Origin of the sequence: Carboxylicivirga linearis (assembly GCF_018271995.1) — a bacterium.
Classification (GTDB): Bacteria; Bacteroidota; Bacteroidia; order Bacteroidales; family Marinilabiliaceae; genus Carboxylicivirga; species Carboxylicivirga linearis.
Genome location: NZ_JAGUCO010000002.1, coordinates 403,700 through 519,042, shown reverse-complemented (window position 1 = coordinate 519,042; position 115,343 = coordinate 403,700). Strand labels below are relative to the sequence as shown.

The window sequence follows — 115,343 nt, the reverse complement described above, 5'->3', positions numbered from 1 at the left end:
ATAATGTTCCATTTCAGTTTGTTCCAATCGAAAAATTAAATCGTATAACCCGTAAAAATCACCAGGGGGTAATTGCTTTTATTTCACCGGTAGTTTATCAGGATGCTGAACAACTAATTCAAATGTTATACGATGAAGGTAAAGAACCTTTTGTATTGGTTTTAGATCAGTTAACCGATGTTAGAAATTTTGGTGCCATTGCCAGAACGGCCGAATGTGTTGGTATTGATGCTATAATTATAACAGATAAAGGTGGAGCTCCAATAAACGCTGATGCCATAAAAACATCTGCCGGAGCATTACATACCGTGCCAGTATGTCGAACATCAAGCCTGTTTAAAACAGTAGAATATTTAAAAAATAGCGGTTTAAAACTAGTGGCTGCTACCGAAAAAGGAGCGCAAGACTATGATAAATTAGACTATTCAGGACCTGTGGCATTAATTATGGGATCTGAAGATACTGGTATATCAAATCAGATATTGAAAATAGTTGATTATAAAAGTTGTATACCACTTAAAGGTGAGATTAAGTCGTTAAATGTATCGGTTGCAGCGGGAGTTTTAATGTATGAAATCCTTAAGTGGAGGAAATAAAATTTTATAAACAAGTAAATTTACCTGTAAATACACGGAAATAGGCAAGTTTATACGGTGTTTTTGGTGTAAGGTTTCATTAATTTTATCATCAGAAATTTGTTTTTTCTCATAATGTTTCTAAATTCGAAAGGTTTTGCGATGAGGAAAATCATATTTTTTAATCAAAAACATCGTTTATGATCCACAAGGAAAGAGTCCTGAAAGCATTGAATAACGAGCAACCCGACAGGGTACCGTTTTTCTATTGGGACGTACCCGAATTTGGTGTTAAGTTGATGAAACACCTGGGGTTAGAAAATCGTGATCAATTACTCGAATATTTAGATGTTGATTTTCGATGGGTGGAACCAGACTATGTTGGCGAACAGTTAATTAAAGAAGACGGAAAGAAGAAGGTTGATATATGGGGCGTTGGATATTCAAAAGTCAAAAATGGTGATTTTGAATATTGGGAAGCTACCAATTTTCCTTTAAAAGGAATAACCGATCCTTCTGTTCTTGAAGATTATAATTGGCCAACAACGAATTTGTTTGATTTCACAACTTTAACATCTAAAGTTGAAAAGTACAAAGACTATGCAATAATGACCGCTCCCGGTTATTCATCGCCTGGTCTTTTTCGTATTATCCAGCGTTTGTTGGGACGAGAAGCTTTCTTGGATGTAATTATGTATCATCCAAAATTTTTCGAGAAATTATCGCAAAAGATTGTTGGTTTCTATACTGATTTTATCGCCGAATTTTTTGATAATGGAGGTGATAAAATAGATTTTATTCGTATTGCTGATGACTTTGGAACACAGAGTGGACTGGCAATTAGTAATGATATCTGGGAGCAATATTGTAAACCTGCAATTGAGGCGTATACCGAAATACCAAAACAACACGGTGTTCGGTTTTACATGCATTCCTGCGGAGGAGTGCGTAAACTATTACCTGAATTTATAAGCTTGGGAGCAAGCATACTCGATCCTATTCAAACCCGTGCTTTTGGTATGGAGCCGTTAGGGTTAAAAGAAGATTTTGGTAATTACATTACTTTTTGTGGTGCCCTTGACGAAGAATTGCTCTTGAGAGGGGGAACACCTAAAGAAGTAAAAGATGGTGTAAAACATCTTTTGGATATGATGGCTCCAAAAGGAGGTTTTGTGTTAGGACCCTCACATAAACTTAAAGTTGAAACACCGGTAGAAAATGTGGTTGCAATGTATGAAGCAGCCAAAGAATGGTCCTATTAGTCATTGAATAATCGCATAACACAGCCTTATCTCTTATTTAAGAGGTAAGGCTTTTTTATTTGACATCACTAGAAATATTGTTTTTAATGTATTAGATTCGTATTCTGTTAAATTAATACCTATACGTTATGAAGAAACTAGTTTTGGTTTTTGCCTTAATGGCCTTTTCGTTGGTGAGTTTTGCTCAACTTCGTTATAATTTAGAAATTGGTGAAAAGTATGGCCTGAAGCAATTAACCATTCAAGACATTACCCAAACCGTTCAGGGGATGACTCAGAATATTAAAAATACCATTGGAGGTGACCTTTTATTTACCATTAAATCGAAAGACGGAAATGTTTATACAAGTGATTTTGTATTTGCTAGTCTGATTTTTAAGATGGAGAGTCCAATGTTTTCGATGGGATATGATTCGAATGATTCAAACCAGGAAGAAAATGAGATGACTAAACTTTTCAAATCTATTGTTGGATATTCATTTACCATGAAATTTAATGATAAAGGAGAGATTCTTGAAGTAGATGGTTTTGAAAAGTTAATGGAAAAAGTCAAAGCTGAATCTGGAGGTCAGGCATCCGGACCGATACAAGAAAGTTTAAAAAGTCAGTTTAGCGATGAGAGTATGAAGCAAAGTCTGGCTTCTATGCTTATAGTTTACCCCGATGGAAAACCAAAAACGGGTTTAAGCTGGAATACTACCATTGAACAAAGTGGAGCAATGCCATTGATTAGCAAGTATAACTATAAAATATCTTCAGCTAACTCATCAGTAGTTGAGATGGAAGGTGCGGGTACTATGGCAACTAAAGAGGGATTCTCTCAGGAAAGAATGGGTATGACTCAGCACTTTGATTTAAAAGGAGATGTTACCATGAATGCTAAGATTAATGCCAAAACAGGTTGGCCAATTACTATTAAACAAACTCAGGATTTGTCAGGTAATGTTTCGATTGAATCAGCTCAATTACCTGCTCCAATGGAAATGCCAATGTCAATAAAAGGCGAATCAACTTTTAGTGAATTTTAATGATCTAATTAAAAGATATGTGAAAAGGGGCTGAATTTCAGCCCCTTTTTTATTCTTTTCCTTTTTTCCAGTTTTCTTTACTAATTAAGTCACCTGCTTTGGTGTAGTATTTCCATTTACCATGACGTAAGCCGTTTTTATATTTGCCTTCAATTTTTAATTGACCATTTCTGTAATAATAGTAGGCATTACCATCAAATAAACCCTCATCCAGTTCCAGTTCTGCCTTCTTACGACCATTACTATAATATTCAATGTAGTCTCCATCAATTACATCATCATTGAAATTCACCTCAGCTTTAACTGTGTGTTCCTTATCATCAAAATAAAAAATGGCTGTACCGTCTACTTTACCTTCATCATAGGGAATAGCCGATGAAATATTGCTGGAGAAATAATAATTGCGCCATAAATCCTCCGGTATGCTATCTCGCATTTCGCCTTCATGAATTAAAACACTGTCTTGTACTTTTTCGGGATGGGATACATAATAATTAACGTGTCCTTCATTCCAAGGGAAAGTTTCGTCCAAACGCATCTTAAACCGGAGTTCCCGGTACTCATCAATATAAAGATCTTCAGCCGCGCTTTGCATGGCTTCCAGTTCTTCGTAGAGCATGGCACTTTCATCGTGTTGAGCTAATAATATTGTTTCAAACATATTGCCGTTTGCATTTAGTTGCCAGCCTATATTTGCAAAGTTTATCAACAGGTTTTTATTTTTCTTCAAGCTTCTTTTTGAACTGGCATCGCTGTAATAGTATAGATGCTGGTATACTTTTGGCATTTGAACAAACAATGAAAAATTACTTTTCTCATCAAACTGTTCAAAAAAGGATTTGAATGAAGGAGTGCGAGCTATTGTATTTCCTACCAGGTAATCATCAATCATATTCATTAAAGAATTTACTGAGTTGGAAAAAACTACATAGTTGTCGATATACGAAAAATATGGTTTCTCCATTCCCTGCATCAACTTACCAAAAAACAGTTTAAAGAATCCTTTCATCTGCAGTTTATGAATGTCATGATTTCGATAGGTGACCTGGTCAAATTTAACAGGAGTTCGTTTTTTAATGTGCTTTAGTAAAGTTTCCATATGCACTTTGGCCTCATCAATATTATTGGCTTTTACTGCTAGTAAAGCATCCAGTTCGCGTGCGTTACTTTGAGGTTGTAATTTGGCTAGGGCAAATTCACCTGACATCCACGAAAATAAAACGTCGTTAAAGTTAAGATCAAGCCAGTTCTCAGTCATTTTAATGCCAGAAACGTAGCTGTTATAATTTATTGAATCAACCAGTTTATATTGTTCTAACAAGTCATTATAGAATAGTTGAAAATTAGTGGTGTTGATCGACATAAACAAAGCTGTTTCAGAAGGTAGAATATTCTGAACCTCCAGTTTACCTGCATCAGCCTTTACCAAAGCATTTGCGATGGATGGTATTGAATCGAAATAGTTGGTGTACCCTGACAGGCTGATGTTTTCGTCTTTTAATTGAGTAATAAGTGATGAATAGGCCAGTATCTGACTGACACTCTCTAATGATTCTTTTAATTCTGGAGCAATACTACCTGCAAAAACGGGTAATTGCGAATAATTGATATAGAAGTCAATCATTCCTGCAGAAGTTTCGTTTTGTACTTCTAAAAACTCCTGACTATTAAACCATTCTTTGGAATTAATCGCTGTTACTGTCTGGTCGAGAAGTTTGCCGGAAAGCGAGCCTATTAGCAGGTTTTCGTGAATGCATAAATGAATAATATCTTTGGGTTGATCGTAACAGACGCTATAAACAGATGTGCTGTCAACCAATCTCTCTTTTAACTCATAATTCATTAATGAAGCCAGTTTGGGCAGAACCGATAATTTTCCATATTTACCTATGTCAACAGCAAATACGGTTTCAAAATCTTTGTCATTCAGCATTTGAACAGATAGAGCCAGTGGCCGATCTTTAAAAACGCTGCGCACAAATGGATTTTCAACCATTAATGAATCAAAATACATCATATTAGCTTCGTATTCATCAAAGTATTCTGCTTCAATCATACTTTCCCATAAATCACTCTTTTTAATCTCGCGCCAGGCCGATGTGAGGTTTTGAGTTTCTATAACTATAACCGATTCGGGACGCATAGCTTGCAACGGCTTAAGTTTTTCAACTTTTATAAATTGTAAATAAATAACGAAGGCGATGATACCTAAAGCCAAAATGCCCAGAAGCCAGAGTGTGTACTTAACTAATTTCATTCTTTTTTATGCAAGATTACCCTTGTCGAGAATCGTTTGTCGACAGTGTGAGTAAAGGTTTACATAAATAAAACATTTTTCTTTGTAAATCTGAGCTAATTCAAAAGGAAAACTAATTATTTAGAGTCTGTCTATAAAGTCTGCTGTTAAAGTTGTGTTTATACTCAAAATGGTTATTTATATCAGTTAACTCACATTCTTAGTACTTCATAAGGCTAGATATCGAATTTTCTATTCCAACCCCTAGATGTGAAGGATTGGCGCTATTTAGAATGAATTGGTTTAAAACGTTTTTGTAAAGAAGTTTTTGAAAGCCTATTTTTGCGAAAATTTTTTCGAATGTATTCAGGCAATATCACAAAATTATATCTGATAAAAATTGCGAAATGGTTTATGCTAACCATGCCTATTTTAATGCTGTTTTATCAGGACTTAGGCTTTACGGTGGAAGAATCGTTTCAGCTGAAGGCTATTTATAGTATTGCCATTGTAATATTTGAAATACCATCGGGGTATGCCGCTGATGTTCTCGGACGTAAACGGACTCTTATTATTGGCAGTATATTGGGTACTGTTGGATTTGCAATTTATTCCTTATCAAGTGGATTTTACGCTTTTGTGGCGGCCGAGTTAATACTGGGAATAGGGCAGAGTTTTATTAGTGGTGCCGATTCTGCATTGTTATACGATAGTCTTAAGGCTGACGGCCGTGAGAAGGACTATTTAAAGTACGAGGGGCGAAACTTTTCGGTGGGAAATTTTAGCGAGGCCATTGCCGGTTTTATGGGAGGAGCATTGGCCGAGTGGAGTCTTCGAATGCCTTTTGTTTTTCAAACAGGTATTGCATTTATAGCTGTTCCGGCTGCTTTTTTATTGATAGAACCTCAATTGTATACCCGCACACAAAAGGCCACATGGAAAGATATATGGAATGTGGTAAAGTATGCAATGATTAAAAATAAAAGCCTCCGATATAACATCATATATTCATCAATAATAGGTTCGGCAACTCTTAGTATGGCCTGGGTGTATCCATTGTATCTGAAAGAAGTTGGTTTTAGAGAAATACATATTGGAACCACCAGTACGGTACTAAATCTAATTGTGGGATTAACCACATTGGCGGCTTATAAAATTGAGCAAAAACTAAAGCCTAAATCAACAGTAATTGGTACCACCGTTATTATTACTGGTGCTTTTATATTGGCAGGATTAATACATTCGTATTGGGTACTTCCGGTTTTAGTGGTCTTTTATTTCTCCCGTGGTATTGCAACCCCTGTACTAAAAGATTATATCAACAGAATTACATCATCCGATATACGGGCAACGGTTTTATCAATACGTAGTTTAATAATCAGAGCTAACTTTTCGGTTTTAGCTCCCTTATTCGGGTATGTAACCGATCGCTTGTCATTAAGTCAGGCATTTACCATTATAGGGGCTGTTTTTATGGTGTTAACCGGTTCCAGTATCTTTTTATTTTTAAAATCGGTTGAAAAAGGAGCCGAATCAACTACCCTTTCTGAAGGAGAGATACAGTAAGTAAAACAATACAAATATGGGAAGTACAGCTGTTGGAATAGCAGCTTTCTGCCCGAATAACTGAAGAGCTGTTACCACTGCAAAGCCTGAACTTTTGATGGTCAGATGCAAATTGTCTGATGTTAGTTTGGCCTTGTTGGAGATAAAATGGCCAATTAGTTTTTCGTGTATCACACCCACCACAAAGTGCGATATAAAAAGAACGACAGCTATACCAATTAGCATTTCTGTTTGATCGAAAAATACCGATCGGTTTACTCCAATAGCTATAAAAATAAGTGTGGCAAAACCTATATCCACAATCTTACCGCGCGTTTTATTTACCATACTCTTTACTGAGCGATGCAATAATAAGCGGGAAAGGATAAGAGGAACGATGATTGTTTTAACCATCAAAATAAATAGTTGCGAGGATGATATGCCATCGTTTCCGGTTAAATACCCAACCAAAAACGGGGTAAGAACAATGGTGCAGATAAAAGCGCCCAAAACTCCTTTTACTGCATATTCGATGTCTCCTTTAAGAATACTTGAGAATGGTATAATAGCTACCCCTGGTGCTGTAGTAGCAATGATGACAAAGCCATAAAACAATTCCTTATCACTAATAAACAGGTGAGCAGCTCCAATCATTATAACTGCATAAATAAAGTAGTTAAATAGCGCACCTTTCAACATCGGAAATAGCAGTTTTGAAACAGGGTAGAGGCTTTGTGTTCTGATGTTGGTCATTGAAAAGGTCATAACCAAGGCCAGAATATAGGTAGTAAATAATTTAAGAAAATGTGCATAATCACCCAACCATAACCCAAATACAACTGCCATAATTAAAATTGTATTCCGATGTGAGAGTAATGAAAGAATTGATTTCATTTTAGTTGATTGATGGGGTTAATACAAACATACAAAATTGTGCGCCTTGTTTTTACTTGCAAAACATGATATATGTCTACTATAGAACAAATAGAATCACCTCTGGATTATTTAGGTACAACATCAAAACTGTGCGGCAAAGCTTTGCGTATTTACGAAAGAGATAAAAACTACAGAATTCAGCCTTTGCGTATTTACGGAAAGCCTCAAAACTGTGCGGCGAGGCCTTACGTAAATCTGTTTGGCACCAAAACTGAAGAATTCGGCCTTTGCCTTAAATTTAAATCGAACTCAGGTTATTAGTTAATTGCAAAACCTTTCCTATTTTTGAAGAATAATACAACAACTATGTCTGGAAAACCATTTCATACTTTGCCTATTCCAAGTATTTTTCATTCCGATAAGTCGAATCAGCCTTTTACAGAATGTAAGGTGTGCCAAAAAGATATTATTCGATCTGGCGAACCTTATATTATCGAAAAGGCATATGGTCAGGATCTGACCAAAGGAAGGAGGGAAGTGGTATTTGAACTGGCTTATTGTATGGATTGCGTGCAACAAATAAATGAATCGTTATCGCAAGAGTCGCGTGATAAAATACAGGCTTACTTCAAAGAAAATACAGATATAGATAAAAGAGATCAGGAGTTAAAAAAATACGAGTTATTTGAGACTGATATATGGCTTCAGAATTGTATTGTCAAAAACAAATCGATGGATGAAGTAGATGAATTTCAGATTTATGCTTTGTGTATTGGTAACGATATTCTGTTTCACCAGGCTCCATATATGGTGTGTGGCGATGCCATTGACGAGGTAATGGAATTATTATCGAATAAGAGTTTGGATATACTTAATGATCTGATGTCAGACATTCTTGATTTGCCACCTAATTACGATGAACTTTTGAAAAGACCAACTCCTCTTATTTTTTAATCTGAAAATTGTAGGTATAGCACTTTTATTAGAGCTATGTTGTAATTTAGCTTATACTGAAGCATGTGGTAGCCGGTTGTAAGCGATTGGTAATTCAACTGACTACTGCCTAAAAACTAATGAACTATTTAAAATGAAAGGTCAACTTTATATGATCCCCAATACAATGGGGGAGAGTGCCATTGAATATAACCTTCCGGCTGATGTGATAGACATTATTAAATCACTAAAGTATTATGTGGTTGAAAATATTCGTTCGGCAAGGCGGTTTTTAAAAAAGGTAGATAAGGAAATTGATATTGATGAATTGACTTTTTTTGTATTGGATAAGCATACAAAACCTAATGATATTCCTTCTTTTTTACGTCCATTGCACGATGGTAAAAACATGGGAATGCTGTCAGAGGCCGGATGTCCGGGAGTTGCTGATCCGGGAGCTGATATTGCCAAGCTGGCCCATGAAAACAAGATAAATGTAATTCCATTGGTGGGGCCATCATCCATATTAATGTCTGTTATGGCATCAGGATTAAATGGGCAGAGTTTTGCTTTTCATGGTTATTTGCCGGTAAAAAAAGGAGAGGCACCCAAAGCAATTAAGGCCTTGGAAGATCGATCGAGAAAAGAAAATCAAACGCAGTTATTTATTGAAGCACCGTATAGAAATATGCGCATGCTTCAGGATATAGTACAAACATGCAGTCCAAAAACACGTTTGTGTATTGCCTGCGATATAACACTCGATACTGAGTATATTGTTACAAAAACCATAGCGCAATGGAAGGGGAAACTGCCCGATATTAATAAACGACCAGCTATATTTTTAATTTTAGCATAAAAAAAAGCCGTTGAATTTCAACGGCTTTTCTTTTTTTATTTGTTGCTCTATTCAAATCGTTTTAAGAATCTGGCCTTCTTACTTTCTGGTGACATAATAAAAGTAAATGGCTTACCTTTTTGCTTTCTATCTTCAGCTTTAAGAGCTTGTACAATCTGGTTGTATTCCTTGTTAGAAGAAAGTGTTTGCATCATGTTGTTTTTATAGGTAAAGTATACCCAGGTATTCTCATCAAATTCGATGTACATATCAAGTGAGTTACCACTTCGTTTGCGCATCAGCTCAGCTTTTACTTTTACCTTTTTATTCACGATATACTCATTCAGGTAGGCAAGATCGGCTTCACCATCAGCCCAGAATGATCTTTCTCCCGAATCCCACACAAAATCAATATTACTAAATAGCAGAATTTGCTTAATTTCTTCAGGTAGTTTCTCCGATATTCCGGTGCCTGTTCTTTCACTTTCAATCTTTTCAGAATTGTTCTTGCCAATCCATTCAGCCATTCGTTTAGTAAATAATTCTTTCGTCACTTTCGAATCTTTAGCTGATGAATTTAAAATAGAACTGTAAAGTTTATCCAAAGCTTCCTGATTAAAGAAGAAATCAATGCCTAACATGGTACTGGCTGATAGTATGTTATTGTCGCGCTCATCTAATAACGAACCAGATGCTTTGAGTTTAACTTCGTCTAAGTCAATACCCATATCAATTTGTCCTTCCGCAACAATATTACAATCCGTCTCACGGAATCGAATAATATTACCTGTAGAATCAGGGTTTGCATGTTTATACTCTTCAGCAATATCAAACGACTGCTCTTTATCGTTGTAAATTAAATAGCCGGAACCCGTTAGCATTGGAATATCGCTATAGTCTTTTCTACTTTCAAGGAAAGAGCTATATACATGAGTACTGTCTTTGGTGATAAAGAAATCTTTATAAATATTACTGTATTCGAAACTTTGAGTCTCTTCATTGATAGGTATTCTAACGTTTTTAGCGTCCATACGCGAATCAAATCTTACATATGTCTGCGGACCGGATGAACACCTGTGTAACATTTGTGCACCTCCATTAAAGTTAAGGTCTTTAAAAGCTGCTTCTAACTTAATATCTCCTTTAAAAGCAAAATGACTGTTGAAGGTGAAAAGATCTTTTTCCGTGATTTTGCCTTCAGCAAACGTTTTGTTTTCCTTATCCAGAGTTATATTATGCATGTTGAGCGTTAGCTTTTTACCTTCACCATTAAAGTAGTCGTATTTACCGTAGGCATTGTATTCATATTTACCCAGTATATTTACATGAGACTCGTATAATACATGAGTAAAGGCGCTATCTTGCTGCAGGATTATTTGAACACTGTCCAGTGGATCAATCACCGCATCTTCTCTAATGGTAACAAGTCCATCGCTAATAATCATGTTGGCATCTCCAACATCAATTTGTTTAACTTCCTCAGCAAAGATTGTTTTTAACTCAACATCATATCGGGCCATAGGAACATAAAACGATAATGAATCCTGACGACGATGAGTAGAGATAAAGCGGTTACCTTTCGATCCACGCGCACCCATATAGATATCATTCAGATCCATATCCCAAGAGAATTCGCTAATGAATGAGATGTAGCGGTTGTCGGTAAAGTCAACCCGGCTACCACCAGAACGTGAGGAGAAAGTTCCCTGACGCGTTTCGAAATCAATATTGGAAATAAGATTGGTAGTGGCAAAGCTTACGCCTCCCATTTCAGCATTGGATAAGTTAAAGTCTGAAGAATCAGCCACAACGGTATGATCGCTGAAGTCCATTTCTTTTGAAACCAGGTTGGCACTTTTCATATAGAATGTGCCTCCACCCGTTGAACCATAAGGTGTTACTTTTAAGCGACCTTTCAACTGAGCTTCTTTATTAAACATGGTAAAGTTTTCCTCCTGACTTTGAGCCCAAATTTCTTCTTGCTCCGGCAGGTATTCGATCGATACATAGTTTGCTTGCACATCCGGGTAACGTGTACCTTCCACTCTTTTCTCGTTAGTGAATTTATGCGCTTGTCCTTTTACTTTATCGGGTAAGAAGGTAAATTCTTCAGAGTGAGAGGTAGTAGTAACATATTCGAGTACTCCATTTCCTTTTAACCCGGCATTACTCAAATCAATAGAATTGGTAAAGACAGCTTTGTTGTTATATATCGGATATCCATCAGCAGGAGTATCACGAGTGAATCCAAGGGAATAATCAGGTCGTATGGTTAAGCTATCCCTGAAAGTTGGAAATATATTCGATTGAAATTCTCCACCAAAGTTAAAGTTATCAGGTTTTAGAGTATTGATACTGTCCATCTCGAAAGGATCCAGAGTAAAAAAGAAATCTTCTTTTTTATAGGCTCCGTTTTGAATATTGGGTTGATTGAAGTAAACATACGATTCAATTTGACTGTTCAGGATAGGGAAATGAGAGTTTCTCCTAGCACCTGATTTATTATCAGCCTCATCAATTTGTAAGTATCCAGATAGATTAGCGATGGTATTTTCAACTGTCTTTAAAAGAGGTTGTCCAAAATAATCGGTTTCACCCGATAATACTTTCATTCTCAAAGAATCAATATTACTCATATCAATCCGGAAGTCTTCATATGAGAATTTAAACCCATTACCAAAGAGGTTTAACATACCGGCATTAATAGCACCACTAAAAACAAAGTTTCTGTTTTCTTTCAAAATAATCTCTTTGTTTTGAGGGAAGAAAACTACGTTTTGATGATCGCAGATAGAAATAGATTCTACTCCATTCATGTTTAAGTCGAAGTTTTTAAGATCGAGGCGGGCATTGGCAATTTCACCCGGTGTAATAGAATTAAAGCGTATTACATCAAAATCCTTTTGACCTAAACGAAAAAGTAAGTAATCTTTTAATCGTTGACGGATAACAATTTCATCGGTATTTACATTGTATTCGATAAATCCATAAAACGAAAGTTGTATTACTTGCTGACGAATCGGACTTTCTGGTAAATGCATGAATTGAGCATATTCAGTAGCGGTAAATGGTCTTCCATGGAAATATTTACTACAATTTTTTAGTCCTTGCAAGGGGTGAATGGCATCCATACCTTGCAGCCGATTGTAAAAATCTTCACGAAAATAACTAAGTGACTCGAAAAAAGCCTGGTTTTGAGCGGCTCCTGATATCATCTCCAGATCTAAATACTGACTTCCAACCTTCCATTTGATAAGCTCAACATCCATACTGATGTTATGAAATGTATCGAAGTAGGGACTCAAAGCTAAACCTTCACCATTCCTTATTAAATGAATTTCATTCAAATCGGCCATGTATTTAAAAATAAGTCCGGGATGATATATGTTTTGAGTATCTAGCGAGATGCTGATTTCGGTATTATTACTTAATATCTGATCTTTCCTTAAGGCAAAGAAAAGTGATTTGGCTGTCATAAAAGCTGTGTCATTTCGAGATACAGTTATGACTGCCGGATTTTCTTCAGTTCCAGCCCCCATGAATTTGGCTCCGTTTTGTGCAAATCCACCTTCATAATCAATATTTGGATGTATTTTTTCAATGGTAAAACGTTGCTTGGTAGTTATAAATTTGGGGTAAATAGTTGAACTGGGAGAGGAAATAGCCATTACTTTATTGGATATTTTACCTTCCAGCGGATGATCGAAATAGTGTTTGTTATAAAACTGAACTGAATCAACTTCGAAAGATGGATCATCCATTTCTACTTCATAATCATCAAAAGTAGCATATACCATATCCGGTTTAAAATCTGATCTTTCCCAGGTAACTCGTCCTTTATCACCTTTCCAAATTTTATCGATTGGATAAAAGATACCTTTGGTATCGTAAATAATAATACTATCGTTTCTTGAATTACAAATTAAATTAGTTTCACCTACTTCAATTGCCAGTTTATTATTGTTATAGAAATATTTATAATTATTTGTGCTGCATTTCCAGCTAACTGCAGGAGTGGAAAAAATGGTATTAGTTGCTATAAGGTCCTCACTAATCTTTAAGAACTTATTCAGGTTTCGTAAAGGATAGCGAGGGGTTTCCAACAAGGAAGTGACCTTATTATGCCAGTTTTTAAAGCTGATTTCATCATGACCGTTATTTTTAAAGGTCATGATGGTAGAAAGGTAGATGTTATAATCAGGATAGGGACGAGCTCTTTTCTTCCCTAATTGGTTACAGGTATTAATAACTAACTGTTTAAGTGAGTCATCTGTTTCGGGATTCATCCAGAATACCTCAAAATTATCCATAAATTCTTTGGCAGCTTTTTTATTAGCTACATTCTTGAATTTATCGTTCATCTCATCCAGAAAAACTTCCGGTGAATCACTGAACTTTGTTACTTGGGCTGATACAGATGTTAAAACAAATAGAAATAATGATAGAGCTCGTAAACGTTTGATCATAGATTATAAACTTTTCAGCAATGGCTTTAATTTGTGTTATTTAGCCAGTATATACGCAGCTGCCACCCAATTGTTGTCATTTTTATGCGAATAATAATTCAATTGGTGTTTTTGACATTCCTGAGTAATTATTTCTAGGTCTTCCTGATAAAAACCACTTAAGATAAGTTTGCCTCCAGGCACTAGGCTTTTTTGGTATTTTTTAATGTCTTCCAGTAGAATGTTTCTATTAATATTTGCCAGAATGATTTCAAAAGAGCGTTCACCTATTTTTTCGGCTCCACCCATTTCAATGGTCATATTACTAATGTTATTTAAGGCTAAGTTTTCAATAGCATTGTTGTACGCCCATTCATCAATATCAATGCCCACAACCGAAGCAGCTTTCTTTTTTGCGCAGAGCATACCTAATATTCCTGTTCCACAGCCCATATCCAGCACTTTGGTGCCTTTTATGTCAGTTTCTAATATAAACTGCAACATTTGACTGGTTGTAGAATGATGTCCGGTACCAAATGACATTTTAGGTTCTATCAAAATTTCATGCTTGTAACTACCTTCTACTTTATCAAATGGCCTGCGAACAATACATTTATCATCAATAATAATCGGTTGGAAATAATTCTTCTCCCACTCCTCATTCCAATTAACATCAGGCATTACTTCATTCGTGAATGCAAGCTTTGTATCTTCAAACGGAATTTCAATTGATTTAAGAAGACTAGAATTGAAATCTTTAGTAGGTATATATGCATCAAAACCGTAATCGGTTTCACTAAAACTTTCAAATCCAAGTTCACCCATTTGCGCCATTAACAGGTCGTTGGCAATTTCATTGGAGGGGGTAACGGTTACAGCTACTTTAGTATATTCCATTATTTTTTTTTGCAAAAATACAGAAAAGATCTTTTCATTATTGTTCTGATGAAAGATATTATTAGTAACTCATTCGTTCTATACTGAATGCAAAAGCCTGAAAAAGAATATTAGTTCTCATTCAGGCTTTAAGGTTATATGAGAGATTGAAGTTTATAGGACAGTGATAGTTACATTAACACCAGGATATACATTTTTGAAAAAGTCGTTAAAATACATTTCCGGACCCACCGTTAAGTGTTTATTTAATCTTGTATTCAGCCCTAAACGATAGCTGTTGTTGGCAAAGAATTCACCCCGACGGTTGGTCATAAAGCCAAAACTTAATCCTACCCAACTGTCATTGCCGGGGGATTTAGAAAAGTTATAGGCATATCCTAAATCAATAAATTCATTAATAAATCTTTCGTTGGGTGCAGTAAAATTGTATAGCCATTCGTAAGAAAAACTAAAGGCATGTTTATCCATTCCTTTGCGGGCAAGAATCATGGTGGCTTGTGTGCTGAAGCTTCCTAGCCAATCTCCTTTTAAATTTTGCAGACCAGAACCTGCCGATAGTTGAATCACGTCACTTCTGTTATTGGGGTAATCAGTTTTGATCACTTCTGGTTGATTGTCTTCGTTGATTCTTATATACGTTATAAATGGTTTACCCTTATAACTTTTATCTTTATCCATCAGGGATTGAAGCTTTTCATTAATTTCTTCAAAATCGTATTCTAACAAGGCATCTAATTGATCAATACTATTAAAATGGATTAAGGATTTGAATTTGTGTGGGTGCACATGTTCAATTATTTCAAGCAGGTGTGTTCGTTTTTTTATAATTAACTCTTCTTTCTCACTGCCGTCTTTGAATTTGTTAGTTTCGTTTTGGGTAAACAGGATAGTAGTTGGGGTACGATAATCAGTAAAAGTGATAGAACTGGTAGCAATAAAACCGTTGCCTATTGTGTATGTAAACTTAATTGGATGTTTTTCACTTAACTCTTCGGTTTCCAATTTATTAAAATCATTTAAAAAAGCTTTTATGTTTTTTTTCAGTTCTTTCAGTATATCTGTGTCTGTAGTTTTACGATAATAAACCAACTGATCTACCATTACATTATTAGGCAAAATCAGACGTATAGTATCTCTATGTTCATTTTTTGCCTGAATTTTAAGAGTACCAATGCAGGTTATTAATAATATAAATAATAATTTTTTCATGGTTATTTAGCTAAGGTTATTTATCTGAAAGAGAAACTACGACGTAAAGGTGCTGTACGGTTAGGTCCACTGCCCAGTTTTAATTGTACTTTTTCTTCATTTATCTCGTTTAATTGCTGAGTTGACTTATCAGGGCTTGTAGATGCCATCATCTGTTGGTTATAGTTAATATCGAAGCCCGGTTTTTCTTTCATCTTATCAATCACCGCTATATATTCCTGCTCCATGGCATCCATATTGGAAAGTAACTTTTGAATACTGTCTGTTAGCTCATCGGTGGCTGTTGATAATTGCTGAAGCGATGCTTTTAGGTTCATATTCTCGTTGTCTAATGTTGCTAATTGATGTTGCAATTGCAGCTGATTCTGATCACATTCAGGATCAGGCACTTTTTTTTCTTCTATCACAGTTACATACTTAGTTTCTTTCGCTGTCTTAATATTGTTTAGCGAATCACGTAACAGCTTCATTAGTTGTTGCTGTTTAAGTTGTTGTGAAAGCAGAAGTTGGTTATCCTCACGGGCTTGTATGTTGTTTACAAGAGCATACCCTAATGCACCACTTAAAAGTATAATGATGGCTGTTGCAGCTACTTGTGTTAAACGTTGTCGCCATAAAGCAATGGTTCCAATACCTAGTTTATTCCGTATTTTGCTTTTATTGAAGTCCAAGGTAGCAGGCTCGTTGTCCCACTTTTCAAAGGCCTTACGTATATTGTTTTCATCGAATGGCTGCATAATCTTCCTCGTTTTGTTGAATGTAATTCTTTAATAATTTTCGGGCCTTGCTTAATTGCGATTTGGAAGTTCCTATTGAGATACAAAGCATTTCACCTATTTCCTTGTGCGTGTATCCCTCAATAACATATAGATTAAATATGGTTCGGTAACCATCGGGTAGCCGCAATACCATTTTTACAATGTCTTGTTCGTGCAAATGTTGATCCGTTCGAATAGGCGACTCTTCAATGTGTTCAATCAAGCTGATGTCTTCCTGAAAGCGGACATGCTTTCGTATCTCCATTAAAGCCTGGTTAATGGTAACACGACGAGCCCATGCTTTAAAAGCTCCTTCTTCTTCAATATCGGTTTGAGCTATCTTTTCGAAGATATTAAAGAAAGCTTGCGAAACCACTTCCTCCACCAAATGTGTTTCTTTCAGATAGCGATAGGCAACCTTGAACAGAAAGTCGGAGTAGAGTTCAAATATTTTGAACTGTGCTTTGCTTCGTTTCTTTTTTAAATCTCGTATTAGTTTTTTCACTTGTTGGGCAATGAGTTTACTAAGATAAATGCAGGTTTAATAAAAAGGGTTGCTTGTGGTAAGAAATATTTTTAATATTGAGAAATAAATATTTTGTAGAAGTATTTCAGTCTGACTTTATTAATCCTACAACCAATGAAACTTATAGAATTAACTCTGCGTGAAGAATTAAACTATGATTCCAAATGCGGGAAGCGTTTGCGGATTTTCAACAGTTTATTAATTGAGATTGCTAAAAAAGAACTGCCCGATTCTATAGTTGAACAGATTAATGACAGTATTAGAGCAATTAATACTCATCCATCGGTGGATAAGCCGCTGGATAAAGCAATAAAGGCACATCAGCTTAAGATTTTAAAACTATTAGAAAAACATTTAAAGATAGTACCTAAAAATCATTACCGAAATCTTTGGTTGGCTATTGGTATGGCTATTTTCGGAATTCCTATTGGTGTAGCGTTTGGTACTGTTTTTCATCAAATGGCCTTTTTAGGAATAGGTTTGCCCATTGGATTGTCTGTAGGAATGGCCATTGGTGCTGGTATGGATAAAAAAGCACAAGAAGAGGGGCGGCAATTAGATGTAGAGTTGAACAATTGATAGCGAACGCAGAGTTCTAAAAAAATAAAAGCCGAGAATAATTTCCCCGGCTTTTAAGAATAATTTGGTGTACTATAACTCTGTGTTTATACTAGGATTTTGTTGAAGCATGTGTTCAATTTCATCCAGTATTTCTTTTTTCTTTTCAGTAAACAACCCTTTGTAATACTCTATTCCATCAAATACATTTTTCTGGAAAGCTTTAAGTTGTTTCAATTCTTTTTTATCGTCGGCTGTTTTCATAAACTTATCCAGACGCTTTTTAAAGATATCGAGATACATACCCAACTCTTTTAAAAACATATGTGGTCGATGACGATTATCCAGAACATTAACACGCCCATAAATATGATCTACCATTTCTTTAAGAGTCATTTCTTTTGAAAAATAGGCCAAATTAGGACCCGGACATACTGTTACCTTATCGGTTGGTTTTACCTCAATTCCTTTCGATTCTAACAACGAGATACCTAACCCAACGCACAAACATTCCTTTTCAATTATTTCATCATATGCCTCTTGATAATCATCGGCATTGAGGTTTTGTGCTTTTAATTCTTCCAGCTTCTTTTTCTGATATTGCTTAGAGGCTGTACAAATTGGTTTTTCAGTGTACTCTGTATTGTACTTCAGAAACTGTTTGGTACAGGGCATTCCATGATTACCTGCCTGTGCATATTCCAGGCGCTGAACGCTCATGCTGGCTCCTTTAACACTATTAAAAGGAACTCCTAAAGGAGATAAGCCAGAAAAATACAGATCTTTTTCTTTGGCATCAGCCAATAATTGAAGTGTTGAAGTATCAATACTTACAGCTTCAGGAACTAACATAAAAGGAGTTCCCCATCCAACACCATCCATTTGATAGTGATCCATCAAAAACTGGTGTTCCTCATTGGTACCTACACCACCCTGTGCAGTTATTTTAATAGCTGGTTGCTCCGTAGGCTGTGTAATCTCTTTCTTGGCTAATGTAGATTCGTATACACTTTTACAAGTCTCCAGTAACTGATCACGTTTTTGTCTGAATTCTTCTAATATGGGGCCAAATAATACTCCATTGGTTGGAAAGGCATGTCCTCCACAGTTAACTCCTGATTCTATACGATACTCAGATACCCAAAGGCCTTTTGCTGCTAACATTTTACCTTGTACCAATGCCGAACGGAAATCACTTACCTTAAGAATAATTTTCTTTTTAAGTTCGCCATTATTGTCAGGAAAGAAATCTTTGAATTTTTCGATGTATGAATATAATCTTGGACTCATACCTGCTGATAACACAATGGATGAGTTTAGCTTACTGTTTGCAAATCCTCTTAATGCAGCATGTGCATCATTGTATTCAATCGGTAGTTCTTCACCTGCCTTGTAATTGGTCTTATCCAGCTTGGTCATGATATTAACATCAATATCACCAATGTGCAGATGATCTTGAATCCAATGCTTAAAATCTTCTTTTACCTCTTTACTCTTTTCAGCCAGATTCCATTTTTTAGCAATCTCTGAAAAATTAGGAAGAAGATTTATATATTTCTCAAATTCACTACCTTTTTCAAAAGCGGCTTGCTTAAGGTTAGCAACCTTGGTACTTACAATATCATCTACCATATTCAGGTATGATGTAATTCTTTCGGCCCTGAAATCTTCTGCTTTTTCAGATATTGCCTGAAACGGCAGGTTGAATTGCTTACTGTAAAATTCTCGCAGCTGTTCCATCAATGCATCATCCACCAACGAAATTACCGAAGAAATTCCTAATGGTGCCACCTTTATTGGTGTGTCCAACGTATAGCCCAAACCTAACACTGGAATATGAAAGGTGTGCTGTTTAAATATGCTCATCTTGATCTATGGTTAATATAAGTGACAAAGGTAATGTTATAGGGTAACATAAAAAAGGAAACCCTATGATGTTTCTAATTTATTTACAGTATATTAGAACAAAATAGTTTTATGTTCGAAAAAGATTATTTTGTTAGTTCATTTTTAATCATGGTGTGCAGGTTGTGAATTAACTCATCAATATCCTGACCTTTAGGTTCAACCGGATCTAAAACTGTATAGCTTATTTTTACTCCAAATTGGAGTGGAAACATTCCTTTGGTAACTAAACGATCGTGGCCATTAATAACAAAAGGTACAATAACAGCATCGGGGGTAGCGCGTAAAAGAGTTTCAATACCTGCTCTTTTAAACGATTTCAGGTTGCCTTTTCTGCTTCTTGTTCCTTCAGGGAAGATGCAAATAGCTTCCTTGTTTTGTTGAACCAGCCGTCCAACTTTAAATATCTCTTTGACTGATTGTGATTTATTGGAACGATCGATTAAAGCCGATTTACCATGCTTTAAATTATACGATATACTAGGTAGATTTTTTCCTAATTCAATTTTTGAAATAAAGCGTGGGTAATATTTTTTAAATCCGTGAACAATGGCAGGGATATCGTACATGCTTTGGTGATTTGAAACTATAATAATAGGACGATCAGAAGGTATACTGTCAAACCCTTTGAATGAAACACGGCAGCCCATAATATATAGTCCTTTTACCAAAAGAAGATTAAGTATGTCCACTACTTTCTTTCGGGTTTTATCTCCGAAAATTTTATGAGCAAGCACTTGAATTGGGTGGAAGATTACCAATAGCAATCCGTAATATAAATGGAATATGGGTGACAAAAGATATCCGACAAGTGATTTCATTTTGGTTTTAAATCTTTAGCTGATGAATGAATATTCAATGTATTATGAAAAATTGACTACAAAAGAACAAAATATATTGTGAATCTCAATCCGATGATTAAAAAAGCTGTTTTCTCAATTGCTGTTTTTTTCAGAAGGGAAAAGATTAACAGTGTTAGTATTCAACTTTTATATAATTGGCTTGTTGATGTTTTATATTAATTTTGCACTCCGTAAATAAAAAACAAAGAGATGGCATTAGCAGTTACCGCATATGGAACCAAAGTATTGAGGAAAGTATGTGATGAAATAACTCCTGAATATGAGGGGCTAAATGATTTGATTGACAATATGTGGGAAACCATGTATGAAGCGGGAGGAGTAGGATTGGCAGCTCCACAGGTGAATAAGGCTATTCGTTTGTTTGTAATTGATACAACACAGGTTTACGATAGTATAGATGATGATGAAGCAAAAGCTGAACTTTTTGAAGAGGAAACAGGCTTTAAAGAAGTTTTTATCAATGCTGAAATAGTTGATGAGTCAGACGAATGGTGGACAGATCAGGAAGGATGCCTGAGTTTACCAGACTTAAATGGAGAAGTGGAACGCCCTTGGTCCATTGAAATAGAATATTACGACCGAAACTTTAATAAACAAACCAAAACCTTTTCGGGATATAATGCGCGTGTAATACAACATGAGTATGATCACACTGAAGGAATTTTATATATCGATCATGTTTCGGGTATTAGCAAGCGATTAATGAAGAATAAACTAAATCAGATTGCTGAAGGTAAAGTTTCTCCTAAATATCGTATGCGATTTGCCAAGTAAATATTTCAAACGCAAAAATTACCGTTTCATACATTTTTAATGAGTTCAATTTTTGTCGAAAGATTAGTTTTGGTTCAACCTAAAATTAACTCTTATGTGCTTTCGATATTTAAGTTGGACAAAGAAATTACTGTCTAGTAATAAGGAATTGGAAAAGGTAGATCAATTAACGGTACACTATGCCAATGGCTCTATTAAAGTGTATACTAACAATGAACTACAAATGTCATTAATTGATCGTATCCGTCAGTCCTCATATTTATTTGTGGTTGTTAATTACATGGGGGGATTCACATCCGTTCTTTGTCCAACACTAGACTTTTCAGAGTAAAAAAAACCTTCTGCAAATAATTTTGCGTTTTATACACCAAAATTGCAGCTTCATGACATTTTTGTTGACTTTATAAGCGTAGAAGAGTTTTCTTTGAATGAACAATTAATTAAGACAAGAGAGAAATTTTTCAAAAAGATCTCCATCTGAAGGGATTCTCCCCAAGAATCCTTTCGCTCACTCTAGTTTGCTCCATCTTCCCCAAGATGGAGCTTTTTTTATGAAACGATTTGTTAAATTGATCCTAAAACAAACAAACTCTTAGCTTCTTTATTCAAACAAGGGTGTTTCATCCCATCGGTTGTGGCCGAAACGATCAAACATACTTGTTTGAAGGTTTCGGCAATAGTCGAAAACGCCAAACACCCCTGCATGGCAAATTCTACCATGGTTGAAAACGTCAAACACTACTGCATGGAACTTTCGGCACATGCCGACAATAAGAAACACTCATGTCTGTAGAAAAAATATAATGGAATTACTTTACTATATTTATTAATAAATAAACAAATCCTAATGACTATGAATCCCAATAACTTATTTAACGAACTTCGCGCGTTTTGCATTGCTAACGCAGATGAAAAGGTGGTTGAAAAATACAGTCGCTATTTTAAGGAAGGTTTTGATGCCTACGGATTAACTACCGAATTATTACTGGCCAAAGTTGATGAAATTGCGAGTAGAGAAGATGTAGATCTGGATTTAGTTTTAAACACAGCCAACTTGCTCATCCCAACAGGAAAATATGAAGAGATGAGTTTTGCTTTTGCTTTAACAAAGAAATATAAGAAAGAATTCACTAAAAGTACTTTCTTGTCTGTTGAAAGTTGGTTTGAAAAAGGGATTAACAACTGGGCTATTACCGATGCTATTTGTGGCGAATTAATTCCTTTTTTTATCGACAAAGAGATTGTTACAATAGATGATTTTGTATCGTGGCGTGATGCTGCTAATAAATTTCAACGTAGAGCCGTTCCTGTAGGTTTTATTAAGCCATTTAAGCAGGGATACGATCTAATTCTGCTGCTAGAATTTATCGATCCAATGATGATGGATAATGAAAGAGTGGTTCATCAGGGATTGGGTTGGTTTTTGCGCGAATGTTGGAAAAAGCAACCAAAGCCGGTTGAAGAGTTTCTGCATAAGTGGAAGAATGATGCTGCCCGTCTTATTTTTCAATATGCAACTGAAAAAATGACCAAAGAATACAGAAAGCAGTTCAGAAAGCAAAAGAACTAGGCAGGAATACTTTTAGATTGATTTTCCTTTAATTATTAGCTATATTTATAGCTAACCCTGATAAAATGAGATACTTATTATCTACATTTCTATATGCCTTATTGTGCGTATGTGTTGAAGCTCAAAATCCACCTATGCGCTTTCAACACATTGACATTGATGATGGTTTATCATTGAGTTCTGTTTACTGTGTTTTTCGTGATTCAAAAGGATATATGTGGTTTGCTACCGAAGATGGAGTAAATCGCTATGACGGATATCATTTTCAGGTTTTTCGTTCAGAGGCAAACAATCCTAATAGTATTTGTCATAAGTGGGTTGAAAACATCACAGAAGATTCGTTAGGATGTTTGTGGTTCGGCTCAGCTCACGGACTTTCGAGATATAACCCCCAGAAGGAGATATTTACCAATTTCTCAACTATAGATCCAACATTTCAAATTGTTAATGATACCATATTAAGTCTTGAGGTTTATAACGAATTTGTTCTTGCTGGTACAGCCAATGGTTTATCCGTTATTGAAATTAATAATCTGCAAACTAAAAGTTATCCGCAAACAGGATGGGTAAATTCTATTGATGTAATTAAAAATAGAATTTGGATTGCCTCAGAAAATGGATTGTTCACCGTTGATTTAGCTAACCATCAAATACAGGTGCAAGTGAAAGGGGCGGTAAATGATCTGACTTTCGATAAAAAGGGTTTATGGGCAGCCGGTAAGAATAGCTTGTGGTATAAAGAATATGAAAATGATAAGTGGATAAAATATGAATTGGTTAAAGATAATGTCATAGCAAGAATTGAGAATATTGTTGCAGGTGATAATAATATCATCTGGATTGGTGGAGATGACGGCCTTTATAAGTTTCAAGTCAACATTAATTATCTGGAGAAAGTTGTTACCGCTTCCGAAAAATCTAAAAGCCTTTCCGTCAATCAAAACAAGTGTTTACTTAAAGACGATATGACTAATATTTGGTATGGAACACATGGCAACGGTTTGTTCTTAATTAAAGAGGGTAATATTAGTCGGTTTACCAATAACCCTCTTGATCCGTCAAGTTTAAGTCAAAATCAGATCAACTGTATTTATCAGGATCCCGTTAATCAGAACATGTGGTTGGGAACATATGGTGCCGGGCTTAATATTTACAATTCAAGTAGCAATAAGTTTGAAATTTTGAAGCATAATCCGTTGCAAAAAAATAGTTTGTCGAGTAATTTTATCTGGACGATTTGTGAGGCTAGTGATGGCTGTATTTGGATTGGTACAAACGATAAGGGGATCACTTGCTATCATCCACAAACGGATCAATACAAATATTTTGATGTGGATGATACCAATCATTCCTTACCTAATACATCAGTCAGGGATATTTATGAAGATCGTAGCGGAACCATTTGGGTTGGTACCGATGGAGGCGGACTATGTCGTTACGGTACGAATGGATTTACTGTTTTTGCTCATAATGATAATGATCCTCAAACTATATCAGATAATTCTGTTCGTGTAATATTTGAAGATACGCAAAACCGATTATGGGTGGGGACCAAAAAAGGCTTGAATCTATTCGACCGGGAAACTAATACTGCTCGTCGTTTTATGCATAATCCCAACGATTCCACTTCCATTAGTAACAACTTTGTTTATTCAACCATTATGGAAGATTCATACGGAAGGTTGTGGTTGGGTACTTATGGCGGTGGATTAAACATGATAGATCCAAAAACATTGTCTTTTACTCATTATACAACAAAAACATCAGTATCAATTTCTAATGATATTGTATTTTCGATCTATGAAGATTCAACAGGGCTGTTGTGGATTGGTACCAATCAGGGATTAAATAGTCTTAATCCAAGCACTAAGGAAGTTACTTTTTATGGCACTGCAGATGGTTTACCCAATGAGGTGATATATGGATTGTTACCCGACGAAAGAGGTTGTTTGTGGTTAAGCACCAATTATGGTATTTGTTGTTTTAATATTCAAACCGGAAAAACAACTAATTTTGATATAAATGATGGATTACAGAGCAATGAGTTTAATGGAGGAGCTTTTCACAAAGGTAGAGACGGTAAACTTTATTTTGGAGGAGTGTATGGTTTAAATGTTATTGATCCCAATAAAAACAACTTTTTAGGTAAGACGAATAAAACAGTATTTACTCGTTTAGATGTAATGGGATCAAGAGTAAATACCAATGCAAAACTTTCCAAATCGAACTTATTATATCGCGATGATAAGGATCAACTTTGGCTGGATAATCATATCTCATATCTTCAGAGTTTTACACTTCCTTATGCAGAACGTTTCTTTTCTCTGGAGTTTTCGGGAATGAACCATATGTTCTCCGATAAGACTCAATACCAGTTTCAATTATGGCCATTAGATAAAGAATGGAATAATGCGGGTACGCGTAATTTTGTATCGTATGCAAACATTAATCCAGGAGATTATACTTTCAGGGTGAGAAGCTCCGGGGCCGATGGGAGATGGAGTAGCGAGGTGGCCGAATTGTCAATTATAGTTCAGCCTCCTTTATGGCTTAAGGGCTGGTTTATTATCATTGAAGTGCTATTGCTTTTAATGATTGTAATATTTATTTACCAGTATTTATTACGCCAAAGAACCAATAAATTATTAAAACAACAGAATAGTGCTATCAAACAAGCTAATGAGCGCCTTAAAGAATCGGAAAACTACCTACTCAGTTTAAATGCTACTAAAGACAAATTCTTTTCAATTATTTCACACGACTTAAAAAATCCTTTTACAAGCTTAATGTCCATTAGTGATATTCTGCACGATAATTATAATGAGTATGCTGAAGAGGATAGAAAAGAGTGTGTTGGAAAAATGCATCATTCAATTAAACAAATATATTCCTTACTCGAGAATTTATTAACATGGTCGCGTTCACAACGAGGTAAAATTAGTTATGTGCCGCAAGCCTTTGATATCAGCGCGATAATACATGAAAATATAAACCTTTACCGTATAGCTGCTCAAAAAAAGAGTATTCAAATACAATTTCAGGAAAATGATGGTCAGTTGCGGGCTTATGGTGATCGTAACAGTATTAATACAGTGATTAGGAATTTGATGGGAAATGCCATAAAGTTTACCGATGATGGTGGTATGATTCAAATAAAGACAGAGTACAATCAGCATCATTTAAGAATACGTATAAAAGATAATGGAATGGGTATGTCGGAAGAGAGCTGTGATAAACTGTTTAAGATAGATCAGAAATTAAAGAAGGAAGGTACGCATGGTGAAAAAGGTACTGGCTTAGGACTAATTATCTGTAAGGAATTTGTAGAAAAGAATGGTGGTGAAATTGGCGTTTATAGTCATCTGGGTGAAGGATCTGAATTTTGGTTTACAGTACCTGTAAAAAGTAATTGAATGATATTGTCTTTGAATAATAACAGACCAATACTCTTATTCATAAAACTTCATATTCTGTAAATCACTAACCAGTTATTGTTCCAAATAGTTTCTGAAAGACATAAATAACACTTTCATTGTACATCAAAAGCAATAGAATAAAACGTAGGTAATACTTTACAATTAGGAAAAATATTTACTAAATTGAAATAACTTAAATCTTTACCATGACCTCTTTTGATCAAACCTATACATTTGATATTAATCAGCAGCAAATTGTCTATCATCGATTTGGAAAAGGAGAGCCGGTTTTATTTATTCATGGTATCACCACATACTCATTTATTTGGAGGAATATTTGGCCGTATTTCGCTAATGATTATGATGTTATTGTGGTTGATTTGGCTGGGTGTGGAGAATCGAGTAAGAATATTGAAGGGTCCTTTTCTCTTAAAAATCATGCTTTCATGTTAGCAGAATTGATTGAACATCTTGATCTTAAGAATGTTCATTTAGTATGTCATGATGTAGGTGGTGGAATTGGCCAGATAATGGTTGTGAATAACACTATATTATTTAAAAGTCTGACTCTTATTAATTCAGTAGCTTATGATTATTGGCCTGTGCAACCTATTATTTCAATGCGCACGCCCATTATCCGTAATCTGGCAATGATAAGTCTTGATTTGGGGGCATTCCGGCTTTTAGTAAAACGTGGGATGTATTATCGTAATCGAGTAGATGATGAATTAATGTCATTCTTTTGGAAACCGATGGATACACGGGATGGGCGAAAAGCATTTTTATATTTTGCTCATTGTTTAAATAATCAAGATTTAATGGAAATCAAAGATGATTTGGCCGCCTTGCGTTTACCTGTTTTAATTATACGTGGAGAGGGAGATGTATTTTTAAGAAAGGTAATCAGTGAAGACTTACATAAGAATATTCACAATTCGCAATATAAGAAAATAAGCACAGGAGGTCACTTTGTTCAAGAGGATGAACCAGAGCAGCTTTCACAATTAATACTTAATTTCTACAGGGGATTAAATGGTAGAGGATAACAAAGAATATTCAATAGAAGAGCTTAAGGATAGAATTACCGATCTGGAAAAACAAAACAACGCACTTTCGGATCAGGTAGAGGAAACTATTCTTTTCAATTTTATTTCTGAGAGTTTTGATTCTATCAGTAATGATAAGGAATTGATAGAGGCTTTGTTGGAAAAAATATCCATTCTTAAAGAAATTCCAGTTTGTTATTGTATTGAAATTAAATCAAGAAGTTACAAGGTAATTAGTAGTTATTGTGCTTATGATAGTGGCTCAAATGATTGTGTTGAACCTGTCTTGAAAAAAGAAATAATTGCACAGCTTCAAAGTCAGGGAGTGTTGAAAATAAAATGTGATGATGTTGACCCTGCAGTATTTAAAGATAAGGTTAAGCATAAATTTGAACCATACGAAATTGTATTAATACACTTCCATAGTCATAATGTAAAAAATGGGGTGTTTGTATTTGTTAGTGATATCAACAATAAAGAAGTGTTTGATGACCTTTTTATCTTTAATCAATTCGTGAAAATTGTTACTGATAAATGGGAGCGTTTAGGTTTAATTCTTCAGTTAAAGAAATTAAATCAATCGTTGGAAAGAAAAGTAAAAGCCAGGACTACTGAGTTAACCCGACTAAATAATATGCTTTTTCAAGAGATTCAAACACATCAAAATACCAACCATGAATTAAATATTGAAAGAAAAAAATTTCATCAGTTGTTTCAAAAAGCAAATGATGCCATTTATTTATGGGAGATTGATGGTGTTGCGAGTATCAAAAGATGCATGGAAGTAAATCAGGCAGCCATTGAAATGACAGGTTATTCGTATGATGAACTAATGAATATGACACCATCTGATTTGATGGTAAAAGGTATGAAGGGCCAATTAAAGCCTTTTCTGGAGAAATTAGAGGTGAATAAAACAAGCAAGATTGAGGTGATCCATCAGCGAAAAGATGGTACAACATTCCCGGTTGAAGTTAACTCTCATTTATTTACCCTTGATGATAAGAAAGTTATTTTATCTATAGCGAGAAACATTTCAGAATGGAAAAAGATTGAACTTGATTTAATTGATGCAAAGGAACAAGCTGAGGAATCAGATCGATTAAAGTCTTCATTTCTTGCAAATATGAGTCATGAAATCAGAACACCACTAAATGCCATCTGTGGATTTACGGAACTTATAAAGGAAGATAACCTGGAAATGAGTGAGGTGAAGGATTTTGCCGATATAATTTTAAATAACAGCTCACATCTGCTTAACCTTATTAACGATTTAGTTGATTTCTCAAAAATTGAAGCTGGTTACGTTAAACCTACTTTTATGCCGGTAAATATTTCTCATTTACTTCGAAATTTGGAGCTTAATGTACAATCGTTACTGTATAATTTTAATAAGGAGCACATAAAGATTATAATCGATAGTGCAGAAGAACTAGAAGAGAAGCTTGTGTTAACAGATGAGGTTCAGTTAAGACAGATATTATCAAATCTATTAAATAACTCGGTTAAGTATACGCGGAAAGGATCTATTACTTTAAAAACCTCTATAGTTAAGGATCAACTTCAATTTATTATTTCTGATACCGGAATTGGTATACCTAAAAAGTTTCACGAAAAAATTTTCGAACGATTTGTACAAGTAAAGGATAAAAAAACCTTTAGTATTCCTGGTACAGGACTTGGTTTAGCTATTTGTCTAAATCTTGCTGAAATGTTGAATGGAGAAGTTAAACTGCTAGACTCATCAATAAAAGGAACTTCTTTTAGTTTAACCATTCCATATTATCCGTCTTCTAAATAAAAGGTTAAAAGCTATATTTTAAACGTAAAAAGCCAGAGTTTACATCTTGTGTGCTAACCTCACCAGTTAAACTGTTTGGGAAGTTTCCATGGAAATATTGCCAGTATAGCGATGCACTAAAGTTATCTGCAACACTATAAGTCCAGGTTGGTCCCAGAAATATTCCTTTAATATCAGGGTGAGGATACCAGATACTTGCCAGCGAAAAAGTAGATAAGGGAGTAGCCTGAAACATCACGCTTCCGAGTAATTGGAAAGGGGAAGTTGCTAAGTCCTTAACCGATTGAGGTGGTGCATATGCATCAAAAAATACAATGTCTTTTCCTTCCGGCAGTTTAGCTACCATTACTTCGCCTTGAACAGTCCATTTTGAGCCTATGGAATAATCCATACCTGTTGAAAGCATTATCACTCCTGATGTATCAGCAAAATTCTCGAAAGGCTGATACCATGCCAACTCACCCCGCCAACTAGAGTTTTTTACATAACCTGACCAGCCAAAGCCTAAAGCCAAATCTTCACCTTTTAAAGTACCTCCGATAAACTGAAAATCGTAATTCCAGATGTTGGCATTCCATTTTAAAGCTGCTGATACTTGCTTGGCGCTGTCGATGTTGGCTGCAAATTCGATGGAAGATGTAGCTCCTGTGTAATACATAGCCCGAACGGCATCGGTTCCGGGTTTCTCCTCGTAATCAAAGTCGAAATAGGAGTAAGTATTAAACATGTCGTTAGGATTGAATGCAAACGTTTTGCCCCAGTTAATTCGTTGCTTACCAACTGTTAAATCAAGATTGCCTGTTGAATACTCTGCATAAATACGATCGAAAGCCATATTTAATATATAACTGTTTCCGACAGCGATGTTCCACGATGGATTGAACAGATTACCGTTTTTCTCGAATCCATCTCTAAGCTGATTAGAAAAATCTAATCTAACCTGATCGCCTACCATCAAACGGTTTCGCATTTGAGCAGAGATGGTTAGCTTATCGCTGGCATACCAAAACAGGTTTAATCGGTTTTGAAAATAGATGTCAGTGATGTACATATGATTATCATCTTGCTTGATATAATCAAGTGAATCGGGTAATTCAAAGGGTATTTTTGAGATGGATACAGATTGCATATTTACCAGATACCCGTTCACTACCAGTTTTTTGCCTGAGTCGCCGTATTGCGCAGAAACAATCGACGGTAACAGGGATGATAGTATTCCGAGGATTAATAATTTGGTTTTGAACATGATTCAGTAATTAAACTACGAATAATAATTTTAACTCTAAGGAACGGTTCTCTATTTGCTAGATGTTGATAAAGAACCGTTCCATAAAGCATCTTGACTATCAAAAAAACTATGCTTTGCGTTCGTCTTTAATAATTTTGCCATCTTCAAGCTGTATAACACGACGAGCTTTATTTACTACCCTTGCATCATGAGTACTAAAAATGAATGTGATATTTTCTTCTCGATTTAGTTTTTCCATAATATCGAGCAAGGTCTCTGTTGAGGTAGAATCAAGATTGGCCGTAGGTTCGTCAGCTAAAACAAACTTAGGTTTGGAAGCTAATGCTCTGGCTACAGCCACGCGCTGTTGTTGCCCTCCGGATAAGCGTGACGGACGTGCGTCTACACGATCACCTAAACCAACTTCGGTTAACAGGCTAATAGCTCTTTTGTCTCGCTCTTCCTTGCTTTTACCTTGAAGTTGCATGATAAATTCCACATTTTCCTTGGCGGTTAGCACAGGAATAAGGTTATAAGCCTGGAAAACAAATCCTATATTGTGCAATCTAAAATCGATCAGTTCTGATGGTTTTAAGTCATGAACCATAGTGTCTCCGATGCGAATATTTCCTTCAGTTGGTTGATCTAATCCTCCTAACATGTTCAGAAAAGTGGTTTTTCCACATCCTGATGGTCCGACAATAGCTGTAAATTCCCCTTCTTGTATTTCTAAATCAATTCCTTGAACAGCATGGACTTTAACTTCTGAATCGTTATATGTTTTGGTCAGTTTTTTAACTTCAATTACATTCATAATGTTTGGTTTTTAAGAGTTTTACATATCAATGCGAATCGCTTCTGCAGGCTTCAATTTTAATGCTTTTAGGGCAGGATAGATGGCTGCCAGCATCCCCGTAATAAATACCATAATTACAACATCAATTACATTTTTAATCTTCAGAACAGGATAAACAATGGAATCATAACCCATGGCACCAAATCCTTCAGAGACCATAGAAATATCAATGCCTGAATTAGCTGTGGCAATAGTAACAACGGCTCCCATAATTATTCCAACAACGCCACCTATTAGTGAGAGGAAGACTGTTTCAATCATTATCATTTTAAACACACGCGATTTATTCATTCCAATCGACATTAACATACCTAACTCTTTTGTGCGTTCCAATACAGCCATCAGCATGGTATTGATAATACCAAAAACCAATGCCAGTAAGATGATGATCATAAAGATGTACATAGAGATGTCGAGGCTTGATTCGAGCATTGAAACCTCAGGCATAATTTGCCGCCATTCTTTAACATCGTATTTCGAATACTTACTCTCCAAATTTGCCAAAACAGCAGGAACGTTCTCAGAATGATTTAATAATACTGCAATTTCGTGTCCAGCAGAAGCATCAACTCCATACAACGAAGTTAAATCTTCAGCTCTCACAAAAATATTGGTTTGGTCGTACATATTGTTGGCAGTTTGATAAATGCCTGCCACTCTGAACGAAGCTCCTGAGATATAACCTTCTTTATCGGCAAAGGTGATTACTACTTTAGAGCGAATTTTCAACTTCAGTTTATCAGCCAGCTTCTGACCAATTACAACCGGATTTCGCTTGATACCTTCGAAATACGCACCGTCTTTGATTTTTGTATGTAGGTTGGTAACGGTTGATTCAATTTCAGGGTTTATTCCCATTATTTTTATGCCTGATGAGGTGGTTGGAGACTGAATCATTCCTTGTACAATAAAGCGAGAACATGTTGCCTGAACAGAATCTTCAGCTGCAATGTCTACTGCCAGTGTGGTTGCATTTTCAATATACTTCTTTTCATCAGGCTCTTCGAGGTAGCCTTTTTGATGTAGTTGAATGTGTGATGCTTCCGTTGAGATAGCTGAGTTAATGCGTTGGATGGCCATCCCATTGTAAAATGCATAATTAAATACACCCGTGAAAATTCCCAAGGCAATGGCAAAAAGTATAACGGCGCTTCGGGTTTTACTTCGCCACACGTTTCGCCAGGATATGGATAGTATCATGATTTTTTGTTTTTAAAGGTTATGAACGAAGAGCTTTGGTTACTTGTAAGCGTAAAATTTTACTTAGCGGATAAATCGATACCAATAATGTGATGGCAAATACAATCAGTATCTGACCTCCAAAAACCATTGTGTCGTTTCCGAAATAAATGGCTGGTTCCATTCCAAATTGCTCGTACACATCAGCTACTTCTCCTGTTAGTGGGATTGGACTTTTTACCAGAAACCAGATTAACGGAACACTAACCGCAAAGCCCGATACAACACCAACAATACCAATTAGCATGGTTTCGTAAAACAGTACTTTTGCCAGCTTTAACTTATTCATTCCAACAGCAATCATTACGCCCAATTCTTTTCTGCGCTCGGCAATCATCATAATTACCGTTGAGAAAACACCAAAGCCAATTAGTATGTATAAAATGCCTTTCATAATGATGCCTTGGCCCTTATCACCTTCGATCATTTGTTTTGTTACCGGGTCCATTTCATCCCAGGTCATTACAGAATATTGATCACCGAGACTTGTTTCCAATTCGTGCTTAATGGGATAAACATCATCGTAATCATCAACCGTTAATACCAGACTGGTGACCATGCCTGGTGCAGAGAAAAACTCTCGGGCTTTGTCAATTGTGATATAGGTTCCGAAATTGTTCATGGCAGGGAAGGGGAATTCAAGGATTCCTACTACAGGGAAAAGTCCGGCTGCGCTATATCCATGATGTCCCTGACTGATCAAGGCTAATGTATCGCCCAAATCAACATTCAGTGCCTTTGCCAGGTTAACTGCCATCAAAATGCCGTCATCGTCCTTGTTTAGATATTTACCTTTGCTTACCCAATGACTCAGACGTGTTAGTTCGTTTTCCTTTGCAGGATCAACACCAATCAGCATTGCACCTTTTGTGCTGTTACCGTATGACATTAAAGAGAAAGACTCCATACGTGGAATTATCAGGTCAATGTCTTTATTGTCAGCCACAATATCAATTAAGGAATCAGTTGGTACAAACAGATCATCAATTGATTTAGTTTCCCAGTAATCAGGGTGATGAATCTGTACATATCCAGAGTAAAAACTTACCACGTTATCAATCATTTTCGAATAAGTTCCATCTTGCATCGAAGTCATCAAAGTACTTAATATTACACCAAAAAAGATGGATGCAACAGTTATTAGAGTTCGACGTTTGTTGCGCCAGATATTACGCCAGGCTAGTTTTGTTTCGCTATTTGACATGGTTTGATGTTTAATTGATTAGCGAATTCGTTTCATGCTTTGCTGTGAAAAGAAATTATCGTTTATAGGAACATTGAATTCTATATTTTCAATGTTAATAATGGTTCTCTGATTTGGTTTATCAGCAGGAATAATCTCAAACTGCGAGGGTAAGATTCTACCTCCAATGGTGGTGATATTATGCGCCAGTTCTGTTTTTACTAAAAACTCATCTTCATCGTAATATTCAACCTTCATTTGAAGGTATTCGTCTTTGGTAATCCACATCATTACTTTACCCCATACAACGGCTGCTTCTTCTGTTGGTATTAGTTGTATATGATAGCAATCTTGCTCATCAATCTTTTCTTCTCCAATTAAAGTGTGATTGTAATCTTCAACAATAGATGATTTTTTTAATGCATCGTCATTGGTATAGTCCGATCCCATCCATCCTTGCGACATCATTGATGGCGGAAGTTTAATCATACGAGAAATTCGCGGATTCCAGTTCCACATCTCACGATCTCGTTTTAAAAAAGTCTGACCTTTTTCCTGAGCCGGTGCTGTAACTAAAGTCATGGCATATTGGGTGCCTTTTGTCCAGTTTTTAAATGCCAGATTACGTTCGTAGGTTGGCCGTTTGATCGTCATTGACATGGTTGAAATACTTGATTCTTCACCCTGCATTTTATCATCGGCTTTCTTCACAATCTCCTTTGCATCCTGAGCTTGCATTGATGTTGAAATCAATATAATAATTGCAAGAAGCATCGGTTTTAGGTGTTTGATAGTTGTCATTGTCTTATTTTTAGTTTGTCTGATTATTTACATTTAAACAATTGATGTATTTTGGTTTTAACGCCTTCCATTGGAAAGTTTTCAGGATCCATAATATAATGCAAGCCTACGCCATCCATTATAGCAGCAAAAAATCGAACTTCTGTAACGGGATCATCATATCCTTGACTGGCAAAGTAGTTGATGGCTGTTTTGTAAAAAGGAGTTAGAATTTTCTCTAATTGGGGAGTAATGATAGAATAAACATCGGGCTGTAAAAGAACCATAAAATACATTCTCCAGAAAGGAATATTTTGTTCTACTGTTTGAAAAGATTGATCAATAAAGAAGTGCAGTTCCTCTTCTGTTAAAACACCATCATGATTGGGATCGAAGGAGTTTGTTAATTGATTGAACCCTTCCAGCATAATGTTGATAACCAGATCTTCTTTACTTTCGAAGTAGTTATACATCAATCCTTTTGAAATTCCGGCTTCTTTTGCAATTCTGGAAATGGAGGCATTCGAAAAACCGTTATCGGCAATTACCTTGAGCGCTACATTCATTATTTGTTGTTTGCGTTCTAGGCGTATTTTTTCGTTTTGAGTATCTGTTCGTGGTGACATAATATTTTTAAATGACTGAACGTTCAGTCAAAAGTATAAGAGAAAAATTTCTTTTCAAAATAATTTGAGAAAATTCTTCATTAAGAGTTTGATTTTTAGTTGTTGAATATTGCTAAAAACCACTGTGAATGGTTGATTGGGAGGTATAAAAAAACCTGACTTGTTAAGCCAGGTTTAATTTGTATTGTCTCTTAGATATTAGCTATTTGCCAGCTCAATTAATTTTTCTTTGGTTTCAGGATTAGAAGGGCGACTGGCATTGGTATTAACCAATTTACCTTCTTTATCAATTATGATAAAGCGAGGAATTCCTCGAATAGCGTAATCTTTTATGATTTCAGAATCGTATGCATCAGGTGCAAAAAGTTGATATCCACACAGTGCTTTCTCAACTACCATTTTCTCCCATTTGCTTTTATCATTGTCAACCGAAATACTTACAAAAGCGACATCAAGATTTTTTAATTCTCTTTCCAACGATTTTAGATATGGTATTTCACCTATACATGGTCCGCACTCAGTTGCCCAAACATCAATATATATAACTTTGCCTTTTAAATCATCAGAAGTAATCAGTTTACCATTAATATCTTTATATGAAAAAACGGGTGCAATAACACCTGTTTTTAACTTATTTACTTTATTTATTTCAGATTCTATTTCAGTTAAGTATATCTCATTTTTAATAATGTTATGATACCTCAATTCCATTATTTCCTGTGTATTTCTTGGAGACATCGAGTAATGTCTTAGGTGCCTGTTTCCAAGTTCGTCCTTTATTAGTTGATTAGAATTTAGTTTTTCAATTTGATCAAATACTTCAGATGTCCCTTTTACAGTATATTTATTCAATTTTTTATTCTTTAGGGTATCATCGATGTTTCTTTCGTAATGATCTACCACATAATATTTGTAGGTTAATATTTCCTTGTAAAATTCGATTTTATCTAACGGTACTTCATCAAATAGCACTTGAATCATTTGTATTGAATCATTATTGGCTGCTTTATGTTTTCTAAGGAATTCAGAGCATATTTTAGCAACGTAAACATCGTTTATTAATTGAACTTTAGTCAAGAAACTAGTATTCTTTGGGGTATTGTATTTATTAAGAGTCTTGCCTAAATCATAATTTAATGAGTTAATTTCTTCCTTAAATTTACTAAATGACTGGTTAAATAGGTTTTTCTGGGAGAAATTGCCCTTAATGGACTTTAATTTCAACAATAATTTAACATTAGGAGCTCCATCACCCTTCAATTCAATATTTGAATAATTATGCTCTAGAATCTCATTGTATTTGGCTTCAATGTGAATTTCTGTACCGGGTTTAAAATTGCTGTTGATGTATGTTTTCCCCCAATATATGTAGCCTATCATTTCATTAGGAACAGATAATAATCCTTGATAAGTTCCGTCTGATTTTATATGTGCTATTGTATCGTATTTTTGAAGGGCTGGCAGATAAACACGAACAATTGAATCTGGACAATTATGGATCTTTCCACTTATTTTGATCTTATTGTTAGATGTGCACGAATAAAAAAATAGTGTAATAATTAAAATGAGTACATTTTTCATAGTCATAGGATTTTGGATTTTTTGGAAAAAAAAGAGAATCAATAGTGACCCTCTTTGCTTTATGATTTAGCTATTTGCCAGCTCAATTAATTTTTCTTTGGTTTCAGGGTTGGAAGGGCGGCTGGCGTTTGCATTTACCAGCTTACCTTCTTTATCAATCATGATAAAACGAGGAATTCCTCGAATAGCGTAATCTTTTATGATTTCTGAGTTCCAGTCATTGGGAGCAAAAAGCTGATAACCTTTTAATTCTTTTTCAGCTACCATTTTCTCCCAGGCACTTTTATTGTTATCAACCGAGATACTCACAAACGCAATGTCTTGCTCGTGCAATTCCTCTTCCATCTTTTTTAAATGAGGGATTTCAGCCTTACACGGTCCACACCAGGTTGCCCAAACATCAATATAAATTACCTTGCCTTTTAAATCTTCAGATGTTACTTTCTCTCCATTGATATCATTATAAGCGAAGGTTGGGGCAATTGCTCCCGGCTGTAATTTTTCGAGTTGAGCAAGTAAAACGGTAAATGCTTTAGTGTATTTTTTATTAGTGATAATTTCAGTATAGCGTTCTTTCATTATATTCTTAATGCTGTCTGGCTGATAAGTGTATGAGCCTAATAAACGGTTACCTAATTCATCTTTTACAATTTGGGGAACTTCTAATGTTTTAATAATATCAATTTCCCTATTAACAAATTCAGCACTTCTTTCCTCAATTTCTTCTTCTTTTATTTGATTCTCTATTTTAGAAGTATGTTCATTAACCACAAACTGCTGATAAACTCTAATTTCCTTAAAAGCTTCATAGTTATCGGTTGGTATGGTTGCCGAAAATGTTTTGTATTCTTCCGGAATTGGTAAGGTATCGTTGGGTGCAAATCTGGCATGATACATCACAAAGTAATCATACTTTTGAGCTAATAAAACCTTTTGTTCCAATCGAAGCATTTCAATAAAAGTATCATTACCGGGGTTTGAGGATTCAAATTCTTCAATCATCTTACTTAATAGCATCGCATCTGAAGTTACTGTTTCTTCAAATTCAGCAGTCGGCAGAGATAATACCGCTCTCAGGTTGTTGTTAGTGTCGGCATTTCTCATATTTAAAAGGAGAGAGGAACTTTCACTTCCCTCACCAGTTATTGTTACATTGGCTGCTTTTCCACTTTTTAATTCTATTCCATCAAATTTAATATTGAGATTGGCACCAGGAACAAGGTTTAATTTCAAATAAGCATCCCCATTAATTAAATTGGCCATATGTGGCTTACTTATTTCAATGGTAGCTTTAAATGTTCCATCTTCAGCAAGGGTTGCAATAGTGTCATGGGTTTGCGTGTAAGGGATGTTAAGTGTTATTACATTGCTATCGGGGTTAGTAATAACACCGCTTAAGGTAATTGTGTTGTTGTTACTGCATGATGCTAACAATAGTACAGATAAAATGAAAAACGTAAGTCTCATAAATTTGATTGATTTTAGATGTTTATCACAGAAATTAGTAGGGTAAATATAATAATTAACGTAAATGAAATTGATATAGTGTTTGATATATAGGTTTAATGATTATAGTTTTATGAAAATATCAAGATATTTCATTTTAACTTTTTAGTCTATGATTCGATAAGGTATAAGACAATTGTTTTACAATTAAAAAGGTATGATGGAATGTGTTTATTTTACAAACACCTTAGTGGTTATTATACTATTTTGCTTTTTTAGATTGTAACGAACTATGTAAATTCCCCTTTTAACAGGTACTAGGCTTGATGATCCTTTAATTTCCTGTTGGGCTACTTCAATTCCGGATAGGGTATAAATACATGCTTGACCAGATAATTCTGAAGCCTGCAACACTAAAATAGCACCCTTAGTACCAATAATTCGTGCTAAATCGGTATGGTCATCCTTTTCAATCTCATTAATATTGTTTGGAATATCCTGGTTGTTAAATGAAGGTGGAAATGCAAACATCCATTGCCTGTGGCTAGCTGCAGCGCTAGTTCCATAGTCGTATAATCCCACTTTGGTACCAGCGGTATTGTTGGCACCTTCCAGATCCAATGCTTTACCAGTGTTTGTTGAAACAATCTTATAACAATCGTCACCTACACTTTCAATTAAAAATGTTTGGTTGATAGGATTTTGTACTGATGATGTAGACAAGTAATAAGTGCCCGCATCTGTAAGGTATTCACCTTTTAAATTACTGATAGTATATCCGTTTGAATTGGATGATAAAACCCATAATTGGGTAGAATCGGTATGTTGATAGTTATTAATTTGAACTTCATTATCTGTTGATTGCATTACCAGACTTGCAGTTCGTGAAAGAATTAAATACGGAATATCAGTTTGTAATTCATTATCAACAGGATCGGTATTGACAGGTATTACAACAGTTGTTAAGCTGTAACCAGGAAGGCTAACTAACAAGTTGTCTCCTTCTGTTTTAAAAGATGTAACATCTATGTTGTTTTCTGTTTCAGAGGTACGTGTTACATGACTTGGATTGTCCACCTGATCAAACATTGACAAGTCAATTTCGTGATAGGTTGTTAATGATGAATTGTTTAACAAAACGATGGTAAGTGTATCATTTGTTTCATTCAAGGTAGACAGGATTTGATCATTGGGTGCATCCAGAAATCTTGCTCCTGTTTTAATATAGTGACTGAATTGTTTGCGTACATAAAAGTTCTTAACAGGCTCGTATGTTTGTGCTGCAAAATCACCTTGTACCAGGCACCACTGATCGTTATTCTCTTCTATATATTGCCAGTCTATCCAAGCCTCAGGGCGAATATATCTGATATCATGTATGAGCTTTTGTGCCATGTTCAGGTTGCCGTATAAACCAGTTCCTCCAGCTCCGACCTCACTCATCCATAGTGTTTTATTATATGTTGTTGATAAGGCTCTTATATTAGCTCTATCCTGGTTTGTGGCAGAATAGGTATGTGTATTCCATTGATCAACCAAATCAAGTACAGTACCATCCGCGATATAAGCATTAAAATCAGTTACTGATTGAGCAACACTGGTTTCATCAGATGCAGAAATAACGGTATTTAGTCCTGATTCTTTCAAAATAGGAGAAAGGATTTTTAAGAAGTCAATTTGAGCAGCTGTACTAAAATGACAGCCTTCCTGACCACCATTTGCAGCCCAGTAATTGGTAACGGGTTCGTTAAATGGTTCCAGAGTCTTAAACTCAATATTATAGGTTTCTTTATAGTGTTTACATACATCAACAAGGTAGTTGGCAAATTCTTCGTAGTATTCCGGTTTCAGGTTGTCTTCCCAAGCGTTAAAATTCCCCGCACAACATCCACTGTATGTCATATAATATGGAGCAGAATTACTGAAAGCTTCAAAAATGGCATCAGGCCGTTTCTCTTTTATTTTAAGCATTATCTTACGTTGTGCAGCATCGCGGCTCCAGTCGTAATCTCCATCAGATGAATCTTTAAATCCTTCCATTTCGGCTCGTATACCTTTTCCGCTTGCCATGTGATGAGGATCGCAATTCTGGTTTAAAGGATCATCACCACCGCCAATATTATAACGAAAAATATTATAGTTGAGGCCCTCAGGACTAACCAACCAGTCAACAATTTCATCAATTTTATCATCGCTCCAGGTGCCACACATATTGGCCCACCAGCATAGTGAAACACCCCATCCTTCAAAACTATTTGTAAATCTTGCATTTGGATTTATCAGGTATTTTATTGTATCTGCCGGAACTGGATGATATTCTTCAGAAATATACCAATAATGACGGCTCTCAGTTCCACTTTTATCAGAATAGATGTAAGAACCGTCGGTAATATCATCGGTGCCTAAATATCTACTGTTAGCTTTGCATTTTAGTCTAACAAATGAGCTTGAAACTTTCTCGATGGCATATTTTGAATAGTCAGTTGTTGAATCAGTAATAAAATAAGTATTCCAACTACCACTTAATGCCATGAACTTTTTCTGATCTTTAAGTTTTATCCAGTAATATCCAGTTCCATCGGGGATAAAATGCATGATTTGGTCATCAGAGCCAGATACTTCCTTAATAACAGTTCTGGTTTCGGTGTTTTCAGCAACTACATTTCCGCTTGAATGAATCAGATAATAATCGGTAGAAGGTTTTGGTTCTATTATCTGAGCAAATGAAATGCTACTAAATATTAATGTGGTTAAAAGAGTTACAAACGTGTATTTTAAAGAAGTTTTTTTCATTGAGTATGTGGTTAAAACTTTTATGGTTTTTGGTAATAAGAATGATGACAAACATAGGTCATTCTCAATGGGCAAGCTAATTTTGTATCACTAAATTTTAGCAGGCATTAGTCAAAATCTATCACATATTCAGCAGAAAATACATGGGCTGTCAGAATAAAAAAGAGGTTACTCTTTCGAATAACCTCTTGTATAAAGAATATGTGTTGTCTTTCTTAGAAAGCAGCAATAATTCCGTGGAAATCTTCAGCTTTTAATGAAGCACCACCAATCAAACCACCATCAACATCAGGATTAGCGAATAATTCTTTTGCGTTTGATGGTTTACAGCTACCACCGTAAAGGATACTTGTGTTATCAGCAACTTCAGCTCCGTATTTGTCAGCTAAAGTTTTACGGATGAAAGCGTGAATTTCTTGAGCTTGCTCAGGAGAAGCAGTTTTACCTGTTCCTATAGCCCATACTGGTTCGTATGCTAAAACAATTTTACCGAAATCTTCAGCAGAAAGGTGGAATAACGCTTCTTCGATTTGAGATTTAACTACTTCGAAGTGTTTTTCAGCTTCGCGCTCTTCCAATACCTCACCGATACAGAAAATAGGAGTTAAGCCGTTAGCTAAAGCCAAATCAGTTTTTTCTTTCAAAATAGCGTTAGTTTCACCGTAGTATGCTCTTCTTTCAGAGTGACCTAAAATTACATATTGAGCACCAGTTGACTGAATCATAGCAGCTGAAGTTTCGCCAGTGTAAGCACCGCTAGCTTTGTCAGCACAGTTTTGAGCAGCAACGCCCACTAAACTGCTGTCAACAGCTTTTACAACTTCAGTAATGTGGATGAATGGAGTACCCAAAACTACTTTGCAGTTAGGCTTGTTCTCAGTTAAAATAGCATTTACTTCTTTTGCTAAAGCGATACCCTCTTCAAGGGTGTTGTTCATTTTCCAGTTTCCTGCAACAATGTTCTGTCTCATCAGATAAAAATTTAAAGTTTATTTAAGTCGATACAATATTATAACAAATCCTGCCAACAGTAAAGCCCAAGCTATGATAAACCAATTATTATTAAGGCTTCTGTACGAGTTAAACGAATACGATAATGGATTCGATAATTCATTGGCTTCGGGCAGATTTGTGTGATTATATTTTGCAATAATGGTTCCTTTGTCCAAAATAATCATACCGGGATTTCCGCGGCAGATGGTCTTTAACAGGGTTTCATCAACACTCAGGTAATCGAATCCAAGCGAGTGTGTGGTATCAAACTGAAAGTAGTTATCGACCAACGAAGAGGTGAGTACAAAAAACTGGTATTCATTTTTCAAGCACATCACTCTTATTTCTTTTAGTTTATCCAGGTTTTTGGTCGATGCTTTTTCAACTTTAGGAGCAATCACTAGAAATACAGGTTTGTCGCTGGTAAGAATATCCAGAGTTACATCTAATCCATCAATGTTTTCAAGGATAAAATTCTGGATTGGTGGTTGATAACCTTCTTTAATCAGTTTTGATTTTTGATCCACAAATACCCAGGTAGAATCATTATATGGATAATTATCCATGTCGAATTCTTTACGCTCACCATCCTTCTCCATAATAAAGGTAGTAACATATTCGGATTGAGGAGCGTCTTCAGGGGTACTCATTCCTTCCTGTATGTTTTGGCCCACTTTAAAAGGTCTGAAATCAAGCAATGGAAGATAAACCAATGAGTAAATCGATATACCCAATATAAAGATCAAGCCCGAAAAAGCACCAATACTTTGTTTCAATCCGCTTATCGAAGCTGTGTAGTCATTTCTTTTTCGATAGATAATATAACTAATGGGTAAAAGAACCAGATTCTTGAAAAATGTCTCCCAATTGGTTAGTTTTACCGCATCGCCGAAACAACCACAATCGCTTACCGGATTGAAAACTGCACTGTACAAGGTAAGAACCGTAAAAAAGCTCATAAACAAAAAGGCCGGCAGAGCAGCTTTTTTAGTTTTAAGCCCAAAGAATAGCATGAAACCAATCATAAATTCAATGGTTGATAAGGCTATTGCTAAATACACTGATAATGTATTGGCGTTATGTATGCTCACTATTTCCAGATATTCAGCAATTTTAATGGCGCCTCCCTGGGGATCTACAGCCTTAACAAAACCTGAAAATAAAAATACAATACCAATAATGATTCGTGCTATAGTTCTTAGCATAAAATATAGTGTTAAGCGTTTTCTTCGTCGTTGGGGAATTCCAGTTTAATCAAAGCAAAAATGGCATAATTGATCATGTCCATATAATTGGCATCAATTCCTTCCGAAATAATTGTTTTACCTTGATTATCTTCAATTTGTTTGGTGCGATGAAGCTTCATTAAAATCAAATCAGTGAATGAACTCACGCGCATTTTACGCCACGCTTCGTCGTAGTCGTGATTTTTATCTTCCATCAAAGCCTTTGAGCCGTATATTTTATCCAAATACATTTTTAGGGCCACATCAGCATCCATTTCAGGTTGATCAGCCGGTTGAAGTTCCAACTGAACCAGCGCCATTGCGCAATAATTTACAATTCCGATAAATTCCGAGCGAACACCCTCATCAACTTTTGATATGCCTTTGGTTTCAATACTTCGGATACGCTGTGCTTTAATAAAAATCTGATCTGTCATGCTCGATGGGCGAAGAATTCGCCAGGCAGTGCCATAATCGCGCATTTTCTTTTCAAAGATGTCTTTACAGATATTTATAACGTGCTCGAATTGCTTATCGGTTTTTGTCACTTTAAGTTATTTTTAATTGGAGGCGTAAAAATATCAAAAAATGAGAAATTTCTGTATTAATATTCAGAGTTTATGAATTTTAGTTTGAGTACTTGTGGGGAAAGCAAAGAAAAGGCCTTTGTCCGATCACGCCAGTAGCAGCTGTGATGGAATTGATTGCTACGGGTACTCACGGTCAAAAGCCTTGTGCAAGATAGTATTTTTTTACTTCTTTTTAACAAATATCAAAACAATGCCTAAAACAAATCCTGCACTGCCACTAATTAATATGTTGTTTCTTATTTTTGAAATGCCTGTAATGCTGCGACCAAAGTCACCCAGGCTTCCTCCTGAGTTACTGAAAATGGTGCTAATCTTAACATATTCTCCTGCTATTTTTCCAAATAACAAGTAGCCAAAAATTAAACCTAGTAAAGTTAATATTACAATAATCAGTGCTTTTCTTTTCATGCTATAGGTTGTTTTCTATTGAAAATAGTAATCTTCCATGGTCTCCCAAAGTCGGTTAAATTCATTCTGATAATCATTTATAGCTTTCGGATCGTTGGTTTCCAGTATGTTTTCCTGATTGTATTGAGCGGCACTGCGTGTCCAGTTGTAACTTCCGGTCAGCAAGATGCTTTTGTCAAAAATAGCAAATTTATGATGCATGTGATGACTTGTATTATCTATTTTAATGGATGCGCCTTTACGAAAAAGGTACTCTATATCCGAACCCAAATCTAATGTTTTTTCATTGTCGGTTATGATTCGCACTTTAACCTTTTTACCCAAAGCATATTCAATTTTATCTCTTAAATCGTTATCGCTAATGGTAAATACACAAATGTCGATTGTGTTAACGGCATAACTGATTTGATTCATTATGGCATTGGCACAATCAGTACCCGGACTAAAGTATGATTTGCAATAAAACGATGGAGTAGCCTTTGGTAAGATTAGTTTATTAGCTTCTTCCAGCCAATCCAATATTTGTTGATGTTTAAATTCAGGAAGATGATCGCGTGCAGCATTAAAAATGTCGCTTCTTAATCTGTTTAAATCATGCTTCGAAAGATTTTTATCTACTAAAATTGATTTTAAAGCTTTCTTTTCAGCTTTCGATAAAATTTTGTCTTCAAGTGAAGATTTGAGATAGTCTAATGTTTCTTGCATGGGAAGTTTATTGTATAAATTTTGATATGATTTGATTGAGTTGTTGCTCCAGTTTTTCTATTCTGCTATTTGGGTCTTCGCAGGGTAGGCCACCCATATATTGTACAACAGGATAACAAAAAACAATATCATCGGCTGATATTATGGTAAAGTCATTCAATGCGTCTTGAATATGAAACTGATTATTTGCTAAAATATTTAGCTTGCTAATAAATATAGCATTGCTTGTTTTAATCAAGTAATATGAACTTGCGTTGGAAGGCAATTCTTGTTGTAAATTTATTGTTACGGTACTTTGGTTTTGTATGTTATGCGGAGTGCATGCAAAATCATTATTGTTTATATGTATAGCAATGCAATTGGTGAGATTGCTCTCCAGAGGTATTTCAATATACGTTTCAGAAGTTAGCCCTTCCTTATTATTAATACTACTTAGTTTATTTGAGTATAAAAAAGGAATCCTTCTGACTGATATGTTTTTAATAGAAGCGTTCTTAAATGCAGGTTCATTCCCAACGTCGAAGTGATAAAGTTCATTTACGGTCAGCTCCTTATTTATCAACTCATCAATTGTGATGCTAAAATATTTAGCTACCTTATTAATGATTTCAATTTTAGGTTCAGCTCTTCCTTCTTCATATGATCCTACGCTAGCCCTTGATAAATCAAAGATAGATGCAAATTCTGATTGGCTTATTTTTTTAATTGAGCGAATCTTGCGAATATTTTTTCCAAAAAAACTCATAAATAAATGCTAATAATATTTGCAAATATGATTTTTGTATTTATATTTGCTAATGTAATTGTCAAAATAAAAAAATAATATTGATAATTGCTAATTACTTTAACCTTTTCTTAGAATATTTTTAAATTAACAATTTGTGCTTTATGAAAAGAGAAAATTATTTAAATTCAAAACCCGAAAAATTAGTTTAAATCACTCGACAATGGACAAGTATTTTGAAAAAGTAAGAAACTACCTATTGGAATTAAATTGTGAAATAGTTACAGAGCACGAAGAAGATGGTGTTTTTGTAGTGAATAAACCTGAAGAAGGTATTGCAAATTTGGTTCTTGGTTGTGCCGACCCTATCCTTATTATGGAGCAATTCATTTTCGAGATCGAAGAAGATAGTCTGAGTGTATTTAAACAACTATTGATGAAAAACAGGGACATCGTTCATGGAGCTTTTGTTTTAGATGAAAGCGGACATAAAGTTATCTTCAGGGATACACTTCAGATTGAAAATTTGGATTTGAATGAACTGGAAGGTTCAATTAACTCTCTAAGTCTGCTCCTTAGCGAGTATGCAAACGAAATTATTAAGTTATCCTCAAAAGAATTAGTGTCATGAATGTATTTAGTAGATTATTTAGAATAGGAACCGCTGAGGCTCATTCAGCTATAGATAAATTAGAAGATCCCATTAAGATGACAGAACAAGGCATCAGGGATTTAAAAAAGAATTTGGACGATAGTCTTAAAGCATTTGCTGAAGTTAAAGCTTTAGCTATTCGTTCTAAAAACGACTTGGAAACCAATCGTAATCGCGCCAAGGATTATGAGAACAAAGCTATATTATTGTTGAAAAAAGCTGAGAGTGGGGAGATTTCTGCTGATGAAGCTGATCGTTTGGCAACGGAAGCTTTAACTAAAAAAGAAGAATGTGCTGCCTTTGCTTCCGATAAGCAGAAGGAAGTAGATAAATTCGACCAGAATATTGCTCAGTTAGATGCAAACATTAAAAAGCTTCGTTCGCAAATCAGTACTTACGAAAACGAGTTGCGTACTTTAAAAGCTCGTGTTAAAGTAAGTTCGGCAACCAAAAATATAAATAAGCAAATGGCTCAGATCGATTCAGGAAGTACTATTAGTATGCTTGAAAAGATGAAGGAAAAAGTCAATCAAGAAGAAGCTTTGGCAGAAGCTTATGGTGATATTGCCGGTGAATCAAAATCATTGGATGATGAGATTGATACAGCAATAGGTGGAGCTAATAAAGCTGAAGCATCTGAGTCGTTAGCACAGTTAAAAGCTAAATTAGCTGCAAATAAAAAAGAAGAATAACATTGGGAGGTTAGTGCAAAAGTGCATTAACCTCTTTTTATGAATACCAGATTTTAGTTAGATAAGTAATTATAGATTAAGGATTACTTTCTGCCTAAATACAAATGAACTATTAATAACCCTAACTCATGAAGGAACTATTTGAAGCTGCGTTTTCGGGAGTGAATATAATCCCTACAGTTTTCCTGCTGTTGATACTGGTTTACTGGATATTTGTCATTATTGGTGCCATGGATATGGATGTAATCAATGTTGATATAGAAACCGATGTTGATTTAGATGTTGACGTAGATGTGGATGCGGACGTTGATATGGATGCTGATGCAGATGTTGATTCGGACGTAGAAGCAGATAGTCATGATATTGGTTCGGTAGCCTTTCTCAACTCCATACTAACCTTCTTCAACCTAGGTAAAATACCCTTTATGGTATGGTTAAGTTTCCTGATAATTCCCATGTGGGTGATATCCATTCTCTTTAATCATTACCTTCATAATAGTTCCTTCATAATTTCTTTGGTAGCTCTTATTCCAAATGTAGTTGCAAGTTTGTTAGTTTCTAAAATTCTCACAACTCCAATTGCTGCCATATTTACAAAAATTAAAAAGAACGATGACGATCAGTTTAAATACACTGGTAAAATGTGTACCGTTCTGATGCAAGCCAGCCATAATCGATTTGGTCAGGCTGAAATTAAACGCGATGGAAATACGTATCGTGTTAATATCCTTACTAAAGATGAATCAATTGTACTTGATAAAGGTCAAACCGCATTGATTATCGAATATATTCCTGAAAAGAAATGTTATTTAGTAGAACCCTATAAAATCTAAAGAATGTTAGAATCATTAAGTTATTCAGTAATTATTTTACTGGTAATAGTCGCAATTGGTATAATTGCACTGATTATAAAGACCTACCGCAAGGCAACGCAAGGTCATGCTTTGGTGCGTACCGGTGCCGGAGGTGCGAAGGTAACCTTTACAGGTATGTTTGTTATACCTATACTCCACAGAATGGAGGTAATGGATATTACACTGAAAACGGTAACCATTGAACGTCAAGGTAAAGATGGTTTGATCTGTAGGGACAATATGAGAGCTGATATTAAAGTGGCTTTCTTTGTTCGTGTAAACAAAACCAGTGAAGATGTTATTCAGGTGGCTCAGTCCATCGGATGTAACAGAGCTTCTGATCACAAGGCATTGGTTGAACTGTTTGATGCTAAATTCTCCGAAGCATTAAAAACAGTTGGGAAACAGTTTGAATTCGTGGAATTGTATAACTCCCGAGAGAAATTCAAACACGAAATCTTGAATATCATTGGTACGGATTTAAATGGTTATATCCTTGATGACTGTGCCATTGACTTCCTGGAGCAAACTCCTTTGGAATCGCTATCTGAAAATAATATCCTGGATTCAGAGGGTATTAAGAAGATTGTTGAGCTTACTGCCAGACAAAAAATTCTATCTAACCAAATTGAGCGTGACAAGCAAAAAACCATTACAAAGCAGGATGTTGAAGCACGCGAAACTGTTTTAGAACTGGAACGTCAGTTAGCAGAAACGGAAGAAAATCAAAAGCGTGAAATAGCCAACATCAAAGATCGTCAGGCAGCTGAAATTGCTAAAGTTGCACAGGAGCAACGTTTAATAGCTGATAAAGCTCGTATTGCTACTGAAGAGGAAGTGGCAGTTGCTGAAAAAAATAAAGAACGTCAGGTTGTGATAGCTGAGAAAAACCGCGAAAGAGTTGAAGCGGTCGAATCAGAAGCAGTAGAACAAGAGCGTGCCTTAAAGCAAACTGAACGCGAAAAAGTAGTTACTCTGGCTCAGATAGCGAAAGAGAAAGAAGTGGAAATGCAGAAAAAGCAAATTCAGGAAGTTATTCGCGAGCGTGTTGAAGTAGAAAAAGCAACCGTTGCCGAGCAAGAGAAAATTAAAGATACGCAAGAATTTGCTACCGCAGACAGGGCTAAAAAAGTGGCTATTACCAAAGCTGAAATGGATGCGGAAGAAGCATTTGTTCGTGAGATTAAAGCTGCTGAAGCATCTAAAAATGCGGCTGAGCACAATGCTAAAACTAAGTTGATTGATGCCGAAGCGGAGTTTGAAGCTGCAGGTAAAAAAGCGGAAGCCACTAAGATTATGGCTGAGGCTAAAGCTGCTGAAGAAGCTGCTATGGGTGTTGCTGAAGCTCAGGTAATTGAAGCCAAAGCTGATGCAATGGAAAAACAAGGAGTTAACGAGGCTCGTATTATGGAATTAAAAGCGGAAGCTGAAGCGAAAGGAACCAAAGCCAGAGCACAAGCAGAAGCTGAGTCAATCCAGAAAGTTGGTGAGTCTGAAGCTGAAGTGATTAAGGCTAAGGGTAATGCAGAAGCTGAAAAAGGACAAGCTGAAAACAAAGTTCTTGACGAACGCTATGGCGTTGAAGCAAAAGGTATCGAAGAGAAAGGTATGGCTATGAAGAAACTGGATGCTGTTGGTCGTGACCACGAAGAATTCAAGTTGAAACTGGATATGGAAAAAGAGCTTGAATTGGCTCGTATCAATATTCAGAAAGGTATTGCTGATGCCCAGGCTCAGGTTATTGCTGAAGCACTGAAAGCTGCCAATATCGATATTGTGGGTGGTGAAACTATGTTCTTCGATAAGATTATTGGTTCCATCACTCAAGGTAAGCAAGTAGATAAAGTAGTAAATAACAGTCAGATTATAACTGATATCAAAGAACATTTCTTTGATAGTCCGGATGGAAAAAGCTTTAAGGATCAATTTGCTACTTTCGTTGATCAGTTTGGAGTATCGTCAGAAGATATACGCAACCTAAGTATAAGTGCTTTAATTGGTCAGATGATGGAAAAAAATACCGATAAAAAAACGGGCAACATGTTGACCAGTCTGAGTGAAATAGCCAAAAGTTTGGGTGTTTCAAATAGCTCAGCTAAGAGTTTAGGATTAATCTAAACGCAAATTAATACTTCAAAAAGGAACGATTTTCGTAAATAGAAAATCGTTCCTTGATTAATATATTTTGCATACCATAGTTTGAAAATAAGAGTGGATGAAAAATTCAAAACAGTCATTCTTATTAGTGGTTAATATTATTGAATATTTGTTTAAGGTGATAGGTTAGGAGTATCATACTTGATTAAGGAATATGCTTCTGGCTGATTGTGCCATCTACCTTTAACTAACACTTGATTTTATGTCTGAGAATCAAAACACCAATCCCGAAAATAAAGAACAACTCGAAGAAGGAACTTATGAGATAATAAAGAACCGACTTCGAAAGAATGCTGATGACCTTGATCAAAGATTGGAAAAACTGAACGCAGCCCGTAAAGAGGTATTTGGTTCAGTGGAGAGTACCCTTATTGCAACCGATAGAATTAATACGCAAAACAATTGTACCCCTGCGGATATGATTGCATTAGGTGAAACTATGTTGTTTGGTTACAATGTAATAATGGGTCTTAAATCCAAAATCAGTTTGGATGATGTCTTCAGTGTTTATGATTTTAAAGAACATAAATTCGCGCAAAAGAATATGAATATAATCGGTGATCAACAGTTTGTTACCGATTTTGAGAATTTATATGAATACTACAAAGAAACGCAATTCAGAAAGTTTGCTATCATTGGTCCCCATTTGTTTATGGTGTTTCAAACGGGTAAAAATGTTGATGATATCAAAGCGTTTAAGTGGTTGGTAAAAGGTACAAAATTAGAATATCTGGGAAACAGAAGTACGCATGAGTTTGTGTTTCCCGATCAACATGAGTTTCAATGGGTGAAAGCCAGTCGTGAGCAATATGTGTATGGCGAGCATCCGCATGTATCAATCGAGGATATTGTGTTTGTGGAAGCTGTTGGAGGTGATATCACCTTTAAGATTGAAGACAATACTGACAGCGGCATGGGAATTTATGCCGAGGAAGTTGAAGTTCATGACCAAACTCTGGATGATGCAGATATTGATTATGCCATTATCGGTAATCTGGTTGTCATTCGTATCCTTCCATATAAAGAAAAAGAATATCGATATTTTGTATATAATTCCAAAGTTCAGGAAGTAAAACGTATTGATGCCTTGGAAGATTCATGTGTTTTATTACCCGATAATCAAGGGGTGATATTTGCTAATGGATATTATCTACAGAATGGCCAATTTAAGCTGTTTGATACAGATTTTGATGATCTGATGTTTGAAAAGAAAATTGCCTCAATCAATGGCGAAGATTTCTTATATACATTTTACAATCGCGAGATTGGAGCCTATGTTTTATTGATTTATAATCTGATCAATCAAAAAATTGAAACGCCTATCGTTTGTAATGGTTTCTCTATTTTTGAAACAGGTGAACTTTGCTATTTCAAGAAACCAGATGAACCTACTCGTCACCATGTGATTCAAATGTGGCAAACGCCATTTATGGCTGTTGAATATCAAAAACAACCTACCAATAATAATCGCCTGTTTAAGATTGGAAATAAGGATGTGGTAAAAGCCATGGCCGAATGTAACGAGGTGATTCTGCTTGTAAACAAAGATGAATCGTATTCGGGTGTTTATGGCGATTTGGTAAAGCGATGCACCGACGTAATGGATACTTATTATTGGTTATCCGAGGAGGATGCGTTTGATATTAAATCACCACTAGTTAAGATAAAAGAATCAGCCTTTTCTGCGATTACAGAATATGAAAAGGTCCGCAATATTAGAAAAAATACCAAGGATAGAGTTAAAGAAACTGACAATAAAGTAAACGAGATTATCAGTCACCTCAACAGGCAGAATATGAATCATATCGACAGATATGTTGATATGTTGGCTGCATTACGAACGGTTCGAGGTGAGATAATTACACTTCGTGAGCTTCGCTATGTTGATTTGGATAAGGTTCAAAAGCTCGAAACAGAGGTGGAAGAGAGAACGCAAAGTCTCTCACAGAACTGTGTTACTTTTCTTTTGCGTGATGAAGCTTTAGATTCATACAACGATAAAGTAGATGAGATCAGAGCCAACGTTAGTAAGGTGAAAAAGGTAAGCGAGGCTGATGAACTTTCGGAAGAGATAATGAAGTTGGCAGATCAGCTGGAGATGTTGATTGATATTGTTAGCAACCTGAAGATTGAAGATGCTACTCAAACCACACAAATCATCAATAATATTTCAGCTGTATATTCGCAGTTTAACCTGATTAAATCGGAACTAAAAAAGCAACGTAAAGGCTTGCGTGCAGTTGAAGCTAAGGCTGAATTTACATCTCAATTGAAGTTGGTTGAGCAAGGTATGCTCAATTATATCGACCTGTGTGATTCTCCGGGTAAGGCAGATGAATATCTATCTAAATTGATGGTTCAGCTGGAAGAGTTGGAAGGTAAGTTTTCCGACTTCGAAGAATTTATGGATGGTATTTCAGAGAAGCGAGAGCAGGTATACAATGCTTTTGAATCGAAGAAGTTGAGCTTGGTTGAAGAACGTAACCGTAAAACAACTTCCTTACAATCATCTGCTGAAAGAATATTAAAAGCGATTCGTAATCGTGCTTCTAAGTTTAAAGATGTAAATGATGTGAATGGTTATTTTGCTTCGGATCTGATGATTGAGAAGGTTCGTGATGTGGTTATTCAACTCAAAGAACTGGATGATAATGTAAAAGCGGATGATCTAGAGAGTAAGCTAAAGTCAGTGAAGGAAGAAACCATCCGTCAGATAAAAGATAAAACTGAGTTATTTGAAGAAGGGGCCAACATCATCAAGTTTGGCAATCATAAATTTTCGGTGAACACGCAGCCGTTGGAGCTTTCGATGGTGAATAAGGATGGTGAGATGTATTATCACCTTACCGGAACTAATTTCTTTGAGAAGGTAACTAATGCTGATTTTCAGGCTACCAAAACTATCTGGAATCAATTATTACCCTCGGAGAATGATCGCGTTTATCGTGCTGAATATTTGGCTTATCTATTGTATACTTCATCGTTAAATAAAGAAGAAGGGCATTTAGGATTAAAGGAACTGGCAGAGTTGGAGCAGAAGGAACTAGTTGGTTATGTTCAAAAAGCTATGTCGGTGCGATACAATGAAGGATATGCTAAAGGCATTCATGATGAGGATGCTGCCATTATTCTAAAAGAGTTGTTGAACGTATATTTCAACGCTGGCTTATTGCGCTATTCAGCAGATGCTCGTGCTATGGCTGAGTATTTTTGGAATGTGTATTGTGATGACGAATTGCGCAAGGATTTAAATAACAACCTGAAAGGTGCGGGGTTGATTGTTCAAGTATTTCCGGAAACAAAGCAGTTCGATTACCTGATAGACACATTGAAAAGTCTGTTACAAGAATTTCAGGAGAAAACAAACTTGTTTTGTGTGCCTATAATTAATGATGCTGCACAATTTCTGTTTTATCAAATGGCTGAAGCCGATGAATTTATTATTTCGAAAGATGCTGTGAGTTTGTTGGATGGTTTTACAGGCTATCTGCGCAAAAACAGGGCGACTAAAAATTATGAAGCATCTATCAAGCCATTGGAAGATGATAAAAAAGCCTCGTATCGATTAATCAGAAAATGGGTTAAAGCCTATCTGGTCATGGAAAAACAATCAGAAGAATATCTGAATGAGGTTACAATAACGCTAATGCTGGATTCTAAACTGAGAAAGCAACTCATAGATCAGCCTGTGCATAATGTACTGGTCGGTTTGAAAGGTTCTCATCAGTTGATTGAAGGGCAACAATATCGTTTCCATTTTAATCGCTTTATGGATAAGCTGAGATTTTTTAGTGGTGATAGTGTTATTAAATATGAGCAATATAACATTCTGAAAAAGCAATTGGTGAAAGACTGTTCTGACGATTTACGTTTGAATGAGTTTAAACCTCGTGTGCTCACCTCGTTTGTGCGAAATAAGTTGATTGATAAGGTTTATCTGCCATTGATAGGTAATAACCTTGCTAAACAAATTGGAGCCGAAGGTGCTGGTAAGCGCACCGACTTAATGGGTATGTTACTGTTGATTTCACCTCCGGGTTATGGTAAAACCACTTTAATGGAATACCTGGCAAGTCGTTTAGGAATCATCTTTATGAAGATCAACGGTCCGTCTATTGGTCATGCTATTACATCGCTTGATCCTTCTGAAGCAGCCAATGCCGCTGCCCGTGAGGAATTGGAGAAATTGAACCTGGCTTTTGAAATGGGTGATAACGTAATGATTTACCTTGACGATATTCAGCACTGTAATCCTGAGTTTTTGCAGAAGTTCATCTCCCTTTGTGATGCTCAACGCAAGGTGGAAGGGGTCTACAAAGGCAAGAGTAAAACCTACGATTTCAGGGGTAAGAAAGTGTGTGTGGTAATGGCTGGTAACCCTTACACTGAGAGTGGTGAGAAGTTCAAGATTCCTGATATGTTGGCCAACCGTGCCGATATCTACAATATTGGTGATATTATTGGTGGCTCCGATGAAGAATTCAAGATGAGTTATATCGAAAACTCTTTAACATCGAATCCGATATTGAATAAACTGGCCACCAAGAGTCAAAAGGATTTATATACCCTAATTTCCATCGCTCAAACCGGTCGAAAAGACGGATTAGAATTTGAATCGGCTCATACGCCTGAAGAAGTGAATGAATACGTTACCGTACTTAAAAAGCTGATAATAGCTCGAGATATCATCTTAAAAGTGAATCTGGAATACATAGCCTCAGCTGCTCAGGCGGATGAATATCGAACAGAACCTCCGTTTAAATTACAGGGCTCGTATCGTGATATGAATAAGATATCAGAGAAGATTCTTCCTGTTATGAATGATCAGGAATTGGAAACTCTACTGCAATCGCATTATCGAAACGAAGCGCAAACACTGACCAGTGGTGCAGAAGCAAACATCCTGAAGTTTAAAGAGATTTATGGAGTGATAACTACAGAGGAACAAACACGCTGGAAGGAACTAAAAGAGACCTTTGTTCGCAATAATAAACTAAAAGGTATGGGTGATAATAATCAAACAGCTCATGTTCTGGTTCAAATGGAAGAGATTGCTAAAGGAGTGCAGGGGATTAAAGAGGAGATAGGAAAGAACAAAAATTAGAAACTTACGCGCCTTTTGTTCGTTATAGGAATGATGAAGATGTGTAGAAAAATAGTGATGATCCAGCTTTTGTTAATAGTTTCAATGACTATTAGTGCACAAGGTAAGGAAGTTACCCGAGATGAAGGTTTGTTGCAATCTAAATTTATCGAGTCAGAAGATGGATTGCGAAATGGCTCTTACCAACTGTTTTACAAAGATAATTTGGTTGAGAAAGGTCAATATAAAAATGGTGAAAAGGTAGGTAAATGGCAGTTTTATAGTTTTAATAAAATTCTTGATTACGAATATGATTTCGATAGTAAGGTAATAACCAGAATTGGAGGAGAACGTATAACTGAGACGTCACGATTTAATACCCCGTGTTTTTTTGAAGGTAGTCAAATGGTACCATATCTTTTTATGGTTCAAAATGTTTTTTATCCTAAAAAAGCTATAGCAGAAGAGCTTACAGGAAGAGTTGTGCTTACTCTTCAGATTAATGAGGATGGTGAAATCTACGGTTTCTATATTTCTGAGAAATTACACTCAGACCTTGATCAAGCAGTAATAAAAGCAGCACGCAGAATACCGAAAGACTGGCATTTTTTTCCTGCAACTCACGAAGGTCGGGCTTTATTAAGTGAATATAAGATTCCTATTGAATTTGATTTAGGATTATAGATTGCTCTTTAAAAGTTTACTATTACCTTATCATCTTATGTAAATGTTAAAGAGTTGGCGTTAATTTATTACCTTTGCGAATTCGAAAATTTAGCATACTCATAACAAATTTGAAAATGGTAATTGAGAATCGCATAAAGGCATCTGTTGCCAAGGCTGTTAAAGAATTATACGGGGCCGAAATAGCTGAAGAAAGTGTTCAGTTGCAATTAACCCGCAAAGATATGAAGGGAGACTATACTATTGTAGTGTTCCCTCTTTTAAAGGTATCTAAGAAAAATCCTGTACAAACGGGTGAGGATCTTGGATCATACTTAATTAATGATTGTGAAGAAGTTTCGGCTTTTGAAGTAATTAAAGGCTTTTTGAATATTCAACTTTCGCATGCTTATTGGTTAGGTTTGTTAAACCAATTGGTTCAGGATGTTGATCATGGGAAGATGGCCGCTACAGACGATTCTCCATTGGTGATGATTGAATATTCATCACCTAATACCAATAAACCGCTTCACCTTGGGCATATCCGTAATAACTTATTAGGATTTGCTTTATCTCGTATTGTTGCTGCCAACGGTAATAATGTTGTGAAAACGAACATTGTTAACGATCGGGGTATTCATATTTGTAAGTCGATGTTAGCCTGGCAAAAGTGGGGTAAAGGTCAAACTCCTGAATCAACAGGTAAAAAAGGCGATCACCTTGTTGGGGATTTTTATGTGAAGTTCGATCAGGAATACAAGAAGGAGCAAGCTGAATTAATCGAAAAAGGAGCTACTACGGAAGAGGCTGAGACACAATCACCATTGATGGCTGAAGCTCGTGAGATGTTACTTAAGTGGGAGTCGCACGACAAAGAAGTTTATGGTTTGTGGGAAATGATGAACCAATGGGTTTATGCCGGTTTTGCCGAGACCTATAAAATGATGGGGGTTGATTTCGATAAAATCTATTACGAATCAGACACATTCAAAACGGGGCGTGATATGGTGTTGGAAGGTCTTGATAAAGGAGTTTTCTATCGCCGTGACGATAATAGTGTTTGGGCCGATCTTCAAAATGATGGCTTAGATGAAAAATTGTTGTTACGTAAAGATGGCACTAGTGTTTATATGACTCAGGATATCGGAACGGCTAAACTTCGTTACGATGATTACTCAATTGATAAGATGGTGTATGTGGTAGGTAACGAGCAAAACTATCACTTTAAAGTTTTAGCCATTTTATTAGATAAATTAGGGTTAGAATGGGGAAAAGATCTTGTTCATTTCAGCTATGGTATGGTTGAATTACCTGAAGGTAAAATGAAGTCTCGTGAAGGAACAGTTGTTGATGCGGATGACTTGATGAAAGACATGATTGATACAGCGCGCGAAATGTCGAAAGAGTTAGGTAAACTGGAAGGTTATACCGAAGAAGAAGCTGAACAGGTTTATAAAACTATTGCTTTGGGTGCGTTAAAGTATTTTATCCTCAAGGTTGACCCTCGCAAAAATATGACCTTCGATCCAAAAGAATCGATTGATTTTAATGGAAATACCGGACCATTTATTCAATATACGTATGCGCGTATTCAATCAATTGGCCGTAAAGCACAAGAAAAGGGAATTATTATACCTGAAGAAGCTGGAACTGATGTAGAGTTAACTGAGAAAGAAGTTCAGTTAATGAAGATGATTTCTAACTTTCCGGCAATAGTAGCTGAGGCTGGTAAAGTTTATAGTCCGGCTTTAATTGCCAACTTTGTTTACGATATGGCAAAGGAATTTAATCAGTTTTATCACGAATCACCTATTGCAGTTGAGGAGGATACAGCAAAACGTGCAATGAGATTAGTTTTGTGTAAAAGTGTTGGAACGGTTATTAAAAATGGTATGTGGATGATGGGAATTGATGTACCTGAAAGAATGTAATTGTAAGAAAAGATATTTAAATATAGAAAGAGCCTCCATTTGGGGGCTCTTTCGCTTTTTATAGTTTAATTTTATTGATAAATTTGATTAAATTCTTTAATAAAGGTCAAAAATGGCATAATCACACAATATTGCCGGCAAGAGTAGCGTTGACCTAATAATTAAGAAAGTTATTGAATGGTAAAAAAAATGAGATGAGAAAGATTGGACGGTACATTGTTATTTTAATCACTATTGTTTGTGTTTCCCCATTAGCAGCTCAGGATGAGGACGTATTAAAACAGTCATCTATAAATGATCAGTTTGATTATGTAATAGAAAAGTCAAATACCTATGAACAGTTTAAGGTTGTAAGATATAGGCATATGATGGCTTTAAAAAAGAGTTCGCTGGATAGTATTTCAAACCTTAAAACAGAAATTAATACCAACGAGAAAGAGATAAATGAGCTAAAAGCTACCCAAAATGAGTTGGAAACAAATCTAACTAATGTACAAAAAGAGTTGGAAGCTGTAACAACCAGTAAAAACAGCATGGCTTTTTTAGGACAGGAAATAGAGAAAACTCTATATAACTCCGTAATGTGGGGACTTATTTTTGTATTAATTGGTTTGTCTGCCATATTGTTTTTCTTATTCAAGCGTAGTCATGCTGTCACAAAGGAAACAAAAGAGAGGTTGACGGAAGTTGAGGAGGAGTTTGAAAAACATAGAAAAACTGCCTTGAAAAGAGAGCAGAAATTAGCAAGAGAGCTGATGGATTTGAAGGTTAAAAATAATTTATAAAGTTTTCAAGTAAATTATTTATACAGGGGCAACAATATTGCACACATACAAATAAAAAAAACCGCGAAAGCGGTTTTTTTTATATCCGTTCTTTTTTATTTAGCCATTCAATAGCAGCTTGTTCAGTTGAGAAATGTTCGCGAAGTAACCTGTCATCTTTGGGCATCCAAGAGTAAAGCATTGTATAAGCAGTTACTTTAGGATCTTCAACAATAAATGCTGTACGAATAGATTGTACATTCTTCGTTAATTCTTCTGCTAAAGATGACAGTTTGTTTATGTCGTCCAGATGCAAATCTAAATGAGCATTTCTCAGGTCAAATAAAACTTTTACTTCATCTGGCAATGCCTCCATTTTTGAAAAATCCATCAAAAAATCAACTAAGTCCAGGTAATTAATTTCTTTAGAAGGGGTAACGTGTAGATAATTGTCTACATAAGCATATGTTATCATCGTCTTTTTTTACTCTTTTTTACCCAACCAGTTTTTGAATTCAGTTGAAGTAATAATACTGTTTAAAATATCAATAGCGGTTTGTCCGGGCAAATCTTTCAAAAATTTTTCTATGTTTTCTTTTGATGTCTTTGAGTCAATAATCAGTTGTTTAAGCTTTTTGGAAGAAGCACCAGTTAATTCATCTTCAAAAGGTAACCATACAAATTCTAACTCTGCATTTGTTTGAGATGATGAAGTGTTGATATCACTAATTTCAAGCTGTTTTATAATAATTTTTAAGATGCTCTTACAGGTAGTTTTTACCGGATCGGTAACTCCCGACTCATCACGAAGTACCCAGCTATTGTATTCATAATTGATGTTTTCAATGGATTTAATATGCGGAGAGTTAGCTCCAAAGCATCCTTCAACTACTAAACCTGTTGCTTTTTTCCAGGAATTAAGGTCAAAATTCTTTTGATCAATCTGAAGCATCTGCTCTTTAAGAAGGGCCATATAAGTTTCTTTATCTGCCATGCTTTCTGTTTTTTAACAATAATTTGGTGCTGATACTTAAATGTACTCAATAAATATACAATGAAGAAATGAATAATAATGCAGTTTTTGACAATGCATCCATATTGATAGCTGATTTGAACTATTATTAAGATGAAATATCAATAGGCGAATCAGGGATAGTAAGTTATAAAACGATGACGTATGCATCATGATCTGAAAAGTAAGCGTCAAAGTTTTGACGAACGTTTTTCATCATTAAAAAGTCTGCGTGTATTTTTTTACCAAGGAATAATAACGGCTAAATGTGTTCGTAAAAGTTATGACGGTGGCTTTTTATCGATAAAGTAGGTTCGTTAAATATTTTACGACTGCTTTTTTTGCAAGAAAAGGGTATGTATAAGATTTGACCACCGCTTCTCGAGCCCCAAAATCATCGGTAAATATTTTGACCATGTCTTTTAAGCTTTAAGTTTGGTCTGTCAACGGTTTTTTATTGGCTTCGTTGCTGGTCACATCAAACTAACAAATGAAAAAAAAGGTGCATAGATAGCACCTTTTATATGTACGAGAATTTTAACTTTCTATGTTGTAATCCAATTTATTCAAACTGAGTCAAAGTATTTTTTATAATGGCAATGGCTTCGCGTAGCTGTTCTTCATTAATTACTAATGGTGGAGCAAAGCGAATAATATGCTCATGAGTAGGTTTGGCGATTAAACCATTTTCTTTCATAGCAACACAAACATCCCAGGCTGTTTTACCATTTTTAGGTTTGATGGCAACTGCATTTAGTAAACCTTTACCTCTAACTAATTCAATCATGTCGGAGTTGGTGCTTTCCATCTCTTCTCGGAAAATCTTACCTAAGCGTTCTGCGTTTTCTGCTAGTTTTTCGTCTTTAACTACTTCCAATGCAGCTATAGCAACTTTACATCCTAAAGGATTACCTCCGTATGTTGAACCATGTTCACCAGGTTTTATTACCAGCATAATGTCGTCATCGGCCAGTACGGCTGATACCGGAAATACACCTCCAGAGATGGCCTTCCCTAAAATCAAAACATCAGGACGAACGTTTTCATGATCGCAGGCTAGTAATTTACCTGTGCGGGCAATTCCTGTTTGTACTTCATCAGCCATAAACAAAACGTTTTTGGCTTTGCACATCTCATGCGCTTTTTTTAGAAAACCATTGTCTGGAACAAACACACCGGCTTCACCTTGTATGGGTTCTACTAAAAATCCTGCAATATTAGGGTCTTCCAGCTCTTTTTCTAAAGCCTCCAAATCGTTGTATGGAACGGTTACAAATCCTGGAGTAAAGGGGCCGAATCCTTTATATGAATCCGGATCGGTTGACATGGAAATAATAGTGATAGTACGTCCATGAAAATTGTTGGCACATACAATAATCTTAGCTTCATTTTCAGGAATCCCTTTTTTCTCATAGGCCCATTTTCTGCATAGTTTTAAAGCTGTTTCATCAGCTTCAGCACCTGTATTCATGGGCAATACTTTGTCGTAGCCAAAATAGTTGGTTACATATTCCTCAAACTCACCTAAAACACTGCTGTAAAAAGCTCTTGATGTTAAGGTTAAATCTTTTGCCTGGTCGGTAAGTGCTTTAATGATTTTTGGGTGGCAATGGCCTTGGTTAACGGCAGAATAGGCAGACAGAAAATCGAAATAACGTTTCCCTTCTACGTCCCAAACATAGATGCCTTCGCCCTTTTCCAGAACTACGGGAAGTGGATGGTAATTGTGGGCACCGTACTTATTTTCCCTTTCGATATAATCAGCGGGAGTCATTTTCTTGGTCATAAATGCTAGATTTTATTTGGTTTAAACTTCATCAAAGGTTGCTAACAAATATAATTTATTAGCTGAATATTTGGTGCTTACAAAAGCTGAGTTTTATCATGTGATGCAAATATTACAAACAGCTTATAGAATGTGAATTTTATTATTGAATACATTCTTTTACTTTTATACGATAATTGATTTTTTCAATGATTCTACAAGGTACAATTGTAAATGTTATCGCTGTATTAATAGGCAGTACTGTTGGTATTATTGTGGGAACACGGTTGCCACAGCGAATTGTAAAAAGTGTATTTCAGGCTCTTGGTTTATTTACTGTTGTCATTGGTATTATTATGGCATTAAAGGGGAATGAAATGCTGGTTATTGTATTTAGCCTTATTGTAGGTACAATTATTGGTGAAGTCTTACATATTGATGAGAATACAGAACGAATATCGGGAAAAATAAAAGGTATATTTAAAATTGGCAATCCACACTTTTCTGATGGATTAGTTACTTCATTTTTATTATTTTGTATGGGAGCCATGACTATTGTGGGAGCCATAGACGAAGGGTTAGGTAATGGATCGGAGGTATTGTTAACCAAATCAATGATGGATGGATTTTCATCAATGGCGCTTGCTTCAGCCATGGGTATTGGTGTTACCTTTTCGGTTATTCCTATGCTTATTTATCAAGGAGGTATAACGCTCTTAGCCTATTGGTTAGGCGATTTTATTGCTCAGCAGATTGTAACTGAATTAACATCTGTTGGTGGTATATTGCTAATTGGCTTGGGAATTAATATTTTAGAGATAAAACAATTAAAAGTAATGAATATGTTACCGGCTTTAATACTGGTAATTGTTTTTACCTGGATTAAAATATCCTGGTTTCCGAATTAAAAGACTTAGAAATTGTGGAAAAGAATACAAAGCTATTATTAATAGATATGTTTGAGAAATGGGCCGGAGAAGAGGCCCGTTCGTTTGTTATGCTCCCTCCTTCAGGGTCGTATCGTGAGTATTATCGTATTACCGGAAGAGATAGAACAGCCATGGGGGTATACAATGCTGATGAGAAAGAGAATGCTGCTTTTCTGCAATTTTCTAAACATTTTAAAGCTAAAGGATTAGCTGTTCCGGACATTTATAGTGAAGATTCATCGAATCATGTGTATCTGCAGGAAGACTTAGGAGATATTACATTGTATGGATTTCTGCAGGGAATCAGAAAAGGTGACGATTTTCCGGATGAGTTAAAAGCTTTTTACAAAAAGACTTTAAAGAGCCTGATAAGGTTTCAGGTAGATGGAAATAATGGACTTGATTACACCTATTGTTATCCCCGAAAAGCCTTCGATAAGCAGTCGATGCTATGGGATTTACATTATTTCAAATATTATTTCCTGAAGTTGGCTCGCGTACCCTTTGATGAGCAATCGCTGGAAGATGATTATCATCAGTTGATTGAGCTTTTAATGGAAGCAGAACAGGATTATTTTCTATATCGCGATTTTCAGTCACGTAATGTAATGGTAGTTGACGAAGAGCCTTACTTTATCGATTATCAGGGAGGTCGTAAGGGAGCTTTGCAATACGATGTGGCTTCCCTTTTATTTGATGCAAAAGCAGATATACCCAATGAAATCCGGAATGAGTTATTGGATTACTACATTGACGAATTAAATAAGATTAAACCAATCGATAAAGACCAGTTTAAAAAGCATTATTTCGGATATGTGTTAATTCGTATCATGCAGGCTATGGGGGCTTATGGTTTTAGAGGGTTTTATGAGAAGAAAGAACATTTTCTAAAAAGTATACCTTATGCCATCGAAAATCTAAAATATCTGCTTTCTATTATTGATTTTAAAGATAAGATGCCGACACTTTTTACGGCATTAACAAATGTAACGGAGTCGGAAGAGCTAATTAATATTTCTCAGGATAAAGAAGTTTTAACTGTGCGTATAACCAGTTTTTCATATAAAAGAGGTATCCCCGTTGATATTTCTGGTAATGGAGGAGGTTTTGTTTTTGATTGCAGAGCCATTCATAATCCTGGTAGATATCCTGAATATGCTGAAAAAACAGGTAAGGATGAAGAAGTCATTGCATTTTTTGGTAAAGAACCCGAAATGTCGGAATTTCTTACTGATGTTTATTCTATTGTTGATAAATCAGTAGAGAAATATATAGCTCGTGGTTTTAAACATTTAATGGTAAATTTTGGTTGTACAGGTGGACAACACCGTTCAGTTTTTAGTGCTGAACAGTTAAGTGCTCATCTACTCAATAAATACAAAGTAAAGGTTGAGTTGAAGCATGTCGAACAGGATATGAAGCGTAAATAACCGAAAGATGTCAAAGACCAAGTGTAAGGATAAAAACGAACCTAATCAGGTAAAAGATTCTCACAAATACCAATGTAAAAAGTGTGGTGCAAGCGCCAAGAAAGAGGATAAGCTTTGTAAACCACGTAAAATAAAAACCTAAATAAAGATATTCTTTCAACGTTGATTGTTTTCAATTGCGTTAGCGAGTATATCTGTAAACTGATAATGCATGAACGCAATGATCTTTGCAGCGGGTTTGGGAACCCGACTGCAACCATTAACCAATAATAAACCCAAAGCACTCGTTGAATTTAAAGGCAAACCATTAATATGGTATGCTATGCAGAATGTAATTAATGCAGGAGCAGAAAGAGTTGTTGTTAATGTTCATCATTTTGCACAACAGGTTATTGAGTACATTAATAGCAATCAATGGAATGCTGAGGTATTGATCTCAAATGAATCTGATTTGTTACTTGATACGGGTGGAGGTTTGGTAAAGGCGAAATCTAGATTTATTCCAAATAAGCCGATCATAATACAAAATGCCGATATATTAATATCTACAAATATAAAAAAGTGTATATCTTCACATTTAAACTCAGGTAACGATGCAACTTTAATGGTAAAGAATCGTAACACATCGCGTTACTTGCTGTTTAATAATGATTATCGTTTAATAGGATGGGAGAATGTAAATAGCAATGAGCAGATAAAGGTAAACGAAGAATCAATTCATCATAAACTGGGATTTTGTGGGGTACATGTTGTGGAACCAAGTTTGATAGAGGCGATGGGAGAATCCCGCCCATTTTCAATAATCAAGGCTTATCTTAATCTGGCTGATCGATATAAGATTGCAGGTTATCAGATTGCCGATAGTGATAAATGGTTTGATGTTGGTACAGTGGATAAACTTAATGAAGCAAAATTAAATTACTAATCAACTATTGAAAAATGTCTACGAAACAAAAATCTAATCAAAGGAGGCTGGGAGATCCTTTTCAACAATTCATAAGTTTCCTAAGTAGTGGGAGTGTAATGCTTATGGTAGCTACATTTGTTGCTATTTTATGGGCCAACATTGATCATCATAGCTATGAGCATTTCTGGCATAGTTTATTCGAAGTAGAGTCTGAATTATTTGACGTTAAGCTTGGGTTGCAGCATTGGGTGAATGATGGATTAATGGCCATATTCTTTTTTGTGGTTGGTCTTGAAATAAAACGCGAATTTCTGGCCGGTGAATTAAGCTCTTTTAAACAGGCTTCATTACCTATTTTTGCCGCTATAGGTGGTATGGTGATACCTATCGTTTTATACTTCTCATTCGGATTTGATGGTCATGCTGCCGAAGGATGGGGAATACCTATGGCTACCGATATAGCATTTTCTTTGGGTGTTTTAGCCATGTTGGGTAAACGAGTGCCTTTGGCTTTAAAAGTATTTTTAACAGCATTGGCTATTGTTGATGACCTGGGAGCAGTTTTGGTTATAGCCGTCTTTTATGGTGGTGATTTAAACTGGACCTATCTTTTAATCGCTGGTATTTTATTGGCCGTATTGGTTATTGCTAACCTAAAAAATATTCAGGATTTAAAACTGTATACATTTCTAGGTTTTATTATTTGGTATTTCTTCCTGATGTCAGGTGTTGATGGTCCAGGATCCGGTATTCATTGTACTATTGCTGGAGTATTAATTGCCTTTACTATTCCAGCACGTCCAAAAGTAAAAGTGGATGATTTTATAGATCGAATTAAAAATGGAGTTCATCGTTTTTCAAACACCGACAGAAGTAATAACTATCGAGTATTAACCGATGAGCAGTTGTATGCCATAAATGATGTTGAGTACAGTGTAAGTAAGGTGCAAAGTCCGCTACAGCGTTTAGAACACCAATTTCATGGTTTTATAGGTTTATTTGTTTTACCTGTTTTTGCTCTTTCAAATGCCGGTGTAAGTCTTTATACTCACGAAGGAGGAGAAGAGATTTTTACATCTCTATCCTTAGCCATTGCGTTTAGTCTTGTTTTTGGAAAAGCCATCGGTATTACCTTCTTTTCGTGGTTAGCTGTTAAATTAGGATTTGCTGTAAAGCCAAAACGCTCATCATGGATGTCGTTTTTAGGACTTGCTTTACTGGGAGGTATAGGTTTTACAATGTCTATTTTTATTGCCTCATTAGGGTTTGAAGAGCACCCACATTTATTGAATCAGGCAAAAATTGGAATTTTCGTAGGGTCAATAATTGCTGGTTTTGCCGGTTATTTAATATTAAAGTATTCTCTTAAGAAAGATGAAGACAGAGCAATGGCAAAATAATCATACAACGATAATATGTTTATAAGGGTGCGAATTTCGCACCCTTTTTTTATATTTAAGCTTTTAAAAATCTAATCTTACCTAAATGAATAATTCTGCCATTATAATTCAAGGATTGCGCAAATCCTATGGAAGAGGAACTAATCGTAAAGAAGTGCTTAAAGGTATTGATCTTGAGGTGAAGGGTGGCCAGATAATTGGTTATATCGGACCCAATGGAGCAGGAAAAAGTACTACAGTAAAAATTTTGTGTGGGCTATTAAAAGATTTTGAAGGAGATATTCAGGTGAATGGCTTGAACCTTAGAGATCATGAAATGGAGATAAAATCAAAAATTGGTTATGTACCCGAAACTTCAGCAATTTACGAAACACTAACGCCAAATGAATACCTTTCTCTTTTAGCAACATTATTTGAAATACCTGAGGTAAAAACAAAAGAACGAATCGATAGTCTGCTAAAGTTCTTTGGTATGATTGAATATGCCGATCAAAGGATGGATTCTTTTTCGAAAGGGATGCGTCAGAAAATTTTAATTATTGCCGGAATTATCAATAATCCCGACATTATTTTTTTAGATGAGCCTTTGTCGGGATTAGATGCCAATTCGGTTATTTTAGTTAAAGAAATGCTTACCAAATTAGCCGAACAAGGTAAAACCATTTTTTACAGCTCTCATTTAATGGATGTGGTAGAAAAAATATCAGATCGCATTGTACTTATTAATGATGGTGTGGTAATTGCTGATGGTACTTTTGAAGAGTTAAAATTAGACAACTCGTCACTGGAGCAAGTGTTTGCCCGTTTAACCGGAAGTACAGAGAATACAGAAGAAAGTAAAGCAATGTTTGAATCCTTAAACTAATAGGAATGATTAAAAAGTTAATTGTTACACCATTCCTAAAATTACTGGGGGTGAATGCAGAGCATTTTTATTCTTTGTATTCGATGAAAATGAAAATGGATTTTCGTAGAACACCCAGTGGAATGCAAGCAGGCGGAAAGAAGCAAACGTTTGGGAAACAGATTTTAATGTATGGAGTAGTTGGATTGGTAATGTTACCCTTGTTATTTGCAGTACAAGATCCTAAGGTTTCGTTTTCTATTCTATTCGCAATGATTATGGTGATGACAGGTTCTACAATGTTAGTGGAATTTACCTCTGTACTATTCGACGAGAATGAGAATTACATATTATTGCCGCGACCGATTTCTTCCCGAACTCTTTTATTTACAAGGTTGGCACATATTATGACGTATATCTCAATAATAACCTATTCATTGAGTTTGCCTGCTTCTATCTTTATTCTTATAAAATTTGGAATCGCATTTTTTCCATTTCTGATAGGTGTTTTTCTTGCTTCCCTGTTTACTTTATTAGTAGTAGTTGGTTTTTATATGTCAATGGCTCAATTAGTAAATGGAGAACGATTCAAAGATATTATCAATTATTTCCAAATTGGATTAACAGTTATCATTTTAGGCGGTTATCAGATATTACCCCGAATATTTGATATTGAGGGTGTAGGAAATATGTCATTAGAAATGCATTGGTGGGTTTATCTTATTCCACCCGTTTGGTTTGCGGGTTTTACTGATTTATTTATTAGTGGAATGCAATTGAGTGGTGTAATACTGGCATTAACAGCCATAGTTGCATCAATTTTCGGAGCATTTGTGGTGGTTCGCTTATTAGCTAATGGTTTTGATGTTGTGTTAAGTCAGCATAGTGAGGTTAACACAAAAAATAAAAAAACGAAAAGAATTGAAGGGGAGAGTAAAGGCTTTTTAGAATGGTGGAGTAAAATAGTCTGTGTTTCTTCAATGGAACGTCAAGGTTGGAATTTTGCAAATAATGTTACAAAGAGAGACCGGAAATTTAAGCAACAGGTTTATCCAATGATTGCATACGCCATAATACTTTCGGTTGTGATGCTTATGCCTGATTTTAAAAATTTAAATAATTTTTGGCAGGAGATTGCGGAATCTAAAAAGTATCTGGCTTTTATTTTTATTGGCTTTATGTGTGTTGTTTCTGCAAGTATACTTCCTTATACTGATTCCCCAGAAGCATCATGGATATATAAAATAGCAAAACCTAAAAATACGAACCATATACATTCAGGGGCTTTAAAGCTTATTATTTTTAAATTTTTTACCCCGATATATTTATTCTTAATCTGTTTTACTTTTTATGTTTGGGGAATACAGGAAGCTATTTATATTGTGGCAGGAGCTTTACTAACTGTATTGTGGACTGTTTTTGGAATAACATTGCAAAAACAACCTTTACCTTTTTCTGTGCATCGTGATATGTTAAAAAAAGGTGGGTATACGGGTAGAATGATTATAAGTATGATTATAACAGGTGTAATTATAGGTTTAGTTTTCGGAGTTACTCTTTTACCTTATTGGGTATCCTATGCGGTGATAGCAGTGGTAAGCGTGTTTATATCATTAGCCTACAGTAAAATTAGAAATAAAAGACAAATCCCTAATAAGGTACTTTTTTAAAACATTTTTAAGCTATTGAGTAAGGGGTGGTGTAGTTTTAAAATCAAATTATCGTTTCAGATCTTGTAAGAAAATACAATATTGTTTAAGTTTCTTAACGAAATTCTACAGAAAGTTGTGACTTCTGACAGAAAACAATCAGAGTATTGTGTTTATATTTGTAGTTCACAGGTTTTATTATGAATAAACTCTTAGAGCATAAAATTGCAAAAAATATAGGTGCAGAAAATATTACCAGACTAGAGGTAATACAAAATTTGTGGAGTGGATATGGCGAGATAGTACGCTATAAAGTAGATGGAGGAAAAGAGAAGAGCATAATTGTTAAGCATGTAAAACTGCCCGATTCAGCCAATCATCCCAGAGGTTGGAATACTGATTTTTCACATCAGCGAAAAGTAAAATCCTATGAAGTAGAAACTCATTGGTATAAACAATATAGCCATAATTGTACTAATGACTGTAGGGTGCCCAAATGTCTTTTTCAGGAAGAACTCGAAAATGAAGTGTTGATCGTATTAGAAGATCTGGATGCTTCTGGTTTTCCTGTGCGCAAGCATTCTGTTAGTATAAAGGATATGGAATCTTGTCTGAGTTGGCTGGCTTATTTTCATGCAACCTTTTTACATAAAAAGCCTGTTGAGTTATGGGATGTTGGAACCTACTGGCATCTCGCCACTCGTCCGGATGAATTGGAAGTGATGGACGATCCTTTGCTGAAAGAAGCGGCTCCTCTTGTGGATCAAAAATTAAATGAATGTCAATATCTTACATTTGTGCATGGCGATGCCAAGTTGGCTAACTTTTGTTTCTCTGATGGGGATCAAGTAGCTGCTGTTGATTTTCAGTATGTTGGTGGTGGTTGTGGTATGAAAGATGTAGCTTATTTTATTGGAAGCTGTATTTACGAAGAGGAGTGTAAAAAATATGAACAACCATTATTGAAATACTACTTTAAACAATTACGTGAAGCTGTTGCTAAATTAAATATAGAAGTTGATATGGATGATCTTGAACAGGAGTGGAGAGACTTGTATCCATATGCCTGGACTGATTTTCATCGTTTCTTAAAAGGTTGGAGTCCTGATCATTGGAAGTTGAATAGCTATAGTGAAAAAATGGCCCGTAAAGTAATCAAAGAATTAGGAGTGACATTGTAATGGAATTAGATAAGAAAGATCTTCAGAAGTTAAATAATATAGCAAAAGAAGCTGCTGTTGAAGCCGGAAGTGTTATTCAGAGTATGATTCATTCTCAAAAGAGGCTGGATGATAAGAGCGGACACAGTTTGGCTTCACAAGTACTGACAGAAACTGATTTGAAATCTCAGGAAATTATATTTAATAAACTGACACCGACTATTGCTGAGTATGATTTGGGCTGGTTAGGTGAAGAATCAGAGGATGATGGCAGTCGGTTTGAAAAGGATTATTTCTGGTGTGTAGATCCGCTCGATGGCACTTTGGCTTTTACGGAAATGTATCCCGGATATGCTGTTTCTATTTCATTAATATCAAAACAAGGTAATCCTGTATTAGGAGTTATTTATATGCCTTTTAGTAAAACCCTGATATCTTCAGAAGATACTGAATTTCCTGTATCAGAAGAAGGTGCCAACGAATTGGTAATGTACTGCGATAAAAGCTTTTTACGTCATCCAAAATATAATAGAATCTTTCATAAACTGGATGAATATGCAAAAAGAATAGGTTTAAAGCGATTTAAGGTGATAAGTGGAGCAGGTGCTGTTGTGAATGCTATTAATGTAATTCAACATATCAATGCCTGTTATTTTAAATATCCAAAGCCCAGCAAAGGAGGAGGAAGCGTTTGGGATTATGCGGCAACTGTTGCAATTGGAAGTAAAACTAATTGTATTGTAAGTGATAGTAAAGGAAAAAAACTGGATTTAAACCGTAAAGATTCTGTTTTTATGAATCGTTCGGGTATTTTATATGCTAGCAACAAAGAACTCGCTGATTTTATCGTAAATCTGCAAGAAAATCTTTGAGTAGATTGATTTAAAATGTAAATAGAATTCACGATTCTATTAACTATTGTTCCAATTTATGCAATGTCAAAGAAGTGTCCTCTATGGGTGGGCGATCTCTTCTATTTAAGTTCATATCCAAGTAGGTTGAAGAAGTTTTAAACTCACCTAAAATAGTAAAGCCCATTTTCTGATAAAAATGCACTGCTCTTTTATTATTTTTCTGAACACCACCCCATAAATAAATGTTACCGGGTGGCATTAAACTATCAATGTCGTCCAGAATAAACTGCAGGAAATGAGTACCTATACCTTTATTCTGGTGTTCATCTGCAACGGAAGGAGCTAATGTTATATCATGGTAATTTTCTACAATACCATATTTCATCAAACGAGGTTTTTCGTGATCGAGCCAACCAATTTTGATGATGGCATAGGCAATTATTTTTCTTCTATAAAAGGCTGTATATAGTCTGAAACCAGGATTAGCAGCTAAATTATTGATTGTTTTAATTTCGAATGAATGAGGGCCAAAGCGTTTCTTTGTTGTATTGCTAAGTCCGCTTAAATACTCCAATAATTGCTGATTGTTTTTAGCTTTATGTATTTCAAATGAAATGCCTTTCATTCTAATTGGATGATAGTTACAGAAGTAAATCTATAACTATTCTCCAAATTCTGCAATAATACCTCCTGTAATTCTAATTAAGTTAGTATTGGTTTCAATTAAGTTATAAACTGATTGTATCTGCCTGATAGCTGTTTCGAGATAGGTGCGTTGAGCATTGCGAAAATCGAATGATGAAATTGCGCCATTACGATACTTCTCTGTTGAAAGATCCATATTTAACTGTGCAGTCTCCAGATTCTCGGTTTGTAATTCATATAACTCTTTTCTTACATTGTATAGAGCAAAAAAATCGTGTAGCTGAATAGTTAATTGAGATTTCATATCTGCCAATTGAACTTCGCCAATTTGCTCCTGTATTTCTGCAATTTCAATATTTCTATTTACCTGATTGCCGTTAAATAAATTATAACTAAGCGACAGGTTAGCAAAGGTAGAATAGGTGCCGCTAAAAGCTGCAATATTATCATTGGTATTTAAACCATCGGGGTAATAGTTGCTTGAAATACCGGTGCTAAACGACAACGTTGGGTAACGAGCCGATTTTTCAAGCTGAAGAGCTTTATCTAAAACTGATAAGTTAAGGTATTGATTCTGCAATGTGCGATTCTCAGTTGTCATTTTATCTATCAGTGCCGCCAACTCATATTCCATCAAGTCAGGTGTTAAGCTGCCTGTTATCTCAATCTCTGATTCGGGTGCTAAAGCTAAAAGGTACGTTAACTGTCTTTTGGTTGATTGAAGTGTCATGTCTTGATTCAAATAATTAGCTCTGTCCGTTAGCCAGTCGCCTTTAGCCTGAGATACTTCATAGGTTGATCCTGCTCCTAAATCGGCTTTGTGCTGAATGTAATCATAACGATCTTTCGACAAGTTCATCACCGATTCTAATACCTCTCTACGTTCCTGTTCTAATAGAACGTTGTTAAATCCTAAAATTATTGCCTGAATGGTGTTTTCAACTAAAACAGCTGCATTGCCTCCGCTTATACGTTCCAAATATTCCAAACGGCTTTTTCTGATGTTAACAGCGAAGCCATCGAATAACACCCAGTTGGCTTGCAATGAACCGGAAAAGTAACCGGTTTGATTCGTTTCGTTAAAACGATCGTTTAATGAGTTATTCATTCCCAATGAAAGAGAAATGGATGGCCACTTGCCTGCATTACCCCAGGAATTTTGTACCTGAGCAATTTTATAATTCATTTCGCCTATCTGAATATCAAAATTATTGGCAAGTCCTGTTATGATGGCATCATTCAATGTCATTTCTTCCTGGCTATATCCTCTTTGAGAATAAGCGCTTAGTAAAATGAGTGTGAAGATGTATATGATCTGTTTTTTCATTATTTTTTTAATTAGTCTGTTCTTGCATATCAGGATGTAATTGCAAATCTCGTTTGTGATAAATTGTTGCAGGCTCCACTTCTTCTCGTGTTGGCCAAACACCTGTTTTTATCCATCTGAAGGTGCGCAGTACATCGTTAAGTGCAAATATGGTTATAGGAAATACCGTTAGAATAAAGAACGTACCAAAAAATACTCCGTATGCTAACGCTACAGCCATTGGAATTAGGAATTGTGCCTGACGACTTGTTTCTAATATGATTGGGTATAAACCAATGGTTGTGGTAAGTGTTGTTAGTACTATTGGTCTGAAACGCGATAATCCCGCTTCAAAAATAGCATTGCGCACTTTGTAACCTTCTCTGATCAGTATATTGTATTTCGAGAGGAATACGACTGCGTCATTTACAATAACACCAGATAGAGCTACCATTCCCCAAACACTTAACATCGAAACCGGCAGGCCATGAAGTAAGTGTCCCCATGCTGCACCAATAAATCCCATAGGTACCATGGATACAATAATCAGACCTTGACCGGCAGACTTAAAATGGATCATGATGATGATAATGATCAAGGCAAATGCCGGTAAAAAGAAAGAACGCATTGACTTCATGTTTTCCTGTGCATTCTTTTGCTGTCCCTGATACATAAAACTTACACCTGGCGAATGAGCCAAAATATCTGGCATAATACTGTCCGTAATATAAGCCTGAATAGGTGGAACAGGGGTTGTAGGATTAACCAGATCGGCAGATACACGAATATCTTTCTTACCATTGAAACGGTTAATACTTACCGGTCCGCGAGTTATTTCGTAATCTACCAATTCTTTTAATGGAAACTCTCCTTGGGCAGTAACAATCTTTAGTCTTTCTAATTGACTAAAATCTTCCCGGTCTTCGGGTGGATAACGCACCCAGACTCTGATTTCATCTTTTCCTTGCTGTAGACGTTGAGCCTGCGCTCCAAAGAAACTACTTCTTACTTGATTAAGAATCATAAAATCAGTTAATCCCAGAAAATAGGCTTTGGGTTTTAATTTTATTTTTATCTCTTGCGCACCTAAAGCATTATCATCCACAACTTCGGTTAATTCCGATATCTTTTTAAGCTCACTCTTTAGGTTATTGGTAGCTTTTTCCAAAGCTTCCTGATTACTACCTAATAAACTTATTTCAATAGGACTTCCCCAACGATTGCGACCTGCAACGGTAAACTTATCAGCACCTGGCACAGTGCCAATTTTTTTACGTACCCGACTAGCGATATCAAAGCTTGAAATAGGGCTTTTTTCCAAATTTTTTAGATTTACCGAAACATGTCCGGCATGTGTTCCTCTTTCCTGACCACTGAACGATGAACCTGTATTTAAATAAGTGTAGATGATAAAGTCTGAAGTATCGTTATATTCTTTTTTCAAATCTTCGTTAACTTCCCAAGCAACCTTTTCGAAATATTGCAGTGCATCAAAAGTCTGTTTTTCTCCTTCACCAGGAGTAAATGCTACATTAATATCAAAATCATCCGGCGGAATACTTGGAAAAAAGGTGTACTTAATTAACTCACCAGCAAATAAACCTGCAGTCAATAAAATGGCAAATACCGGAAAAGCCAATGCGGGGAACCGCCATTTAAGAATAAATGACAGAAAGCGACCATATAATCGGTCTCTTAAAAAGGCAACGAATTTTTCAAGTCGGTTTCTTACTTTATTTCCAAAACTTACATGATTGGTAGTTCGCTTTAAAATATGAGGTGTTCCAATATGAGCCGGTAAGACAAAAAAGGCTTCAATCAGCGAAAAACCAAGGCTGAAAACTACTACAAAGGCCATCTCGAATAAAAACTCCATGTTTCCTTCCAGTAAAAATAAAGGAACAAAGGCCAGGATAGTGGTAGTAACAGATGTGGTTACCGCCGGCAATACTTCCATGGTTCCATCAATTGCTGCTTTCATGGGAGTCTTGCCTTTTTCGAAATGGCTAAAGATATTTTCGGCTATTACAATTCCATCATCTACTATGATACCAATAACTAATATCATCCCGAACAACGAAATCATATTAATGGTGATACCGTATAAGTTGGCTGCGACAAACATTGCCAAAAAGGAAGCGGGTATTCCCCAGGCAACCCACAGTGACAATCGGAAACTAAGGAATAATGCCAGAACAATAACAACAAGTATTAACCCCATAAATCCGTTTTGATATAATAGGGAGATACGGGAATTTAGCATTCCCATAAAGTCAAAAGATACAGATATCTTGGCATTGGGATATAGCTCGTTAAATTCTTTAGCATATTGGTTGATGTACTCTGAAATATCCTGTAAATCTTCAGTGATTAGCTTACTTACCATTATGCTGATAGCCGGCTTGCCGTTTAAGTATGATTTGTTAGGAACATCTTCGAACTGTGTTTTAACTTCGCCAACATCTCTAATGCGCACCAGACTTCCATCTTGTCTTGCCTTTATAACCGTATTACCTATAATTTCTGTATTCACGGTTCTGTTACGCGATCGAATATAAATCATTCGCTGATCATTCTTCAGCATTCCGCTTGAGACATCACGGTTTGTTCGGGCAACAGTGGTACTTACTTCTTCCAGTGTTATACCGTAACGTATGAGGTTTTCCTCTGAAATTTCAATAGCTATTTCGGTGGCTGGTATTCCGCTAATGGTAATCTGACTCATCAATCCGGAAGCCAGAAAATCATCTTCAATTTGATAAGCCAGCTTCTTCAATTTCATCAGTTCCATGTTGCCGGACAGTCCCAATCGCATAGCAGGCGTAGTAGTGCGTTGCTTATAAACAATTGGACGTTCAGCATCTATCGGCATACTGGTGATACCGTCCACGGCATTTTTTACTTCGGTTAAAGTTTCATCAATATCAAATTTGCCCGTGGTTTCGATAGTAACACGCGCTGAATTTTCTGAAGAGGTGGAAGTTATTTCTTTGATGCCGGCAATTCCTCGAATGGCTTCTTCTATTCTGGATGTTATTCCTTCCTCCATTTCAATGGGTGAGGCTCCTGGATACGCTACCGTAACGTATATCATCTTAGATTCTCTTTCGGGGAAAAAGGATTTACTCATCGAAAAGAAACTTATTCCACCAGCTAAAACTAAAACCACCACAACAAGGTTGGCATAGAAAGGGTACTTTACAAACGATTCAACTAACTTTCTCATGTTGTAACAGAACTTTATTTGATGGATTCAAATTCGAGGTAATCAGTTATTCCCATGATGGGTTCAGTAACTACTTCTGAGCCTTCGGGAATACCTTTAATATATACCGTTTCGTTATTGTAAAATACTTTTTCAATGGCTTTAGCTTTCAGTTTTTTTGCCTCCAACACATGAACATAGTTGCCGTTAAAGATAGCATCTCGGGGAATGCCAATTACCTGATTAATTGCTTTACCTTCGATATGAGCAGATAGGTACATACCATCGTACAAAGGGTGATCAAATGTGCTGGGAATAGAAATATAGACACTAACAGATTGAGTAGCCGCATTCATAACTTCAGCAATGCGATTAACTGTTCCGGTCCAAAATAATTCTCCCTTTTTGTTCTTTATTTGCACCTTCATGCCAGGTTTAATAATGTCAATGTTTTCTGAGGCAATCGGCACTTCCAGTTCAAATAAATCAGTACGCGTAAAAGTAGCCAATTGAGTGCCTGGATTAATTGCAGAGCCCACTTCGAGGTTAACCAGCTTAAGTGTGCCATTAAAAGGGGCACGAATATAATGTTTCATTAATCGTGCTTCATTACTCTGAATGGTATAATAATCATTTAAAATGCTTTTAGCGGCTAAAAATACCCGCTCTTTTGAGTTGGTAATTTCAGGTAATGAAGGAAGGTTCTGGTGGGAATGAATCTTTTCAAAAAAAGAAAACCATTTATCGTACGATTCAGGAAAATCAATCTTTATATCAGCCAGACTCGCTGCAACGTTCTGCATAAACTGACTTCGAGATGCCTGTAATTGAAAAATAAACTCTTCGTTTTTTACAACCACAATCAGTTCCCCTTTTTGAAAGGAAGCACCATTTTTAAATAATTTATCACCTTTGGCTAAGCGACCGCTTACTTCACTACTAATAATAATTTCATCAAAAGCAGTTATTCTTCCTGATGTTTCAATAGTACCGGGTAAGTCTTTGTAATTTGCGGTTATAGTATGAATTCCTCTAATTGCTTTTTGCGGTAAGGCAACTTTAGGTGGTTGTTTCATACTTTTAAATATAAAAAAGACCAAAATGCCTAGGGTTACAAAACTTAGAATAGATAAAGTATTGATTATTTGCTTACGAGACATGGGTTTAAATTGTTAATTCATGATTTTTGTTCAAAAGTATACATTTTAGATAGGTTTCTATCTGATGGTTAAATAAAAACTTGTTAAGCAGCTGTTAAAAAACAGCTGAAGTACGATTTTGGTTGTGAGTAAAGTGCTTACTTTGCGGCATGGAACAAATCTTTCTTTCGCACAAAGGTGAAGTGGCTGCTTTACTAACTGCGGTATGCTGGACTTTTACTTCACTGGCCTTTGAATCGGCCGGGAAAAAAGTCGGATCTATGTCAGTAAATCTGATTCGATTGGTAATGGCAATATTCTTGCTAGGCAGTCTGTCTTTTATTCGTTTCGGATATTTCTTTCCAGAAGGTGCAACAACTTCTCAATGGGTTTGGCTTTCGATTAGTGGTTTGGTTGGATTTGTTGTTGGTGATTTGCTTTTATTTCAGGCTTTTGTTGTTATCGGGGCACGCATATCAATGCTTATAATGGCATTAGCTCCTCCTTTGGCTGCCTTGTTTGGATGGATCATTTTGGGAGAACAACTCACTTTAGGTAACATATTAGGTATGGTGGTTACCATTTTTGGAATATCACTGGTTATTTTAGGTAGGCCGGTTAAAGGCAAGAGGATTCAGATAAAATATTCGGTTAAAGGTATATTACTGGCTTTTGGTGGCGCTACCGGGCAAGGATTGGGATTGGTTTTAAGTAAGTTGGGGATGGGTGATTATGATCCGGTTCCGGCAACTATGATCCGTGTGATTACCGGCGTAATTGGCTTTTCTTTTATATTTATTTTTACCGGACATTGGCCTAAAGTAATAAAAGCTGTTAGGTATGGAGCCGCCATGGCTCGCATATCTATTGGTGCTTTCTTTGGACCTTTTTTAGGAGTGTCATTATCATTGTGGGCAATTAAATATACCACAACAGGTGTAGCTTCAACTATTATGGCAATTGTGCCGGTTTTAATTATTGCACCCGCAGTTGTATTATTTAAAGAAAAGGTAACTATTATGGAAATAATAGGGTCCTTTATAGCAGTAGCTGGTGTAGTGATGCTTTTTGTATGGTAGCTATTTAAATAAGTTATTTAAAGCCTTTTCTCTGTAAATGAAGATGTTGTTTAATTGCTGCTTGATAAACAGGTGATTGGCAACTATACCGAATATACCTAAAGGTGGAGCGTAACTCACTATATCAGTCATTAAAATACCATTATCTGTGGGGGTAAGTATATGTTGATGGTGCCAAAGTTTATATGGGCCAATTAACTGAGTATCTACAAAATATTTACCCTCTTCAATATTGCTTATTTCAGTTACCCAGGTTGCTTTAAATGCAGAAAACAATCGAAGACGATAGGCAATTATCATTCCTTTATACATTTTATTCGGTAGATCGGGTGTGGTTATATGAAAGTTCATATGTTCCGGTGTGATTTTGCTCAAGTTCTCGGGTGAAGATATAAAGTTCCATAATGTCTCCTGTTTAGTGTGAACGAGTTGCTGTCTTCTAAATTGATAAAATGCCATTGATGAATTATTTATATGAATTTATTCTTTTCAGAAAAACAGGATGAATCTCATTTTGTTTATTCAAACATTTTAAAAGTTAAACATGAAAAAATTGTAGAGGTAGTTTTTCAATTAACTCTTTTACTATCTTTAAGCAAATTGAAATAATTATGCATACTAAACGTTTAAATGATTTTTTAATAGAAAAGGCATCGGGTGATAAAGTTTATTTTGAAAGTGAAAAGCTACTTTCTTCTTTGAAAAGATCCGGAGCATCAGATGAAATAGCCGAGACTATTTTAACGGCTGTTGGTATGATTATGCATGATGGTATTTCAACAAAAGTAATATATAACAAGGCATACGAAATACTTCGAAAACAAGAAACCAAAATTGCCGTTAATTATAGATTAAAGCAGGCTGTAGGTCAATTGGGACCGTCGGGTTATCCATTCGAACATTTTGTTGGGGAATTATTTAAGGCGCGAGGTTTTGATGTTGAAGTGGGTAAATTGGTGAATGGTTACAGTGTCCGTCATGAGATAGATGTTTTTGCAAAAAATGAGCACAAGCATATTTTTGTCGAATGCAAATTTCATAACTATCAGGGAACCAAGTCTGATGTAAAAGTGCCGATGTATATTCGCTCTCGTTTTGATGATATCAATAGAGCCCGTTCATACGATCATCAACTTAAAAATATAAATGCCGAAGGTTGGATTATTACCAATACCCGATTTACCGAGGATGCCGAAAAATTTGGTTCTGATTATGGTCTGAATCTGCTTGCCTGGGATTATCCTGCTAAAGCAAGCCTCAAGCAATGGATAGAAATGGAGAATCTGCATCCAATTACTTGCTTATCATCTATTACCCGAAAAGAAAAGACTGCATTGCTAAATAAGGGAATTGTAATGTGTAACGATTTATACAAAAAAGCCTTAGATAGAGAAATTCTTCCGGTGAAACCTCGTAACCTTAGAGCCTGCAAAAGAGAGTTGAAGGATTACGTGGAGAATTAATCGATAATAATGTGTTTTCACACCTAAGAGAACGACTAAGCAACTAATTTTAGCATCACTTTGGCAGCTAATAACAGTGTGCCTGTCATAACTATAATAGTGTAGAAGATAATGCGTGAGTCCTTTCCGAAACTCTCAGCTAAACCTGATTTTAACAAGCGTTTGTTATGATGCGAAATAACAATAAAACGTGTGATAACCCGCAAATATATTTCGTAAACGATACGAGCCAGGATAATACCCAAAAGACAACCTCCAATAATGTCGCCGGGAAAATGAACTCCCATATATATTCGAGAGTAGGAGTTTATTGCTGCCCAAGCAAAAATAATAAAGGTATAAGCCTTATTACGGAATAAAAGTGAGCTTAGCATTGCCAAGCCAAAGGAATTAGTTGCGTGTGACGATACAAATCCGTATGAACCTCCCCGTTTACCATTAATTAAATGAACAAGGTATTTCAACTCTTCATCGTGTGAAGGTCGCAAACGTTCAAAACCTTCCTTAAAAACATTGGTTGATATCTGATCGCAGAGAGCAACAAGTAATCCGAAAAACAACAAGGTTACAAGGCCTTTAATTCCATGATTTTTAAACAGAACATAGGCTATGCTTAGGTAAAGGGGTATCCAAACTTCTTTACTGGTAAACATCCAAAAGAAATTATCCCAATAGGTAGAGAAATGACTATTGAGAAACATCAGTAGGTCTTTATCAATTTCAATAAGCGTTGGAATCATTACTAGCTGTTTTTATTTTAGCCCGAAATTAGCTTTTTCTTGTTAGACTATTGCAATATTTCGATTCATACTTCAAATTAGTTGTTTTGTTACATTATGTGTAACAAAGTTGAGGGAGTTTAACTAATATTGTAACTAATTTAAGTTTTGCCAGTAGGTAAAAAGTAACTAATGAATTTCATTAACCTAAATACCCAAATATTGAGAAGTTGTCGTTTCATAAGCCTGTTGTTTTTGATATTGTGTAATGGATTTGCAATGCATGGGCAGCAAGAGGTCGAAGGTTTAGTTATTGATTCTAAAACAGACGCCACTATTCCTATGGTTAATGTTTACCTTAAAGGCACTACTTTAGGTACAATAACTGATTCAATCGGTTATTTTAAGCTTCAGCTGCGTTCATACAATGATACAATTGTATTTTCTTCAGTAGGATATCATAAAAAAGAAATTAAGGTAAGTAAAATCAAAACGCCATTTGAGGTATTTCTTAATCCCGATGAAATTAATTTAGGTGAAGTGGCTGTAAAACCAGACGATAGTTGGGTGAGGTATATTTTAAAGAAAATGGTTGAAGCCAAACCAATCAATAATCCGGATAAACATCCTTATTATTCCTATGAGAAATACACCAAGTGGGAGTATCACCTGGCAAATGTTGATAGTGCTTTAATGTATTCAGGACCTTTTAAAAATTACAAATCTTATTTCAAAACTGCTTTTGATGGCACAAAATATTTGCCCGTATATCTTTCTGAGCAGATTGTGCATAATCAGTTTCAGAATAAACCTTTAAGACAGAAGTCTGTGATAGTTGCTGATAATACTCAAGGTCTTGGTGTTTTAGGCGATTATGAAGTGGGTGGATATACAGCGGGACTCAATAATCAATACAATTTTTACGACAATTATATAAAGGTATTTGAAGAAAGTTTTGTAAGTCCGGCGGCTTCCAATGGTTGGTTTTATTATAAATATTATCTGGTAGATAGTATACAGCATGAGGGATATAAGCATTATCAAATTTTATTTACTCCCCGGCGAAAACACGACAAAGTGTTTAGAGGACATATGATTGTTGATGATAAAGACTTCTCAATTATAAGTATAGATGCCGCATTATCCTCAAAAACAAATATGAACTTTTTGAAAGAAATGCAGGTGAATGTTTCTTATGAAAAAGTAAGTGATAATCAACCTTTTTATAAAGACCAAAAAGTGTTTGCAACCTTCGATTATCTGCCTTTTGAAATACCCGGGCAGACCAATCGTATGGAATTAGAGTTTAACGAGTATTCATCCTTTACCAATGTTGATTTAAGTCCGAAAGAAGAGGTTAAGCTTAGTGCACGAAATTTGAGCTATGAGTCTGTTAAACTTGATGGATCATACTCTCGGGATTCATTGTATTGGGATAAAGCCCGTCATGTTCCCTTGACTGATATTGATAAGCAAATTTATGCCTCTATCGATTCAATAAATGAGATTCCTTTAATTAAAATATTGGATAATACTGCCCGCATGATGATGACTGGCTATTATGATCTTGGTAAGTTTGAGTTGGGGCCATATATGAATTTTCTACAGTTTAATAAAGTGGAAGGCGTGCGTTTGTTTGCAGGAGCTCGTACTAGCAAGGAAATCAGTACAAACTGGATGTTGTGGGGAGGATTGGGTTATGGTCTTCAAACCGAAAAGATGTCTGGATTACTGGGAGGGGGATATAAATTTAAGCATCCAAAGCGTAGGGTGTTAGAAGCATATTATGATGATAGATATATACGGATGGGTGAAAACCGAAAGATATTGTATCTGTATGAAAATATGCTGACTCCATCTGAGAATAATTTAGTATCAGCTTTTTTTGTGCGCGATCCATTTGATGAATTATTGCGTCAGAAAGAAGTGGATGTTAGTTATGAGCATGAATGGCGAACGGGTTTCACAACACAACTAAATGTGGGCTATAAATCTCAGTACTCACCTGAATATTATCCTTTTGAATATAAAGGCAGTCAAGTGAAGCATGTTAATATATATGAATCTACTCTTGATTTTCGGTTTTCGTTTAAAGAAAAGGTGATTGATGATGAATTTATGCGTCTGTATGTATCTACCGATTATCCAATAATACATGTTGCTTTTACGGCAGGACAGGCGCGGTATCTTGGGCAGAATGATGTTTATTCAAAAATACACACAACCTTTAAGCATCGTGTTTTTATGGGGCAGACTTTTTTTAAGTATGCTTTTGAGGCAGGGATGATTTTTGGTCGCGTGCCTTTTACCTTGCTGGAATTACCCAGGGGAAACGAAACCTTTGGGTACTATTTGTACGACTTTAATATGCTTAATTACCTTGAGTTTGCGCATGATAGATATGTGCACGCCTATTTTGAATATCATTTAAATGGGTTTGTGGTTAATCGAATGCCTTTGCTTCGAAGCATGGGATTAAGAGAAGTTTTATCGGCAAAATCAATGATAGGAAGCTTAAGTGATAAGCAGTATGATGGGATTACTATTCCCGCTAATGTTTCAGGGGTAGATCAACCTTATCTGGAGGTTGGTGCCGGTTTTGAAAATATTCTTCGATTGATTCGTATAGAAGCTGTCTGGCGAGTTACTCCGCAGTCGAAGTTAAATGTTCCTAATTTTGGTATTCGGGCTAAAGTGTCACTTAATTTATAGATAAGAAATATAAACAAACGCTTGTTTTATTGAGCCTGTTTCCATTTGGAAGCGGGCTTTTTTGTGTTTAAAGTTCTGTTTTTGAGTTTCTGTTAGAAATGATGCTAAAGCTTTTATGTGTCTTTCTATTTTGTCTAATCTTCATCTATTTATAGATACTCATTCCTAGTTACTAAAGTCATGTTTCTAAATTTTAAATACATCTAACGATTTTAATTTTTTACGATCTATTTTATTAATGGGACTATCTTGGTATTATTATTAATATCTAATAAATTATTGTTGATTGCTAAAATTAATATGGCTATTCTTAATATTAATGAACGTATCTAAAATATAAATGTAAGGATTTAAAAGCAAATTAGATTTGTTTTTTTTAAAAATATTTTAATAAAAATTTGGATTAGTTAAATTATTTTGTAAATATTTGTAATAATATTAAATCTATACTCTAAATTTTAAATATTAGAATTAAATATTAAGATTTATATGCATTATACTAAGCAAACGATAACATCATTTATTCATCAGGCAGGCATACTTGTGTATAATAGCAAGCATGTAGATGATATAAAGAATGCTGTAATGCAGTATGGTTATGATGAACGGCGGTTGGACGACGGTGAGCAGGTGTTTAAAATGTTAAAGGAGATTTCGTTTAAACAACATCAGGCAAAGTCTGATAAAATGGAGAAGTTTAAGCTGAAGCAGGATTTGCAATCAAAGATTCATAAAGAGTATATGAAGTATTTAAAGATTGCACGTATTGCTTTTGCGGAAGATTTTAAAGCTCGTAATGTTCTGATTTTAGATGGAGGGAGAGAACGTACTTATAAAGAGTGGTATTTTCAGGTGAGTGTATTCTGTTCTATCATGCTTAAAAATGATGATGGTTATCAGGATAGAATGGCTCAATATGGAATAGAGGTAGTCAAAATTGAAGATTTGCGAAAGCAGTTGGTAAAGTTAAATGAAGTGAATGATGAGTGCATTAAAAGTGCTGCAGAGCTAAAGCGACTTACAGCACAGCGGAAGAAGATGGTGATAAAAATGCAAAATTATGTCAGTGACTTTATTAAAATTGCTCGGATTGCTTTAGAGCATTCTCCCAAAGCTTTACAGAGTCTTGGGGTTGGTGTTAATAATTAATTATCAAAAATATTGAATGAGAAGCAGATTTAATGAAACAACTTGAATGGTGCTTCGTAGAAACGTTAATACTATTGAACAGAACATTTATTGCGACTTTTCAATGGTTTTCGGAAGATCAGAGCTGGAAATCATTAAATAAATGGAGAGCATGTGTTGGAATAGATGTTTAAATAATAGATTTAACTAACATAAAATGATGGTTAGTAAATATTAATTAACGTACGTAGTTGGATTGTGAAGTTGGGGATTAGATAAACAAACGTTTATGAAAAGAAATTTACGTCTTACGCTAGTAATTGCATTTGGACTTTTGTTTTTGTCAAATACTTTTGGGCAAAGGCAAAATGTTGCGAATGATCTTAAAGCAATAGGGGACTATCTGGGTACTCGTATTCCTGTGTTAAAAGGTGGTTATGGTACATTGCCAACATTAGCATCAGATTATTGTTCGATAGATGGTTTTAGTAAAATTGAAATTCCAGAAAACTCTTTGCCAGCTTATACAGCTACTGTTCAATGGCAAATGATTACAAATTTGGCTGGAGAAGGTACATTGGATCATCCTGGTTGGGGAGATGTATATGATACAGGTCTGGATTCATATCTTGAGTTTTTTCCAAGTAGAGTTGATAGAAAATATGATGGGGTTCCGGTATATATTATTATAAGAGCTTATGATGCTGGTGGAGTAGAAGTTGGTATCTTAACTGACTTTACTACAGTGTATATGTCTTCTGAGGAATATATGTTAACTAGTGATGTTCCAGCTATTTGTGCTGGAAATTCAGCCACCCTCACGCTTTCAAATTCTCAATCTGGATATAGTTATCAATTGCAGTTAGATGGTGCTGACGAACAAATGGCTATTAGTGGTAATACGGGGGTTCCATTGCAATGGACAGTTACTTCAGGTGGTACTTATACTGTAGATGTAGAGAGAAGTGGTGCTCCAAGTTGTGAGGTAACTATGACTTCTTCAGTTACGTTAATTGAATATTCTCTACCTTCTGTTTCTGCCGGTAATACAGGGGCTGTTTGTTTAGGTGAAGATTTCACACTTGAAGGTGATCCTGATGGATTAACAAATTACGCATGGACTGATGCAGGTGGAAATCCTGTTGGTTCAGTTCAGGATGTTACATTGTCATCAACAAGCTATGGTTCCGGTGATCATATTTTTACCTTAACTGTCACTGATAACAATACCTGCCAAAATACAGATCAAACAACAGTAACTGTTAATTCTATTCCAACAGTTACTTTGTCGTATAACGCACCTGTGTGTGTCGGTGGTAATTTAACTATCACAGCAACAGCATCAGGTGGTAGTGGTTCATATGGTAATTATGCATGGACTAAAGATGGAGTCTTGATTTCTGGAGAAACAGGTTCAACTTTAGTTATCGATCATGCTTCTTTAAGTGATGCTGCTCAGTATGGGGCTATTGTATCCGACGATGCCGGATGTTCCAGTCTTGAAAGTTTTGTAGACGTAACAATACAAGAGTTACCTAATCCAACAATAAATGGAAGTGCTGTTTCTGGTACAACTGAAATGTGTGAAGGTGAAACTTTAACACTTACAGGTGGTGGAGGAGCAAGTGGTGCTATTTATGAGTGGACCCTACCGGATATGAGTACAATACTATCGGATGTACTCACAATAAATAATATGGCCTCAACTGCACCGGCGGGTGAAACATATACTTTAAAAGTAATTGAAGGTACTTGTGAGGAGACTTTGGATTGGACGGTTATTGTGAATCCAACACCTAATGTTACTTTATCAAGTGATCAAACCAATGATGAATTTTGTCCTGGAACTGATGTTACTTTTACTTCCGGTGGAGCAGATGAATATATCTTTTATGTAAATGGAGTGGAAGATCAACCCCGAGGGGCCACAAATACATATACTAATAATACCCTAATTGATGGAGATATTGTAACTGTTGAAGGTTTTGATATGACGTATGCTACAGAGTGTAGCTCAACGGCAAGTATAACAGTTACTGTTTTTGAAGCGCCAACTGTATCGCCATCCTACGATCCTACATGTGATGGTAGTGATTTGCAGTTGTATTCCAATAGAGCAAATGGTACTGCTCCATTCACTTTTGGTTGGTCGCATGCTAGCAATGGTTTCGCAAGCTCAGATGAAAACCCATTTATCGCTTCAGTAGATAAGGCAACTTACGATGGTGGATATACGGTAGTTGTAACGGATGATAACTCGTGTACGCATTCAGCAACAGTTGATGTTGTGATAAATACATTGCCAACGCCTTCTATTAATGGCGATGTTGCTGTAACAACGACTGAACTTTGCGAGGGTGATGGTTTAAGCCTAACTGGTGGAGGAGGTACTTCCTACTCATGGTTATTACCAGATGCATCAACGGTAAGTGGATCAACATTAACAATACCTACAACAATTAAATTAACTCATGAGGGAGTTTATACATTAACTGTTGATGATGGCACATGTACAAATACCCTGGATCATAATGTTATAATTAATAGTAATCCTGTTGTAACATTATCGTCCGATCAACCGGGTGATGAATTTTGCATTGGAACAATGGTAACATTCACAGCGGGTGGAGCTGATGAATATATCTTTTACAAGAATGCAATCGATCCAGCCAATGTTGTTAAGCCAAGAAGTACAGATGATTTTTACGCTGATAATGCATTAGTTAATGGAGATGTAATTATAGTTGTTGGATATGATACAAGTTCATCAACTGATTGTAATGGAACAGCTAATGTTACCGTTACAGTTAATGAAGTAATTGCATCTATAAGTATATCATCACCAGGTTCTGAGATTTGTGCGGGTACACCAGTTACTTTTAATGCAAGTGCAGTGAAAACGCCAAATGATCCTGGAGCAAACTTCAATTATGATTTTCATAGAGTGCGTGGTGTAAATGATGTATCTGTGCAAAACGGTTCATCCAGTACTTTTACAGATAGTGCTCTTGAAGACGGAGATCAGATTTATGTAATTGTTACAGAAACAAACTCTGGATGTAGCGATAACTCAAGTAGTGTATCTATGACAGTGAATGCTAATCCTGTTGTTGAATTGACAGTTGATGCAAATCCTATTTGTGATGGCACCACAGCAACATTTACTGCAAATGTTACCAATGCATCTGCAAACGTAGTGCCTGCAAATTATGAGTTTTTTGTTAATAGTGTAAGTCAACAGAGTGGTGCAAGTAATACATTTTCATCAAGTACATTGTCTGATGGAGATTTGGTATTTGTAACAGTAATAACCACTAATTCTTGTCAGGCAAGTTCAGCTCCAGAATTAGTAATGACTGTTAATCAATTACCTGTTCCAACTCTATCGGGTAATTTATCACCTTGTGTAAATACTACTGAAAGATATACTACCGATTCAGGATTTAATAATTATATATGGAATGTTACCGGTGGATCTGTTGATGGTGGTGGAAATGGTTTCGATTATGTAGATATTAATTGGAATACAACGGGTACTCAATCAATTACTGTAAGTTATGAATCTGCAGAAAGTTGTGCGCCAGCAACACCAACTGTTCAATCTATAACAGTTAATTCTCTTCCGACTATCTCATTAAACGGAGATACCGATGTGTGTATTAATGGTACAAGTTCATACACTACTGAAACCGGTATGACTAATTATGATTGGACTATAGTTGGAGGAAGTGTGCAAACAGATGATAATAATGGTAATATAACGGTGATATGGGATGCTGCGCCCGGAAATGGTTCAGTAAGTGTTAATTATGAAAACGCAAATGGTTGTATTGCCAGCTCACCAACATCTTTAGCTATAGTTATTCACGATTTACCAAATCCTACAATAGTAAGTGGTAGTAACGATGTTTGTTTAAATTCTATTGAACAATATTCAACTCAAGGAGGATACGTTAATTACGATTGGACTGTAATAGGGGGCACAATAATCCCAACAGCGAATCCTGAAATCATTGATGTGGAATGGACATCAGTTGGATTACAGAGTGTTAGTGTTAATTACGAAACAATCAATGGTAACTGTTCTGCTGTTAGTCCTGCTTTACTAGAAGTTCAGGTTAACGATTTGCCTGTTCCTGCTATCACAGGTTCAGCAGATGTATGTCAGAATTCTACCGCAAACGTATATTCTACAGATAGTGGTATGTCTAATTATGTGTGGAGCATAAACGGAGGTACTATTGATTCCGGTAATGGAACTGAATCAGTTTCTGTAACCTGGAATACTTCAGGTGCACAATCAATTAGTGTTTCGTATACTGATGGAAATGGATGTGAACCTACTAATCCTACCGAATATCCGGTAAATGTAAATGCTCTACCAACGCCAACAATTACAGGATCGGCTACAGTTTGTAATGGAGTAACTGAAAGTTATTCAACTGAATCAGGTATGTCTAATTATGTTTGGACTGTTGGTTCAGGTGGAACTATCTCTGGAGGACAGGGAACCGAATCCATTACTATAGATTGGGCTACCAATGGAACACATACTATATCGGTAACTTATACCGATGGTAATACTTGTGATCCTATCACTCCAACATCAACAAATATTACTGTTGTTGATTTGCCAACACCAACTATTACTGGTGATGATACTGTTTGTGAAGGTCATACTATTACATACCGAACTCAATCAGGTGCAACAAATTACGATTGGCAAATTGTTGGAGGTACAATTCTTACAACTAATCCTGAATTATCAGATACAGTGGCTGTTATTTGGACAACTGGTGTGGATAGAGAAATTAGTGTTAATTATGAATTGGCTTCATGTCCGGCTGCAACCCCATTTGTACTGCCAGTTACTGTGAATCCTATTCCTACTGTTTCTTTGACTGGCCCAACTGAAGCTTGTTTAAATACAAGTGGTCATGTATATGTCACTGAATCAGGACAAAATAATTATCAGTGGACTGTGACAGGAGGTGTAATTACTGCCGGTGCAGGTACAGAACAAATAACTGTTACATGGGATGTAGTTGGACAAGGTTCTGTCGAAGTTAATTATGATAACTCAAGTGGATGTAATGCGGTTTCACCTACGCAAGTGGATGTTACTGTCCATCCTTTACCTGTTCCAACAATTACAGGGAATGCAACAGTATGTAATACTTACGCTGAAGTATATTCAACAGAAAGCGGAATGTCTAATTACAATTGGATTGTTACCGGTGGTGCTATAATTTCCGGTGATGGTACTGAAGAAGTTACAATTGAATGGAATACGGTTGGAACTCAAACTATATCTTTAAGCTACACCGATCCTAATTTATGTGACGTGGCTTCTCCAACTGTTCTGAATGTAGACGTACAAGATACACCAGTTCCAACTATCAGTGGTTCAGCAACAGTATGTAATAATAATATTGAAGTATACTCAACTGAATCTGGTTATCTGAATTATGTATGGACTGTTTCCGGTGGTACTATAATATCAGGTGATGGAACGGATGAAATTACTGTCAGCTGGGAAACTTCCGGAGCACAACAAGTAAGTGTAAACTACGAGTTTACAAATGGATGTAATGCTCCTTCTGCATCAGTACTAGATGTTACTGTTAATCCATTAGCAGGAGTAGTATTGACAGCATCACCAGGTTTAAGTGTGCTTGCTGGTACTGAAATTACCTTTGTGGGAAGCGGTACAGATGTTGTTAATTATGTTTATAAAATAAATGGAGTAGAAGATACTTCTCATGATGGTTCTGATACATACTTATGGACACCTGTCGATGAGAATGACGATCAAACTGTAATTCGTGTTATTGCTGAAACTAGTACAGGTTGTAAAGATAGTACTGAGTTAGTAGTGAGTGTGTTTGAAGGATTATTACCTTTTGATGTTATTGCATCAGCATCAGAGTATTGTGGCGATGGTACAGAAACAACTACTGGCATTAGTATTTATTTAAGTGGAGCACAGATCGGTATCACCTATGATCTAATTCGTGTATCTGATAATTCTGTTGTTTCAAGTATAGCATTCGATGGAAGTAATAATGTTGTTTGGGATGATATAATTGGTACTGTGACTTATAAGGTGGAAGCCTATAATCCAAGTGTACCAGCTGATCGTCTTGAAATGAATAATCAGGTAACCATTACCAGAAATGACTTACCGACAGTATTTGAATTAAGTCCGGCTATTGTAGAAACTACATGTACCAATGGTTCTGATGTTACTATAGATGGATCTGAAGTAGGAGTTGATTATTACTTAATGGTTAATGGCAATAATGTGGTTAGCGTAATTAGCGGTGATGGTAATTCTTTAAACTTTGGACCTCAAACTACAGTTGGAATTTATACCGTAGTTGCTATTAACTCAGTAACCGGATGTATATCAACTATGAATAACCAATATGAGATTGATGTTACGTATTCAGGTAATCCATATGAAGTGTATACGGATGCTAACATTGATCCGAGAGATGGTACATACTGTGAGGATGGTACAGGTGTTAATATCTATTTATCTGATGCTGACGACGGTATTGTTTATAGATTATACAGAGATGGTAGCGAGATACAAACTGTAACAGGGGTGGCTGGATCACCTGTCGATTTTGGTTTGCATACAATAGAAGGAACATATACTGTTGCTGTGGAAGAAGGAGGATGTTACTTCCCAATGGATGAATATGTTATTGTAACAATTCAACAACAACCAGTAGCATACAATTTAATTGCACAAAACAATATACCTAGTTATTGTCCGGGAGATGCCGGAGTGAAACTTTTATTGGATAATCAGGATGCCGGTGTACGTTATACTTTATTTAAAGATGGAGTATATGCCGAAGATATTTTATCTACAACCAGTGGTATGCCGTTAGAGTTTTCAGGTGATTATACTATTGGTGTGTATACAGTTACTGCTAATGTAGAAGGTTTGACTTGCGAAGCTTCCATGGCCAATTCACTGGAAGTAAGCGAAAATATTTTACCTGTGATTATTGATCTGCAAGGCGATACAGCTTTCTGTAAAGGTGGAGGAACAGCCATGTTATTTATCAATAATCCAGAGAGTGATGTAGATTATGAGTTAATGTTAGACAGTAATCCAACAGGAGATTTCGGTGTTGTTAGTGGTGCTCAGATAGTTTGGACTGTAGGAACTGAAGGCTTATACACAGTAAGAGCCGTGAAACAAAATCCAGACATTGCTTGTGAGCCAACAATTATGAATGGGGCTATCGATGTAACAGAGACTCCATTACCTGAAGATCGTATCCTTACAGTAAATCCAGGAACAGATTGTTCATTAGGTACTGTAATTACAGTTCCAAATTCAGAAGTTGGAATTACTTATGTTCTTGTCAATGTTGCAACCGATATGCCTGTTCCCGGTTATGAAATAATTGGTGATGGTGGTAATATATCATTTGCGGAATTATTTGATTCTGATGGCTATTATAGAGTTGAAGCCTATAATGGTACATGTATGAGCCTAATGGAAAACAATACAGGTGATAATCCTTTGATTCATGTTCAGATACCTGGTGTTGTGGGTAAACGTGTGGTTGATTATGTGCCTTCAGGACCTATATGCGTTGGATCAGGAAGTATAACAGTAAGAGTTCATAATCCTGAAGCAGATGTTGATTATGTGTTGTATCGATTAAGTAGTCAGGGGGATAGTATTGCAATAGATACATTGTTACAGTCTCATTCTACTGATCCTATAGAATTCGAAGCATTATTTGCTGAAGGAACGTATATGGTTATTGGTTACGACGATGTAATTACTGACTTTGGCGGATGTAGTAACGAAATGTTAAATCGTGTGGATATTGCATATAATCCACTACCAAAAGCCTTTAGGTTGTATGGTGCTGAAAAATATTGTACTGATGATCCTGCTGTCTTAACATTGGATGGATCAGAGTTTAATTATGAATATATCCTGTTACGTAATGATGGTACAGGTAATGTACCAATAGAAACTGTTTATGGTACAGGTAACGAGTTGGAATTTATCCCAATTACCGAAGATGGGTCTTATACTGTTTATAGTATGTCTCCGGAGGGATGTACTTCAAGTATGCGTGATACTGTAAATATTGAAGTCGGTGTTGATATACTTGAACAAGACGTTATCGATGGTGATGTATTTGAATATTGCTCATCTGAAGAAGGTGTAATTATTCAATTGTCAGATCAACAAACTGATGTGTTATATATTGCAGTAGATGCCGATGGCGAGGTGGTTGCTGAAGCACTTGGAGGAACAGCTGGTTCACCAATTGATATGGGGCCTTTAACTGACGGAAAATATGCAATTTGGGGATCCTATAATGAATTAGGATGCCGAACCTTGATGAATAGCACTGATTCTGTTGAAATTATCGGAATTGCTGAACCTGAAAGTAAGATTGTTTCTTCAGATGCATATAGTGTATGCGGATCGACAGGAACAACGATCAGGTTATCAGAAAGCCAGGTTGGTATTGAGTACTATATTGATAATGGAACAACACAACGAGATACTTTAACTGGTGATGGAAATGATTTATCATGGAATGTATCAGAAAGTAGTCAAGGACTTGTTAGTTATCAAATTATAGCAATAGCTAATACAACCTGTAATGCAGTTATGGGTACAATAGATATTACCTATAAAGATGGTCCATCGGATTACACAATGTTTGCTCAATCTAATGGTACACAGGTTTCTGATACTGCCCGTTATTGTGCTAATGGAATGGGAGTTGAAATAGGAGTTAATTCAACAGAGGACGGAATAGCATATATACTTTACCGAGATTTTACTGATGATATAGGTTATATAAGTGGTGATGGTAGTAACAGGTTATTCTCTGGCTATTTTATGGGAGCCGAGTCTGATACTGTTGAATACTCAGTTCGCGCTGTAAATATTGATACAGGTTGTGAAGTGTGGTGGTCTGATACAATTCAGGTTATTGAGGATGCTTTACCTACTGTATTTGATTTAGAAATGAGATTGGGTAATGGTGACAACTTATTTGATTGTTCTGAAATTTGCCAGGGACAAGTAGGTGTTGACTCGTTAGTACTTAATGGATCAGAGTTAGGAACTAGCTATGAGTTATTAATAAATGATACTTCGTTTATTCCTGCAGTTGATAGTCTGGGAACTGCTTATGCCATCAATTATGGTCCTCGAGATTTACCTGGTTATTTTACAGTTCAAGCTGTTTCGGAGTATGGTTGTGTATCGATGATGAATGGAACCATCCAATTATATCAAGAGCCACTTATTGCGATCAATGATACTTTAATGATTAAGAGTGGATTAGTTACTGATAGTATTGATGTTTGGGCTAATGATATTAAAGATGAACAACTACTTGATAAAATTGGAGATAACATCGCATTTGAATTATTGTATTTATCTGCAAGTGGTGAATTTACTCAAGATCTTCAGGTAACTACTGATTATGGAAATAGAGTGAATATTAACAGTCGTGGTAAATTAGAATTCAAAAAATCTCCAACTTTCTACGGTAGAGATACTGTTAGATACATTGTTCGTAATACTGAATATACAGAAAGAATAGATACGGCTTATGTATACTTCTTTGTTGGAAATATTGATGTGGATGATGATAATAGTATTTTAATTCCTAATGCTTTTTCACCAAATAGCGATAATATAAATGATCGGTTTGAAATTGATGGTGAGTTTAAAGATCAGGTTGCAGAATCAAAACTGGAAGTTTATAACCGCTGGGGTACAGTAGTATACCGATCTAAAGGTAAGCAGTATGATAATTCGTGGGATGGGAAATCCAATGCCGGTGCAATGGTTTCAATAGGTGATAACTTGCCGGACGGTACTTATTTCTATGTTTTTTCTATTAAGATTAATAATTCTGAAGCGGGCTCAACAAAGGTTGAAACCAGAGAGTATAATGGTTCAATTGAATTACGACGTTAGATTAAATGATGACCATGATGAAATATATAATCCCCATATTATTGATTTTGGTTTTTACCGGTACGGTAAAAGCACAGGATCAGGCTCAGTACAATCATTATATCAGTAATCAGGGTATATTAAACCCTGCTTATAATGGTACACGTGATATTATCAGTGGTTTAATTGTACATCGTAACCAATGGTTAGGAATGGAGAATGCTCCTATGAACGAAGCTATAAATGTTCATGGACCTATTGAAGATACCAATCTGGGTGTTGGGGCTATTATTACCAACGATAGAATAGGTTTTACAAATACATTTGAATTTATGGGGGCTGCTTCCTATAAACTACAAATTGATAGAAGTAAGTTTTTATCATTGGGTTTACAATTAGGGGTAACTTCTAAAGTATATGATGGAACAAAAGCCATTACTATTAATCCTGGTGATCCTGTTTATCAGGGAAAGGAAACAAACTTTGGATTTAATGCCGGTGTTGGAGCGTACTTTTATGCCAAAGATTATTTCGCTGGTTTTTCTATTCCTCGCTTATTTAACCCACAGTTTGATCAAGCTGAAGAACAGTTTAAGAATACCTTCAACTATAAAAATTTACATGCCTACTGGTATGGAGGTTATGTATTTGATTGGGGAGAAGTAAAGGTAAAACCTACTGCATTAATCCGTACTGTTGTAGGAGCACCCTTAACTTTTGATGTATCAGCAAATGTTCTTTTAGTTGAACAGCTGTGGTTAGGATTATCATACCGAAGTATTTCTGAAGTGGTATTCTTATCAGAGTATATTATTAATCGACAGTTTACGGTAAGATATTCATTCGATTATTCAATATCACCGTTAAATACATATGGTAAATACGGAACGCATGAAATTGGTATCCAATTCGATTTCTCTTTCAATAAGCGTCCGGGAATGCGTTCAATCAGGTATTTTTAATTGAGGAGTTATGAAGAATTCACCTGACGATATAATACAAATGTTATTGCCTAAATATATTTTAGCTATGATACCTAACTTTAGAATATCAGCGATAGTGGGTTTGATGTTAGTTGCACAACTTGTAAGTGCACAGCGAACAGAACTGAGACGTGCTGAAAACTTATACGAGAATAGGGACTTTTATCAAGCCTTAGAGTATTTTAATGCAGCTGTAGAAAAAGGCGATAATAGCATAGATACAAAGTTTAAAATAGCTCGTTGTTATTTTAATCTAAAGGATAATCAAGCGGCATTTGATATATACCAGAATGCGGAATCAGATATAACAGATGGTGAGGATTTTATAAATTACGCTTCCTGTTATCAGCAATTAGGTGCATATGAATTGGCTATTGAATGGTATGAAAAGGCAAAAGATGCTGAAGGGGTTAATCCTTTGGATATAAATGAATTTATAAAAGCTTGTAAATGGGCAAGTGAAAATCCAATATATAATCCGGATGTAAGGGTAAACCCTGCTGATTTATTAATTGGTGGTCAATCTTTCGGAATTCAGTTTTATAAAGATGAAGTAGTTTATTCTGCAGAGAAGACGGGTGGATCAAAAAAACTGGATAATACAGGAAAAGGATTCTTAAATTTATTTTCATCTAAATATGTTGATGGTGAAATTCAGGAAGGAAGTACATCTTTTTCAAGTAACCTCGAATATGATTTTCACGTTGGAGCGACTGCCTTTACAAGTGATTTCAAACGTATTTATTATACTAAAGTAGTTAAGATAAAAGGAGGTAGTAGAATTAAAATCTTTACTTCAGAACATAACGGTAAAGATTGGGTGAATGAAAAAGAATTAAGTGCTAACTCCGATGATTACGATATTGGTTATCCGGCAGTATCACCTGATGATAAGTATTTGTTCTTTACATCAAGTCAACGTGGTGGCTTTGGAGGACAGGATATTTATAAAGCCAAAATAAAAGCAAATGGTGATGTTGATCGTCCAGAATCAGTCGGTAATGAAGTAAATACCTTTGGTAATGAAAAATGGCCATATATTAGTAAGGAAGGTGATTTGTATTTCGCTTCCGATGGTCACCTGGGATTTGGTGGACTTGATATTTTTAAGGCTGAATTAGTAAATGGTAAGTACACTAATGTTACCAACATGGGCCAACCAATCAATAGTGGTAAGGACGACTTTGGTTTTGTTTTGGATCCCAACGATAGTAGAAAAGGTTTTCTTTCAACAAACCGTATTGGTACCGGAAGTACTGATGGTATTTTTATGATGTTACCAACTAATGAGATGGAAGATGATGGTGAAGAAAGTATACCTGTATTCGATGAAATGGCAGTTGAGCCAGAACCGATTGAGGAGACAACGGTTATTGTAGCACCTCCTGTGAATGATTTGTCAATGTATCCGGTTGCCTTTTCAACCACCTTAACATCAACATTTAAGGGAACTCCAATTGATGGAGCTCAGGTGGTAATAAAAGATGCTAATACTGGTGATATTGTTGCTACTGGAACTTCTGATGCCAGTGGTAAGGTGTTGATTCCAATTCCGGATGAATATAAAAATGATAGTCAGGAATTTGAAATAGAATTATCTAAAGGAGACGATTACAATGCCAAAAGAATGATTGTTCATATTATGGAGATTGAGGATATTAATAATAATGGATTATCTTTAACTCCAATATTTGAAGAGGCTTCGTTGAATGAGATTGGTAAATTTGTTATCCCATATGACGGAGATGAAGTTACTGAAGAAGGTAAAGTTATATTGGATAAACTGGCCGCGTTCTTATTGCAGAATCCAAATGTAGTAGTGAAGTTAAACGGTCATACCGAAGCTAAAGGGAATAAATATAAAAACCTTGATATATCGCAGTCAGCTGCTGAATCAGCTGAAAAATATTTGATGATGAAAGGTGTAAATGATGAAAATATGATTCCTCGCGGATATGGAGAAAGATATCTGTTAAACAAATGTAAGAGAGGAGTATATTGCGAACAAAGTGAACACATAAAAAACAGGCGTATTGAGGTTGTTGTGTGGAAAAGACTTAACTAAACTTGAATTAATAGTCGGGAAACGGCAAAATATCTGAAAAATGAGACTCAAATTCTTACTTATAATAACAGCAATTGTGGTTGGTACCTTTGTAGGTGAAGCTGAAGATATTGCCTATTTGAGGACTACAAAAAAGATAATTAGAATGGACGAGGCTGAAGCTCCTTATTGGGCCATTCAAATTATTGCTCTCAAACATCCACCGGGTGTAGCATCATTTTTTCAGGCTGTAGATGTAGCACGCGAATATGTATGTACTGATGGGTTTGTTCGCTATGCGGTTGGTCAGTATAACAGTTATGAAGAGGCAAAAAGTAATTTAGATTACTTTAAAAACCTTGGCTATGATCAGGCTTTTGTTGTAAATACTGCTGAGTATAATATGGAAAATGAAGAATCATCTTTTACTGCTTCAAATAAGAAAATTGATCCTTCAAAAACCTATACCGTTCAATTAAGTGCATTTCGTTTTCCGGTTTATTTAAGCCATTTTGAGAATTTGGATAATGTAATGGAATTCAGAATGAAGGACAAGATATTTAGATATTGTGTTGGTGAATTTCCTGGTACAGATGCTAGAGAAGAGTTACAAAAGATAAAAGAACTGGGATATAAAGGTGCCTTTTTAGTGGAATTAGATAATTATTTACCATTTCAAATCGAATAATAAGTACTACTTTTGTGGCATAGCAAGCCGGTCTATCGCTGTCACAAATGTGAAAGAGGAAAGTCTGGGCAATGTAGGGCGCCGTCCTTCTGAAGAGGAAGATGTTCGTGAGAGTATAGTAATGTAACAGAGAATAACCGCCCGTAAGGGTAAGGGTGAAAAGGCGAGGTAAGAGCTCACCAGTACCGGTGGTAACATTGGTAGCTGTACATCTGGCGGATTGCAAGACCATGTATATCATAATTCCTATGGAGCAGAACGGCCCGTTTTGTTTTTCGTAAGAAAAGTTGTGAGGGGTAGGTCGCTTAAATTAATTGGTGACAATTAATTTAGATAAATGATAGACGCCTTACTTGTAAGGAAACAGGACCCGGCTTACAGGCTTGCTATTTTTCTTTTCTTAACGCATATTTAATGAAAAACCTACTGTCTAAAATAGTTCATTACTTAAATGAAGAGATCTGGCGCGTCCGTGCCGATGATACTTCCAAAAGGCAGTTCTTCCTTATACGTACAGCACGTATTCTATATCTGGCAATTAAAGGTTTTATAAATGATAATTGCCAACAAAAAGCTTCAGCTCTTACATTTTACTCGTTATTATCGGTAGTACCTGTGGCAGCCATGGTTTTTGGTATTGCTAAAGGGTTTGGTTTTGATGAACGTATTGAAGCTTTGTTAGCAACAAAACTTGAAGGTCAGGAAGAGGTTTTAAAGTTCGTTACTGATTTTGCTCTTAATTATCTGGAAAAAACACCGGGAGGAGAAATTGCCGGAATTGGTTTGATAGTCTTATTCTGGTCGATAATGAAGGTTTTTGGAAATATCGAAAACTCGTTTAATGATATTTGGGAAGTAAAGCATGCCAGAAGTTTTATCCGCAAATTCAGCGATTATATATCGTTAATGCTAGTTGGGATACTTTTAATGATTTCAAGTAGCGGAATGTTTGTTTTTGTAACAAAGCAACTCAAGAATTATGGTTACGAAAGTATGGTTGGGCCAAAAATGATGCTCTTGTTATCTTATGTGCTAATCTGGATTGTGTTTACTTTTTTACATCATATAATGCCCAATACCCGGGTTAAATTCCGATCTGCTTTATTCGGAGGTATTATCTCCGGAACGTTATTTCAGCTATTGCAATTTGGTTATATTCATTTTCAAAGCATGGTAACAAGCTATAACGCTATTTATGGTAGTTTTGCTGCTTTACCATTCTTCTTATTCTGGTTGCAGGCAAGTTGGTTAATAGTATTACTTGGAGCTGAAATGTCCTTTGCTTATCAGAATGCGAATACATTTGAATTTGATGCTGATACACGACGAATAAGCTATGAGTATAAACGATTGATTACCTTGATGGTAGTTGCAAATGTTGTAAAACGATTTGAAAAAGGAGAGAGTGGTCCTTCTAATATGCTTTTATCTGTTGAACTTCGATTACCTATTCGACTTATTAATCAGGTACTTTTTGACCTGGTTGAGAGTAAGGTCCTTTCAGAGATAGCAATAGATGATACTAAAGAAACAGTTTATCAGCCTGCTTTTGATATTCATAAGTTAACAGTAATGAAGACACTTCACATGATTGAAGCCAAAGGAAGTCGCGATTTGCATTTCGAAGAAACGAAAGGACTTGGGCGTCTGCAAAATATATTGGATGGCTTCAATAAAAAACTGGTTGAAAGCTCTGAAAATATTCTAATTAAAGATTTATAAAAGAAAAGCGACGAATCATTAAAGAAACGTCGCTTTTTTATAAAGAACCACATCAACCGGGATTAATTTAAACTCCTGAAAACAGGATTTGAGTGCATACAATCCTCGGTAATCCTCCGTGCTCCGGAGAGCAACCCGTAGGTGAGGCCCGCCCTTAGAAAGCATAGCGTCACTCGGTGTTCTGATAGCGTTGAGTTTAACAATCAAAACGACTGATGCGGTGTTTTTTGTATCAAAGATCGTATTACAAATATAACCTTTCAACTTGTCAAAACCAAGAAAAATAAAGGGATTTAAAGCGATTTAAGTGTTAGTGATTGAGCCTTAATTTATTAATTTTACACTTATAATTAGCATATAAATTCAGAAGGGAAAAAATGTACGTCATCGTTGATATTGAAACAACCGGAGGAAACATGAGTAACGGTAAAATAACTGAAATTGCTATTTACCGCCATGATGGAGAAAAGATTATTGATGAGTTTGTGAGTTTAGTAAATCCCGAATGTGTAATTCCACCATTTATAACTTCTTTAACCGGTATTAGCAACGAGATGGTGGAATCAGCCCCTCCGTTTTATGCCCTTGCAAAAGATATTGTTAATATCTGTAAGGATGCTGTTTTTGTGGCTCATAATGTTGGCTTCGACTATAATTTTATCAAACATGAATTCAAGAGTTTGGGGTACGAATTTGATATGCCATCAATGTGTACAGTTAAGTTATCACGAAAACTAATTCCCGGCCATCAATCTTACAGTCTGGGAAAGCTATGTGATGAGTTAGGTATTTCTATATCAGCTAGGCACAGGGCAGCAGGTGATGCATTGGCTACAGTAAAGCTATTCGAATTATTATTGGATAAAAATAATGGACTGATTAATCCTGAAGATCCCTATCAGCAATTCTCCGCTGATGGTTTGCATCCAGATTTATCTATTGAGTTTATAAAATCATTGCCGGGTGAAACAGGAGTATATTATCTGCATAATGAAGATGGAGAATTAATATATATCGGTAAGAGTAAGAATATTCGCAATAGAATTATAACTCATATGGGCAATCCTAAAACTAAAAAAGGGATTGAAATGAAGATGAAAACAGCTGATATTAGTTATCATCTTACAGGAAGTGAATTAATTGCTTTATTGAAGGAGTCGCAGGAAATAAAGGAGGAAAAACCACGATTTAACCGGGCTCAACGAAGAGCACGTAATCAGGTAGGGTTATATCATTATACCGATCGAAAAGGGTATATGAGATTAATCCTTAAACCAAATTCAGGTGTAGAAATTCCGGATTGCACTTTTGAAAGCCTGAAAGAAGGTCGTGAGCAACTTTTTAAATGGATTGATGAGTACGAGCTTTGTCAACAACTTTGTGGGTTATATGAAGGTAAAAATGGCTGTTTTCAGTATCAGCTTAAAACATGTAAAGGTGCATGTGTCGGAGAGGAGTCTGATCAACCATATAATAAAAGAGTATTGCAGCTAATTACAAAACTATCTTATGGGCATAATAATGCAGTTATTTTAGATAAAGGACGCACTCCTGATGAATTAGGTATTGTGGTTATCGAAAATGGCAAATACCTGGGTTATGGGTATATTTATGAAGATACCTCAATAGAAAATCCTGAAGAATTCAAAGAGCATATTACATGTTTTAATGATAACCGCGATACCCGGATCATTATCGGAAATTACCTTAGGCAAAAAAAATACAAGAAATTAATTACGTATTAGTAGATTTATTTCCCTTTTCTTAAGGGTATAAAGTTGCGTTTGATAACTGATGTTTTAACAGGAAATACGCCTGAGTTGGCAAACCTTATATCTTCTAAAGTAAAAAAGGCTTTGGGGTTGTATTTCTTGATAATTTCAGATATGCGAACAATATCTTTACGCTTGGTTACACAATAGATAATATTAACTGGACCACGACTACCTTCCGCATCCATATATGTAACTCCGTAGCCTGCCGACGATAACTTATTAATCAGGTCCATGCCCGATTTTTGTGTAATAATACGGATGTTTACATAGCCTAAGGCTAAACGTTCCTCTATTTTTAATCCAACATAGTTACCCGTTGCAAAACCTCCAGCATACGCGATAAAATAAAACCAATTATCCAGATTCTCGAAAATCTTACTCATAGCTATCAGCCATATCAAAATTTCGAAGAAACCTAAGACAGGAGCCCATAGTTTCATTCCTTTGGATACAAAAACAATGCGTATAGTACCAATTGTTACATCGGAAACGCGTGCCAGGAAAATTAATAAAGGAATGGCAACATACACATAGAAAGTGCTATCAGAAAAAGACATCTTGATTTTATAATATTGTTGAACTATGTATTGATGATTGATTTTGTTACTGATTTTCTCCTAAAAAGCTTTTTCTATCAACAATGTAGCGTTCATGAGCTCCAATGCCTACCGATATTTCTTTGTCATTCAGAACTACTACATCAAAGAATAAGCGATTGGTATCGATGAATTTTAATACACTACGACAATAAATAGTTTCACCGCTTTTTACGGGAAAAAGGTGTTTGAAATTGACTTCAGCACTCACGGAAACCAATCCATCCAATAAATATTCATCCGCCATTTCTGCACAACATTGCTCTACATAGGCAATAAGTGCCGAGGTGGAGATTAACTCGATATGTGCAGTACCCAATCGGGTCGCCAAATCAGTTTCGTTCACAATCACCTCCTTCTCGTAGGAAGTACCTTCAGAGAGTTTCTCTTTGAATAGATTATCCGTTATTTTCTTAGGCGTCGATTCCATAGGTGTTGGGGTATTGGCGTGATCAAATATACATTATTCAATGAAAGAAATAAAGTCTTGATTAAAATTCCGATGTAAAATGAAATTCAATGTCTTTAAAGTTATCCTGAGCCAATTGCAACATGTATGCTGAGTCGGCCATAAATACATCTCTTCCGTATTTATCTTTAGCCATATACTGAAGCTTTCTTTTCTTGAAATCGTCCAGCTGTTCTTTGTTATCACTTTTCAACCAGCAGGCCTTGTACAGGTTAATAGGCTCATATCTACACGAGGCACTATACTCATGCAATAGTCTGTACTGTATAACTTCAAACTGAAGAGCTCCAACCGTTCCAATAACTTTACGTCCATTAAACTGACTGGTGAATAACTGGGCAACTCCTTCGTCCATCAACTGGTCAATACCTTTTGCCAATTGCTTAGATTTCATTGGGTCAGCATTTTCAATGTAACGGAATAGCTCTGGAGAGAAGCTGGGTAATCCTTTATAATGAAGGTCTTCACCTTGTGTAACTGAATCACCAATCTTAAAGTTACCTGAATCTGGTAACCCAACAATATCACCAGGGTAGGCTTCATCAATAATCGACTTTTTATCGGCCATAAAAGCTGTTGGGCTTGAAAATTTCATGTTTTTGCCCAAACGCACATGCTTATAATTAGTGTTACGTTCAAATTTACCCGAACAGATCTTCAAGAAAGCTAGTCTGTTTCTGTGGTTAGGATCCATATTGGCATGAATCTTAAATACAAAACCAGAGAACTTTTCTTCTTCTGCATTTACCATTCTCTCTTCAGCTTGTGAAGGCTGTGGAGTAGGGGCAATCTTAAGGAAGCAATGCAGTAGTTCGCGGACACCAAAGTTATTTAATGCACTACCAAAGAATACGGGAGCAACTGAAGCATCGCGGTACGAATCCATTTCAAACTCAGGATATACTCCTTCAACTAATTCTAATTCTTCGCGAAGTAACTCCGATGATTCTTCACCTATATCCGTGTCAAGTTGATTATCGTTAATATCTTCGATCGAAACTCCTTCTTCAACCACCTGCTTGCCGGGATCGAATAGGTAAAGACTCTTTTCGAATAGGTTGTAAACACCTTTAAAATCCGGACCATTACCAATAGGCCAGCTAAGTGGACGAACCTTAATTTTTAATTCTTCTTCCACTTCATCTAACAAATCAAAAGGATCTTTACTTGGGCGGTCCATTTTATTGATGAATACAATAACAGGAGTATTACGCATACGACAAACTTCCATCAGTTTGCGGGTCTGAGCCTCAACCCCCTTAGCAGCATCAACAGCAATAATTACACTGTCAACCGCAGTAAGTGTACGGAAAGTATCTTCAGCGAAATCCTGGTGACCAGGGGTATCAAGGATGTTAACTTTGTAACCATCGTACTCAAAACCCATTACAGATGTGGCAACTGAGATACCTCTTTGCTTTTCAATCTCCATAAAATCGGAGGTTGCTGTTTTTTTAATCTTGTTTGATTTTACAGCTCCTGCAACGTGAATGGCACCTCCAAAAAGCAATAACTTCTCGGTTAATGTTGTTTTACCCGCATCCGGGTGACTTATGATCGCAAAGGTTCGTCTTCTTTTAATCTCTTCCTTAAATCCCATGGTCTTAATTTTTCGAGGTGCAAATTTACACAAACCATTCAAATGAACAGCTTTCTATGCTTAATGTTTCTAAAAAAATAATGACTTAATTAACTAAACCATTTAATGGGGTTATAGGAAGGTGAATGTCAGAATCATTATTGCTAAACAAAGGAGGCTTTATCTCATGGGAATATCATCATATCCAACGATATGATTGTGTGAAACAGGGATAGGCTCATTATATTCCATTTTTTTAACACCATATCTCAAGATATAAAGACAATATCCCGGGATACGTTCACTAAATCCCAGGATATTCTCTTTCTAATGTGGGATACGTTCATCATATCTCAGGATATTATCCTTCTAATATGGGATATAAGCAAGCTATCCCGTTTTTTTATCATCCTATCATGGGATATGCTCATTATATTCTGAAAAAGAGTTGTCTGAAATTTATTCCTGCAAAAAGTCCTTTAATTTCTATATTATTTGAATGATAATTTCTATTTTTTCAACTTTAATACTGTTAACAGTTTAGGAGCAGAAGACAAAGTAAAGATGAAAGATATGAGATGGACTAATTATCACGGACATAGTAAGTATTGCGACGGACATGGTGAAATTGAGGATTATGTTGTGAAAGCATTAGAATTGAATATGGCCTGTATTGGCATTTCATCGCATGCACCGGTACCTTTTCATTCGGTTTGGAATATGCAGGCCGATCAAATTGAAAATTATATTAATGATATTGAATTGGTAAAAGCTAAATACCAAGATAAGATCAATATATATAAATCGCTTGAGATTGATTATATCCCCGAAAAAATGTCGCCTACCCATGCTGAAATTAAAAAACTAAACCTTGATTATACCATAGGATCGGTTCATTACGTAAATTGTTTTATTGATGGTACCTGTTGGGAAATTGATGGTCCGGCACCTGAATTTAAAAAGGGGTTTGATGAAATATTTCATTCTGATTTTAAAAAGTTGGCCCTGGAATTTTATTCTCTGCAAAATGAGATGTTGCAAAACCATACGCCTGATATTTTAGGGCATATGGATAAGATTAAGATGCATAATGAAACCTTTAGTCTATTTGATGAAAACGAAAAATGGTATCTCGATCAGGTATATCAAACATTACTATTGGCCAAAGAAAAAGGGGTAGTGGTTGAGATCAATACCAAAGCCTTTCAGCGCAGTAATCATTTGTTCCCCGGTAAAGAGCATTTTCGGTTTATTAAGGAAAATAACATACCCATTACCATCAATAGCGATGCTCACCTTACAAAGTTTCTGACTTTAGGTTTTGAGCAAGTGGCTGAAATGTTACTAGCCACAGGAATAAATACCGTACACGAATTAATCAACGGTGAATGGCAGCCAGTAGAACTGGTGAATGAAGGAATATTAATATAGAAAAAGAGCAAGGTTGAAAGCCTTGCTCTTTATATTTTACAATGGAATGTTACCATGTTTTTTGGGCGGATTGGATTCGTTTTTGTTTTCTGTCATTTCCAATGCCTGTATTAGTTTAAATCGTGTTTCTTTAGGATAGATGATTTCATCTATATAGCCCAATTCAGCAGCCCGGTATGGGTTGGCAAAATTCTCACGATAATCATCCACTCGTTTGGCTTTTGATTCATCATCAATATCTCCGCGGAAAATAATGTTAACGGCTCCTTCCGGACCCATAACAGCAATTTCGGCTGTTGGGTAGGCCATATTAATATCAGCAGCTAAATGTTTAGATGCCATTACATCATAAGCTCCTCCATAGGCTTTGCGAGTGATAACCGTAATTTTTGGAACAGTAGCTTCGGCATAGGCATAAAGCAGCTTAGCGCCGTGCTTGATAATTCCACCATATTCCTGTACGGTTCCGGGTAGGAATCCTGGAACATCCACAAAGGTTACCAATGGAATATTAAAAGCATCACAAAAACGCACAAAACGAGCGCCTTTAGCTGAGGAGTCAATATCTAAAACACCAGCCAGATAGTTTGGCTGATTGGCCACAATACCAACTGTTTTTCCATCCATTCGACCAAAGCCGGTAATGATATTTTGTGCATAATGTGGCATCACTTCAAAAAAGTGCTCATTATCAATTACCTTACCGATCAAATCGTGCATGTCGTAAGGCTTATTGGGATCAGCAGGTATTAATGACTGCAATTCTTCCGATTCACGACGGATATCATCAGTGGATTTTATTACAGGAGGATCCTCCATATTATTGGAAGGTATAAAACTCAGCAATTCACGGATCATCATCAAGGTATGCTCATCATCATCACCCACAAAATGAGCCACACCACTTTTTGAATTGTGAGTCATTGCACCGCCTAACTCTTCTTTGGTTACTTCTTCGTGTGTTACAGTTTTGATAACCTCAGGACCGGTAACAAACATATAGCTGGAATCTTTCACCATAAAAATAAAATCGGTGAGGGCAGGAGAGTAAACAGCTCCACCGGCACAGGGTCCCATAATGGCAGAAATCTGAGGTATGACACCCGAAGATTTTACATTTAAATGAAAGATATCGCCATATCCTGCCAGACTTTGAACGCCTTCCTGAATACGAGCACCTCCTGAATCGTTTAAGCCAATTAGGGGAGCCCCCATCTTTAGAGCCAGCTTTGATATTTTAATAATTTTATCGGCGTTGGTTCTGCTTAATGAGCCTCCAAATACCGTGAAGTCTTGTGCAAAAACATACACAAGGCGACCATCTACTTTACCGTAACCGGTTATAAATCCATCACCCGGAAATTTTGTTTTCTCCATGCCAAAATTGTTACAACGGTGTGTAACCAGTTTGTCTAATTCAACAAAAGTTCCCGGATCGAGAAATAAGTTAACTCGTTCTCTAGCCGTTAGTTTTCCTGCTTTATGATGTTTTGCAATTCTTTCTTCGCCACCGCCGGCTTCGGCCTGCTGGTTGCGCTCTTCAAACTTCTTATATTTATCGTCTAAATTTTGCATTGTTTGTGATTTTCCTGGATTTACTGAGCTTCTATTTCAATAAGGGGTTGATGTCCTTCAACGGCATCGCCTTCTTTAACATGAATGGTTTTAACGATTCCGTCAGAAGCACTCTTGTATTCACTTTCCATTTTCATGGCTGAAACAACCACTACGGTTTGGCCTTTTTCAACTGTATCACCTTCTTTAACTGGTATTTTAACAATTTTGCCCGGCATAGGTGTCGAAATAACATTGCCACCCGCTTCGAGATGGCTTTTAGCTTTAGCTCTGTAACGGGCAACAGCATCAACCACTTCAATTTCGTAATAATTATTGAGGGTGCTAACCTTATATTGACTTGGCGTATCGCCTTCGATCATTTCCATGTTATACGATTTACCATTGAGCAAAACAGAATACGCATCTGATTCTACTTTCTCAATATCTAAATCATAAATCCGGCCATCTATCTCCACTTTATAATTCGAACCTTCCTTTTTAAGAACATGGATTTTAGCAACTCTTGTATCTATTTTAAGTTCTAATGGCATAATAATTTGTTTTAAAGTCGTATTACATTGCGTCTTCTTGCGAATTCTTTCCACTCCGAATTTTGTTTTTTGGTATCCAGAGTATGCTCACCATCCAATTTCATCTTTTCAGTATAATCAAGGTAAGCAACCAATAAAGCAATGTCTTCACAATAGTCTGAACAATCATCATCCGTCATTAGAAAGTCCATATTCTTCTCTATAAAATGAGTGTCGTATTTCCCTTCTACAAAGTCTTCTGCTTCCATTATTTTTGACACGAATGGAATAGATGTTTTTACACCAATAATCTTATACTCATAAAGGGCTCTTTTCATTCTTTCAATGGCTTCACTTCGTGTTGGGGCCCACGATATTAGTTTCGAAATCATGGGGTCGTAATGAAATGGTATTTCATAACCTTCGTACACGTAACCATCGGTTCTAACCCCTAAACCTAAAGGTTCTGAAATACTTTTAACCACACCCGGACTAGGCATAAAGTTGTTTTTGTGGTCCTCGGCATAGATCCGGCATTCAATTGCATGACCATTTTGCCTTAAATCTTCTTGTTTAAATGGTAGCGGAAGCCCATTGGCTACATTAATTTGTGCTTTAACCAAATCAATTCCCGTCACACGTTCTGTTATAGGATGTTCTACCTGCAGGCGTGTGTTCATTTCAAGAAAATAGAAGTTAAGATCATTATCAACCAAAAATTCAACCGTTCCGGCACCAATATAATCGACTGATTTGGCTGCATCAATGGCTCTTTTACCCATTTCTGCTCGTAACTCAGGAGTCATCAAAGGCGAAGGAGTCTCTTCTACAACTTTTTGATGACGTCTTTGAACCGAACATTCGCGTTCAAAAAGGTGAACGTAATTGCCATGTTGATCGGCCATTATCTGAAATTCGATATGATGGGGTCCTTCAATATATTTTTCGATGTAAACAGCATCGTTGCCAAATGCAGAACTAGCCTCGGATTTTGCCATTTCATATGCCGAAACTACATCTTTTTCGTCTCTTACTAGTCGCATACCTTTACCACCGCCACCTGCACTGGCTTTAATCATTACAGGATATCCGATTTGGTTTGCTATTTCCTTTAAGCGGTTATTGTCTGTAATATTTTCCTCAGTACCCGGAACGACTGGAACACCTGATTTAATCATTAATTCGCGTGCAGTTAATTTGTCGCCCATTGTATTGATAGCATGAATAGAAGGGCCAATAAATATAATGCCAGCTTTTTTTACTTTATCGGCAAAGTTGGCATTCTCAGATAAAAAACCGTATCCGGGATGAATAGCGTCAGCTTTTGCTATTTTTGCTACTTCAATGATTTTATCAATATTAAGATAGCTTTCTGCCGAACTGGCCGGTCCAACACAGTAGGCTTCATCTGCATATCTAACGTGCATTGATTTACGATCAGCCTCTGAGAATACAGCCACTGATAAGATTCCCATCTCGCGACAAGATCTCATCACTCTAACCGCTATTTCTCCACGGTTAGCCACTAATACTTTTCTAATCATAATTGAAATAAGGGTTTCTTTTTCAAGCTTAATTGCTCAGATATATAAAAAATTAAATACATTTTTTGTTCTATATAATAATAAAGGATCTAAAATTCCGAATGCAAAAATGATTAATAAATTCCAATTTACAAATAAAAATGTCTGTTGTGTGGAATGATTATAAATAGCAAATGAGCTCAACCTCTTGCAAATTCACTGGTTATTATTTTAATATCTTTGGATTATTAATATGACAAAAAATTTATCTGATATGTTGAACAAGAAAGTTGAAGAAGCTTTAGTAAGTCAAATTGAGAAGGAAGCTTACTCTTCAAATTTATATCTTTCAATGGCTGTTTGGGCTGAAACGAATGGGTTTGAAGGTACATCTAAGTGGTTTTATGCTCAGGCTGATGAAGAGCGTTTGCACATGCTTAAGTTTATTAAGTACGTAAACGAACGTGGAGGAAAATCTGTGATTCCATCAATAGAACAACCACCTTCGGAATTTAGTAGTATGAAAGAAGTCTTTGCAATGACTCTGGAACATGAACAGTATATATCATCACTTATTAATGATATTATTGGTGTTTGTGTGGAAGAAAAAGACTTTACTACACAAACCTGGATGCAATGGTTCGTTAATGAGCAAATAGAAGAAGAAGCTTCGGTTGCTAGTATTAACGATAAGTTGAGAATTTTAGGCGATCATAGTTTGTATATGTTCGACCAGGATATAATGGGAATGAGAGGAAGTGTTCCTGCAAGTGCAGAATAATTGAAACCTATAAAAGCATAAAAAAAGCCCCTTTCGGGGCTTTTTTAGTGTTGTATAGTATATAAGATTTGTTCTTCTTCGGTTATCTGCGCACCAGATAGAGTAATAGCTGTTTCAATAATAGCCAAGTGCGAATAAGCCTGCGGAAAGTTCCCTAATAATCTTCTGGTTTTAAAGTCCAGATCTTCACTAAACAAACCTAAGTGGTTGGCTGACTTTAAAAGGTCGTCAAATTTTTGTTTAGCCTCTTCTTTTAAACCGATTTTATACAAACTCTTTATTAGCCAAAATGAACAGATGGTAAAAGCGGATTGTGGTTCACCAAAGTCATCCTCATTCTTATACCTAAACATCAAACCTTTGTATTCAAGGTCTTTTTGAATAGCCAATACGGTTTTTTGGTATTGATCACTGCTTGCATGAATAAAATCATAGCTTTCCATCAATAGTACAGAAGCATCTAAATCATCGCTACCATACGCTTGAGTAAATGCTTGCTTTTTCTCAGACCATGCATTTTTGTGAATATCAATTTGAATTTCTTCTTTCAGTATCTTCCATTCATTTGCATATTGATCGCATTTCAACAGTCGAGCAATTTTTTCCGCCCTGTCAATAGCAACCCAACAAAGCACTTTACTAAAGGTGAAATGTTTTCCTTCACTTCTAATTTCCCAAATACCTTTATCTGGTTCACACCAGTTGTCTTCAACAATGGTTACAATATTTCTAACAATGGTCCATAAATCCTCGCTTCGTTCCAGTGTGATGGAATACAATTTAAAGTATTGTAAAATTACATCCATCAAAATACCATAGATATCATTTTGCTTCTGAACGTATGCTGCATTACCAACTCTAACAGGCTTGCTGCCTTCATACCCTTCAAGGTGGGTTAACTCTAATTCATGCAGGAATTTCTCTCCATGAATTCCATACATGATTTGCATCTTTTCACCTTTGTCCGGCATCAGGTTAACGATAAAGTCAAGATATCTTTCAACAATACGCGTATGGCCTAATCGAGTCATGATTTTTACCACCATAGAGGCATCACGAATCCAACAGAAGCGATAATCCCAATTTCGAACCTCTCCAATGGTTTCAGGTAATGAAGTGGTAAGTGCCGCCAGAATAGCGCCCGATTTTTGATAATTCAGTAGTTTTAGAACTAAAGCACTTCTTAATATAGCATCTTCATACTCCTGAAATGTTGTGGTACGCTCAGTCCAGTTTAACCAATATATTTTTGTTCGCTGATGTTTTACATACGAACGGTTAGTGGTTTGTTTTAATAGTTTCTGGTTATAACTTAAAAGAAAAAACTCACTTTTTTCAATCGTTATTGTACTAGAATCAATAATATTTTGTTTATCCAGCGAAGAATATAAATAAATTGAATCGTATTCTCCTTCTGTCGTATGAGCCTTAATATAATCATCCTGAATCTCAATTTCAGTAGGATATTCAGCATACTCTAAACGTGGGTTGAAATCTACCACCACATCAACTTTACCCGAAATATGCTTAACGTATCTAACAATATCAGGTGGAGTATAATACTTGCCGTTTTCATTTCTATAGCGTGGCATAAAATCATGCAACTCAAACTCTCCGGTGGCACATATAAAACGAGTTACTAATATGTTGGTACGCCATAGGTAAAATTGTTCTGTTCTATGCTCTTCAACGGGCCTGATACCAAATGATCCTCCTTTTTTTTCGTCCAACAATTTTGCAAAGGTTGACGGGGATGCAAAATGAGGTAAACATAGCCATTCTATCGAGCCTTTATCCGAGACCAATGCTGCACTTCTACAATTACCAATTATTCCATAATTGAGATTTTTCATAGGCTAATAACTATTATCGATTTTAATTGTTAAAACGGTAAGCTTATTTGCTTCAATAATGCGAAAAAAGCTTATTTTTATGTATTTTGCTACTTTTCGTAGCATTTGTTGACGAATTAATATTTTTAAATCCTAAAATATAACTTGAATTTATGTCGAAATTACACATTGTAGCTAATCGATTACCTTATAGTATTAAGAAAGAAGATGATGAAATAGAGCTGATTGCTAGTGTTGGAGGCCTCGCAACGGGGATGAAATCTGTTTATGAAGACTATGGAGGGAAATGGATTGGTTGGTCTGGCCTGAATTCGGATGATCTTGAAGAGAAAGAATCACAAAAGATAGATTCTCTGTTAGGTGAAAAAAATTGTGTTACCGTACCTTTAAGCGAAAATGAAATATTAGAATATTATGAGGGCTTTAGTAATAAAACCATTTGGCCCTTGTTTCATTATTTTACTCAATATGTAGATTATACACCTGCAAATTGGGAAACTTATAAAAAAGTTAATCAGCGTTTTGCTGATAAAGTGTTGGAGGTTTGTGAAGAGGGAGATACGGTATGGGTACACGATTATCAGTTGTTACTGGTGCCGGAAATGATCAAGTCGAAAAAACCTGGAGTTACGGTAGGTTTCTTTTTACACATCCCATTTCCTTCCTACGAGGTTTTTAGAATATTACCCTGGAGAATGGAGTTGTTAAAAGGTATGCTAGGGGCCGATTTATTAGGTTTTCATATTTATGACTACGAACGACATTTTATCAGTTCGGTTAGAAGGTTGTATGGGTATGAAATCAATTTTAATCAAATAAACCTCGAAGATCGTGTCATTAAAGTGGATGCCTATCCGATGGGTATAGACTACGATAAGTTTGTGAACGCATCTACTGACATCATGCATAAAAGTATTCATGAACGATCAGATCTTCATAAAGAGCTGGAGAAATATTTTTTAATGGCTCCTCAACGAAGATTGGTCCTATCAATCGATCGTTTAGATTATTCGAAAGGTATTCCACAACGACTGAAAGCATTTGGTAACTTTTTAAGAAAATATCCTGAATTCAGAGGTAAAGTAACCATGATAATGCTGGCTGTTCCTAGTAGGGGACATGTAGAAGAATATCAGAAATTAAAGAAAGAGGTAGATGAGTTGGTAGGCAATATCAACGGTGAATTTGGTAAGGTAAACTGGGTGCCGGTCTGGTATTTCTATCGTTCTTTACCATTCGAAAACTTAATAGAGTTATACGCCTCTTGTGATGTAGCATTGATTACTCCGTTGCGCGACGGTATGAACCTGGTTGCAAAAGAGTATGTAGCTTCACGTATCACCGGTACAGGAGCTATTGTTCTTAGCGAAATGGCAGGAGTGAGTAAAGAGATGGGAGAGGCCATCACCATTAACCCTATTAATGAGGATGAAATTGCAGATGCTCTATATAAGGCTCTTACCATGCCTGTGGATGAGCAAAAAGAGAGAATGCAGCTATTACAACACCGTATTCAGAGATACTCTATATTTAAGTGGGCAAGTGAGTTTGTAAATGATTTGAATAAGGTTAAAGAATTGCAACAAGAGTTTTTGGCAAAGAAAATCTCCAAAACAGTTTATAAAGAGATTGACGAGAAATATGCAAGTGCTCAAAAAAGAGCTATTTTCCTTGATTATGATGGTACACTTACCGGTTTTCATAAAAATCCTCTGGAGGCAAAGCCAAATCAGGAGTTATTTGATATACTAAATCGGTTAATCGAAGATAAAAGAAATACCGTTACTATTATTAGTGGACGAGATAGGTATACCTTAGAAAAATGGTTTGCCGATGTGCCTATTAACCTTATTTGTGAGCACGGTGTTTGGCTTCGAAAATTAGGTGAGGAGTGGGAAACACTTACCAAAGTAAATAACGACTGGATGCCAATGATTCGTCCTATTCTGGAGCGTTTTGTTGATCGTACACCTGGTTCGTTTATTGAAGAAAAGAACTATTCTTTGGTTTGGCATTATCGAAAGGCAGAACCGGAGCAAAGTGAAATAAGAGCTAATGAGCTTAAAGATGAGTTGTTAGGATTGATTGGTAACCTGAATCTGGAAATAATGGAAGGAAGCAAGGTTATAGAGGTTAAAAGCGGTGGTATAAATAAAGGTATTGCAGCCTTGCAGTTTATAAAAAATAAGAAATTCGATTTTATTACTGCCATAGGTGATGACTGGACTGATGAATTTATGTTTCGTGAACTACCTAATGAAACAATTAGTATTAAGGTGGGACTAAAACGAACAGCAGCAAATTACAAGCTCGAATCTGTTGAAGCAGTAAGAGGATTTCTGAAGAAGTTAGGTGAATATTAAAATAGTACAATAAAAAAAAAAGGATGGTTTTCACCATCCTTTTTTTTAGCATTTTTATATCAATATTATTCCCATCCTCCTCCTAAGGCCTGGTATAATTTAATATAGGCTTCAAGTAATAATTTTTCATTTCCAACCAGCGATATTTGTGCATCAAACGCCTGTCGTTGATTTTCCAGGAATTCGATGTAACTGGCAACTCCTTTATCATATCTGTCTGCAGACAGTAATAGAGCATTTTGAGCAGCTCTTACATGTTCTTTAACTGCAGCGTTTTCTTCTTTTAGAGTTTCAATGGTAATTAATGCATCTTCTACTTCTCTAAAGGCATTTAATGCCACGTTTTTGTAGTTATAAATGGCTGCTTCCTTATTGTTTTTCTCAGCTCTTACTCGGTTAATATTCTGATTCCAACTAAATATAGGACCTAATAAACTACCATTGATATTCCAGGCAGGATCTCCAGATGTTAATTGGCTTAGATCATTACTGGCAAGGCCAAGCATTCCGGTTAAACTAATTGATGGTAGTCGATTAGCCAGAGCTACTCCAACTAGAGCATTTTGGGCTACTAGTTCTTGTTCTGCTTGCAATATGTCAGGTCTACGCAATAAAATATCTGCAGGCACTCCGGGTGGAATGTCCGGAATTCCTTCAATACTTTGCAAAGAAACATCTGAAACTATTCCTCCAGGGTTTTCACCTAATAAAACCTTTAGCGCATTTTCTGCTTTTTTTGCTAATCGCCGATTAAGAGGGATAGCCTTAGCAGCAATTGCCTTTTGGATTTGAGCCTGATTAACATCTATCTCTGGAATAATTCCGGCTTCAAATCGTTGTTGAATAATATTTAAAGAGCTATCCCTTGTAGCGTATGTCTGAATCGCAATTTCAGTTTTTTCACGATACTCCAAAAGGGTAAAGTAGGTAGATGCTACAGTTGAAATTAAAGATAGTTTTAACGATGCTAAACCATATTCAGAAGCCAGGTATTGAGCTTTGGCATTCTCATTCAAACGACGATATTTCCCCCAGAAGTCCAATTCCCAGCTTGCTTGCCCGAAAACGCTGAAATTATTCATTACATCTTCTGTTTGAATCAGGGCGAAATTTCCTCGTTGTGCCTGTCCCTGATATCCAAATTTTGGCAACATTTCAGCTTTTTGAATGTTCAAGGCATGCATGGCTGCTTCTACACGTTGTGCTGTAGCCAATATGTCGTAATTGTTTTTTAAAGCTGTTGCAATGAGTGTATCGAGTGTTGGATCGTCAAAGACATCCCACCATTTAATACTTGCGTTAAAGGTAGTATCATCACTATTAATGAAGGTTTGGGGAATATCCATTTCAGGTTGAGAATAATTCTTGCCCATTCTGCAACTGCTTACTATTCCCAGAAATATTATAGTGATGAATAAATATATAGTATTCTTCATAGTTTATTCTTTTGGCTTTGCTAATTCTCTTTTTTTCTCGTAACCGGCTATTTTTCCTATAAAAACAAAGAGCATAGGATACATTACAACCCCCAATACAGTAGCGAGTGTCATACCACCTAATAATGCCATTCCCATTACCTTGCGAGCTTCAGCTCCTGCACCCGACGCCATCACTAAAGGAAAAACACCTAAAATAAACGAGAAGGCTGTCATCAGAATTGGACGGAAACGTAATTTAGCTGATTCAATTGCTGCATCGAAAAGGCTCATTCCTTCATCGAATTTTAGTTTGGCAAACTCCACAATTAATATGGCATTTTTCGCAGCCATGGCAATCAGCATTACTAATGATATTTGCATGAATACATTATTTTCAAAACTTGGGCTAAACCAGCGTGAGATCATAATGAATGTCATGGCACCCAAAACAGCAAAGGGAGTTCCCATTAAAATACTAAATGG

88 protein-coding genes and 1 other RNA gene (2 of these 89 running past the window's edge) are annotated in these 115,343 nt (G+C 36.0%); 46 read left to right on the top strand and 43 right to left on the bottom strand.

The annotated features are described in order from the left end of the window. The 3 genes from rlmB to KEM10_RS05430 form a co-directional block, all read left to right on the top strand. A protein-coding gene (rlmB, locus tag KEM10_RS05440) for a 23S rRNA (guanosine(2251)-2'-O)-methyltransferase RlmB (RefSeq protein ID WP_212214467.1) crosses the window boundary here: on the top strand, positions 1–596 show its 3' portion. The gene continues 139 nt to the left of window position 1, outside the view; only the last 596 of its 735 coding nucleotides appear in the window; the start codon falls outside the window, past its left edge; the stop codon is at positions 594–596. A gap of 179 nt (positions 597–775) precedes the next feature. Then, complete coding sequence (locus tag KEM10_RS05435) at positions 776–1,837, top strand: uroporphyrinogen decarboxylase family protein (RefSeq protein WP_212214465.1); 1,062 nt, start codon at positions 776–778, stop codon at positions 1,835–1,837. Positions 1,838–1,965: 128 nt separating this feature from the next. After that, complete coding sequence (locus KEM10_RS05430; RefSeq protein ID WP_212214463.1) at positions 1,966–2,865, top strand: DUF6263 family protein; 900 nt, start codon at positions 1,966–1,968, stop codon at positions 2,863–2,865. Positions 2,866–2,914: 49 nt separating this feature from the next. Here KEM10_RS05430 and KEM10_RS05425 read toward each other — a convergent pair whose 3' ends face one another. Continuing rightward, complete coding sequence (locus tag KEM10_RS05425) at positions 2,915–5,122, bottom strand: DUF3352 domain-containing protein (RefSeq protein ID WP_212214461.1); 2,208 nt, start codon at positions 5,120–5,122, stop codon at positions 2,915–2,917. Positions 5,123–5,461: 339 nt separating this feature from the next. On the opposite strand from KEM10_RS05425, the gene KEM10_RS05420 reads away from it, so the two are divergent. Continuing rightward, complete coding sequence (locus tag KEM10_RS05420) at positions 5,462–6,667, top strand: MFS transporter (protein ID WP_212214458.1); 1,206 nt, start codon at positions 5,462–5,464, stop codon at positions 6,665–6,667. Here the strand turns inward: KEM10_RS05420 and KEM10_RS05415 are convergent. Continuing rightward, positions 6,635–7,540, bottom strand: a complete 906-nt coding sequence (locus KEM10_RS05415; protein WP_212214455.1) for a hypothetical protein — start codon at positions 7,538–7,540, stop codon at positions 6,635–6,637. The two genes, KEM10_RS05420 and KEM10_RS05415, sit on opposite strands and share 33 nt — an antisense overlap. Before the next feature lie 72 nt (positions 7,541–7,612). Between KEM10_RS05415 and KEM10_RS05410 the strand changes: the two genes are divergently transcribed. The 3 genes from KEM10_RS05410 (at position 7,613) to KEM10_RS05400 (ending at position 9,314) form a co-directional block, all read left to right on the top strand. Next, the gene (locus KEM10_RS05410; RefSeq protein ID WP_212214452.1) at positions 7,613–7,843 is read left to right on the top strand and encodes a hypothetical protein; all 231 of its coding nucleotides are present in this window, start codon (positions 7,613–7,615) and stop codon (positions 7,841–7,843) included. 45 nt (positions 7,844–7,888) lie between these two features. Continuing rightward, entirely contained in the window at positions 7,889–8,476 is a 588-nt protein-coding gene (locus KEM10_RS05405; RefSeq protein ID WP_212214449.1) for a hypothetical protein, read from the top strand. A 133-nt stretch (positions 8,477–8,609) separates the two neighbouring features. Continuing rightward, complete coding sequence (locus KEM10_RS05400; RefSeq protein ID WP_212214446.1) at positions 8,610–9,314, top strand: SAM-dependent methyltransferase; 705 nt, start codon at positions 8,610–8,612, stop codon at positions 9,312–9,314. Between the two features lie 47 nt (positions 9,315–9,361). Here KEM10_RS05400 and KEM10_RS05395 read toward each other — a convergent pair whose 3' ends face one another. From KEM10_RS05395 to KEM10_RS05375, 5 genes are all read right to left on the bottom strand, one after another. After that, positions 9,362–13,759 (bottom strand): hypothetical protein, encoded by a 4,398-nt coding sequence (locus KEM10_RS05395; RefSeq protein ID WP_212214443.1) that lies wholly within the window; start codon positions 13,757–13,759, stop codon positions 9,362–9,364. Between the two features lie 36 nt (positions 13,760–13,795). Continuing rightward, positions 13,796–14,635: a 50S ribosomal protein L11 methyltransferase gene (prmA, locus tag KEM10_RS05390; RefSeq protein WP_212214440.1), complete on the bottom strand. Its 840-nt coding sequence runs from the start codon at positions 14,633–14,635 to the stop codon at positions 13,796–13,798. 153 nt (positions 14,636–14,788) lie between these two features. After that, a complete protein-coding gene (locus KEM10_RS05385) occupies positions 14,789–15,844 on the bottom strand; it encodes a hypothetical protein (protein ID WP_212214437.1) in 1,056 nt (351 codons plus the stop codon). 20 nt (positions 15,845–15,864) lie between these two features. Continuing rightward, entirely contained in the window at positions 15,865–16,581 is a 717-nt protein-coding gene (locus tag KEM10_RS05380; protein ID WP_212214435.1) for a hypothetical protein, read from the bottom strand. Further along, on the bottom strand, positions 16,565–17,107 hold the full coding sequence (locus KEM10_RS05375; RefSeq protein ID WP_212214432.1) for an RNA polymerase sigma factor: 543 nt from the start codon (positions 17,105–17,107) through the stop codon (positions 16,565–16,567). The genes KEM10_RS05380 and KEM10_RS05375 overlap by 17 nt, the downstream gene beginning before the upstream one ends. Before the next feature lie 135 nt (positions 17,108–17,242). On the opposite strand from KEM10_RS05375, the gene KEM10_RS05370 reads away from it, so the two are divergent. Next, entirely contained in the window at positions 17,243–17,707 is a 465-nt protein-coding gene (locus tag KEM10_RS05370; RefSeq protein ID WP_212214430.1) for a hypothetical protein, read from the top strand. A 72-nt stretch (positions 17,708–17,779) separates the two neighbouring features. Here the strand turns inward: KEM10_RS05370 and KEM10_RS05365 are convergent, their stop codons facing one another. After that, positions 17,780–19,552, bottom strand: a complete 1,773-nt coding sequence (locus KEM10_RS05365; RefSeq protein ID WP_212214429.1) for a hypothetical protein — start codon at positions 19,550–19,552, stop codon at positions 17,780–17,782. A 125-nt stretch (positions 19,553–19,677) separates the two neighbouring features. After that, on the bottom strand, positions 19,678–20,412 hold the full coding sequence (locus KEM10_RS05360) for a lysophospholipid acyltransferase family protein (protein WP_212214427.1): 735 nt from the start codon (positions 20,410–20,412) through the stop codon (positions 19,678–19,680). 231 nt (positions 20,413–20,643) lie between these two features. On the opposite strand from KEM10_RS05360, the gene def reads away from it, so the two are divergent. Both def and KEM10_RS05350 read left to right on the top strand, forming a co-directional pair. Next, positions 20,644–21,228 carry a peptide deformylase gene (gene def, locus KEM10_RS05355; RefSeq protein ID WP_212214425.1) on the top strand — a complete coding sequence of 195 codons (585 nt, stop codon included), beginning with the start codon at positions 20,644–20,646 and terminating at the stop codon, positions 21,226–21,228. Positions 21,229–21,322: 94 nt separating this feature from the next. Continuing rightward, positions 21,323–21,559 (top strand): hypothetical protein, encoded by a 237-nt coding sequence (locus KEM10_RS05350; protein WP_212214423.1) that lies wholly within the window; start codon positions 21,323–21,325, stop codon positions 21,557–21,559. Positions 21,560–21,792: 233 nt separating this feature from the next. Here KEM10_RS05350 and KEM10_RS05345 read toward each other — a convergent pair whose 3' ends face one another. After that, positions 21,793–21,948: a hypothetical protein gene (locus tag KEM10_RS05345; RefSeq protein ID WP_212214421.1), complete on the bottom strand. Its 156-nt coding sequence runs from the start codon at positions 21,946–21,948 to the stop codon at positions 21,793–21,795. Between the two features lie 133 nt (positions 21,949–22,081). On the opposite strand from KEM10_RS05345, the gene KEM10_RS05340 reads away from it, so the two are divergent. From KEM10_RS05340 to KEM10_RS05325, 4 genes are all read left to right on the top strand, one after another. Further along, positions 22,082–22,798, top strand: a complete 717-nt coding sequence (locus KEM10_RS05340; protein WP_212214419.1) for a DNA alkylation repair protein — start codon at positions 22,082–22,084, stop codon at positions 22,796–22,798. 65 nt (positions 22,799–22,863) lie between these two features. Then, positions 22,864–26,211, top strand: coding sequence for a ligand-binding sensor domain-containing protein (locus tag KEM10_RS05335; RefSeq protein ID WP_212214418.1), 3,348 nt, complete (start codon positions 22,864–22,866; stop codon positions 26,209–26,211). Between the two features lie 209 nt (positions 26,212–26,420). Beyond that, entirely contained in the window at positions 26,421–27,260 is an 840-nt protein-coding gene (locus tag KEM10_RS05330; RefSeq protein ID WP_212214417.1) for an alpha/beta fold hydrolase, read from the top strand. Continuing rightward, a complete protein-coding gene (locus tag KEM10_RS05325) occupies positions 27,247–29,061 on the top strand; it encodes a PAS domain-containing sensor histidine kinase (RefSeq protein WP_212214416.1) in 1,815 nt (604 codons plus the stop codon). Before KEM10_RS05330 ends, KEM10_RS05325 begins: the two co-directional genes overlap by 14 nt. Positions 29,062–29,065: 4 nt before the next feature. Here KEM10_RS05325 and KEM10_RS05320 read toward each other — a convergent pair whose 3' ends face one another. From KEM10_RS05320 to KEM10_RS05250, 15 genes are all read right to left on the bottom strand, one after another. After that, on the bottom strand, positions 29,066–30,307 hold the full coding sequence (locus KEM10_RS05320) for a hypothetical protein (protein WP_212214415.1): 1,242 nt from the start codon (positions 30,305–30,307) through the stop codon (positions 29,066–29,068). 109 nt (positions 30,308–30,416) lie between these two features. Beyond that, the gene (locus KEM10_RS05315) at positions 30,417–31,103 is read right to left on the bottom strand and encodes an ABC transporter ATP-binding protein (protein WP_212214413.1); all 687 of its coding nucleotides are present in this window, start codon (positions 31,101–31,103) and stop codon (positions 30,417–30,419) included. 21 nt (positions 31,104–31,124) lie between these two features. Beyond that, positions 31,125–32,345, bottom strand: a complete 1,221-nt coding sequence (locus KEM10_RS05310) for an ABC transporter permease (protein WP_212214410.1) — start codon at positions 32,343–32,345, stop codon at positions 31,125–31,127. Between the two features lie 19 nt (positions 32,346–32,364). Then, positions 32,365–33,588: an ABC transporter permease gene (locus tag KEM10_RS05305; protein WP_212214407.1), complete on the bottom strand. Its 1,224-nt coding sequence runs from the start codon at positions 33,586–33,588 to the stop codon at positions 32,365–32,367. Positions 33,589–33,606: 18 nt separating this feature from the next. Beyond that, the gene (locus KEM10_RS05300) at positions 33,607–34,368 is read right to left on the bottom strand and encodes an outer membrane lipoprotein-sorting protein (RefSeq protein ID WP_212214405.1); all 762 of its coding nucleotides are present in this window, start codon (positions 34,366–34,368) and stop codon (positions 33,607–33,609) included. Between the two features lie 23 nt (positions 34,369–34,391). Next, entirely contained in the window at positions 34,392–34,973 is a 582-nt protein-coding gene (locus tag KEM10_RS05295) for a TetR/AcrR family transcriptional regulator (protein ID WP_212214404.1), read from the bottom strand. A 198-nt stretch (positions 34,974–35,171) separates the two neighbouring features. Next, positions 35,172–36,554: a TlpA family protein disulfide reductase gene (locus KEM10_RS05290; protein WP_212214403.1), complete on the bottom strand. Its 1,383-nt coding sequence runs from the start codon at positions 36,552–36,554 to the stop codon at positions 35,172–35,174. Between the two features lie 66 nt (positions 36,555–36,620). Then, positions 36,621–38,021: a TlpA family protein disulfide reductase gene (locus KEM10_RS05285; RefSeq protein ID WP_212214402.1), complete on the bottom strand. Its 1,401-nt coding sequence runs from the start codon at positions 38,019–38,021 to the stop codon at positions 36,621–36,623. Positions 38,022–38,231: 210 nt separating this feature from the next. Continuing rightward, complete coding sequence (locus KEM10_RS05280; RefSeq protein WP_212214401.1) at positions 38,232–40,793, bottom strand: glycoside hydrolase; 2,562 nt, start codon at positions 40,791–40,793, stop codon at positions 38,232–38,234. Positions 40,794–41,008: 215 nt separating this feature from the next. Continuing rightward, positions 41,009–41,764, bottom strand: coding sequence for a triose-phosphate isomerase (gene tpiA, locus KEM10_RS05275; RefSeq protein WP_212214400.1), 756 nt, complete (start codon positions 41,762–41,764; stop codon positions 41,009–41,011). A gap of 18 nt (positions 41,765–41,782) precedes the next feature. Beyond that, positions 41,783–42,991, bottom strand: coding sequence for a BT_3928 family protein (locus KEM10_RS05270; protein WP_212214397.1), 1,209 nt, complete (start codon positions 42,989–42,991; stop codon positions 41,783–41,785). 11 nt (positions 42,992–43,002) lie between these two features. Beyond that, a complete protein-coding gene (locus KEM10_RS05265) occupies positions 43,003–43,560 on the bottom strand; it encodes a DUF1599 domain-containing protein (RefSeq protein WP_317196634.1) in 558 nt (185 codons plus the stop codon). Positions 43,561–43,764: 204 nt separating this feature from the next. Further along, positions 43,765–44,010: a hypothetical protein gene (locus KEM10_RS05260; RefSeq protein WP_212214393.1), complete on the bottom strand. Its 246-nt coding sequence runs from the start codon at positions 44,008–44,010 to the stop codon at positions 43,765–43,767. 15 nt (positions 44,011–44,025) lie between these two features. Further along, on the bottom strand, positions 44,026–44,715 hold the full coding sequence (locus KEM10_RS05255; protein ID WP_212214390.1) for a phospholipase D-like domain-containing protein: 690 nt from the start codon (positions 44,713–44,715) through the stop codon (positions 44,026–44,028). A 7-nt stretch (positions 44,716–44,722) separates the two neighbouring features. Beyond that, entirely contained in the window at positions 44,723–45,460 is a 738-nt protein-coding gene (locus KEM10_RS05250) for a helix-turn-helix domain-containing protein (RefSeq protein WP_212214387.1), read from the bottom strand. Between the two features lie 202 nt (positions 45,461–45,662). On the opposite strand from KEM10_RS05250, the gene KEM10_RS05245 reads away from it, so the two are divergent. The 8 genes from KEM10_RS05245 to KEM10_RS05210 all read left to right on the top strand — a co-directional run bounded on the left by KEM10_RS05245 (position 45,663) and on the right by KEM10_RS05210 (position 58,256). Continuing rightward, complete coding sequence (locus KEM10_RS05245) at positions 45,663–46,070, top strand: type III secretion system chaperone family protein (protein ID WP_212214384.1); 408 nt, start codon at positions 45,663–45,665, stop codon at positions 46,068–46,070. Further along, positions 46,067–46,783 carry a PspA/IM30 family protein gene (locus tag KEM10_RS05240; protein WP_212214381.1) on the top strand — a complete coding sequence of 239 codons (717 nt, stop codon included), beginning with the start codon at positions 46,067–46,069 and terminating at the stop codon, positions 46,781–46,783. Before KEM10_RS05245 ends, KEM10_RS05240 begins: the two co-directional genes overlap by 4 nt. Before the next feature lie 128 nt (positions 46,784–46,911). Then, the gene (locus tag KEM10_RS05235; protein WP_212214378.1) at positions 46,912–47,616 is read left to right on the top strand and encodes an OB-fold-containig protein; all 705 of its coding nucleotides are present in this window, start codon (positions 46,912–46,914) and stop codon (positions 47,614–47,616) included. Positions 47,617–47,619: 3 nt separating this feature from the next. After that, on the top strand, positions 47,620–49,755 hold the full coding sequence (locus KEM10_RS05230) for a flotillin family protein (RefSeq protein WP_212214375.1): 2,136 nt from the start codon (positions 47,620–47,622) through the stop codon (positions 49,753–49,755). Between the two features lie 241 nt (positions 49,756–49,996). Then, complete coding sequence (locus tag KEM10_RS05225; protein ID WP_212214372.1) at positions 49,997–54,898, top strand: DNA repair ATPase; 4,902 nt, start codon at positions 49,997–49,999, stop codon at positions 54,896–54,898. A gap of 39 nt (positions 54,899–54,937) precedes the next feature. Then, complete coding sequence (locus tag KEM10_RS05220; RefSeq protein WP_212214369.1) at positions 54,938–55,561, top strand: energy transducer TonB; 624 nt, start codon at positions 54,938–54,940, stop codon at positions 55,559–55,561. Positions 55,562–55,677: 116 nt separating this feature from the next. Beyond that, complete coding sequence (gene argS / locus KEM10_RS05215) at positions 55,678–57,471, top strand: arginine--tRNA ligase (protein WP_212214366.1); 1,794 nt, start codon at positions 55,678–55,680, stop codon at positions 57,469–57,471. Positions 57,472–57,665: 194 nt separating this feature from the next. Continuing rightward, the gene (locus KEM10_RS05210; RefSeq protein ID WP_212214363.1) at positions 57,666–58,256 is read left to right on the top strand and encodes a tRNA (guanine-N1)-methyltransferase; all 591 of its coding nucleotides are present in this window, start codon (positions 57,666–57,668) and stop codon (positions 58,254–58,256) included. 79 nt (positions 58,257–58,335) lie between these two features. Here the strand turns inward: KEM10_RS05210 and KEM10_RS05205 are convergent, their stop codons facing one another. The 3 genes from KEM10_RS05205 to rocD all read right to left on the bottom strand — a co-directional run bounded on the left by KEM10_RS05205 (position 58,336) and on the right by rocD (position 61,033). Beyond that, positions 58,336–58,710 carry a hypothetical protein gene (locus KEM10_RS05205; protein ID WP_212214361.1) on the bottom strand — a complete coding sequence of 125 codons (375 nt, stop codon included), beginning with the start codon at positions 58,708–58,710 and terminating at the stop codon, positions 58,336–58,338. A 9-nt stretch (positions 58,711–58,719) separates the two neighbouring features. Continuing rightward, the gene (locus tag KEM10_RS05200; protein WP_212214359.1) at positions 58,720–59,229 is read right to left on the bottom strand and encodes a hypothetical protein; all 510 of its coding nucleotides are present in this window, start codon (positions 59,227–59,229) and stop codon (positions 58,720–58,722) included. Positions 59,230–59,809: 580 nt separating this feature from the next. Next, entirely contained in the window at positions 59,810–61,033 is a 1,224-nt protein-coding gene (gene rocD / locus KEM10_RS05195) for an ornithine--oxo-acid transaminase (RefSeq protein WP_212214357.1), read from the bottom strand. A gap of 188 nt (positions 61,034–61,221) precedes the next feature. Between rocD and KEM10_RS05190 the strand changes: the two genes are divergently transcribed. From KEM10_RS05190 to KEM10_RS05155, 9 genes are all read left to right on the top strand, one after another. Continuing rightward, entirely contained in the window at positions 61,222–61,920 is a 699-nt protein-coding gene (locus KEM10_RS05190; RefSeq protein ID WP_212214355.1) for a DUF554 domain-containing protein, read from the top strand. A gap of 14 nt (positions 61,921–61,934) precedes the next feature. Continuing rightward, on the top strand, positions 61,935–63,371 hold the full coding sequence (locus KEM10_RS05185; RefSeq protein WP_317196633.1) for a RapZ C-terminal domain-containing protein: 1,437 nt from the start codon (positions 61,935–61,937) through the stop codon (positions 63,369–63,371). A 7-nt stretch (positions 63,372–63,378) separates the two neighbouring features. Then, complete coding sequence (locus tag KEM10_RS24505; protein ID WP_262897912.1) at positions 63,379–63,513, top strand: hypothetical protein; 135 nt, start codon at positions 63,379–63,381, stop codon at positions 63,511–63,513. 69 nt (positions 63,514–63,582) lie between these two features. Continuing rightward, the gene (locus tag KEM10_RS05180; protein WP_212214353.1) at positions 63,583–64,296 is read left to right on the top strand and encodes a nucleotidyltransferase family protein; all 714 of its coding nucleotides are present in this window, start codon (positions 63,583–63,585) and stop codon (positions 64,294–64,296) included. 14 nt (positions 64,297–64,310) lie between these two features. Further along, entirely contained in the window at positions 64,311–65,678 is a 1,368-nt protein-coding gene (gene nhaA / locus KEM10_RS05175) for a Na+/H+ antiporter NhaA (protein ID WP_212214351.1), read from the top strand. Positions 65,679–65,763: 85 nt separating this feature from the next. Further along, a complete protein-coding gene (locus tag KEM10_RS05170) occupies positions 65,764–66,543 on the top strand; it encodes an ABC transporter ATP-binding protein (RefSeq protein ID WP_212214348.1) in 780 nt (259 codons plus the stop codon). 5 nt (positions 66,544–66,548) lie between these two features. Then, positions 66,549–68,192, top strand: a complete 1,644-nt coding sequence (locus KEM10_RS05165) for a hypothetical protein (protein ID WP_212214345.1) — start codon at positions 66,549–66,551, stop codon at positions 68,190–68,192. 179 nt (positions 68,193–68,371) lie between these two features. Next, positions 68,372–69,352 (top strand): oxidoreductase family protein, encoded by a 981-nt coding sequence (locus KEM10_RS05160; protein ID WP_212214342.1) that lies wholly within the window; start codon positions 68,372–68,374, stop codon positions 69,350–69,352. After that, entirely contained in the window at positions 69,352–70,203 is an 852-nt protein-coding gene (locus KEM10_RS05155) for an inositol monophosphatase family protein (RefSeq protein ID WP_212214339.1), read from the top strand. Before KEM10_RS05160 ends, KEM10_RS05155 begins: the two co-directional genes overlap by 1 nt. Before the next feature lie 43 nt (positions 70,204–70,246). Here KEM10_RS05155 and KEM10_RS05150 read toward each other — a convergent pair whose 3' ends face one another. From KEM10_RS05150 to KEM10_RS05135, 4 genes are read right to left on the bottom strand one after another with little or no spacing between them, the layout of a single operon-like run. Next, the gene (locus tag KEM10_RS05150) at positions 70,247–70,810 is read right to left on the bottom strand and encodes a GNAT family N-acetyltransferase (protein WP_212214336.1); all 564 of its coding nucleotides are present in this window, start codon (positions 70,808–70,810) and stop codon (positions 70,247–70,249) included. A 36-nt stretch (positions 70,811–70,846) separates the two neighbouring features. Beyond that, complete coding sequence (locus tag KEM10_RS05145; RefSeq protein ID WP_212214333.1) at positions 70,847–72,157, bottom strand: TolC family protein; 1,311 nt, start codon at positions 72,155–72,157, stop codon at positions 70,847–70,849. Between the two features lie 7 nt (positions 72,158–72,164). Further along, the gene (locus KEM10_RS05140; protein WP_212214330.1) at positions 72,165–75,362 is read right to left on the bottom strand and encodes an efflux RND transporter permease subunit; all 3,198 of its coding nucleotides are present in this window, start codon (positions 75,360–75,362) and stop codon (positions 72,165–72,167) included. Between the two features lie 14 nt (positions 75,363–75,376). Then, a complete protein-coding gene (locus tag KEM10_RS05135) occupies positions 75,377–76,417 on the bottom strand; it encodes an efflux RND transporter periplasmic adaptor subunit (RefSeq protein WP_212214327.1) in 1,041 nt (346 codons plus the stop codon). A gap of 233 nt (positions 76,418–76,650) precedes the next feature. Between KEM10_RS05135 and KEM10_RS05130 the strand changes: the two genes are divergently transcribed. Next, complete coding sequence (locus KEM10_RS05130) at positions 76,651–77,559, top strand: DMT family transporter (RefSeq protein ID WP_212214324.1); 909 nt, start codon at positions 76,651–76,653, stop codon at positions 77,557–77,559. Here KEM10_RS05130 and KEM10_RS05125 read toward each other — a convergent pair whose 3' ends face one another. After that, entirely contained in the window at positions 77,560–78,018 is a 459-nt protein-coding gene (locus KEM10_RS05125; protein WP_212214322.1) for an SRPBCC family protein, read from the bottom strand. Between the two features lie 152 nt (positions 78,019–78,170). On the opposite strand from KEM10_RS05125, the gene KEM10_RS05120 reads away from it, so the two are divergent. Next, a complete protein-coding gene (locus tag KEM10_RS05120; RefSeq protein WP_212214320.1) occupies positions 78,171–79,022 on the top strand; it encodes a restriction endonuclease in 852 nt (283 codons plus the stop codon). Positions 79,023–79,057: 35 nt separating this feature from the next. Here the strand turns inward: KEM10_RS05120 and KEM10_RS05115 are convergent, their stop codons facing one another. Further along, entirely contained in the window at positions 79,058–79,762 is a 705-nt protein-coding gene (locus tag KEM10_RS05115; protein ID WP_244825564.1) for a phosphatase PAP2 family protein, read from the bottom strand. Between the two features lie 171 nt (positions 79,763–79,933). Between KEM10_RS05115 and KEM10_RS05110 the strand changes: the two genes are divergently transcribed. The 10 genes from KEM10_RS05110 to KEM10_RS05065 all read left to right on the top strand — a co-directional run bounded on the left by KEM10_RS05110 (position 79,934) and on the right by KEM10_RS05065 (position 100,730). Continuing rightward, positions 79,934–82,453 carry a DUF5686 and carboxypeptidase-like regulatory domain-containing protein gene (locus tag KEM10_RS05110; RefSeq protein ID WP_212214318.1) on the top strand — a complete coding sequence of 840 codons (2,520 nt, stop codon included), beginning with the start codon at positions 79,934–79,936 and terminating at the stop codon, positions 82,451–82,453. 489 nt (positions 82,454–82,942) lie between these two features. Further along, positions 82,943–83,602: a hypothetical protein gene (locus KEM10_RS05105; RefSeq protein ID WP_212214316.1), complete on the top strand. Its 660-nt coding sequence runs from the start codon at positions 82,943–82,945 to the stop codon at positions 83,600–83,602. Positions 83,603–83,634: 32 nt separating this feature from the next. Next, a complete protein-coding gene (locus KEM10_RS05100) occupies positions 83,635–83,775 on the top strand; it encodes a hypothetical protein (RefSeq protein WP_212214314.1) in 141 nt (46 codons plus the stop codon). A gap of 95 nt (positions 83,776–83,870) precedes the next feature. After that, the gene (locus KEM10_RS05095; protein ID WP_212214312.1) at positions 83,871–93,569 is read left to right on the top strand and encodes a T9SS type B sorting domain-containing protein; all 9,699 of its coding nucleotides are present in this window, start codon (positions 83,871–83,873) and stop codon (positions 93,567–93,569) included. Positions 93,570–93,583: 14 nt separating this feature from the next. Next, positions 93,584–94,510, top strand: a complete 927-nt coding sequence (locus KEM10_RS05090; protein WP_212214308.1) for a PorP/SprF family type IX secretion system membrane protein — start codon at positions 93,584–93,586, stop codon at positions 94,508–94,510. A 10-nt stretch (positions 94,511–94,520) separates the two neighbouring features. Next, a complete protein-coding gene (locus tag KEM10_RS05085; RefSeq protein WP_244825562.1) occupies positions 94,521–96,596 on the top strand; it encodes an OmpA family protein in 2,076 nt (691 codons plus the stop codon). 40 nt (positions 96,597–96,636) lie between these two features. Beyond that, positions 96,637–97,263: an SPOR domain-containing protein gene (locus tag KEM10_RS05080; RefSeq protein ID WP_212214305.1), complete on the top strand. Its 627-nt coding sequence runs from the start codon at positions 96,637–96,639 to the stop codon at positions 97,261–97,263. A 19-nt stretch (positions 97,264–97,282) separates the two neighbouring features. Beyond that, positions 97,283–97,657, top strand: an RNA gene (rnpB, locus tag KEM10_RS05075) — RNase P RNA component class A. Between the two features lie 20 nt (positions 97,658–97,677). After that, on the top strand, positions 97,678–98,985 hold the full coding sequence (locus KEM10_RS05070; RefSeq protein ID WP_212214303.1) for a YihY/virulence factor BrkB family protein: 1,308 nt from the start codon (positions 97,678–97,680) through the stop codon (positions 98,983–98,985). Positions 98,986–99,362: 377 nt separating this feature from the next. Next, a complete protein-coding gene (locus tag KEM10_RS05065; RefSeq protein WP_212214301.1) occupies positions 99,363–100,730 on the top strand; it encodes a 3'-5' exonuclease family protein in 1,368 nt (455 codons plus the stop codon). Positions 100,731–100,735: 5 nt separating this feature from the next. Here the strand turns inward: KEM10_RS05065 and KEM10_RS05060 are convergent, their stop codons facing one another. The 3 genes from KEM10_RS05060 to KEM10_RS05050 all read right to left on the bottom strand — a co-directional run bounded on the left by KEM10_RS05060 (position 100,736) and on the right by KEM10_RS05050 (position 103,425). Then, the gene (locus tag KEM10_RS05060; RefSeq protein WP_212214299.1) at positions 100,736–101,317 is read right to left on the bottom strand and encodes a DUF2179 domain-containing protein; all 582 of its coding nucleotides are present in this window, start codon (positions 101,315–101,317) and stop codon (positions 100,736–100,738) included. A gap of 46 nt (positions 101,318–101,363) precedes the next feature. Further along, positions 101,364–101,786, bottom strand: a complete 423-nt coding sequence (locus tag KEM10_RS05055) for a thioesterase family protein (protein WP_212214297.1) — start codon at positions 101,784–101,786, stop codon at positions 101,364–101,366. 61 nt (positions 101,787–101,847) lie between these two features. After that, positions 101,848–103,425 carry a peptide chain release factor 3 gene (locus tag KEM10_RS05050; RefSeq protein WP_212214295.1) on the bottom strand — a complete coding sequence of 526 codons (1,578 nt, stop codon included), beginning with the start codon at positions 103,423–103,425 and terminating at the stop codon, positions 101,848–101,850. Between the two features lie 474 nt (positions 103,426–103,899). On the opposite strand from KEM10_RS05050, the gene KEM10_RS05045 reads away from it, so the two are divergent. After that, the gene (locus KEM10_RS05045) at positions 103,900–104,835 is read left to right on the top strand and encodes a histidinol-phosphatase (RefSeq protein ID WP_212214293.1); all 936 of its coding nucleotides are present in this window, start codon (positions 103,900–103,902) and stop codon (positions 104,833–104,835) included. A gap of 36 nt (positions 104,836–104,871) precedes the next feature. Here KEM10_RS05045 and KEM10_RS05040 read toward each other — a convergent pair whose 3' ends face one another. From KEM10_RS05040 to accC, 3 genes are read right to left on the bottom strand one after another with little or no spacing between them, the layout of a single operon-like run. Next, entirely contained in the window at positions 104,872–106,410 is a 1,539-nt protein-coding gene (locus tag KEM10_RS05040; protein ID WP_212214291.1) for an acyl-CoA carboxylase subunit beta, read from the bottom strand. Between the two features lie 20 nt (positions 106,411–106,430). After that, positions 106,431–106,943, bottom strand: coding sequence for a biotin/lipoyl-containing protein (locus tag KEM10_RS05035; protein ID WP_212214288.1), 513 nt, complete (start codon positions 106,941–106,943; stop codon positions 106,431–106,433). An 11-nt stretch (positions 106,944–106,954) separates the two neighbouring features. Further along, positions 106,955–108,466 carry an acetyl-CoA carboxylase biotin carboxylase subunit gene (gene accC / locus KEM10_RS05030; protein WP_212214285.1) on the bottom strand — a complete coding sequence of 504 codons (1,512 nt, stop codon included), beginning with the start codon at positions 108,464–108,466 and terminating at the stop codon, positions 106,955–106,957. A gap of 253 nt (positions 108,467–108,719) precedes the next feature. Here accC and KEM10_RS05025 point away from each other — a divergent pair, with 253 nt between their 5' ends. Continuing rightward, a complete protein-coding gene (locus tag KEM10_RS05025) occupies positions 108,720–109,226 on the top strand; it encodes a ferritin (protein WP_212214281.1) in 507 nt (168 codons plus the stop codon). A gap of 44 nt (positions 109,227–109,270) precedes the next feature. On the opposite strand, the gene KEM10_RS05020 is transcribed toward KEM10_RS05025, so the two are convergent. Further along, positions 109,271–111,079, bottom strand: a complete 1,809-nt coding sequence (locus tag KEM10_RS05020; RefSeq protein WP_212214278.1) for a glycoside hydrolase family 15 protein — start codon at positions 111,077–111,079, stop codon at positions 109,271–109,273. Positions 111,080–111,231: 152 nt separating this feature from the next. Here KEM10_RS05020 and KEM10_RS05015 point away from each other — a divergent pair, with 152 nt between their 5' ends. Continuing rightward, positions 111,232–113,442: a bifunctional alpha,alpha-trehalose-phosphate synthase (UDP-forming)/trehalose-phosphatase gene (locus tag KEM10_RS05015; RefSeq protein WP_212214275.1), complete on the top strand. Its 2,211-nt coding sequence runs from the start codon at positions 111,232–111,234 to the stop codon at positions 113,440–113,442. 65 nt (positions 113,443–113,507) lie between these two features. Here KEM10_RS05015 and KEM10_RS05010 read toward each other — a convergent pair whose 3' ends face one another. Together KEM10_RS05010 and KEM10_RS05005 are read right to left on the bottom strand one after the other, a co-directional pair. After that, positions 113,508–114,878, bottom strand: coding sequence for an efflux transporter outer membrane subunit (locus KEM10_RS05010; protein ID WP_212214273.1), 1,371 nt, complete (start codon positions 114,876–114,878; stop codon positions 113,508–113,510). Positions 114,879–114,881: 3 nt separating this feature from the next. Further along, positions 114,882–115,343, bottom strand: the 3' portion of a protein-coding gene (locus KEM10_RS05005; protein WP_212214271.1) for an efflux RND transporter permease subunit. Its footprint extends 2,676 nt past the window's final position; the window shows 462 of its 3,138 coding nt (coding positions 2,677–3,138); the start codon falls outside the window, past its right edge; the stop codon is at positions 114,882–114,884.

Bases quoted from the DNA above. Each gene is read 5' to 3' on its own strand.
- KEM10_RS05385 (WP_212214437.1), bottom strand. From the start codon at position 15,844: ATGAAAAAATTATTATTTATATTATTAATAACCTGCATTGGTACTCTT.
- KEM10_RS05130 (WP_212214324.1), top strand. From the start codon at position 76,651: ATGGAACAAATCTTTCTTTCGCACAAAGGTGAAGTGGCTGCTTTACTA.
- KEM10_RS05420 (WP_212214458.1), top strand. From the start codon at position 5,462: ATGTATTCAGGCAATATCACAAAATTATATCTGATAAAAATTGCGAAA.
- KEM10_RS05350 (WP_212214423.1), top strand. From the start codon at position 21,323: ATGTGCTTTCGATATTTAAGTTGGACAAAGAAATTACTGTCTAGTAAT.
- KEM10_RS05295 (WP_212214404.1), bottom strand. From the start codon at position 34,973: ATGTCACCACGAACAGATACTCAAAACGAAAAAATACGCCTAGAACGC.
- KEM10_RS05180 (WP_212214353.1), top strand. From the start codon at position 63,583: ATGAACGCAATGATCTTTGCAGCGGGTTTGGGAACCCGACTGCAACCA.
- KEM10_RS05300 (WP_212214405.1), bottom strand. From the start codon at position 34,368: ATGACAACTATCAAACACCTAAAACCGATGCTTCTTGCAATTATTATA.
- KEM10_RS05055 (WP_212214297.1), bottom strand. From the start codon at position 101,786: ATGGAATCGACGCCTAAGAAAATAACGGATAATCTATTCAAAGAGAAA.
- KEM10_RS05025 (WP_212214281.1), top strand. From the start codon at position 108,720: ATGTTGAACAAGAAAGTTGAAGAAGCTTTAGTAAGTCAAATTGAGAAG.
- KEM10_RS05085 (WP_244825562.1), top strand. From the start codon at position 94,521: ATGAAGAATTCACCTGACGATATAATACAAATGTTATTGCCTAAATAT.
- KEM10_RS05360 (WP_212214427.1), bottom strand. From the start codon at position 20,412: ATGAAATCACTTGTCGGATATCTTTTGTCACCCATATTCCATTTATAT.
- KEM10_RS05290 (WP_212214403.1), bottom strand. From the start codon at position 36,554: ATGAAAAATGTACTCATTTTAATTATTACACTATTTTTTTATTCGTGC.
- KEM10_RS05120 (WP_212214320.1), top strand. From the start codon at position 78,171: ATGCATACTAAACGTTTAAATGATTTTTTAATAGAAAAGGCATCGGGT.
- KEM10_RS05400 (WP_212214446.1), top strand. From the start codon at position 8,610: ATGAAAGGTCAACTTTATATGATCCCCAATACAATGGGGGAGAGTGCC.
- KEM10_RS05110 (WP_212214318.1), top strand. From the start codon at position 79,934: ATGAATTTCATTAACCTAAATACCCAAATATTGAGAAGTTGTCGTTTC.
- KEM10_RS05240 (WP_212214381.1), top strand. From the start codon at position 46,067: ATGAATGTATTTAGTAGATTATTTAGAATAGGAACCGCTGAGGCTCAT.
- KEM10_RS05095 (WP_212214312.1), top strand. From the start codon at position 83,871: ATGAAAAGAAATTTACGTCTTACGCTAGTAATTGCATTTGGACTTTTG.
- KEM10_RS05230 (WP_212214375.1), top strand. From the start codon at position 47,620: ATGTTAGAATCATTAAGTTATTCAGTAATTATTTTACTGGTAATAGTC.
- KEM10_RS05150 (WP_212214336.1), bottom strand. From the start codon at position 70,810: ATGAAAGGCATTTCATTTGAAATACATAAAGCTAAAAACAATCAGCAA.
- KEM10_RS05365 (WP_212214429.1), bottom strand. From the start codon at position 19,552: ATGAGCATATTTAAACAGCACACCTTTCATATTCCAGTGTTAGGTTTG.
- KEM10_RS05060 (WP_212214299.1), bottom strand. From the start codon at position 101,317: ATGTCTTTTTCTGATAGCACTTTCTATGTGTATGTTGCCATTCCTTTA.
- KEM10_RS05410 (WP_212214452.1), top strand. From the start codon at position 7,613: ATGTCTACTATAGAACAAATAGAATCACCTCTGGATTATTTAGGTACA.
- KEM10_RS05070 (WP_212214303.1), top strand. From the start codon at position 97,678: ATGAAAAACCTACTGTCTAAAATAGTTCATTACTTAAATGAAGAGATC.
- nhaA (WP_212214351.1), top strand. From the start codon at position 64,311: ATGTCTACGAAACAAAAATCTAATCAAAGGAGGCTGGGAGATCCTTTT.
- KEM10_RS05200 (WP_212214359.1), bottom strand. From the start codon at position 59,229: ATGGCAGATAAAGAAACTTATATGGCCCTTCTTAAAGAGCAGATGCTT.
- KEM10_RS05190 (WP_212214355.1), top strand. From the start codon at position 61,222: ATGATTCTACAAGGTACAATTGTAAATGTTATCGCTGTATTAATAGGC.
- KEM10_RS05270 (WP_212214397.1), bottom strand. From the start codon at position 42,991: ATGCTAAGAACTATAGCACGAATCATTATTGGTATTGTATTTTTATTT.
- KEM10_RS05380 (WP_212214435.1), bottom strand. From the start codon at position 16,581: ATGCAGCCATTCGATGAAAACAATATACGTAAGGCCTTTGAAAAGTGG.
- KEM10_RS05035 (WP_212214288.1), bottom strand. From the start codon at position 106,943: ATGCCATTAGAACTTAAAATAGATACAAGAGTTGCTAAAATCCATGTT.
- KEM10_RS05260 (WP_212214393.1), bottom strand. From the start codon at position 44,010: ATGAAAAGAAAAGCACTGATTATTGTAATATTAACTTTACTAGGTTTA.
- KEM10_RS05020 (WP_212214278.1), bottom strand. From the start codon at position 111,079: ATGAAAAATCTCAATTATGGAATAATTGGTAATTGTAGAAGTGCAGCA.
- KEM10_RS05105 (WP_212214316.1), top strand. From the start codon at position 82,943: ATGCATTATACTAAGCAAACGATAACATCATTTATTCATCAGGCAGGC.
- KEM10_RS05425 (WP_212214461.1), bottom strand. From the start codon at position 5,122: ATGAAATTAGTTAAGTACACACTCTGGCTTCTGGGCATTTTGGCTTTA.
- KEM10_RS05435 (WP_212214465.1), top strand. From the start codon at position 776: ATGATCCACAAGGAAAGAGTCCTGAAAGCATTGAATAACGAGCAACCC.
- rocD (WP_212214357.1), bottom strand. From the start codon at position 61,033: ATGACCAAGAAAATGACTCCCGCTGATTATATCGAAAGGGAAAATAAG.
- argS (WP_212214366.1), top strand. From the start codon at position 55,678: ATGGTAATTGAGAATCGCATAAAGGCATCTGTTGCCAAGGCTGTTAAA.
- KEM10_RS05415 (WP_212214455.1), bottom strand. From the start codon at position 7,540: ATGAAATCAATTCTTTCATTACTCTCACATCGGAATACAATTTTAATT.
- KEM10_RS05285 (WP_212214402.1), bottom strand. From the start codon at position 38,021: ATGAGACTTACGTTTTTCATTTTATCTGTACTATTGTTAGCATCATGC.
- KEM10_RS05040 (WP_212214291.1), bottom strand. From the start codon at position 106,410: ATGCAAAATTTAGACGATAAATATAAGAAGTTTGAAGAGCGCAACCAG.
- KEM10_RS05225 (WP_212214372.1), top strand. From the start codon at position 49,997: ATGTCTGAGAATCAAAACACCAATCCCGAAAATAAAGAACAACTCGAA.
- KEM10_RS05050 (WP_212214295.1), bottom strand. From the start codon at position 103,425: ATGGGATTTAAGGAAGAGATTAAAAGAAGACGAACCTTTGCGATCATA.
- KEM10_RS05255 (WP_212214390.1), bottom strand. From the start codon at position 44,715: ATGCAAGAAACATTAGACTATCTCAAATCTTCACTTGAAGACAAAATT.
- KEM10_RS05090 (WP_212214308.1), top strand. From the start codon at position 93,584: ATGATGAAATATATAATCCCCATATTATTGATTTTGGTTTTTACCGGT.
- KEM10_RS05395 (WP_212214443.1), bottom strand. From the start codon at position 13,759: ATGATCAAACGTTTACGAGCTCTATCATTATTTCTATTTGTTTTAACA.
- KEM10_RS05160 (WP_212214342.1), top strand. From the start codon at position 68,372: ATGAATAAACTCTTAGAGCATAAAATTGCAAAAAATATAGGTGCAGAA.
- KEM10_RS05100 (WP_212214314.1), top strand. From the start codon at position 83,635: ATGAAACAACTTGAATGGTGCTTCGTAGAAACGTTAATACTATTGAAC.
- KEM10_RS05340 (WP_212214419.1), top strand. From the start codon at position 22,082: ATGAATCCCAATAACTTATTTAACGAACTTCGCGCGTTTTGCATTGCT.
- KEM10_RS05370 (WP_212214430.1), top strand. From the start codon at position 17,243: ATGAAACTTATAGAATTAACTCTGCGTGAAGAATTAAACTATGATTCC.
- KEM10_RS05165 (WP_212214345.1), top strand. From the start codon at position 66,549: ATGATTAAAAAGTTAATTGTTACACCATTCCTAAAATTACTGGGGGTG.
- KEM10_RS05140 (WP_212214330.1), bottom strand. From the start codon at position 75,362: ATGAGAAAGTTAGTTGAATCGTTTGTAAAGTACCCTTTCTATGCCAAC.
- KEM10_RS05145 (WP_212214333.1), bottom strand. From the start codon at position 72,157: ATGAAAAAACAGATCATATACATCTTCACACTCATTTTACTAAGCGCT.
- KEM10_RS05015 (WP_212214275.1), top strand. From the start codon at position 111,232: ATGTCGAAATTACACATTGTAGCTAATCGATTACCTTATAGTATTAAG.
- KEM10_RS05080 (WP_212214305.1), top strand. From the start codon at position 96,637: ATGAGACTCAAATTCTTACTTATAATAACAGCAATTGTGGTTGGTACC.
- KEM10_RS05345 (WP_212214421.1), bottom strand. From the start codon at position 21,948: ATGGTAGAATTTGCCATGCAGGGGTGTTTGGCGTTTTCGACTATTGCC.
- KEM10_RS05205 (WP_212214361.1), bottom strand. From the start codon at position 58,710: ATGATAACATATGCTTATGTAGACAATTATCTACACGTTACCCCTTCT.
- KEM10_RS05235 (WP_212214378.1), top strand. From the start codon at position 46,912: ATGAAGGAACTATTTGAAGCTGCGTTTTCGGGAGTGAATATAATCCCT.
- KEM10_RS05210 (WP_212214363.1), top strand. From the start codon at position 57,666: ATGAGAAAGATTGGACGGTACATTGTTATTTTAATCACTATTGTTTGT.
- KEM10_RS05310 (WP_212214410.1), bottom strand. From the start codon at position 32,345: ATGATACTATCCATATCCTGGCGAAACGTGTGGCGAAGTAAAACCCGA.
- KEM10_RS05245 (WP_212214384.1), top strand. From the start codon at position 45,663: ATGGACAAGTATTTTGAAAAAGTAAGAAACTACCTATTGGAATTAAAT.
- KEM10_RS24505 (WP_262897912.1), top strand. From the start codon at position 63,379: ATGTCAAAGACCAAGTGTAAGGATAAAAACGAACCTAATCAGGTAAAA.
- KEM10_RS05330 (WP_212214417.1), top strand. From the start codon at position 26,421: ATGACCTCTTTTGATCAAACCTATACATTTGATATTAATCAGCAGCAA.
- KEM10_RS05010 (WP_212214273.1), bottom strand. From the start codon at position 114,878: ATGAAGAATACTATATATTTATTCATCACTATAATATTTCTGGGAATA.
- accC (WP_212214285.1), bottom strand. From the start codon at position 108,466: ATGATTAGAAAAGTATTAGTGGCTAACCGTGGAGAAATAGCGGTTAGA.
- KEM10_RS05335 (WP_212214418.1), top strand. From the start codon at position 22,864: ATGAGATACTTATTATCTACATTTCTATATGCCTTATTGTGCGTATGT.
- KEM10_RS05280 (WP_212214401.1), bottom strand. From the start codon at position 40,793: ATGAAAAAAACTTCTTTAAAATACACGTTTGTAACTCTTTTAACCACA.
- KEM10_RS05220 (WP_212214369.1), top strand. From the start codon at position 54,938: ATGTGTAGAAAAATAGTGATGATCCAGCTTTTGTTAATAGTTTCAATG.
- KEM10_RS05125 (WP_212214322.1), bottom strand. From the start codon at position 78,018: ATGGCATTTTATCAATTTAGAAGACAGCAACTCGTTCACACTAAACAG.
- def (WP_212214425.1), top strand. From the start codon at position 20,644: ATGGCATTAGCAGTTACCGCATATGGAACCAAAGTATTGAGGAAAGTA.
- KEM10_RS05305 (WP_212214407.1), bottom strand. From the start codon at position 33,588: ATGTCAAATAGCGAAACAAAACTAGCCTGGCGTAATATCTGGCGCAAC.
- KEM10_RS05325 (WP_212214416.1), top strand. From the start codon at position 27,247: ATGGTAGAGGATAACAAAGAATATTCAATAGAAGAGCTTAAGGATAGA.
- KEM10_RS05115 (WP_244825564.1), bottom strand. From the start codon at position 79,762: ATGATTCCAACGCTTATTGAAATTGATAAAGACCTACTGATGTTTCTC.
- tpiA (WP_212214400.1), bottom strand. From the start codon at position 41,764: ATGAGACAGAACATTGTTGCAGGAAACTGGAAAATGAACAACACCCTT.
- prmA (WP_212214440.1), bottom strand. From the start codon at position 14,635: ATGGAATATACTAAAGTAGCTGTAACCGTTACCCCCTCCAATGAAATT.
- KEM10_RS05405 (WP_212214449.1), top strand. From the start codon at position 7,889: ATGTCTGGAAAACCATTTCATACTTTGCCTATTCCAAGTATTTTTCAT.
- KEM10_RS05315 (WP_212214413.1), bottom strand. From the start codon at position 31,103: ATGAATGTAATTGAAGTTAAAAAACTGACCAAAACATATAACGATTCA.
- KEM10_RS05430 (WP_212214463.1), top strand. From the start codon at position 1,966: ATGAAGAAACTAGTTTTGGTTTTTGCCTTAATGGCCTTTTCGTTGGTG.
- KEM10_RS05250 (WP_212214387.1), bottom strand. From the start codon at position 45,460: ATGAGTTTTTTTGGAAAAAATATTCGCAAGATTCGCTCAATTAAAAAA.
- KEM10_RS05135 (WP_212214327.1), bottom strand. From the start codon at position 76,417: ATGAAACAACCACCTAAAGTTGCCTTACCGCAAAAAGCAATTAGAGGA.
- KEM10_RS05170 (WP_212214348.1), top strand. From the start codon at position 65,764: ATGAATAATTCTGCCATTATAATTCAAGGATTGCGCAAATCCTATGGA.
- KEM10_RS05155 (WP_212214339.1), top strand. From the start codon at position 69,352: ATGGAATTAGATAAGAAAGATCTTCAGAAGTTAAATAATATAGCAAAA.
- KEM10_RS05320 (WP_212214415.1), bottom strand. From the start codon at position 30,307: ATGTTCAAAACCAAATTATTAATCCTCGGAATACTATCATCCCTGTTA.
- KEM10_RS05065 (WP_212214301.1), top strand. From the start codon at position 99,363: ATGTACGTCATCGTTGATATTGAAACAACCGGAGGAAACATGAGTAAC.